This window comes from Rhizobium acaciae, from assembly GCF_025941625.1.
GTDB lineage: Bacteria > Pseudomonadota > Alphaproteobacteria > Rhizobiales > Rhizobiaceae > Rhizobium > Rhizobium acaciae.
In genome coordinates, this window is record NZ_JAPCZO010000019.1 from 1 (window position 1) to 111,507 (window position 111,507).

116 protein-coding genes and 6 pseudogenes (1 of these 122 only partly in view) are annotated in these 111,507 nt (G+C 60.2%); 53 read left to right on the top strand and 69 right to left on the bottom strand.

Going from position 1 to position 111,507, the window contains the following annotated elements:
• The coding region (locus OLZ32_RS39450) for a hypothetical protein (RefSeq protein WP_406649506.1) at positions 1–186 on the top strand (186 nt) is incomplete at its 5' end.
• Between the two features lie 343 nt (positions 187–529).
• Here OLZ32_RS39450 and OLZ32_RS26665 read toward each other — a convergent pair.
• On the bottom strand, positions 530–817 hold the full coding sequence (locus OLZ32_RS26665) for a DUF1236 domain-containing protein (RefSeq protein ID WP_003548563.1): 288 nt from the start codon (positions 815–817) through the stop codon (positions 530–532).
• A 268-nt stretch (positions 818–1,085) separates the two neighbouring features.
• Here OLZ32_RS26665 and OLZ32_RS26670 point away from each other — a divergent pair, with 268 nt between their 5' ends.
• Positions 1,086–1,382, top strand: coding sequence for a DUF982 domain-containing protein (locus OLZ32_RS26670; protein WP_003548565.1), 297 nt, complete (start codon positions 1,086–1,088; stop codon positions 1,380–1,382).
• Between the two features lie 38 nt (positions 1,383–1,420).
• Here OLZ32_RS26670 and OLZ32_RS26675 read toward each other — a convergent pair whose 3' ends face one another.
• The 11 genes from OLZ32_RS26675 to OLZ32_RS26725 all read right to left on the bottom strand — a co-directional run bounded on the left by OLZ32_RS26675 (position 1,421) and on the right by OLZ32_RS26725 (position 10,022).
• Positions 1,421–1,648, bottom strand: coding sequence for a hypothetical protein (locus tag OLZ32_RS26675; protein WP_017991818.1), 228 nt, complete (start codon positions 1,646–1,648; stop codon positions 1,421–1,423).
• Between the two features lie 548 nt (positions 1,649–2,196).
• Positions 2,197–3,882 (bottom strand): adenylate/guanylate cyclase domain-containing protein, encoded by a 1,686-nt coding sequence (locus tag OLZ32_RS26680; RefSeq protein ID WP_245276893.1) that lies wholly within the window; start codon positions 3,880–3,882, stop codon positions 2,197–2,199.
• Positions 3,883–4,399: 517 nt separating this feature from the next.
• Positions 4,400–5,470 carry a GlxA family transcriptional regulator gene (locus OLZ32_RS26685; RefSeq protein WP_003548571.1) on the bottom strand — a complete coding sequence of 357 codons (1,071 nt, stop codon included), beginning with the start codon at positions 5,468–5,470 and terminating at the stop codon, positions 4,400–4,402.
• A 2-nt stretch (positions 5,471–5,472) separates the two neighbouring features.
• Positions 5,473–5,670, bottom strand: a complete 198-nt coding sequence (locus tag OLZ32_RS26690) for a hypothetical protein (RefSeq protein ID WP_264423531.1) — start codon at positions 5,668–5,670, stop codon at positions 5,473–5,475.
• Positions 5,671–5,786: 116 nt separating this feature from the next.
• Positions 5,787–6,503 carry a CbtA family protein gene (locus OLZ32_RS26695; RefSeq protein ID WP_264423533.1) on the bottom strand — a complete coding sequence of 239 codons (717 nt, stop codon included), beginning with the start codon at positions 6,501–6,503 and terminating at the stop codon, positions 5,787–5,789.
• An 11-nt stretch (positions 6,504–6,514) separates the two neighbouring features.
• Positions 6,515–6,703: a CbtB domain-containing protein gene (locus OLZ32_RS26700; protein ID WP_003548583.1), complete on the bottom strand. Its 189-nt coding sequence runs from the start codon at positions 6,701–6,703 to the stop codon at positions 6,515–6,517.
• A gap of 57 nt (positions 6,704–6,760) precedes the next feature.
• Positions 6,761–7,087, bottom strand: coding sequence for a nitrile hydratase accessory protein (locus OLZ32_RS26705; protein ID WP_130793984.1), 327 nt, complete (start codon positions 7,085–7,087; stop codon positions 6,761–6,763).
• 10 nt (positions 7,088–7,097) lie between these two features.
• Positions 7,098–7,715, bottom strand: coding sequence for a nitrile hydratase subunit alpha (nthA, locus tag OLZ32_RS26710; RefSeq protein WP_264423536.1), 618 nt, complete (start codon positions 7,713–7,715; stop codon positions 7,098–7,100).
• A 28-nt stretch (positions 7,716–7,743) separates the two neighbouring features.
• Positions 7,744–8,484 (bottom strand): nitrile hydratase subunit beta, encoded by a 741-nt coding sequence (gene nthB / locus OLZ32_RS26715; RefSeq protein ID WP_003548589.1) that lies wholly within the window; start codon positions 8,482–8,484, stop codon positions 7,744–7,746.
• Between the two features lie 29 nt (positions 8,485–8,513).
• Positions 8,514–9,014: a DUF1097 domain-containing protein gene (locus OLZ32_RS26720; protein ID WP_003548591.1), complete on the bottom strand. Its 501-nt coding sequence runs from the start codon at positions 9,012–9,014 to the stop codon at positions 8,514–8,516.
• Positions 9,015–9,047: 33 nt separating this feature from the next.
• Positions 9,048–10,022 (bottom strand): CobW family GTP-binding protein, encoded by a 975-nt coding sequence (locus tag OLZ32_RS26725; RefSeq protein WP_028743555.1) that lies wholly within the window; start codon positions 10,020–10,022, stop codon positions 9,048–9,050.
• A gap of 67 nt (positions 10,023–10,089) precedes the next feature.
• On the opposite strand from OLZ32_RS26725, the gene OLZ32_RS26730 reads away from it, so the two are divergent.
• Positions 10,090–10,371, top strand: coding sequence for a hypothetical protein (locus OLZ32_RS26730; RefSeq protein ID WP_264423542.1), 282 nt, complete (start codon positions 10,090–10,092; stop codon positions 10,369–10,371).
• A 43-nt stretch (positions 10,372–10,414) separates the two neighbouring features.
• Complete coding sequence (locus OLZ32_RS26735; RefSeq protein WP_003548595.1) at positions 10,415–10,801, top strand: DUF983 domain-containing protein; 387 nt, start codon at positions 10,415–10,417, stop codon at positions 10,799–10,801.
• Between the two features lie 88 nt (positions 10,802–10,889).
• Here the strand turns inward: OLZ32_RS26735 and OLZ32_RS26740 are convergent, their stop codons facing one another.
• Positions 10,890–11,702, bottom strand: a complete 813-nt coding sequence (locus tag OLZ32_RS26740) for an NYN domain-containing protein (RefSeq protein WP_264423544.1) — start codon at positions 11,700–11,702, stop codon at positions 10,890–10,892.
• A gap of 172 nt (positions 11,703–11,874) precedes the next feature.
• Here OLZ32_RS26740 and OLZ32_RS26745 point away from each other — a divergent pair, with 172 nt between their 5' ends.
• Positions 11,875–12,126, top strand: coding sequence for a hypothetical protein (locus tag OLZ32_RS26745; RefSeq protein WP_020486872.1), 252 nt, complete (start codon positions 11,875–11,877; stop codon positions 12,124–12,126).
• A 40-nt stretch (positions 12,127–12,166) separates the two neighbouring features.
• On the opposite strand, the gene OLZ32_RS26750 is transcribed toward OLZ32_RS26745, so the two are convergent.
• Together OLZ32_RS26750 and OLZ32_RS26755 are read right to left on the bottom strand one after the other, a co-directional pair.
• Positions 12,167–12,769, bottom strand: coding sequence for a hypothetical protein (locus OLZ32_RS26750; protein WP_264423546.1), 603 nt, complete (start codon positions 12,767–12,769; stop codon positions 12,167–12,169).
• 47 nt (positions 12,770–12,816) lie between these two features.
• Positions 12,817–12,956, bottom strand: a pseudogene (locus OLZ32_RS26755) (CopG family transcriptional regulator); the annotation flags it as partial.
• A gap of 108 nt (positions 12,957–13,064) precedes the next feature.
• On the opposite strand from OLZ32_RS26755, the gene OLZ32_RS26760 reads away from it, so the two are divergent.
• Entirely contained in the window at positions 13,065–13,472 is a 408-nt protein-coding gene (locus tag OLZ32_RS26760) for a low affinity iron permease family protein (RefSeq protein ID WP_264423548.1), read from the top strand.
• Here OLZ32_RS26760 and OLZ32_RS26765 read toward each other — a convergent pair.
• Positions 13,469–13,822 (bottom strand): low affinity iron permease family protein, encoded by a 354-nt coding sequence (locus tag OLZ32_RS26765; RefSeq protein WP_264423550.1) that lies wholly within the window; start codon positions 13,820–13,822, stop codon positions 13,469–13,471. The two genes, OLZ32_RS26760 and OLZ32_RS26765, sit on opposite strands and share 4 nt — an antisense overlap.
• A gap of 577 nt (positions 13,823–14,399) precedes the next feature.
• Here OLZ32_RS26765 and OLZ32_RS26770 point away from each other — a divergent pair.
• The 3 genes from OLZ32_RS26770 to OLZ32_RS26780 all read left to right on the top strand — a co-directional run bounded on the left by OLZ32_RS26770 (position 14,400) and on the right by OLZ32_RS26780 (position 16,350).
• Complete coding sequence (locus tag OLZ32_RS26770; protein WP_264423552.1) at positions 14,400–14,714, top strand: EamA family transporter; 315 nt, start codon at positions 14,400–14,402, stop codon at positions 14,712–14,714.
• Between the two features lie 148 nt (positions 14,715–14,862).
• Entirely contained in the window at positions 14,863–15,612 is a 750-nt protein-coding gene (locus tag OLZ32_RS26775) for a sulfite exporter TauE/SafE family protein (protein WP_264423554.1), read from the top strand.
• A 453-nt stretch (positions 15,613–16,065) separates the two neighbouring features.
• Positions 16,066–16,350: a type II toxin-antitoxin system TacA family antitoxin gene (locus OLZ32_RS26780; RefSeq protein ID WP_264423556.1), complete on the top strand. Its 285-nt coding sequence runs from the start codon at positions 16,066–16,068 to the stop codon at positions 16,348–16,350.
• 277 nt (positions 16,351–16,627) lie between these two features.
• On the opposite strand, the gene OLZ32_RS26785 is transcribed toward OLZ32_RS26780, so the two are convergent.
• On the bottom strand, positions 16,628–16,840 hold the full coding sequence (locus OLZ32_RS26785; protein ID WP_264423787.1) for a hypothetical protein: 213 nt from the start codon (positions 16,838–16,840) through the stop codon (positions 16,628–16,630).
• Positions 16,841–17,240: 400 nt separating this feature from the next.
• Between OLZ32_RS26785 and OLZ32_RS26790 the strand changes: the two genes are divergently transcribed.
• Entirely contained in the window at positions 17,241–17,504 is a 264-nt protein-coding gene (locus OLZ32_RS26790; protein WP_017991801.1) for a DUF982 domain-containing protein, read from the top strand.
• A 24-nt stretch (positions 17,505–17,528) separates the two neighbouring features.
• On the opposite strand, the gene OLZ32_RS26795 is transcribed toward OLZ32_RS26790, so the two are convergent.
• The 7 genes from OLZ32_RS26795 to OLZ32_RS26825 form a co-directional block, all read right to left on the bottom strand.
• On the bottom strand, positions 17,529–17,825 hold the full coding sequence (locus OLZ32_RS26795) for a hypothetical protein (RefSeq protein ID WP_264423559.1): 297 nt from the start codon (positions 17,823–17,825) through the stop codon (positions 17,529–17,531).
• A complete protein-coding gene (locus OLZ32_RS26800) occupies positions 17,809–18,021 on the bottom strand; it encodes a hypothetical protein (protein WP_264423561.1) in 213 nt (70 codons plus the stop codon). The genes OLZ32_RS26795 and OLZ32_RS26800 overlap by 17 nt, the downstream gene beginning before the upstream one ends.
• Positions 18,018–18,332: a hypothetical protein gene (locus OLZ32_RS26805; protein WP_028743561.1), complete on the bottom strand. Its 315-nt coding sequence runs from the start codon at positions 18,330–18,332 to the stop codon at positions 18,018–18,020. Before OLZ32_RS26805 ends, OLZ32_RS26800 begins: the two co-directional genes overlap by 4 nt.
• Positions 18,333–18,412: 80 nt before the next feature.
• Positions 18,413–18,613, bottom strand: coding sequence for a hypothetical protein (locus OLZ32_RS26810; RefSeq protein ID WP_003548617.1), 201 nt, complete (start codon positions 18,611–18,613; stop codon positions 18,413–18,415).
• A 118-nt stretch (positions 18,614–18,731) separates the two neighbouring features.
• A complete protein-coding gene (locus OLZ32_RS26815) occupies positions 18,732–19,103 on the bottom strand; it encodes a response regulator (RefSeq protein WP_264423763.1) in 372 nt (123 codons plus the stop codon).
• A gap of 108 nt (positions 19,104–19,211) precedes the next feature.
• A complete protein-coding gene (locus OLZ32_RS26820) occupies positions 19,212–20,264 on the bottom strand; it encodes a sensor histidine kinase (RefSeq protein WP_264423565.1) in 1,053 nt (350 codons plus the stop codon).
• Complete coding sequence (locus OLZ32_RS26825) at positions 20,261–21,703, bottom strand: ATPase domain-containing protein (RefSeq protein ID WP_264423567.1); 1,443 nt, start codon at positions 21,701–21,703, stop codon at positions 20,261–20,263. Before OLZ32_RS26825 ends, OLZ32_RS26820 begins: the two co-directional genes overlap by 4 nt.
• Before the next feature lie 213 nt (positions 21,704–21,916).
• Here OLZ32_RS26825 and OLZ32_RS26830 point away from each other — a divergent pair, with 213 nt between their 5' ends.
• Positions 21,917–22,210, top strand: a complete 294-nt coding sequence (locus OLZ32_RS26830) for a DUF982 domain-containing protein (protein WP_003548624.1) — start codon at positions 21,917–21,919, stop codon at positions 22,208–22,210.
• Between the two features lie 51 nt (positions 22,211–22,261).
• Here OLZ32_RS26830 and OLZ32_RS26835 read toward each other — a convergent pair whose 3' ends face one another.
• Both OLZ32_RS26835 and OLZ32_RS26840 read right to left on the bottom strand, forming a co-directional pair.
• Positions 22,262–22,687, bottom strand: coding sequence for a response regulator (locus tag OLZ32_RS26835; protein ID WP_264423570.1), 426 nt, complete (start codon positions 22,685–22,687; stop codon positions 22,262–22,264).
• On the bottom strand, positions 22,684–23,811 hold the full coding sequence (locus OLZ32_RS26840; protein ID WP_264423572.1) for a PAS domain-containing protein: 1,128 nt from the start codon (positions 23,809–23,811) through the stop codon (positions 22,684–22,686). The genes OLZ32_RS26835 and OLZ32_RS26840 overlap by 4 nt, the downstream gene beginning before the upstream one ends.
• Before the next feature lie 200 nt (positions 23,812–24,011).
• On the opposite strand from OLZ32_RS26840, the gene OLZ32_RS26845 reads away from it, so the two are divergent.
• Both OLZ32_RS26845 and OLZ32_RS26850 read left to right on the top strand, forming a co-directional pair.
• A complete protein-coding gene (locus tag OLZ32_RS26845) occupies positions 24,012–25,478 on the top strand; it encodes a PAS domain S-box protein (protein ID WP_264423574.1) in 1,467 nt (488 codons plus the stop codon).
• A 452-nt stretch (positions 25,479–25,930) separates the two neighbouring features.
• Positions 25,931–28,114: an ATP-binding protein gene (locus tag OLZ32_RS26850; RefSeq protein ID WP_264423576.1), complete on the top strand. Its 2,184-nt coding sequence runs from the start codon at positions 25,931–25,933 to the stop codon at positions 28,112–28,114.
• 461 nt (positions 28,115–28,575) lie between these two features.
• Here OLZ32_RS26850 and OLZ32_RS26855 read toward each other — a convergent pair whose 3' ends face one another.
• The 3 genes and pseudogenes from OLZ32_RS26855 to OLZ32_RS26865 all read right to left on the bottom strand — a co-directional run bounded on the left by OLZ32_RS26855 (position 28,576) and on the right by OLZ32_RS26865 (position 30,483).
• Positions 28,576–29,517, bottom strand: coding sequence for an alpha/beta hydrolase (locus tag OLZ32_RS26855; protein ID WP_264423578.1), 942 nt, complete (start codon positions 29,515–29,517; stop codon positions 28,576–28,578).
• Between the two features lie 246 nt (positions 29,518–29,763).
• Positions 29,764–29,998 (bottom strand): annotated as a pseudogene (locus OLZ32_RS26860) (glutathione-dependent formaldehyde dehydrogenase); the annotation flags it as partial.
• Positions 29,999–30,162: 164 nt separating this feature from the next.
• Positions 30,163–30,483 (bottom strand): succinate dehydrogenase, hydrophobic membrane anchor protein, encoded by a 321-nt coding sequence (locus tag OLZ32_RS26865; RefSeq protein WP_264423789.1) that lies wholly within the window; start codon positions 30,481–30,483, stop codon positions 30,163–30,165.
• Between the two features lie 133 nt (positions 30,484–30,616).
• Here OLZ32_RS26865 and OLZ32_RS26870 point away from each other — a divergent pair, with 133 nt between their 5' ends.
• The 6 genes from OLZ32_RS26870 (at position 30,617) to OLZ32_RS26895 (ending at position 34,473) form a co-directional block, all read left to right on the top strand.
• Entirely contained in the window at positions 30,617–31,444 is an 828-nt protein-coding gene (locus OLZ32_RS26870) for a manganese catalase family protein (RefSeq protein WP_264423766.1), read from the top strand.
• 156 nt (positions 31,445–31,600) lie between these two features.
• Positions 31,601–31,861 carry a DUF982 domain-containing protein gene (locus tag OLZ32_RS26875; protein WP_264423580.1) on the top strand — a complete coding sequence of 87 codons (261 nt, stop codon included), beginning with the start codon at positions 31,601–31,603 and terminating at the stop codon, positions 31,859–31,861.
• Positions 31,858–32,340 carry a DUF2243 domain-containing protein gene (locus OLZ32_RS26880; protein ID WP_264423582.1) on the top strand — a complete coding sequence of 161 codons (483 nt, stop codon included), beginning with the start codon at positions 31,858–31,860 and terminating at the stop codon, positions 32,338–32,340. The genes OLZ32_RS26875 and OLZ32_RS26880 overlap by 4 nt, the downstream gene beginning before the upstream one ends.
• Entirely contained in the window at positions 32,333–32,494 is a 162-nt protein-coding gene (locus tag OLZ32_RS26885; protein WP_017991784.1) for a hypothetical protein, read from the top strand. The genes OLZ32_RS26880 and OLZ32_RS26885 overlap by 8 nt, the downstream gene beginning before the upstream one ends.
• An 88-nt stretch (positions 32,495–32,582) precedes the next feature.
• Positions 32,583–33,161 carry an FAD-dependent oxidoreductase gene (locus tag OLZ32_RS26890; RefSeq protein WP_264423585.1) on the top strand — a complete coding sequence of 193 codons (579 nt, stop codon included), beginning with the start codon at positions 32,583–32,585 and terminating at the stop codon, positions 33,159–33,161.
• A gap of 784 nt (positions 33,162–33,945) precedes the next feature.
• Entirely contained in the window at positions 33,946–34,473 is a 528-nt protein-coding gene (locus OLZ32_RS26895) for a NuoB/complex I 20 kDa subunit family protein (RefSeq protein ID WP_264423768.1), read from the top strand.
• Between the two features lie 86 nt (positions 34,474–34,559).
• Here the strand turns inward: OLZ32_RS26895 and OLZ32_RS26900 are convergent, their stop codons facing one another.
• Positions 34,560–35,495, bottom strand: a complete 936-nt coding sequence (locus OLZ32_RS26900; protein WP_319641139.1) for an SDR family NAD(P)-dependent oxidoreductase — start codon at positions 35,493–35,495, stop codon at positions 34,560–34,562.
• A 319-nt stretch (positions 35,496–35,814) separates the two neighbouring features.
• On the opposite strand from OLZ32_RS26900, the pseudogene OLZ32_RS26905 reads away from it, so the two are divergent.
• A pseudogene (locus tag OLZ32_RS26905) lies at positions 35,815–36,621 on the top strand (SIR2 family protein); the annotation flags it as partial.
• A 572-nt stretch (positions 36,622–37,193) separates the two neighbouring features.
• Here the strand turns inward: OLZ32_RS26905 and OLZ32_RS26910 are convergent.
• Positions 37,194–38,738 carry a phospholipase D family protein gene (locus OLZ32_RS26910; RefSeq protein ID WP_264423587.1) on the bottom strand — a complete coding sequence of 515 codons (1,545 nt, stop codon included), beginning with the start codon at positions 38,736–38,738 and terminating at the stop codon, positions 37,194–37,196.
• Between the two features lie 546 nt (positions 38,739–39,284).
• On the opposite strand from OLZ32_RS26910, the gene OLZ32_RS26915 reads away from it, so the two are divergent.
• Complete coding sequence (locus tag OLZ32_RS26915) at positions 39,285–41,891, top strand: autotransporter family protein (protein WP_264423589.1); 2,607 nt, start codon at positions 39,285–39,287, stop codon at positions 41,889–41,891.
• Between the two features lie 5 nt (positions 41,892–41,896).
• On the opposite strand, the gene OLZ32_RS26920 is transcribed toward OLZ32_RS26915, so the two are convergent.
• From OLZ32_RS26920 to OLZ32_RS26930, 3 genes are all read right to left on the bottom strand, one after another.
• On the bottom strand, positions 41,897–42,187 hold the full coding sequence (locus tag OLZ32_RS26920) for a CopG family transcriptional regulator (protein WP_264423592.1): 291 nt from the start codon (positions 42,185–42,187) through the stop codon (positions 41,897–41,899).
• Positions 42,188–42,349: 162 nt separating this feature from the next.
• A complete protein-coding gene (locus tag OLZ32_RS26925; RefSeq protein WP_264423594.1) occupies positions 42,350–42,622 on the bottom strand; it encodes a hypothetical protein in 273 nt (90 codons plus the stop codon).
• A complete protein-coding gene (locus tag OLZ32_RS26930) occupies positions 42,622–43,047 on the bottom strand; it encodes a hypothetical protein (RefSeq protein WP_264423770.1) in 426 nt (141 codons plus the stop codon). The genes OLZ32_RS26925 and OLZ32_RS26930 overlap by 1 nt, the downstream gene beginning before the upstream one ends.
• Before the next feature lie 456 nt (positions 43,048–43,503).
• Here OLZ32_RS26930 and OLZ32_RS26935 point away from each other — a divergent pair, with 456 nt between their 5' ends.
• Positions 43,504–44,205, top strand: a complete 702-nt coding sequence (locus OLZ32_RS26935; protein WP_264423595.1) for a DUF899 family protein — start codon at positions 43,504–43,506, stop codon at positions 44,203–44,205.
• Between the two features lie 20 nt (positions 44,206–44,225).
• Here OLZ32_RS26935 and OLZ32_RS26940 read toward each other — a convergent pair whose 3' ends face one another.
• The 6 genes from OLZ32_RS26940 to hutI all read right to left on the bottom strand — a co-directional run bounded on the left by OLZ32_RS26940 (position 44,226) and on the right by hutI (position 50,927).
• Positions 44,226–44,855, bottom strand: coding sequence for a J domain-containing protein (locus OLZ32_RS26940; protein WP_264423597.1), 630 nt, complete (start codon positions 44,853–44,855; stop codon positions 44,226–44,228).
• 175 nt (positions 44,856–45,030) lie between these two features.
• Positions 45,031–45,606 carry a HutD/Ves family protein gene (locus OLZ32_RS26945; RefSeq protein ID WP_264423599.1) on the bottom strand — a complete coding sequence of 192 codons (576 nt, stop codon included), beginning with the start codon at positions 45,604–45,606 and terminating at the stop codon, positions 45,031–45,033.
• A gap of 5 nt (positions 45,607–45,611) precedes the next feature.
• Complete coding sequence (gene hutU, locus OLZ32_RS26950; RefSeq protein WP_131601806.1) at positions 45,612–47,285, bottom strand: urocanate hydratase; 1,674 nt, start codon at positions 47,283–47,285, stop codon at positions 45,612–45,614.
• 24 nt (positions 47,286–47,309) lie between these two features.
• The gene (gene hutG / locus OLZ32_RS26955) at positions 47,310–48,131 is read right to left on the bottom strand and encodes an N-formylglutamate deformylase (RefSeq protein ID WP_264423602.1); all 822 of its coding nucleotides are present in this window, start codon (positions 48,129–48,131) and stop codon (positions 47,310–47,312) included.
• A 1-nt stretch (position 48,132) separates the two neighbouring features.
• On the bottom strand, positions 48,133–49,668 hold the full coding sequence (gene hutH / locus OLZ32_RS26960) for a histidine ammonia-lyase (RefSeq protein ID WP_264423604.1): 1,536 nt from the start codon (positions 49,666–49,668) through the stop codon (positions 48,133–48,135).
• A complete protein-coding gene (hutI, locus tag OLZ32_RS26965; protein ID WP_264423606.1) occupies positions 49,665–50,927 on the bottom strand; it encodes an imidazolonepropionase in 1,263 nt (420 codons plus the stop codon). The genes hutH and hutI overlap by 4 nt, the downstream gene beginning before the upstream one ends.
• 122 nt (positions 50,928–51,049) lie before the next feature.
• On the opposite strand from hutI, the gene OLZ32_RS26970 reads away from it, so the two are divergent.
• Together OLZ32_RS26970 and hutC (OLZ32_RS26975) are read left to right on the top strand one after the other, a co-directional pair.
• On the top strand, positions 51,050–52,396 hold the full coding sequence (locus OLZ32_RS26970) for a formimidoylglutamate deiminase (RefSeq protein WP_264423608.1): 1,347 nt from the start codon (positions 51,050–51,052) through the stop codon (positions 52,394–52,396).
• A gap of 121 nt (positions 52,397–52,517) precedes the next feature.
• The gene (gene hutC / locus OLZ32_RS26975; protein WP_264423610.1) at positions 52,518–53,237 is read left to right on the top strand and encodes a histidine utilization repressor; all 720 of its coding nucleotides are present in this window, start codon (positions 52,518–52,520) and stop codon (positions 53,235–53,237) included.
• Positions 53,238–53,290: 53 nt separating this feature from the next.
• On the opposite strand, the gene OLZ32_RS26980 is transcribed toward hutC (OLZ32_RS26975), so the two are convergent.
• On the bottom strand, positions 53,291–53,650 hold the full coding sequence (locus OLZ32_RS26980; RefSeq protein ID WP_264423612.1) for a winged helix-turn-helix transcriptional regulator: 360 nt from the start codon (positions 53,648–53,650) through the stop codon (positions 53,291–53,293).
• Positions 53,651–53,804: 154 nt separating this feature from the next.
• On the opposite strand from OLZ32_RS26980, the gene OLZ32_RS26985 reads away from it, so the two are divergent.
• Together OLZ32_RS26985 and OLZ32_RS26990 are read left to right on the top strand one after the other, a co-directional pair.
• Positions 53,805–54,926, top strand: coding sequence for an alkene reductase (locus tag OLZ32_RS26985; protein ID WP_264423614.1), 1,122 nt, complete (start codon positions 53,805–53,807; stop codon positions 54,924–54,926).
• 380 nt (positions 54,927–55,306) lie between these two features.
• A pseudogene (locus OLZ32_RS26990) lies at positions 55,307–55,426 on the top strand (histidine utilization repressor); the annotation flags it as partial.
• Positions 55,427–55,702: 276 nt separating this feature from the next.
• On the opposite strand, the gene OLZ32_RS26995 reads toward OLZ32_RS26990, so the two are convergent.
• The 4 genes from OLZ32_RS26995 to OLZ32_RS27010 form a co-directional block, all read right to left on the bottom strand.
• Complete coding sequence (locus OLZ32_RS26995; protein WP_264423616.1) at positions 55,703–56,779, bottom strand: nucleotidyltransferase family protein; 1,077 nt, start codon at positions 56,777–56,779, stop codon at positions 55,703–55,705.
• Positions 56,780–57,257: 478 nt separating this feature from the next.
• Positions 57,258–58,034, bottom strand: coding sequence for a Crp/Fnr family transcriptional regulator (locus tag OLZ32_RS27000; RefSeq protein ID WP_264423618.1), 777 nt, complete (start codon positions 58,032–58,034; stop codon positions 57,258–57,260).
• Positions 58,035–58,148: 114 nt separating this feature from the next.
• Entirely contained in the window at positions 58,149–58,385 is a 237-nt protein-coding gene (locus OLZ32_RS27005) for a DUF6894 family protein (RefSeq protein ID WP_264423620.1), read from the bottom strand.
• 77 nt (positions 58,386–58,462) lie between these two features.
• On the bottom strand, positions 58,463–58,960 hold the full coding sequence (locus OLZ32_RS27010) for a DUF4142 domain-containing protein (protein ID WP_264423771.1): 498 nt from the start codon (positions 58,958–58,960) through the stop codon (positions 58,463–58,465).
• Between the two features lie 154 nt (positions 58,961–59,114).
• On the opposite strand from OLZ32_RS27010, the gene OLZ32_RS27015 reads away from it, so the two are divergent.
• Complete coding sequence (locus tag OLZ32_RS27015; RefSeq protein ID WP_264423774.1) at positions 59,115–59,483, top strand: hypothetical protein; 369 nt, start codon at positions 59,115–59,117, stop codon at positions 59,481–59,483.
• Positions 59,484–59,664: 181 nt separating this feature from the next.
• Here OLZ32_RS27015 and OLZ32_RS27020 read toward each other — a convergent pair whose 3' ends face one another.
• Both OLZ32_RS27020 and hutC (OLZ32_RS27025) read right to left on the bottom strand, forming a co-directional pair.
• Entirely contained in the window at positions 59,665–60,531 is an 867-nt protein-coding gene (locus OLZ32_RS27020) for an SDR family oxidoreductase (protein WP_264423622.1), read from the bottom strand.
• Between the two features lie 416 nt (positions 60,532–60,947).
• Complete coding sequence (hutC, locus tag OLZ32_RS27025) at positions 60,948–61,703, bottom strand: histidine utilization repressor (protein WP_264423624.1); 756 nt, start codon at positions 61,701–61,703, stop codon at positions 60,948–60,950.
• Between the two features lie 196 nt (positions 61,704–61,899).
• On the opposite strand from hutC (OLZ32_RS27025), the gene OLZ32_RS27030 reads away from it, so the two are divergent.
• The 5 genes from OLZ32_RS27030 (at position 61,900) to OLZ32_RS27050 (ending at position 66,690) form a co-directional block, all read left to right on the top strand.
• Positions 61,900–62,742 carry a transporter substrate-binding domain-containing protein gene (locus tag OLZ32_RS27030; protein WP_003548669.1) on the top strand — a complete coding sequence of 281 codons (843 nt, stop codon included), beginning with the start codon at positions 61,900–61,902 and terminating at the stop codon, positions 62,740–62,742.
• Between the two features lie 218 nt (positions 62,743–62,960).
• The gene (locus OLZ32_RS27035) at positions 62,961–63,686 is read left to right on the top strand and encodes an ABC transporter permease (protein WP_003548670.1); all 726 of its coding nucleotides are present in this window, start codon (positions 62,961–62,963) and stop codon (positions 63,684–63,686) included.
• A gap of 10 nt (positions 63,687–63,696) precedes the next feature.
• Entirely contained in the window at positions 63,697–64,401 is a 705-nt protein-coding gene (locus tag OLZ32_RS27040) for an ABC transporter permease (protein WP_029872202.1), read from the top strand.
• A gap of 28 nt (positions 64,402–64,429) precedes the next feature.
• Positions 64,430–65,206: an ABC transporter ATP-binding protein gene (locus OLZ32_RS27045; RefSeq protein ID WP_264423626.1), complete on the top strand. Its 777-nt coding sequence runs from the start codon at positions 64,430–64,432 to the stop codon at positions 65,204–65,206.
• On the top strand, positions 65,203–66,690 hold the full coding sequence (locus OLZ32_RS27050; protein ID WP_264423629.1) for an HAL/PAL/TAL family ammonia-lyase: 1,488 nt from the start codon (positions 65,203–65,205) through the stop codon (positions 66,688–66,690). The genes OLZ32_RS27045 and OLZ32_RS27050 overlap by 4 nt, the downstream gene beginning before the upstream one ends.
• 6 nt (positions 66,691–66,696) lie before the next feature.
• On the opposite strand, the gene OLZ32_RS27055 is transcribed toward OLZ32_RS27050, so the two are convergent.
• The 9 genes and pseudogenes from OLZ32_RS27055 to OLZ32_RS27095 form a co-directional block, all read right to left on the bottom strand.
• Positions 66,697–67,239, bottom strand: coding sequence for a hypothetical protein (locus OLZ32_RS27055; RefSeq protein WP_264423631.1), 543 nt, complete (start codon positions 67,237–67,239; stop codon positions 66,697–66,699).
• 492 nt (positions 67,240–67,731) lie between these two features.
• Positions 67,732–69,297, bottom strand: coding sequence for a Fic family protein (locus OLZ32_RS27060; protein ID WP_264423633.1), 1,566 nt, complete (start codon positions 69,295–69,297; stop codon positions 67,732–67,734).
• A gap of 238 nt (positions 69,298–69,535) precedes the next feature.
• Positions 69,536–70,095: pseudogene (locus OLZ32_RS27065) on the bottom strand (DUF1254 domain-containing protein); the annotation flags it as partial.
• 121 nt (positions 70,096–70,216) lie between these two features.
• Positions 70,217–70,944 (bottom strand): annotated as a pseudogene (locus tag OLZ32_RS27070) (transporter).
• Positions 70,945–71,133: 189 nt separating this feature from the next.
• Positions 71,134–72,936 carry an adenylate cyclase gene (locus OLZ32_RS27075; protein WP_264423638.1) on the bottom strand — a complete coding sequence of 601 codons (1,803 nt, stop codon included), beginning with the start codon at positions 72,934–72,936 and terminating at the stop codon, positions 71,134–71,136.
• Positions 72,937–73,156: 220 nt separating this feature from the next.
• Positions 73,157–74,434, bottom strand: a complete 1,278-nt coding sequence (locus OLZ32_RS27080) for an alpha/beta hydrolase (protein WP_406648967.1) — start codon at positions 74,432–74,434, stop codon at positions 73,157–73,159.
• Positions 74,435–74,499: 65 nt separating this feature from the next.
• Positions 74,500–74,874, bottom strand: a complete 375-nt coding sequence (locus OLZ32_RS27085; RefSeq protein ID WP_264423643.1) for a hypothetical protein — start codon at positions 74,872–74,874, stop codon at positions 74,500–74,502.
• A 105-nt stretch (positions 74,875–74,979) separates the two neighbouring features.
• Positions 74,980–75,996 carry an Lnb N-terminal periplasmic domain-containing protein gene (locus OLZ32_RS27090; protein ID WP_264423644.1) on the bottom strand — a complete coding sequence of 339 codons (1,017 nt, stop codon included), beginning with the start codon at positions 75,994–75,996 and terminating at the stop codon, positions 74,980–74,982.
• 50 nt (positions 75,997–76,046) lie between these two features.
• On the bottom strand, positions 76,047–76,313 hold the full coding sequence (locus OLZ32_RS27095) for a hypothetical protein (protein WP_264423646.1): 267 nt from the start codon (positions 76,311–76,313) through the stop codon (positions 76,047–76,049).
• Positions 76,314–76,500: 187 nt separating this feature from the next.
• On the opposite strand from OLZ32_RS27095, the gene OLZ32_RS27100 reads away from it, so the two are divergent.
• From OLZ32_RS27100 to OLZ32_RS27135, 8 genes are all read left to right on the top strand, one after another.
• Complete coding sequence (locus tag OLZ32_RS27100; RefSeq protein ID WP_264423648.1) at positions 76,501–76,839, top strand: DUF2147 domain-containing protein; 339 nt, start codon at positions 76,501–76,503, stop codon at positions 76,837–76,839.
• A 116-nt stretch (positions 76,840–76,955) separates the two neighbouring features.
• Positions 76,956–77,156 (top strand): hypothetical protein, encoded by a 201-nt coding sequence (locus OLZ32_RS27105; RefSeq protein WP_264423650.1) that lies wholly within the window; start codon positions 76,956–76,958, stop codon positions 77,154–77,156.
• A 133-nt stretch (positions 77,157–77,289) separates the two neighbouring features.
• Entirely contained in the window at positions 77,290–78,807 is a 1,518-nt protein-coding gene (locus OLZ32_RS27110) for a DUF1254 domain-containing protein (protein ID WP_264423652.1), read from the top strand.
• A gap of 158 nt (positions 78,808–78,965) precedes the next feature.
• A complete protein-coding gene (locus OLZ32_RS27115) occupies positions 78,966–79,448 on the top strand; it encodes a hypothetical protein (RefSeq protein ID WP_264423654.1) in 483 nt (160 codons plus the stop codon).
• Positions 79,449–79,595: 147 nt separating this feature from the next.
• Positions 79,596–80,018: a cysteine rich repeat-containing protein gene (locus OLZ32_RS27120; RefSeq protein WP_264423656.1), complete on the top strand. Its 423-nt coding sequence runs from the start codon at positions 79,596–79,598 to the stop codon at positions 80,016–80,018.
• 24 nt (positions 80,019–80,042) lie between these two features.
• On the top strand, positions 80,043–80,612 hold the full coding sequence (locus tag OLZ32_RS27125) for an OmpA family protein (RefSeq protein WP_264423657.1): 570 nt from the start codon (positions 80,043–80,045) through the stop codon (positions 80,610–80,612).
• A gap of 18 nt (positions 80,613–80,630) precedes the next feature.
• On the top strand, positions 80,631–81,314 hold the full coding sequence (locus tag OLZ32_RS27130; RefSeq protein WP_264423659.1) for a hypothetical protein: 684 nt from the start codon (positions 80,631–80,633) through the stop codon (positions 81,312–81,314).
• Between the two features lie 21 nt (positions 81,315–81,335).
• Complete coding sequence (locus tag OLZ32_RS27135; RefSeq protein ID WP_264423661.1) at positions 81,336–82,067, top strand: LssY C-terminal domain-containing protein; 732 nt, start codon at positions 81,336–81,338, stop codon at positions 82,065–82,067.
• 472 nt (positions 82,068–82,539) lie between these two features.
• Here the strand turns inward: OLZ32_RS27135 and OLZ32_RS27140 are convergent, their stop codons facing one another.
• The 4 genes from OLZ32_RS27140 to OLZ32_RS27155 all read right to left on the bottom strand — a co-directional run bounded on the left by OLZ32_RS27140 (position 82,540) and on the right by OLZ32_RS27155 (position 88,530).
• Positions 82,540–83,328 carry a DUF481 domain-containing protein gene (locus tag OLZ32_RS27140; RefSeq protein WP_264423663.1) on the bottom strand — a complete coding sequence of 263 codons (789 nt, stop codon included), beginning with the start codon at positions 83,326–83,328 and terminating at the stop codon, positions 82,540–82,542.
• A 90-nt stretch (positions 83,329–83,418) separates the two neighbouring features.
• Positions 83,419–85,692, bottom strand: coding sequence for a tetratricopeptide repeat protein (locus OLZ32_RS27145; protein ID WP_264423665.1), 2,274 nt, complete (start codon positions 85,690–85,692; stop codon positions 83,419–83,421).
• Positions 85,693–85,762: 70 nt separating this feature from the next.
• Positions 85,763–86,773, bottom strand: coding sequence for an HAD family hydrolase (locus OLZ32_RS27150; RefSeq protein WP_264423668.1), 1,011 nt, complete (start codon positions 86,771–86,773; stop codon positions 85,763–85,765).
• 86 nt (positions 86,774–86,859) lie between these two features.
• Complete coding sequence (locus OLZ32_RS27155; protein ID WP_264423670.1) at positions 86,860–88,530, bottom strand: arylsulfatase; 1,671 nt, start codon at positions 88,528–88,530, stop codon at positions 86,860–86,862.
• Positions 88,531–88,825: 295 nt separating this feature from the next.
• On the opposite strand from OLZ32_RS27155, the gene OLZ32_RS27160 reads away from it, so the two are divergent.
• Both OLZ32_RS27160 and OLZ32_RS27165 read left to right on the top strand, forming a co-directional pair.
• On the top strand, positions 88,826–90,721 hold the full coding sequence (locus OLZ32_RS27160) for a sensor histidine kinase (protein WP_264423672.1): 1,896 nt from the start codon (positions 88,826–88,828) through the stop codon (positions 90,719–90,721).
• Positions 90,718–91,332 (top strand): response regulator transcription factor, encoded by a 615-nt coding sequence (locus tag OLZ32_RS27165; RefSeq protein WP_264423674.1) that lies wholly within the window; start codon positions 90,718–90,720, stop codon positions 91,330–91,332. Before OLZ32_RS27160 ends, OLZ32_RS27165 begins: the two co-directional genes overlap by 4 nt.
• 365 nt (positions 91,333–91,697) lie before the next feature.
• Here OLZ32_RS27165 and OLZ32_RS27170 read toward each other — a convergent pair whose 3' ends face one another.
• The gene (locus OLZ32_RS27170) at positions 91,698–91,937 is read right to left on the bottom strand and encodes a hypothetical protein (RefSeq protein ID WP_264423676.1); all 240 of its coding nucleotides are present in this window, start codon (positions 91,935–91,937) and stop codon (positions 91,698–91,700) included.
• Positions 91,938–92,013: 76 nt separating this feature from the next.
• Positions 92,014–92,262 carry a hypothetical protein gene (locus OLZ32_RS27175; protein ID WP_264423678.1) on the bottom strand — a complete coding sequence of 83 codons (249 nt, stop codon included), beginning with the start codon at positions 92,260–92,262 and terminating at the stop codon, positions 92,014–92,016.
• 219 nt (positions 92,263–92,481) lie between these two features.
• Between OLZ32_RS27175 and OLZ32_RS39455 the strand changes: the two genes are divergently transcribed.
• The gene (locus tag OLZ32_RS39455; RefSeq protein ID WP_406648968.1) at positions 92,482–92,721 is read left to right on the top strand and encodes a DUF6894 family protein; all 240 of its coding nucleotides are present in this window, start codon (positions 92,482–92,484) and stop codon (positions 92,719–92,721) included.
• A 1-nt stretch (position 92,722) separates the two neighbouring features.
• Here the strand turns inward: OLZ32_RS39455 and OLZ32_RS27185 are convergent, their stop codons facing one another.
• The gene (locus OLZ32_RS27185) at positions 92,723–93,448 is read right to left on the bottom strand and encodes a Crp/Fnr family transcriptional regulator (RefSeq protein WP_264423682.1); all 726 of its coding nucleotides are present in this window, start codon (positions 93,446–93,448) and stop codon (positions 92,723–92,725) included.
• A gap of 11 nt (positions 93,449–93,459) precedes the next feature.
• Between OLZ32_RS27185 and OLZ32_RS27190 the strand changes: the two genes are divergently transcribed.
• The 6 genes from OLZ32_RS27190 to OLZ32_RS27215 all read left to right on the top strand — a co-directional run bounded on the left by OLZ32_RS27190 (position 93,460) and on the right by OLZ32_RS27215 (position 99,620).
• Complete coding sequence (locus OLZ32_RS27190; protein WP_264423685.1) at positions 93,460–93,702, top strand: hypothetical protein; 243 nt, start codon at positions 93,460–93,462, stop codon at positions 93,700–93,702.
• Between the two features lie 493 nt (positions 93,703–94,195).
• Positions 94,196–94,567, top strand: a complete 372-nt coding sequence (locus tag OLZ32_RS27195) for a response regulator transcription factor (RefSeq protein ID WP_264423687.1) — start codon at positions 94,196–94,198, stop codon at positions 94,565–94,567.
• Between the two features lie 256 nt (positions 94,568–94,823).
• Positions 94,824–96,461, top strand: a complete 1,638-nt coding sequence (locus OLZ32_RS27200; RefSeq protein ID WP_264423689.1) for an arylsulfatase — start codon at positions 94,824–94,826, stop codon at positions 96,459–96,461.
• A gap of 70 nt (positions 96,462–96,531) precedes the next feature.
• Positions 96,532–97,056, top strand: coding sequence for a hypothetical protein (locus OLZ32_RS27205; RefSeq protein WP_264423691.1), 525 nt, complete (start codon positions 96,532–96,534; stop codon positions 97,054–97,056).
• Between the two features lie 165 nt (positions 97,057–97,221).
• On the top strand, positions 97,222–98,124 hold the full coding sequence (locus OLZ32_RS27210; protein ID WP_264423776.1) for a formylglycine-generating enzyme family protein: 903 nt from the start codon (positions 97,222–97,224) through the stop codon (positions 98,122–98,124).
• 758 nt (positions 98,125–98,882) lie between these two features.
• Complete coding sequence (locus OLZ32_RS27215) at positions 98,883–99,620, top strand: phosphatase PAP2 family protein (RefSeq protein ID WP_264423778.1); 738 nt, start codon at positions 98,883–98,885, stop codon at positions 99,618–99,620.
• Positions 99,621–99,631: 11 nt separating this feature from the next.
• On the opposite strand, the gene OLZ32_RS27220 is transcribed toward OLZ32_RS27215, so the two are convergent.
• The 5 genes from OLZ32_RS27220 to OLZ32_RS27245 form a co-directional block, all read right to left on the bottom strand.
• Complete coding sequence (locus OLZ32_RS27220; protein ID WP_264423693.1) at positions 99,632–101,152, bottom strand: mechanosensitive ion channel family protein; 1,521 nt, start codon at positions 101,150–101,152, stop codon at positions 99,632–99,634.
• Positions 101,153–101,556: 404 nt separating this feature from the next.
• Complete coding sequence (locus OLZ32_RS27225) at positions 101,557–104,118, bottom strand: GcvT family protein (RefSeq protein WP_264423695.1); 2,562 nt, start codon at positions 104,116–104,118, stop codon at positions 101,557–101,559.
• A 278-nt stretch (positions 104,119–104,396) separates the two neighbouring features.
• Positions 104,397–104,636 carry a hypothetical protein gene (locus OLZ32_RS27235; RefSeq protein ID WP_017957896.1) on the bottom strand — a complete coding sequence of 80 codons (240 nt, stop codon included), beginning with the start codon at positions 104,634–104,636 and terminating at the stop codon, positions 104,397–104,399.
• 9 nt (positions 104,637–104,645) lie between these two features.
• Entirely contained in the window at positions 104,646–104,906 is a 261-nt protein-coding gene (locus OLZ32_RS27240; RefSeq protein ID WP_264423781.1) for a hypothetical protein, read from the bottom strand.
• 3 nt (positions 104,907–104,909) lie between these two features.
• Positions 104,910–105,230 carry a helix-turn-helix domain-containing protein gene (locus OLZ32_RS27245; RefSeq protein ID WP_011654989.1) on the bottom strand — a complete coding sequence of 107 codons (321 nt, stop codon included), beginning with the start codon at positions 105,228–105,230 and terminating at the stop codon, positions 104,910–104,912.
• Between the two features lie 252 nt (positions 105,231–105,482).
• Between OLZ32_RS27245 and OLZ32_RS27250 the strand changes: the two genes are divergently transcribed.
• A complete protein-coding gene (locus OLZ32_RS27250) occupies positions 105,483–106,544 on the top strand; it encodes a class I SAM-dependent methyltransferase (RefSeq protein ID WP_264423697.1) in 1,062 nt (353 codons plus the stop codon).
• A 28-nt stretch (positions 106,545–106,572) separates the two neighbouring features.
• Here the strand turns inward: OLZ32_RS27250 and OLZ32_RS27255 are convergent, their stop codons facing one another.
• Positions 106,573–107,598 (bottom strand): AraC family transcriptional regulator, encoded by a 1,026-nt coding sequence (locus OLZ32_RS27255; protein WP_264423699.1) that lies wholly within the window; start codon positions 107,596–107,598, stop codon positions 106,573–106,575.
• 60 nt (positions 107,599–107,658) lie between these two features.
• On the opposite strand from OLZ32_RS27255, the gene melA reads away from it, so the two are divergent.
• The 3 genes from melA to OLZ32_RS27270 form a co-directional block, all read left to right on the top strand.
• Positions 107,659–109,125, top strand: coding sequence for an alpha-glucosidase/alpha-galactosidase (gene melA, locus OLZ32_RS27260; protein WP_264423701.1), 1,467 nt, complete (start codon positions 107,659–107,661; stop codon positions 109,123–109,125).
• Positions 109,126–109,248: 123 nt separating this feature from the next.
• Positions 109,249–111,336, top strand: coding sequence for an ABC transporter substrate-binding protein (locus tag OLZ32_RS27265; RefSeq protein ID WP_264423703.1), 2,088 nt, complete (start codon positions 109,249–109,251; stop codon positions 111,334–111,336).
• A gap of 118 nt (positions 111,337–111,454) precedes the next feature.
• Positions 111,455–111,507, top strand: partial view of an ABC transporter permease gene (locus OLZ32_RS27270; protein WP_003548754.1) — the 5' portion only. 955 nt of this gene lie beyond the right edge of the window; 53 of the gene's 1,008 nt are visible here — the first part of the coding sequence; its start codon is at positions 111,455–111,457; the stop codon falls past the right edge of the window.

A 111,507-nucleotide genomic window follows, 5' to 3' on the forward strand; every position in this document is an offset into this window, starting at 1 on the left:
AGCATCCAGGCAGCATGTCTTCCGATCACCTGCGAATGGGCAAAAGTGCTCTGGAAGTCGTCAGGCGTTCGTTGGCCGCAAATCCGCAAGTCCCCCGATACGCGATCGGAAGTGCAATTGACGCCACGCAGAAATATGCGTTTTGGGAATTCCGGCAAGCTCGGCGAACGTATCTATCACTCGTGACCATTGGGGTGATTTTCCGAAGCGACCCGTGTTTCGTGGTTCGGCTTGTGCTCGAGAAGGGTCTGCGCGGAATACAACACTGTCTTCGTCTCGGTACGACCACAGCAAACCGTGAAGACCAGCCGCGAATGAAGAGGTTGAAATTCGACGATCATATTGCTCCTTCGCGTCTCGAATGCCCCAATGAGACCCCGCGATTACGACGTCATCTGATGCGGCTGGCTGCGGTGGATGCCAAGCTGAATTCAGCCCTCGCTCCCCGAGCGAACGGCACCTGATGCGGACGGAGGAGGAATGGTAGAGGAATCGCGAGCCTTGGAAGCAGGCCCGCGACGCTTTCAATTTATTTGATGACTTCAATCACCGTGCGGGTCTTCGGATTGACGAGCACACGTTGTTTGTTGACGACTACATAACCGTAATCAGGTTGATCGGGGATCGTGTGGATCTCGACCGTGTCAGGAAAAGCCGTGCCGACTGCGACGTCACCTTCAAAGGTGACGGATGGCGTTTCCTGTTTTTCGACATAGGTCCTGACCTCGCCAGGAACGACGACTGTCGTCGTCTGCGCGACTGCCGCGCCTCCGAGTGACAGAAACAGCGCTGCCGCAGAGATGACCAGTGTTTTCATGATGTTATCCTCCCAGGATTTTGAGTGTCCCGGTAAACGCCACCGATAACATATAGTTCCTCCGCTACACGGAATGCCTGTGTCCCAGCTCAATAGCGCGTCATTCCGAGGGTAAAGGCACATTTCCGAATGGTGCCGCAGGCCCGCGACCATGGACGACGACTGCTACGGTATCTGCGAGAAATGTGTGTCTCTCTGATTCGCATCGTCACGGAACCGAATCAATGTTCACGCTTTGATTCCCTACACGTCAGGAGGGTCGCGCGTCATGAATAACTCCCAGATCCAAGTTCCCATCCGTCCGCTCCACGTCGAGATCGAAGGTCTTGCCCGGTACCGACAGGCGCACACCGTCGATGAGCTTGCAGGGCTTCTCCTCAGTGTAAGCTGGCCGTCCTACGGCAAGCAGTTGTCCGAATTTCACCGGGCGCTTGCTACGTCGCTGGACGCGATGGAACTCTACCTCGATCCAGAGATCGCCCGCGATGCGTTCGTGAGGGCGGCCCATGCCGCAGGGATGCACGTTCTTCCGGACGACATGTCAGAAATGAAGATGGCGAGCTGATAGAAGGAAAGGCTACGAGAAGTCGGCAGTAAGACGAATTAGACAGCCATCTGCTGCAGACGCAGCGTCCAGCCCAGAGGAGATTCGTGAGCTGCCGATCCGTCCTGATCGGCATCGATCCGCATGAACGAAACCACCCAGTCGGCCGGCATGGCACCGGGAACGTCCTCGGTCTCGATGATCGAAATGATTTCCTCGACCGTATCGAGGCCGCTGCGGGTCGATTGGCCTTCGCGTTCCAGCGTCCAGAGATAACGTGTCGTCATGTCCCGGACTTACGCCGACGGTAGGACCCGTTCAAGGCCGTCCCGACGGCTTCCACAAGCTGTTCGGGCGAGGCCGGCTTCATCAGAAGATGACCTTCTGCGAACGCGGGTTCCAGCTCTGAAACGGATTCCGTCTCGCCCGAATAGACAATGAACGGAATGTCGCAATCGACGAGATGCCTGCCACGGCCGTGCAGAAGCCGTCCGAGAGGCGAGGGTCCACGATTACGGCGGACGGCGAATTTTCCTTCAGCCAGGAAAGGGCGTCCGATCCGGTCGAGAGCGTTACGAAGCTGCGCTGGCCACATCCCTCCAGAACCGTTTCGATATCGATCGCGATGAAAGGTTCGTCTTCAAGGATGAGGATCGTGGGCCTATTTCTCCTTCTGGGGCAGCGCAAGAGTATCGAAAAGGACCGTGGCTGTCACTTCGGACTGAAGTCTCAATAACCGTGCGAAGAGTGCCGTCAGAGACGAGGGCGGGCGGCTTGTTAGCTTGCATGGCATGGCCATACTCCTCGGCCTCCGGACGTGGCCAACGACGTCCTATCACTCCGGTAATCCCGTTCCCAACAGGCCCTGTCTGAACTTCTCAGTCTGTTCGGCAGTTTCGACCACGATCCCTCGCGCCAAAAACTCCCTGATCGTCAGATCTGGGTGATTTTCGCGAACGCTTTTGGCAAGTGCGGCAGCTTCCTGGGAGCGGCCCGCCATCGACAAGCAGGCGATCATCCGGGTGCTGGTATACTTTCCGGGGTTCGGTAGCTGCTTTAGCGCCGCTAGGGCCTGCTCGTAGTCGCCCTTAAAATAGAGAAGATTACCCAAAACTGCGTGATACCAGTGAGGCGGGTAGGGGTTGAGCCGCATCCCTTCTTCGACCAAGGGAAGTGCTTCGTCTAAACGGTTTCGCCTTGCCAGAAGTCCGCCGAGCTGGACCAATGCATGGGCGTCACTGGAATTGAGCTTATATGCCAGGCGGAATTCTCTCTCGGAGTTGTCAAAATCCTTCAAGTAAAGGTGAGCGAGCCCGAGTACACGATGGGCGCCAGCCTCTCCCTCGTCTAGCTTTACGGCATGACGAGCAAGGGCGATCCCGTCGCGAAGTACAGCCTTAGGCGCGTTGGCATAGCCGCCGACCGCTATCCTCGCCAACGCAAGATGAGCGTGTGCCAGCGCAAAGCCCCCGTCGCCGGCAACCGCTGCTTCGAACATCTCCACTGCCTTGATGTTGTCATCCGGCTCGTAGCCTCTGAGATGCACGAGCCCTCGCAGATAATATTCGTAAGCGGCGAGGCTGGCCGGCGGCCGCCGGAGGGACTCTCGATAATCACAGCTTTCGATTTGACCCACGAGATTTGCGACGATCATTTTCACGATCTCGTCCTGGATGCCGAAAATATCTGCCGCTTGCCGCTGATATTTCTCAGACCAAACCAACCGCTCCGTGTCTGCTTGGATCATCCGCACCGTGATCCGAACCTCGTCTCCCGACCGACGCATGTTGCCTGTCACGAGATAGTTGGCAGCGAGCTTGCGCCCAACTTCCTTTAAACCCTCCGAGCGATCACGGAACGCAAACGCTGAGGACACCGCAATCACCGACAGGCTCCTGAATCTTGCCAGGCCGGAGATGATGTCCTCAGTAAAGCCGTCGACGAGGAACTCGTTCGCTGCTTCATCTGCGCTTTGAAAGGGAAGGACGGCGACGACAGTTCGAATTGACTGCTCTATTGTGGGAGTGCGAGGCCAATGCCATGCACGCACGGGTCTGGAAATATTTTTCAGATGTAGCAGTCCTCCATCTACAAACAGCCGCTGCAATTCCTCTGGGAGGGTGTCGTGCGTTGTTTCTGAGATGCAGATGCCATCCGGTAACGCGTGTTGTTCGAGGCGCGCCGCAACATTCACGCCGTCGCCGAACACATCGTCCTGAGTGATCATGACCTCGGCGTAGTTTATACCAATTCGAATTCGAAGAGGATCGGTGCCACTGGCAGCTACAGCCTCGCTGGCCAGCAGATACTGTACCTGTAACGCCGTCGAGATGGCGACGGCCGGGCTGTCGAATATCGAAAGTAGGCCGTCACCCATAACTTTGATTGTCCGACCGCCACTCTTGAGGATTCGAGGCTTGAGGATCTCTTCTTGCAAGCGACTAACGCTTGCCAGTGTTCCTTCTTCATCGGCTTCCATCATGCGCGAATAACCGACAACGTCCGTCGTCAGGATGGCCATCAGTCGTCGGGTGGTGGGCGAAGAGGACATCTGTGACAAATCCCGACTAAACGGCAAGTGCTTCGAATGGAATGTACAGTCTTACGGCACTGATGTCATTCACACGGAGAGATAACGCTCCGCAACCCTCCGTTGACAGAGCGCCGAGACCCGTGCCTGGATCCACCTCCGGGCTGCCTTGCAACGACATGATTCAGAGGCGCCTGCTTGAAAACCCATATGGGAGAGAGCATGCGGAAGTGTTTAGGCCTGCTAACGGCAGGAGTCTTTCTTAGCGCCAGTTCGTCAGTCAGATAAGCCAATGAATGCGAATTTCATGACGGGCTGATCGGGCGTCTTTGGTGCGATTGAGGGCGTGGGACCAGAACTCCCCGGGACCTCGTGACCCAGACTGACGATCCCGGTGGCGAGGTCGACGAACCATTCGAACGACCGACACGCTCAACGCCGGCGTGACTATCAACCGTGGACTTGAGCTCGATCGGCCCGGACGGAAGCGGACGAGGGCGCGCTCGCTTCAAGTGTGTCGGCTTGCGCTCGTTGATGTCTCTTGAGGATGCGAGATTGCTAATGCGACTTCCATGGCTATCGTTTGTCGAGCAGGGCGTCTGTCAGAAGCCGGCTGGGCGATCGGTTTCGATGATACCTGGAAACGGCTTCGATAATCGTTCGGGCTCACGCCGATCGTCTTGGTAAAGACCCGCCTCATCGCGTTAACGTCTGCGAAACCGCAGATGGTAGCGATCCTTTGTAGTGGATGGACAGTGTCCTCGAGCAGCCTTCGTGCGGCGTCCGTCCGAGCGGCCGCGACGAAATCGGCCGGCGTGATTCCAAGCTCCCTGCGAAAGACGCGTGCGAAATTCCGGATGCTCATTCCAATCTCTTGAGCCAAGCTCTCGACGTCGAGGTTGCCGTTCAGATTTGCGAGCACGAACTCCTGAGCCTTCTGTATCAACGTCGTCTCGGACATCTGCCCGACAAGGTGCGCGCTGAACTGCGATTGGCCGCCAGGTCTTTTCATGAACATGACCATGTAACGGGCGACGATCATTGCTACGTCCTTGCCGTGATCCTCTTCAACAAGCGAAAGAGCGAGATCGATGCCGGCGGTGACACCGGCGGCGGTGATAAGCGACCCGTCCCGTACGTAGATGGCATCGGCGTCGAGATCGATCGCCGGATACTCGCGGCTAAACTTCGCCGCGCATTCCCAGTGTGTCGTCACCCGCTTTCCATCGAGAAGCCCGGCTTCGGCAAGCAGGAAAACCCCGGTGCAGATCGAGCCGAACCGCCGAACGCCTGGAACGCGGCGCCGCAGCCATGCAGTGACTTCTGGATCGATCTCGAGAAAGGCAGGGTCTCCGGCAACCAGCAGCGTGTCGATCTCTTCATCCTCGTCGAAGATGGTGCGATCCGCCATGAACCTCAACTGACCGGTTCCGGCGATCGAGCCTGATCCGGTTGACATGACCTGTATATCGTAGGCGCTCATGTCGCCCAGCCTTCGCGCAGCCTCCCAGAAAACTTCAGCAGGGCCGACGATGTCCAGTGACTGCACGCCTGGCGGCGCGAGGATGACAATCCGCATGACTACGCTCCTAGTTGCCCGTCCAATGTCTGGTCATGCAAGATTTCTGCCAGTCCCGTCATGGCTAGCCGGCGCCTGATCTGCCTGCTGTTGAGGTGGAAATTCTGACCGTCGCCTATGCAATGTTCTTCGATCTTCTTCGTCGCAGCCGCTTGGAAGGTCGCCTGGTTCACCTCGTAGAAAGCGATACAGTCCGCCATGAGCGGAGACTTCCGGAGGACTGCGCGAAACGCCCTTCGATGAACGAGGCAGTTCCCGCCGTTACCGGCTGTGAACCGCAACGCGTCGAGGTCTGCGCTCCAAAGCGGGCTCGAGTTCACGCGGTACCTTCAAATCGATGGTAGAGCGCCCCGCTCACGGACCCAAGGAGAGCCCAGAAGACTAAGCTCGTCATCACCGCAGCAGCCACGAACTGATGCTCGAGGGACTCCGGGGCCAGCGGGTGCATTCCTTCCGATGCGACCGGAGCGCCGATCAGGTGAGGGGTCGCGATGACCGCAATGGCGACGGATGCCGCCCATGGGTTTCGTTGGAAAGCAATTAGACCGATACCGACTGCTGTAGCCAACGCGGTTCCAATCCACCAGAGCTGACGGTCGGCCAGGGGCGCGGAAGGCGTTCCGGGTAACTCAGGCGGCAGACCTATTAAAGGCGCGAGCATGACGCAGGCGAAACCGGCCAATCCCCACAGCAAGCCGTCGCGCCAGGTGACGGGCTTCCCACGCATTGCGATAAGTCCGCACAGGACCAGGGCGTAGCCGATGGCAGTCAGCATGTTGGCTGCCACCGTGAAGGTCATCCGCTCCAGCCCGTCTGACGGCTCCCAGCCTGCTTCGTCGTGATCGTGATCGGCTTCCTGGGGGTGGGGTGTCGTCATAGGTGAGACGGTTTTCGTGGCTCCGCCCGCCTTCTCATATGCCTCGGCCTTGGCGATCAGCTGGCTCGTTCCAGCGAATTGGGCGGCGCTGACGGCGCCGCCGACGATGACGCCCGTAAGGGCCGCCGTGAATACGATCGAGCGAAACAGCGACATGAGATTAAACCTCAGTGGCAGGGAAACGCGTTGGCGTGACGGGTGTCATGCGCTGCGTTGTGAACGATTTCGATGTGGGAGAACCCGACGAATCCCACGATCAAAAGACCGAAGAAGACCGCCGTCGCAGCCTGGAGGATTTTCGCGGCCGACGCCGTGAGGTTTGGCGCCGCGATGGCAGTGGAGGCTGAGATTGACATCCTGATACCTTTCAAGTGTTCGAGTAGAGAGCCAATTTTGGCAAGATTTGAGTGAGATCAGGCCGCCAGAGCGGCCACGATCTCTTCAGGGTCGACGACACCTGCCTTCACGACGGCCTTCTCAAGGGCTGTCAGGAACTGGTCGTAGTAATTCCAGCTCGAGCGATCGATGGGATGCGCATCTTCCCAATCCTTGATCGTCGCGATCAGTTCGTCTCGGAAATCGTCCCATTCGAAGGCGCCGCTCTTTGCGAGGGCAAGCGCCATCCCGAACGAGGATCGCTCCCATTGGGAACCGAAGCAGAGGGCACCATTGGCTCGGGGAGGGTTGTCGGTCTTGCCCATCATTTCCGTAACCGCGAAATGTTCGAACTGGGTTAACATCGCATCCGCCTCAAGCGGCCTTGGCGATGGCGACGCCCATCATGGCTTCGGGGGTTACGAGAGCCTCAAGCTCCGTCTCCGTCAGGCCCTCGGTGCCTGGCGGGCGTTCCGGGATAACGAACCAGCGGATCTGCGCGCTGGAATCCCAGACTTTGATCTCGATGGCCTCCGGCACGGGCAGACCGAACTCGTTTAAGACCGCGCGCGGCTCGCGAGCTGCACGGCTGCGGAATGTCGGATCCTTATACCAGTACGGCGGCAGCCCCAGGACTGGCCAAGGGTAGCAGGAGCAGAGCGTGCAAATGATGAGGTTGTGGACGTCTGCAGAATTGGCGACTGCGCGCATATGTTCGCCCTCCGCGCCCGCCATCCCTTCGGGAAGATCGAGCTCGGCAATCGCTGCGGGGGTATTTGTCACCAGGCGGTCCTTGAAGGCGGGGTCGAGCCATGCGCGGGCGACGATCTTGGCGCCGTTAAACGGTCCCATCTTCGTTTCGAAGAAGTCCAAGATGGTATCGACGGTCTTGTCCGTGATGATGCCTTTCTTGATCAGGAGGGCCTCGAGAGCTTTAACGCGCGCGGCACTGTAGGCTTCGCGATCTTCGCGGTATTTGAAGCGGTCGGTCATCTGAGTGTTCTCCTATTGCTTTGCGACGTCAGGCGGCTTGGGCGGCGACGGCGCGTGGGGATTCCACGTAGTGGGCGTAGAGATCCGCGTAGAGGCTGAAATTCGTCTCGGCGTTGGTGGGCCAGAGTTCCTCCGGCTCGAAACGGATGCAGTAGACCGGCATCGCAGCGCCGATCCCGTCCGTTCCCGTGTCACAGAGGTAGACGTAGGCGCCGTCGTAGACAGTCTCGACGGTTCCCGTCTTACCCCGAAGAAAGCCGGGCAGCCTGGTATGTTCGACCGATGGGACATTCCTGATCGAGACGAGGTCGCCAATGGTGAAATCGAAGGATACGTCTGCCTCGCGCTTGGGGCTGTCGCCTTCGACGAGATATTGAACGACCCGATCGTCGATCGCCTGGTCGCCGGCCGTCGGCACGGGCATCGAGGGATCAGCGTAGTATTCCTCCGTCAGGGCATCGAGTTCCTCGGCGGTGATGTAGCCGTTGTCGATGAAGTAGCCGGAAATGCCGCCAAGCCATTTCTCGTAGTATCGGTATTTGAAGTAGTCGAACGGGTTGAGAGATTCCGCACCCTTGCGCAGGTCCGCCCAGGTCCAGATGGTCGAGAATGCAGACGGCGTCGCCGGAAGCGGGAGTTGAGAGGACAGGGCCATCATTGCGGTGTGGATACCGAAGATGCGGGTCTCCCATGTTTCCACGAAGACACGCGTTTCCGTGCTGACCGGGCCCAGGCCTTCAAGGCCTCCGAGGTAGTGTTGGAGCTTCATCGAAATTTCCTCTTGAGCGATTGGTGTGGCTACGCGGTGGCGGGCTTCTTGGTGGAGAGCAGCGACGTGCCGATTTCCGACAGAAGACCGAAGGCGCCGCCGAGCAGCATTGCGGCCATGGCGACGAGGGTTGGATGGTTCATTCCTGACGTGACGACAGACGTATTGGTGGCGGCCGTCGTGCCGACCAAGGACGCGAAGCCGAATACGATGGCCGGCGGGAAGTTCAAAATCTTGATGGAGGACACCATCACCATGGCCGAGGTGCCGAGGCCCACGAGTAAGGCGACAAAGATCGGCTGCTGCGGTCCATATTGGATCACCAACAGTGTTAGCGACGCGATGATGATACCGGTCCAGTTGGACACGACGCTCTTGACCAGGCCCTGCTGCCCGCCGCCGCAGGCATAAAAAGACGCCCAGGCGATAAACGTCACCCATACCGGAACAGGAAAGACGGTGGCGGTGATGTAGGTGTCTATGGCGCCCAGGACGCCAAGGCTGATCATTGCTGCTACGAGAGGGGGCATGTCGTGTCTCCTTGTGTGAAAGCGTGGAATGGGTCAGGACGCCAGGGCTTGGCGTTGGACAATGCAGCGCTCGAAGCCCGCTCGCAGCATCTCCTCGTCAAGGTTGCGACCGATGAAGACGATGTCGCTTGAGCGAACCTCCGACGGTTGCCAGACCTTTCCCGGCCGGCCTTCCAAGGTCATGTGGATGCCATGCAAGACATATCGCCTGGCTTCCCCGGCGAAGCTGAGCACACCCTTCATCCGAAACAGGTCGGCTCCGATGTCCTGCACCAGGCGGGTCAGCCAGCTATTGAGCGCCACCGGATCGAGAGGCTCTTGCTCGCGGAAGGCTACGCATCCGATAGTTTGATCGTGCTCGTGGTTATGTTCTTCCAGGATCTGCGGATCGATCGCGAGCACGTTCTTCAAGTCGAACGCGCCGACGCCCACGACATCTTCAAATGCGACGCCGCAATCCTTGGTCGGGATGATCCGGGCCAGGGGATTTCGTCGCCTCAGATCCCGTTCGACTTGCAGAAGATGATCCTCGTCGACCAGATCGATCTTATTCAGCAGCAGGACGTCGGCAAAGCTGATCTGTTCGACTGCTTCTTCTTGCGCGAGTTGTCCTTCTATATGTCGGGCGTCGACGACGGTGACGATCGCGTCCAGTTCCAATCGGGCGGACAGGACGTCGTCGAGGATGAACGACTGGATGACGGGGGCCGGATCGGCTAGTCCCGACGTCTCGATGATGAAACGATCGATCTGGCGGCCCGACTGAAGCAGGGCTCTAATCGCCGCGATGAGGTCGTCGCGGACGGTGCAGCAAATGCATCCGTTGTTCAGTTCCACGATCTGATCGCTCGTCTGCACGACAAGTTGGCCGTCGATGCCCACTTCTCCATATTCGTTGACGATGACCGCAACACGCTCGGTGCTCTCGGACGAAAGAATCTTATTGAGTAGCGTCGTCTTTCCGGCTCCGAGGAAGCCCGTGAGTATAGTGGTTTTCAACTTCGACATGGCTGTCGTCTCCGTGTCAGGCACAGCTTCGCCACTCCCGTGAGTGCAGGTCGACAGAGGGATCGCTATGCAGTTTTCGGTGTTACGAAGGGCGAGTTGTCCCGATCGCTTGACCGGCATTACAGGTAAACTTGCGAAATTGCGCAATGCGGCGAGGGTTTCAATTTCGGCCAAAGGAATCGCAAAAGCTGCCAAAAAACGCCGCTTTTTGCGGTTTGCTGATGAAATAATCAGCGTGCCTAAATTAGATACAGGGCATGCCTTGGGGATGTTCGGCGGATCGAACTACGAGATGATCGATTGGAACCCGACGTCCCGCCAAGAGTTCGCTTCTGCATTACCGCCTTAGTGGGGGGACAGTTAACCGCCCTTGCGATCATGGGAATCCGGAGATGAAAACGGAATACAGCGAAACGACAGTTCCCGCTTTAACCGGGATCAAAGGACGTTGCCCACGTTGCCAGCGGGGACATCTGTTCAATGGCCTCCTATCCCTCGCTCCCGCCTGTGAAGTCTGCGGCTTGGACTACTCCTTCGCGGACCCGGCGGACGGGCCGGCATTCTTCGCCATGAGCATCGTCGCGGTTCCCGCGCTTGCCTTTGCTCTGTGGCTTCAGTTCACCTTCGACGTTCACCTTTGGGTCCATCTTGTCGTGACGGTCCCACTGACCGTGCTGGCATGCATATTGTTGTTGAGGCCTCTGAAAGGATGGCTGGTCTGCTCGCAGTACTTCCACAAAGCTGAAGAGGGTCGGATCGATCGAGAGTGGAGCAAATGAAGGCGAGCAGATCCCGAACCGAAGGGCTCCGTCGCAAGGTCGGAGTCGACGCTCGCCGTCGCCGCGATCCTCCTGATCGCCTTGGCGATTATCGGCGCCCGGCCTTAAGTTTTACCATGACCACTTTCGGATGATCGCCGACCCGCTCAACTTCGAGAATCCCGGATGCCTCTGCGAGATCGCTCAAGCGGGCGAAGCCATAGTTGCGCGCATCGAAGTCAGGCGCCTGTTTGGCGAGATGGGCACCGACACGTCCCAGGTGAGCGCGACCATCTTCATCGGCCGAGGCGGCCACTGCCTTCTCGAGCATCTGCAGGGCGGCGTCATCGAGCTTTCCTTTCGCGGATACTGATGGCGCTGGCGCGACCTTCTCTGGTTCCGTTTTTTCGGGAATCAAGGCCTTCATCCCGGTTCGACCACCGGCGACCTTGCGCTCTCGTGCGCCGCCAGCGGCGGTCTCGTTGCCCTGCTCACCCAGCACATCGAAATAGACGAACTTGTCACAGGCAGTTATGAACGGGCGAGGGGTCTTGCGCTCGCCAAAACCGTAGACTGTGACGCCCTGTTCACGGACCCGCGCGGCAAGCCGGGCGAAATCGCTGTCACTGGAGACGATGCAGAATCCGGAGAAGCGACCGGTATACAGCGGGTCCATGGCGTCGATGATCATCGCGCCGTCGGTGGCGTTCTTGCCCGTAGTATAGGCGAACTGCTGGACTGGCTGAATGGAGTGCTCCAGCAAGCATGCCTTCCAGCCGCTCAGACTTGGCTTGGTCCAGTCCCCATAGATGCGTCTGACACTGGCGGTACCATAAGTGGCAATCTCGGCCAGCAAGCCGGTGATGATTTTCGGGCTGGCGTTATCGCCATCGATCAGCAGGGCGAGAGTGTCTTGCGTCATATCCTGAAGCTCGCTTCCCTTGGGTGCTGGCTGCGATAAGCCAGTACGCGATTGCCAATGATATCCTGAAGCTCGATATAGCGAAGTTTCACCTTGGCGCGGATCATGCTCGCTGCCAGCGCGACGCAGGAGGGATCAGAACCGTGGCTGCAAAAACCGTCAGGCCAGGGTCATGAGGTTCATGCCTTGGATTCCTTCTTTCCAAATGCCGGTCAACGAATACCTGATGGTAGTTTCAGGAATCTATCCTGAACATCAGATGAAGGAGGCCGAAGAGTTTGAAAGGAGCGGTGCCGGTGTGGCTGTGGGAATTGATGACGGTGAAGGCGGGAGCGCGTGCCGAGGGGCCGCCGCAGCGGTCGCTTCAATTGCCGTTCTCGTTCCGCTCACGGGCCCTTCCAATGTTGATCGCGTTCCGGTGTAACATTCCCGCTTTTTCCGTTTGCAAGCTTGGCCACGATCAATCAATTGCCCCAGCCAATTTGAAACCGATCAAATCGAATCTCGCTCAACGGTTGGTTGGAACGGCCCAGCCTTACCGAACGTAGAACGAGACGAAGCTCGGGGGAATAGTATTGTTCAAAAATGATCGGAGGCAATCCCGTCAGTTCGAGACGGCTGTTGATGGCCCAAACCTTGTAGGAACAAGATGCAATAGTTTCCTCTCCCCAGCCGTCGAACCTAATAAAGGTAGCGCCCGAAACGGATCTTTGGCCATTGATGAAAAGTGTCGTCTCGGAATGCCAGCTCTTCTTCTGTGGTAGATCGTCTAACGCAACCGCCTTCGCGTATGTCAGCTCATGCGTCCCGCTGGCGCTAACCCTCTTTTCGACGAGCAAGGGGTGTAAATATACAGCCGACACCGGATGCAGTGAACGGTTACGCTCCATCAGCCGTTGTTCGGTGAGACCCGGACCGTCCGGCTTGTAGAACACGGAATAGAAAGGCGCTTCTCTGGTAAGCAGCACGCCGTATTTGGTTTCTTTAGCGCTTAAGCAGTTGCCAGAGGCAGGCGCTGCCAATGTTATTCCAACCAACAGCGACAAACTTCTCAGCAAGATCGACATTCCAGATATCCCTCATGCAAATCACCGCGGCGCTTGGGCGAATTCCACTATCTCGAGCATGCCGTCCCATCCACATCGCCGTCTTCATCCAGCTCGTGCACCGGTAAATAGGTATTCGTCTCCATCCACTCCCGCACGATGAACTGATGGTGTCATTGCGTGTCATGCCGAGCTCGCCGGCTAGTCGCGCAAAGCCGTCTTGATTGACCGCGGTGTGCAAGGAACTTCGGTCTGGATATGGAGTTGACGTTATCGATTGACAGCACTGATGGTGCGATCGAACGAGGCTTTTCAGATGTCGAACAAACCCAACTTCTTCTCGCACTTTGCCACAACGGTCGCGGAGCTTTCAGGAAGGCCGTTCACCTTTGTCGCGGCTTTGGCGCTCGTGCTTGCCTGGGCGGTGTCCGGACCCTTTTTCGGCTATTCCGAAACCTGGCAGCTTGTGATCAATACCACCACGACCATCATCACCTTCCTGATGGTGTTTGTTCTGCAGAACAGCCAGAACCGTGACGGAAAGGCTCTGCAGGCCAAGCTTGACGAACTTATCCTGACGAGCCAGGCCGCCAACAAGTTTGTCGGCATCGAAAAGCTGGAGGAGGGCGAACTCAGGGAAATGAGCAAGACCCTTGCCGAACAGGCCGAGTGCGTCGAGGAAAAAGCGGATGAGAAATCTGCTGCAGCGTCGGCGTCCGCCTAATTCGCCGAGATTTGGCCGTGATGCTGCTGGCGCATTCCCCCGATTGCGTCGGCATCTTTCTTCTCAGCCGCAATCCAGTGGTTTCCTGCCCTGCTTGAGCGGATCAACTCATCGAGCTTGGTTTGGAGCGCCATCATATCCCGGTTCTGGGAGTGCTGCAGCAACAGCAAAATAAACAATATAATGAGTGTCCCGAGCATGTTGGTCAGCAAAAACCACTGTCGCGGGAAGGAAAAGCTGAGACCCACTGCTGCCCATAGGGCTACGAACGCGATCAGCGCGACAGGGACCGCACGATGCCCGGCTGATGAGACGGCCAAGTCAGAGATCTGTCGAAAGCGCCAGCACATACGCCTCTCCAAAGCGCGTAAAGCGGAAGACGAAAAAGTTCCTATCCACCTACGCTCAATAAATAGGGCGTCGCGAATGAGATAAAACCCGCGTTTCTAAACTGACCCCCGAAAGTTGGACATCCAACCTCGGGGGTTTTGCATGTCCACACAGCCTGGCTTTTAAGCTTTTTGTTGTGGAGTTTTATGGGAGAAGGACGAGCGTGGCGCTCGGGGAGTCGGCGCGCACTTCGCATTAGACCATCGGTTCGCAAATGGGTAGCAAGCTATGGGGGCTACTGGGCTCGCGAAGAAGTTCAGCCACTACGATGCAGCATTCAAGCTGAGTGGCGGCGCGTTGTCGGTGACCTTCAGAGCGCCACCACCTGCGCAAATGATGACGAAAGGTGAATGCGTGGGGGCGCCGCGGGCGGAACTGTCCGAGCACAACCGGCTAAACGCCGAGAAAATAGTCCGGCCGCCAACGTGTCAAAGGCAATCTTTACGGCCCTACGTCGAGATCGAGGACTGGGGATAGTCTCTGATGGATTGACGGGTCGCCCGGCGTTAGACAAAACGCATCAGCAGGAGTTTATCGATGCGTGTTGCCGCCATTCTCTTCATAGCCGTATGCCTATTCCTGGCGGGAGCGACTGCTTCGCGCGCATATGTGAGCAACTCGAACCTTTGGGTGCTTGCTACCGCGCTTGTTCTCTACACATTAGGTAATCTTTCGATGATCGCGCTCATGCGGACAAGCGGACTTTCCCTTGCTATTTCGTTGTCCTCAGTGGCGCAGCTTATCGCCATCAACGCGATTGCCGTTTTGGTTTTTGACGAGCGGCTCGGCTGGCATCAGGCGGTTGGTGTCCTCCTCGGGATAGCATCGGTTACACTCATGGTGATCGGATAAATGGCTCTCAGCTACGTTTCCTTGACGACGGCGGATGGCAGTCGTGGGGCGGATTCTCATGGACGCAAAACGTCATGCGGCAATGCGACCGAGGTATTGGACGAAGTGCTCGGGCGAAATCAGGCTTGGGTGCCAAGGCGCGCTGAACATGTACGATAACATACTTCTTTTCCTTGCTGGCTTGTTGGCAGGCAGCATGAATGCGTTGGCGGGTGGCGGCTCGTTCGTATCCCTGCCTGCGCTGATATCGGTCGGAGTGCCGTCGGTAGCCGCAAACGCGACAAGCACCTTAGCCTTGTTTCCCGGCGGCATGGCGAGCTCGTGGGTCTATCGTGACGGCGTTAGGAGTGTGTGCGGCGTTAATGTCGTGCCCATTGCTATCGTGACGGTGATGGGTGGTGTGGCCGGAAGCATTCTCTTGCTGCTAACCCCATCGAGCATTTTCGATAGTATCCTGCCATGGCTTTTGCTGGTGGCGACATTGATGCTCGCTGCAGGTCCGAGGCTCAGCGTCCGGTTGCAAACGCAGGCACGTCCAAGTGTTATCGGGTTCGCAATGGTTCAGTTCTTTCTCGGTCTTTATGGCGGCTATTTTGGCGGCGCGGTGGGTCTCATGATGCTTGCGGCGTGGAGCGCGCTCGGGGGCGGGGACATCAAGAGCTTGAATCCGACGAGAATGGTGATGGTCACCGCCGCCAACGCGGTCGCCGTCGTCGTCTTCGTACTTGCCGGGGCAATCGTATGGCAGGAGTGCATTGCCATGACGATTGGAGCCGTTATCGGCGGGTGGATCGGAGCGCATATCGGACGAAGGCTACCATCATCGGTCGTCCGGGTGCTGACCCTCGCGGTCGCCATTTTGACGACCGCGGTGTTCTTTTCGCGAGCTTACCTTTGAGCGGAGGTCCCGTACCCCTCAGGCTCTCAGTCAAGTCCTCCAAAATGCTCAAGGGGCTCTACGAATCGGATCGCGGCAAAGCGTCGATCAAGCGGATGTGATTGAGAACACACATTGCCGTCGAATATTGGCGGTACCCCGACGAACTGGTGCCCAGTGTTCGCCTTTCCAAATGCGCGGATTTCCTGGTTCATGGGCGAGGGGCGCGATCCCGGCTCCTGGATCATTCAACTAGCCCTCAATGCGGCGGGCGCGTCCTCGAAGGCGTAGGGATTGAGGAACTGGCGTCGCCGAACAGTTTCTTGTCTACCGGTGAAAGCGGGGCTTCCGCTCGAAAGCGATCAGCGTCCACGTCCACAAGGAGCTGAAAGGGAGGCTTAAGATATCAAGCCGCAATACGGCAAGAGATACACATTGTTGTATGCGTTTGTATTGCCGTTGAAGGAAAAGGCCATGACCAGCAAAAATGCCACCGATACCCATACCCGCGCCGTTAATTTGAGGGTTCGTGAGGACGTTCGCGTCCTGATCGACCGTGCCGCCAAGGCCCTCGGGAAAACCCGTTCGGATTTTATGATCGACGCTTCGCGCCGTGCCGCTGAAGACGCGCTCCTCGATCAGACATTAGTGCGGGTCGATCCTGCCAGCTATAAACACGATCTCGCCGTCCTCGACCAGCCGCCAAGTGGCGAAGGCTTCGAATGGTTGATGAACGCGCCCAAACCCTGGCAGCCTTGATGTTGTCTGCACCTCGTTCACACAATCTCCGACGAAGCCAAAGCCTTCTAAGAGCATTTCGGATTTGTAGCGTCGCCCGCGAATCCTATGACCTTGGTGTTATCGTTGAATGCTCGAGAAGGCTTGAAGTGCTCGGTAAAATTCGCCTTCGGCCGCCCTCTGACAACCAACGACGGTCGGCGAAGACGGAGCTTTGAAAAACTTGTCCAAACGATTGCGGCATGATTCCGAGTATTCGGAGCGTGCCGGCATTCCAATCAGAAAACGTCACATGATCTCAGTCATCAGCATGCACTTGAACGCCGCGGCAGAGCAGTCCCCAAGTCGGGCTTCGCTGTGCGACCTGGGCGTGAGCTTGCGTCATCGGATCGTCGCCGTCATCTGGCTCGGGGCCGTCAGGAGGCGGTGTCTCCCCAGGATCTCGCTCAGGTTCGGGATTGCCGATCGGCGGCGCTGGCGGCGGAACGATAGGCTCGTTGGGTACGGACATGATTTCCTCCTTGCTAACCGGGAAACTCGCGTGTCCTTCGGTTTATTCAAGAGGAGGTGGCGTGAAGATATGCCTTTCTCGATCAGAGACCTGATCGCCGCCGACGGTCTCGGGCCATGGCCGACTCTTTGAACAGGAGCAGGGGTTTCGGCGCGTTCGACTTCCTCGCGAACATGTCGGCGGCCTATGGTGGCTTCAGCATGGCGGGTAAAGAGGCTGGCGAGCGTTTCCGTGCCATCAGGTGCCCATGCTGACGCTGGCGATGCTGCGGCGACTGAAGAGCCTTTAAGAAATTTTCTCCTTTCACTATGGCCCGCGAAACGAGCTTGGGCATGCCAGCGGATCACGGAACAGTTCTTGCACGGTTACTAATATGTTTACCGTGGGGAGACCTAATGTCATGAAATGGCACAGATCCGGAGAGTTTACGCCCTTGATGCTCGTTGTAAGTGGGCCGGAAAAGTACAAACTTGTCGCAACCCTTTGGGAGGCTGCCAAGATGCTGACGGCTTGCTGGCCCACCGACGATGGAGAAGAGTATCTCACAGCGATTAGAGCGTGCCGGGATGCACTTCATGGGGACGTTTCGGCCGAGGACGCGCGAGAAGCGCTGATCCGTGCCGCCGACGAAGCTGGCATTCCAGTGATCACCGTCGTTCACTGAGCTTCGCTGCCGAATGAAATGAGTTCACGGGCGCCTTCGTGAAACAACCCTCTCGTTCCGCTGCATGTGCGGGTCGATGCCGCTGAACATCACTTCCAGGCCGCGCTCGGCCAGCAGTTCTTCTGGCCTCTCATTGGTGACAAGTGCCGGCTTCCGTTCCTTCATCCACTTCGCGTACGTCTGCGCCGTGTCGATGCCAGGCGAGAGGGGAACACCTTCCCCAGCAACCGCATGTTCTGCCCGTCCCATTTTACCGTGTCGCCGTCGCCAACGGTCAAAGACGCGCAGATGATCCGCCCAGCAATCATTGAACGATATCACGACGCTCGGCCGCCTCCAGCTTTCGCCTGAATGCCTGTTCCTGTTCGTATGACTTGTCTGGGAAATGCTCGAACGTCGCCGCGGCCGGAGAAGGACTGTTGCCCCAGCCACCCCACTTCTCGCATCCCTTTTCTTCGCAATAGTGGACATACATTTGCGGCGCTTGCGTCAGAGGCCGTCTGTCGCTGTCGCTCATCTTTCCTCCTGGAGTTGCCAGCCGGCTTTCGGGACCGGCCACCCCTTCTGGGCCGCGCGGAAATCAGCCTCGGCTGCGGCTTTCTTCCTGGCTTCCATGATGCCCGTTGCCCAGACAGTGATGCGCATGCGACCGGCTTTGAATACGAAGCGCCGTTCGGTCGTTTGCTTGCCTGCCGTGTATCCCGCGCGAAAGCAAGCGCGCGCGGCCGACAGACCAACGCTCTCGCGGAAAGCCTGCGGCTGCGACGACCACCAGTCCCGCAGAGCGGTTTCGAACGACACGGACGTTGGTTGGGGGCGGTCAAGCATAGGCGTCAGCCCTGGTCTCGGCTTCGACGTCGCGGACCGGCCATCGCAGCCGCTTTCGCTCATGATTGATCCTGGGCATATCAGTCTCGGTGGTAGCTCGGTCGCCAGCCGCGGGCCATGCCTCGGCTCATGGCGCCTTCGGTCAATGCCAACTGCCGGCGAAGGTGACGGATATCTTCCAGAAGGGTGTCTATGGCTGCGTGCGTATCGCCTCTGTGGTAGGCAATCACCTTTGCACGCTCATCGTCTTCCACGGCTTCGCCGATCGGCTGCTCTCGCATATCCGTGCTCCGTACTTCGATTTTAAGAATGGCTGCCGCGGCGCCGATGTTCTTATTATGTTCTCATTTGTCTGCGAGTCAATAATCAATCTTGGGTCAATTGAGGTTTCGCAGCCATTTAGACGGCGGCGACCATCTCTCTCACGGTGCTGATAACCCGACTATGATCATATGGTTTGCTGAAGAACCGGCCCTCGACCGGCAGGACCTCGTCACTTAAGTCATGGTGCCCTGATGTCACGGTGATCTTGACAGGGGGCCATCGGTCCCGTACCGCCGCGGCAAGTTTAAGACCATCCATAGATCCTGGCATGTCTATATCGGTGAACATCAGCCGGATTTCTGTGTGGACATTCAGGATTTCTATCGCAGCGTCCGCGTCGGAGGCTTCGAAGACCGTGAACCCCTCGTCCTCGAGCGACATCACAATGGCCAAGCGGACGAGAACCTCATCCTCAACAACAAGAACCGCCGCGCCGATACCAGACATCTCAACGCTCTCCGTTCCAGCCGCGAGCATCTCTCGCATGGCCTCGAGCACGGTAACCCTTGGGCGGCAGGAAGGATCCATCCTCCGCTGAAAATCGCAAGATAACCCTCAAACGCTCTTCGAATACGCTATCAGCCGCGAAGCCGGACCCTTGGCGCTGCACTGAAAGCCTGATGCGGCGAACGTCATGGTCGGCGCCGTGCCTAATAACGAGCCCAGTGCTGAGCGCACATAGCGTGTTCCATATCCCTGACGCGTCGGTTGCCGCACCGGCGGGCCATCTGACTCAGTCCAGTCGAGGAAAAAAACCGGCTCGTTGCTGCCAGCGATGGTCCAGGAAACCTTCACCTTTCCGTCTGCAAGCGATAGCGCGCCATATTTGATCGCATTTGTCGTCAGCTCATGCAGACAAAGAGCGAGCATCGTGCCCGCCTCGCGGGTGACTGCCAGGTCGGGACCGTTGAAGTCGATACGGTTGAGGCCATCGCTGTTGTAAGGGGCCACCGTCAGGCTGACAATCGATAGGAGTGAAATCTCCTCGCCGTCGGCTTCAAATACTGCGGTATGAACGTTGGAAAGCGCCACCAGCCTGCCGGTGAATTCCCTTGCAAGATCATCGACCGTCGCCGCTCCCCGTCTGGTCATCTGGAAAATCGAGGTAACGCTCGCGAGAATATTCTTGACCCGGTGATTGAGTTCTAGCCGCAACTCCCGCTCGCGCTCAAAGGCGTCGCGAACCTGTCGTTGGCGGAGGCGTACCAGCAGATTTGACTGCAGGACATTCACAAGTTCCAATGGAGCGATCGGCCTCATGTGGAACAGAAGGCGTGACCCCGGCCATGACGACTGCAGCCGACTGCGAATTGCTGCCAGCGGCGCGGACCTCTCCAGAAGAATAATGATCGGCACCTCCGACCAGTCAGGCTGGGTCGAAAGGTGTTCGGCGATCTTTGCTACCGTGTTCGGATCAAGCGCCTCGTTCGTGACGACGATTATGGCGGGGTCCGATACAAGATGGTGGCTCAGATCATCATCGACTTTGGCCGCAACGACGCCGATTTTTTGCTCCCGCAAAAAAGCGGCAATATAGTCGGCGTCCCGGCGAAAAGGAGCCAGGACCAGCACCCAGTCCAGTTCGCTTTCGCTTTGACTTTCGTTCATTTGGGGTCCGGCAGGGGATTGTATGCGACGACGCTGACACTGCCGCTTTCGATAATCAATTCCCTCACGTTCAAGTCGTGCGGACCGTGGCGTTTCTTGACCACGGTGATGTTCCGCCGCAGTCGTCCTTCATGTTCGACGATCCTGAGCAACAAGACGGTGTCCCCCAGGAAACTGACATCGACATCGATACCAACATTCTGCCCAAGAAGGCCGTGTTGCGCCACAATAAGCATGGTCAACACGCCTGATCGGGACAGGTATTTCAGAAGGGACTGGATATCGCGGACGGCTTTGTCGCGGTGCGGCAGGGAATTGAGGTAACCGGTCAAACTGTCGATCACTACGACCTTCGACTTGCTCTGCGTCACGGCATCTTGAACGATCTGACCGAATTCCCCTGGGGAGATTTCGTTCGGATTGAAGTCGCGCAGGATCAGTTTGCCGTCTCTGTGGAACTGCCTAAGTTCCATGCCAAGGCCTTCCGATCGGCGGAAAAAGGTCTCGAGCCGTTCCTCGAAAAGGAAGAGTGCGACGTTTTCCCCGCGCTCGAGCGCTGCCGTTGCATAAAGAGACGACATCGTCGACTTTCCAGTTCCGGATTGTCCGATCACCAAGGTCGTCGTTCCGGCCTCCTGGCCGCCGCCGAACATTTCGTCGAGCTCGGCGACGCCTGATTTGATGAGCGGCGGCTTGCCGCTGTCCGACGCCGTGTTCGGCATGATGCGAGGGAAAACCACGACACCTTCCCCCTCACGAATCGCCATGTCGTGATATCCGTCGGCAACCGGCACACCGCGCATTTTGGAGATTTCAACGCGGCGGCGCACGCCGCCATATTCCTCCAATGATTTGTCGAGCCGGATGACACCGTGAGCAAGGCCCTCAACTTCCTCACCGCTGCGGTCGTATCCCGCCGTTTGTGTATCGAGCAGCAATGCCACCACATTCCGTTTGGCAAGAAATGCCTTGAAGGCAATAAGTTCGCGGCGGAAGCGGGGCGAATCTCCGGTGATGAGCCGAATTTCAAGCAAGGAGTCATAGACGAGACGGCGGGGCTTGTGTTCCTCGATGGCAGCCTCGATGGCTTTTCTGGTCTCATCCAGCCTGAGATCGGAAGTCATGAAGATGCTCTGCTCATCAGCCTCGTTGACCGAGCCGGACGTCGCGAGCTCTTCGACACGAATGCCGTCAAGCGTCCAACCATGGGATAAGGCGATGGCGTTGAGTTCGGCGGCCGTCTGCGACAGCGTCACGTAGACGCAGCTTTCGCCCACTTCGACACCGGCGCGCAAAAACTGCAGTGCAGCAGTCGTCTTGCCGGATCCCGGAGCGCCCTGAAGCATATATAGGTTGGACGCGGGAAGGCCGCCGCGGAGAATTTCATTCAATCCTGATATTCCGGTGCTGACAACAGAGGGAGTTTTCCGTTTGGGCATGGTCACTTTCCGTAGATATCCGGGCGGCGTCGACGGGACGGCGACGCCTCTGCTTTATATTTGTCTTCCCCCAAACATCAATAGAATGAGACATGGCTGCAGGTCCTTCAGCATTCAAGGCTGACGGGACTTGCACGCACCGGCCTCAGGCTTGAAGATCCAACTAACCGTTCCCAGATTGTCGGGATCAAAAAGCTTAGAAAGGAGACAGCGATGACAAGCACATTGTTTGACAGACCGCTCTTCGTTAAGCGGGGCCACCACATTCAGGAAGTGGCAAGCCTGGAAGACGTATTTGACCTGCTTGACGAATGGCCGGCCGAAAAACGAGGCATGCCCTACGAGGTTCTCGTGAAAGCCTGCCGCCTGGCAGCACAAGGGATTTTCCCGTTGAACTCCCTTCGTGAAAATGTTCGGCGGTATCTCATCAAGGAACGGGCTCTGGCAAACATCGACGAACTCCCCCTGGTCACAGGGAGGGTCGTCCCCCGCAGCTTAACCTCCTAGATAGCGCCAATGCACAAATGTCGGGCCGGAGAATCCAAAATCGGTCACCGTTTACCTGTTGACAGGCTGGGGCTGGCTATCGTTGGCCAGCACGAGACTTGCCGGTATGTCCGGCCCCTCGTTTCCCGATAGGATGGCCGAGATGTAATTCAACGCGCTTTTCATGCCGTTCATCGTGTAGGGCTTTTCGATCGCGCCAAGCGCACCCACGAAATCGGGCGGCAATCGCTTGATGTTGCCTGTAACGAAGACGTAGGCAATGCCTGCAGCGGCTAAAGAGCGGCCGACTTCGATTCCCGTCAGTCCGTCCATCAGCTGAACGTCGACGAAAGCGAAATCCGGTTTTTGCGAAGCCAGCAGATCGTGCGCTTGTCTGCTATTCATCGCGATGCCCGCGACCTCGTGTCCGGCCGCTTCCACCTCGCTTTCGAGCTCCATGGCGAGCAGCATCTCGTCCTCGACGATCATGCCTTTCAATTCTCGTTCTCCTGATGTTCGTCGACCAACAGCATGACCTCGACCACTGTCCTGTCGCCTTCGATCTTGCGTTCGACGCTGGCTGCGAGTTGACGGGCCGATGCTTCCAGGAGAAGCCGCCCGAACTCGGCGGCTTCCGCATCCGGCTCGACGGGAGTCGCCGTGTCCTCGACCCGGATCACAAAGTGGCCGTGCATGCGGTTTACGACGACGTGGATCGCACCGCCGCCGTCGCTGAGACCCCTGTTGACCGCGTCCCCTACGAGCTCGTTGACGATCAGCGACAGTGGTGTCGCCTTGACGGCCGGAACGAGGAGCGGTGCTAGGTCGAGCGTCAGCCGGATGTCATTGCGTCCGACGCCGCTGACAAGATCCGTGACCAGCTCGCGGATGAAATCCGCGACGTCGAACCGGGCAATGTCGTCGAGGGTGAAAAGTTTTCGCTGCACGGTACTCAACGCTTCCACCCTGTTGAGCACCGACATCAGCGTCTGCTTCTTGACCGCGTCCTTCGTGAACCGCGCCTGCAGTTTGACGATCGACGCCATGGTCAGGAGATTGTTTTTGACCCGATGGTCGACTTCGTGGATGAGAAGGGTCTTTGCCAAAAGGGCTGACTTCAGTTCCGCCGTATTCTTTGCAACTGCCTCTTCCGCCTGATGTCGGGCCAATGCAAGTTCCGCTTCACGGCTTTTGACGGTTGTGAAATCCAGCTGCGAGGCGAAAAAGTAGACGATCCTTCCCTCGTCATCGCGCACCGGACTGATGAAAAGCGCGTTCCAGAACGTGCTGCCGTCTTTTCGGTAGTTGAGGATGTCCACAGAGATGTCTTGGCCTCGTGTGACACTGTCGCGAATGTGACCTACGGTCCGCCTGTCTGTCTCCGGCCCCTGGAGCAGGCGGCAGTTGCGGCCGATGAGCTCATCATTCGAGTAGCCCGTCATTTTTTCGAAAGCCGCGTTGCAGAAGATGATGGGATTATCATGCTGAGCGGGATCAGTGACGATCATCGGCATGCGCGTCGCCTTGAATGCCGCCGCGAAGGGATCTTCCTTCACGTGCCCAGCAATCAGCCGGTCGCCGGCGCGACGAGCCTCTTTGTGATGTCGATCGGTATCCTGCATGCGATATTGATCTAGGTTTGGGAGACTTGACCTAGTGCTTTCCCCTACGGAGTCTAGTGGATCCGCCTCGGTTTTTTTAATTCGACCTCAATCCACGATCGCGTCAAGGGACATGTCTCCTGGCCGGTTTTGGTCCCTTTCCGCCGTTGACTTGCTGCCCGCGAACTTTCAAAAATGAGGAAAAGACCGAGGCGCGTTTCATGCACGAAATTAATCCCGCTGTGCCCGATCAGGGTGAATTGGCAGCGCTCATCCGCCGCTATGATTGGGCAAACACCAGCCTCGGGCCGGTTTCGTCCTGGCCGATCCAGCTCAGATGCGCGGTTGATATCGCGCTTCCCTCGCGCGCCCAGATCGTCATGTTCTGCGGCCCCGAGTTCATCGCCATATACAATGACGCCTATGCACCGACGATTGGAGCAAAGCATCCGGCGGCGCTGGGAAAGCCGGCAAAAGAAAACTGGGCCGAGCTGTGGGATGATCTGGAGCCGCTGCTGCGCAAGGTCTTGGAGACCGGCGAGACTGTCTCCGCCAAGGACAGGCCTTTCTATATCGAGCGGCATCACAAGCCGGAAACGGTTTATTTCGATATTTCCTATTCGCCGGTATTCGATGAAAACGGCAGGGTCCTGGCGGTCTTTTGCATCGTCAGCGAAACGACGGGTCGGGTCGGCTACGAGGCAAAGCTCAAACGCCTGGCATCAATCATTTCCTCCTCCGAAGACGCAATCCTCGGTATCGATCTCGCCATGATGGTGACCGACTGGAACGATGGAGCCGAAAAGCTCTACGGCTATTCATCCAGCGAAATTCTCGGCCGGTCGGTGACGGTTCTTATTCCAGATAATCGCGTGGATGAGGAGGCGCGCATCATCGCGCGCATCAAGGCCGGCGAGCGTATCGAGACCCACGAGACGGTCAGGCGCCATAGGAGCGGAAAACTCCTGGACGTCTCCCTTACGGTATCTCCGATCTATGACACAGAGGGACGCATCGTTGGCGCCTCGAAAATCGCGAGAGATATTACGGCGCGCAAGGAAGCGGAGCGGGTGCAGGAGGTTCTGATCGGCGAGTTGAACCATAGGGTCAAGAATATCTTGGCGACGGTTGCGGCAATCGCTCGTCAGACATTTGCGGGAGCGCCGGATGTCGAGGTGGCGAGGGCAGCTTTCGACGCCAGGCTCCAAAACCTGGCGAGAGCGCATGACTTGCTCACCCATGGCAATTGGGAGGCGGCAAGCCTTGGAAAGGTGGTCTCCGAGGCGATGTCGGCGTATCCGGCGGAGCGTCTCGACATCAGCGGGCCGGATATCAGTATCTCGCCCAAAGCAGTGGTCGCGCTGGCGCTCATTGTACATGAGCTGGCCACCAATGCCGCCAAATACGGTGCCTTGTCAGCCGAGTCCGGCAAAATCGCAGTGTCATGGAAATTGGAAGGTTCACCCGACCCGTCACTGATACTGCTGTGGAGTGAAAGCGGCGGGCCCCCGGTTAAGCCTCCCTTACGGCGGGGGTTCGGGTCGCGCTTGATCGAGGCGATGTCCTCGGGACAGCTCAAGGGCCGTGCAGAACTTGCTTACGACGACGGTGGCCTGCGTTGCCTGATCAGCGCGCCTCTGGATGTGGAATGGGCGGACACCGATCACGAGGTTGCGGCCTCTGCTTAAAACGATGCGTCCGGTGGCCAGGGGCTCCCGTGTTGCCGTTGACTCTGGGACTGGCGCTTATCGCGCCTCGGGCTTTACGCCTTGAAGTCCCGACCGGGCGCAATCGCACAGGGGAACCCGCGACTTCTGCAAGATCGACTATTACGATCGCGACAAGGAGCATGGCTTGCCCAGATCCGACCCTTTCTGCCGTTACCTGCCGGGTTCTGACCGTGACGTGCGCTGATGAATACTGACTCTCCTCAAGCAAAACGGCCGCGGCCGGCTTGTACCCGCTAAATCGAGCCGAGGCTCGCCTTCATTCCGGCTCGCGGCATTCGCTGAAATAGAGGCTCCGAGAGCGCGTGCGCGGTCTCTCGGCAGCGTGGGGGCGGCCATCTCTCGCATGAACTCTTCCGAGCCTTTTGCGTTGTGATACCTCCTGCCCGCAACTCGGATAGCCAAGAGGCAAGATGAAACTCCCCGTCCTTTTTCCCGCAGAACGCCTTCAACAAATCCTCAACAGCGCCATTGATACCGGGATCATTACGCTCGACGTCGATGGCAATATCACCAGTTGGAGCAAAGGCGCCGAGAGGCTGCTCGGGTGGTCGCAGGAGGAGATGCTTGGAAAGACGCTGATCGAAATCTTCGCAAGTGATGAGGGCGCCCTCGATATGCTGACAGCTGAGCTCGCCGATGCTCGCCTGAATGGCAAAGGAGGAGGCGAAGGCTGGCGGATGCGAAAAGATGGGGGACGGATCTGGGCCGTTGGAGAAACGACTCCGCTCTTCGGTGATGGACAAGAGCTGGTCGGGTTCGTGAAGATCCTGAGGGATCGCACCGAGCAGCGGCAAATCGAGATCGCCCTTCGAGAACGCACCCGGGCTCTGGAGATCCTCAATCGTGCCGGCGCCAACCTTGCACGCGAGAACGATCTGGAGAAGGTCGTTCAGCTGGTGACCGACGCAGGCGTCGAGCTGACTGGTGCGCAGTTCGGCGCGTTCTTTTACAACGTCATCAACAAGGCCGGCGAGAGCTATATGCTCTACACACTCTCAGGCGTCCCGCGCGAAGCGTTTTCGAAGTTCCCCATGCCTCGCAACACGGAAGTCTTTGCGCCGACGTTCCTGGGCCAAGGGATTTTGCGCTCTGACGACATCACGAAAGATCGCCGCTACGGAAAAAATGCTCCCCGCCACGGTATGCCCGAGGGCCATCTTCCGGTACGGAGCTACTTGGCGGTACCGGTTATTTCCCGAACAGGAGAGGTCATTGGGGGTCTCTTCTTCGGCCATGAGAACGTCGGGGTATTTGACGAAGAATCCGAGAAGGGGCTGGCGGGCTTGGCCGGAGAGGCAGCAGTCGCCATCGACAATGCTCGGCTGTTCGATGCCGCACAGCGCGAATTACTGGAGCGGGGGCGGGCCGAGGAGGCTCTAAGGGAGCTGAACGGCAATCTGGAACATCTTGTCAGGCAAAAAACGGATGAGCTTGGTCGCAACGCCGATGCTTTGCGCCAGGCCCAGAAGATGGAAGCGGTCGGCCAGCTGACGGGTGGCGTCGCCCACGACTTCAACAACCTCTTGCAGGTGATCGTTGGCAACTTGGACACGCTGATGCGAACTTTGCCGCCTGAAGCTGGCCGCCTGCGGCGAGCGGCCTCACAGGCGATGAACGGTGCGCGGCGCGCAGCCTCGCTGACCCAGAGACTTCTGGCTTTCGCTCGCCGGCAGGCGCTTGACCCGAAGCCCGTTGACGCGAATGCCCTCATACGTGGCATGTCGGAATTGCTTCACCGTACGATCGGAGAGATCTACCAAATCGAAGTGGTGCTAGCCGGTGGCCTTTGGAGGACAGAAGCGGACCCGAATGAGCTTGAAAGCGCCTTGCTCAACTTGGCGATCAACGCACGCGATGCGATGCCCGATGGCGGCAAACTGACGGTCGAGACCTTCAACGCTCACCTCGACGAAGCGTACGCCGCGATGCATGCCGAAGTCATTCCCGGCCAGTATACCGCGATCAGCGTTTCCGATACCGGTACGGGCATGGACGCCGAAACCCTTTCTCGCGTTTTTGAACCGTTCTTCACAACCAAGGATCAGGGCAAAGGCACAGGCCTCGGGCTTAGTCAGGTCTACGGCTTTGTCAAACAGTCAAAAGGTCATGTGAAGATTTACTCAGAGGTCGGAGAAGGCACGACGGTCAAAATCTATCTCCCCAGGTTGTCGGCCGAAGGCGCGGAGGAGGAGGTGGCCGAGAGCGCACCGATCCCGGAGGCGGCGGACGGCGAAGTCATCCTCGTCGTCGAGGATGATCCGGATGTGCGGGCATATTCGGTAGAATCGCTGCGCGAGCTGGGTTACCAAATATTGGAAGCGAAGGACGGCCCTACTGCCCTCCAACTGCTGGCGGCTCACGGACCGGTCAATCTGATCTTCACCGATGTTGTCCTTCCCGGGGGGATGAGCGGTGCGGACGTCGTGGCTAAAGCAAGAGAACTGTATCCAGACATGAAAGCGCTGTTCACCACCGGCTATTCTCGCAATGCCATCGTGCATCATGGCCGCCTGGATAAAGGCGTCCATCTTCTGACAAAGCCGTTCTCGTTCGAAGACCTGGCGGTACGGATAAGGGACGTTCTTGACCTCTGAAATAGAGCTTCGGTTGGCCGGCGCTCTCGCGCAGCAGAGAGCCGAACCTTCGTCCGACGCAACCGTCCAGTGGCTTGCCGCCGGCAGACAGCGGTCGGCCAAGCGGCAAATCCTGCTCCGCGCAGATTGGGAAACCGTTATCTGGCAAGCTCAGACGGCTGACCATCCGCAAACCGAAGGCCGAACGGGACGACGCCTGATGCGCGACGCCCGCAACAGGCCATCGCGGCCGTTCATGCAGAGCACGAGAGCGATTGTCCTTCGGGCAAGCAGTACCCAAAACACGTGCCGCCAATCGCGATGCCCTTCCCGCTCATCTTCCTCGTCATCGTGCCGGAAAGCCACACCTGCTGTGCGGTGATGGCTGATATGCCTTCGCGGGTCTTATGCTTTTTTCGTTTCCGGCCGGCTATTTCGCCAAATATTGATCCAGCGCTCGGTGTCCGCGCCCGGAAAGGACGTCAATGTGAGGCCGAAAGTCTGTCGATGAGCCATTCTCGTGCGTAGGCGTTGGTGATTTTGGCGATAGCCGTCGGAAGCCGATTGAAACCATGCGGCCCGGCCGGAACGATGCTTAACGATGCGTTTCCGTTTGCGTCTTGCCAAGTGCGGAACATCTGAATGCTGTCATCGACAATGGGATCGAGCTCGCCCGCGATGAACAGAGCCGGCGGGAGGCCTTCGAGCTGCGCATGTAATGGCCCATCCCGTTCATTCCAGGGCAAACTGGGACGCAACCTTTGAAGATTTCGAAGAGCAGCGGGAGCGTCCACTATGAGGGAGGCGCTATCGGCGCTCCTGAGGCTGCGCGATCCCTTGAAATCAAACGCGCCGCATGTCGAGATAAATCCCGAGAATGCTTCGACCAGCCCCCGGTCCCGCAGACGCAGCAAGGCCTGGGCAGCAAGGTGAGCCCCAGATGACTCACCGCCCAGAACAATCCGTCCGACACCGAGATCTGACAGGTTCCGGACCACCCAGTTCAGAGCGATCTCACAGTCGTCTATGGCAAGATCGACGCGATCATCGAGGGCGTTGTGAAAATCGACAGCGACAGCGATGAGTTGGCACTCTTTAGCGACACGTGACGTGATGCCATCATCGAGGCGGGCATTGCCGAGCACCCACGCGCCACCGTGAAAGTGTACATAAACACCTCTTGGCGCTCCATCGGGCAGGAGAAACCGCAAGCCGACGCGACGTTCGCCAGCCGCAATGCTTCTGCTGTAAACGCGGCAGTCGTGAAACAGGCGCGATGGAAAGACGGATTGCAGCCCCAAGACTATGGCGTTGGCGACTTTCGCATTCCACCTGCGATCGGTGTGGTATCGTGGAAGTAGCTCTAGAAGCGCGTTCAGCCGCTGAGCGCGGGTGAGGTGTTTTCCTTCAAGGCAGCCGATCAAGTCGCAGGGGCGCGAGCTCATCCCGCTACGCGTTCATCAGGCATAGGCGGTCCCACTTCGTCAATGTCTACCGGTTGGGGAGGTGGCGCGCCTGCATCACAGCCATGGAACTGTACAGCTACGCCATGATCGCCAAGGCGGTCCTGCATTATGCCGGCCATCACGTTGAGAGAAGCCTCGATGCCATACCTGGCCTCGAAACTGCGACACGCTGCCTTGAGTGCTCTGGCATCAGCGTTCATAATCTCATGCCGTCAGGACGACCTTGATGCAGTTGTCCTTCCTGTCCCTGAAAGTCTCGTAGAGAGCCGGGCCGTCTTCGAGCTTCGCCCGATGCGTGATGATAAAGCTCGGATCGATCTCGCCTTCCTCGATGCGGCGAAGCAACGAGTGAATAGCGGTTGACATGGGTCTGACCGGTGCGGATCGTCAGTGCCTTGTTCATTGCGGCGCCAAAAGCAATCTTTTCGAGGAAACCGCCATCGAAGAAGAATGAGCGTGGAAGCTCCGCGTTCCAGCCCGTTTGGGAACAGTGCGGAAGCGTACAGGCAATCTTCCGGACGGAAACGGCTAACGTTTCACCAGAGCCAGGTTCTCGCTTCGGAAGCCTCCAACGCCGATCTCGGACCTGCGGTATGAAAGTATCTATTGCTGAGCTGCTTCGAACATCATCCGAAAGATGGCGAAGACACATAGTAGACAGACCAGCCAGGGGAAGGCCGAGTTCAGAAACAGAAGTGCCAGCTTTCTCATGTGGCCGTGGACGTAGTCTTCGATGATCGTCCGCATCCCGATATCCATGTGGACGGCGCTGAAGAAAATGAAGGCGGGGAGGGCGGGGGCCAATCCAGAAGCTGCCGATCGAAGCAACGACAAAGTCGCGATCTCGTCCAAACAGATAGCTCCAGACGCGCTTTCCTCAGTCGGCGCAATATCGTCGGTCTCAAGTGACAGCTGGACAACCATCAGGACCTCCTTCGTGAGCGCAACGAACTCCCCGACGAGGGCGAATTCCCTGCTCATTCTTCGAAAGATGCAAACAGGAGGGAACCTGATCGGCTGTCGCTTGTTCGCGGGCTTCACAACGAAGGAGAGTCCCATGTTCTACACTGACGGTAAGCTGCAATATCCTGTCCGGGTTGAGAACCCCGATCCCCTGTTCGCGCGCGCCTTGCAGCAGGCGATCGGCGGCGTGGAGGGCGAGATCCGCGTGGCGATGCAATATTTCTTTCAGGCATGCGGCGCTCGCGGCAATCCAAAGTTCCGCGACCTGTTGATGAACACCGCTGCGGAAGAGCTCGGGCATATCGAAATGCTCGCGACCGCGGTTGCCATGAACCTCGAGGGCGCGCCGCTCAAACTCAAAGAGGAAATCGCCGCCGATCCGATCGGGGGAGCCGTCCTTGGCGGCATCAACCTCAAGAACCTGCTTTCTGCCGGACTTTCGGCGATGCCCGTCGATTCCGACGGCGTGCCGTTCGACATGTCGCATATCTATGCCAGCGGTAACATTGCCGCGGATATGACCGCCAACGTAACTGCCGAATCGACCGGGCGGGTGCTGGCCGTCCGCCTTTTCAACATGACGAACGATCCTGGCATGAAGGATATGTTATCCTTTCTGATCGCCCGCGATACCATGCACCAGAACCAGTGGCTAGCCGCTCTCGAGGAATTGGGCGGGACATCGAGTGTATTCCCGATCCCAAACAGCTTTCCGCAAGAGCAGGAAAAGCCGGAATTCAGCTATACCTTCCTCGGCTTTCAAGCCGACGGCAGCGATCCGGTCGCCGGCCGGTGGTCACAGGGTTCCTCTATTGATGGAAAGGGTGAATTCAATTCCATGCCTATGACGGCAGCGCTTGGACAGAAACCGGTCCTGGGTCCGGCAAAACCGAACAGCGGTGCTCAGACGGAGCAGCTTTGAGCAATAACAGACGCCGGCAGATTGCCGGCGTCTGTCGATTGCAGAGCGATGAGCAACGCGGCACCCCTGCGCGCGTTTGGTTGGGCACTAAGCGTGAAGCGCGGGAACTCGCAAGCCCGACAGAGGTTCGTGGGGAAAATATAAATGAGGTCTCCCATGAATGAGGTTATCGACGTCGATTTCTGCGTCACCTGGCAATCGCCTGTCTTCGTCCGGATCGGTAACGGCATGCGGGAACGTCTCGACGGCCCCGATGCGGCATTGGCGGCGCTTCTCCATCGCTGGCCATCAAGCTATGACCCGGAATACGACGTTGCTAAGCGCCGATGTGTCGATGCGATCGCAAGTCACGGCAGCCCGGAGCTTGCCCGCAGTGCGTTCGTAGAAGCGGCGGTCGCTGCCAAGGTGCTCGCATGACAGGCTTGGAGAGGCGACCCATACGAAGCTTCCCGCTTTCCGCCGGGCTGCTTCTGGGCTTGGGACTAGGAGGTTTCTTTGATGGAATCGTCCTCCACCAGCTTCTGCAATGGCATCACATGCTCAGCTCATGGTATCCAATCACCACGATCGAGAACCTCGAACTGAACACCTTCTGGGACGGCGTCTTCCATTCCGGTACATACGTCTTTGTGCTCGCCGGGCTCTTCATCCTGCGGCGGTGCGGCCGCCTCAGCCATTTCCGCTGGTCGACGGGCGATCTCGTCGCCACCATGCTTATCGGCTTCGGAGCGTTCAACCTCATCGAAGGCGTCATCGACCACCATGTCCTCGGCCTGCATCACGTCAATGAAATGGTTCCCCGCGGGCAGTGGCTCTCTTGGGACCTCGGCTTCCTTGCCTGGGGAGCGGCGATGGCAGGCGTCGGGTTGCTGATCATGAGGCGGCTCCATGGCTGAGATGCTGCGCGAACTCCGTACGGCGGCGATCTGGGCGGCCTTCGGCCTTGGCCTCCTTTTCGCGACGCGACCAGTGTGGTCGTTTCTCCTGTTCGGCCCCAGCATTACGCTCGAAGACCTGCTTTCATTGCGCTGCCTCGGGCTCCCGACATGACCGGTCGGTTGAATAAGCGATATCCCGCGAAGAAGTCGAAAGAGTTTGCGCTGAACGTAAATGAAGATCGACCTAGCATCGGTGCGGCATGCCGCTCCTCCCGGCATGTCGTCATCATCGGCGGCGGGTTTCGGCGGTCTCGCGTGCGCAATCGAGCTCGGTAACGCTCAAGGATATCGACGTCACGCTCATTGACCGACGCAACCGTAATCTGTTTCAGCCTCTCCTTTATCAGGTCGCCACTGCAGCCCCGTCGCCGGCCGACATCTCGGAGCCCAATCGTAAGACGCTTGCACGTTTCAAAAACTTCAACATGATCATGGCTGAGGTGGTCGGCGTCGACCCATCCTCGCGCAGCGTATTGCTGTCTGATGGCGGCTCGCTGTCCTACGACCAGCTCGTCATCGCGACAGGTTCTGACTACAACTATTTTGGACACGATGTTTTGGCGGACGTTCGCGCTGGCCTCAAGAGCACTCATGAGGCTTCTAGTAGGTCAGTGACGCCAAGCGGCGGAACTTCCATACCTCGTCTATGTTTTATGGACATGAGCAACACAGAGCAAAGAGCCACGAAAGGCATGGTGAAACTCGGTCTGACTATCTTCGTCGTCGCGGTAATCATTGCGGTGGCGAATTTGGCATTCTTCACGCCGGGAAAATTCTAGTCCGACGCTGCGACAGCGGCCCACAACAGCAGCACTCACCCGGCGCGGGCGGAAACGGCTTTGCCTCCTACTGGAGCAGGCGAGATGAGCGATAACTTCAGCGCGAAAGAGACCTTGGCTATATATGGCGAGTGCGCGACCACGATCACATTCGTTCGAGGTGGCTTTTTCACTTTTCACCGAGGAAAAGACGTTTCCGACAATGCAGGATGCAATCGATTACCTTAAGGCATTGGACGCTGCCCCACTTGGCGTCGTTCTCCACATCCGCGTCCACGGGCGCAACATTCCATTCGGCCGGGATAACGTTTCGAAGCTGATGCGGGAGCTTTGAGTAGATGCCGGTCCTGTTTCCGGTAGGACATGATCCGGGGGGCTGCCTTGCGTAACTCGTTCGCTGCTTAGCTGTTGCAAGCGGGGTTCGGCTTCACGTGCTCTTTCTCTTGCGGCCACTCCGAAGACAAGGAATGCAAGCTCGCTACCAGCCAATATAGCTGAAATCGCGAGGCCCAAATCTATGGCCGATCGCATTCTGCGAGATCTACGTTGCATTGCTAATCCGCCCTAGCTCGACTTCCGCGAGTGGAACGACGGACGTCCGACAGTTCGCCCTGCTAGCGACAGCTATTCCACCTGGAGCGATCCCGCGAGAGCTCGGTCATTGCTAATTTCGGTACGGTTTTGGACCGTGCGGTTGGGTTTTGGAACCCAGTCACCATTCGGTTGTTGAGTTCAGCGCTACATGGAGATCCTCATGTCTCAATCTGATCACCCGCGCAGCCCAATGAACTTCCAGTATCCTGGTGAGCAGACCCGCGGCGACCCTACAATGGGCATGATCAATGCCGAATTGGCTGACAAAGGCTTTCTCGTCACTAATACGGATGAGTTGATCACCTGGGCCAGAACCGGCTCGTTAATGTGGATGACGTTCGGCCTTGCATGCTGCGCCATCGAGATGATGCAAATGTCGATGCCGCGCTACGACGTCGAGAGGTTTGGTGTTGCTCCGCGCGGCAGCCCAAGGCAGTCGGATTTGATGATCGTTTCGGGGACGCTCTGCAACAAGATGGCACCAGCGCTTCGCAAGGTTTACGACCAGATGCCCGAGCCGCGATACGTAATCTCGATGGGCTCTTGTGCCAATGGCGGCGGATACTATCACTACTCCTATTCCGTCGTGCGTGGCTGCGACCGGATCGTTCCCGTGGATATCTACGTTCCAGGCTGCCCACCAACGGCTGAAGCATTGCTCTATGGCATCTTGCTCCTGCAGAGAAAAATCAGGCGTAACGGCACGATCGAGCGATAGATACGACCATTCCTATTGCCGCACCTCGGTTTGCCGCGGCGGCTGAGCCCGACCCGAAACTACTCCAATTTGAAGTCATTGGCTTCTCAGCTGTGGGCGACTTTCAACGAGTTCGCGCTCGAGGATCTGAAAGAAATTTTGGGGGACGAATGCAGGACTCGCCGCCCGCCGTCAATGACAACGTTGCGTGATCGCGCTGCCGTCGGTGTTAGGCACGGGCCGGGCTTTCTTACGAATTGCCGCAGCGGTAGCGCCGACGAGACGCTCGACGGGACCGCGTGCGAGCGTGTAAGCCACCTGTCCGGCACGGGCCGGCCAACCCACGGCGACCTCGTCGCGCGGTATAAGAGCAAGGCCGACGATGGTTTCGGCCTCATCTTCAGGATCGTACAGGAAGGGGGCGGCTCGACAGCATGGCCAGTGTAGTTCGCGCCGCGCTCGATAATCAGCGTGTCGATGACGGCGGGAAAGACGCCGCAGACGTGAATGTCGGGCATGCCAACCAGCTCCTGTCTCAGGCTGGCGGCAAAACCTCTCAGCCCGAATTTGCTGGCCGTGTAGGATGCGGCAAAGGGGTTCGGAACCCACGCTGCCATGGAGACGACATTGATCAGGGTTCCTCGGTTCTGTCGCATGAAGATCGGCAACACGGCGTAAGCACCGGACATCGCGCCAAGCAGATTTACCTCGATCGTCTTGCGATGCAGTTCGAGTGGCGCGTCGTGGTATGAGCCTGCGACGCCAGTGCCAGCATTGTTGATCCACACGTCAATCCCGCCGAACGCGACTTCGGCGGCATCGGCCAGCGCTGCCACTGCATCAGCATCCGTGACATCCATCGGCACCGCGATTGCTTGAACACCCAGCGACTGACATTCACGAGCCACTTGCTGCAAGACATCTGCACGGCGCGCCGCAAGGCAGACAGGAGCGCCACGTCTGGCGAAGGCGAGCGCTGTCGCACGCCCAATCCCGCTCGATGCGCCGGTGATGACGACAGATGATCCGCCAAGGTTCTGCACGCTTTTGACTCCCACCTATTTTACAGTATCCGACCGTTTCCAAGAACCCTGTCGCCGGCCTGTGGTTCCGATCTTCGACTACGCGCTGCCGAAGGTCTTCCATTGGCCGATCATCCGGAGGAACAATGTGTAGTGCCACTCCGCGAATCCCTCGGAATGGCGACTACCTTGTCCTTCACTGTTCTCGTTCCCGTTCGATGGCGAGACGGCGCCGGAGCCGATCAAAGCTACAACGTCGCGAGCTAAAGACCGTGGCTGCGTGCGTTATCGTACTGGAACGGCTGTTACCTGGCTTGGTTCGGCTGCCATTGGAGGATGCATGCAATACCAAGAGGCAATTCCATCGCTGACCGATGCGGTGGCGAGACGGCAGGCGATCCTATTCGTTGGAGCCGGGGTTTCCATGAGCGTTGGTCTTCCGTCATGGGCAAGCCTGATTGCTCATATGCAGTCAGACCTTGGAATCGACTGTTCGACCAACGATTGTCATCGAAGCTCGTACCAGGAGATTGCCGAGTTCTATCGTCTCAAGCATGGCTCGATTTGTCCGCTCGTCGAGTGGATGAGCCAAGAGTGGCGAGTCGATCCTGATCGTCTGCGAAAATCGCATCTGCACCGCCTGATCGTGGATGCCGATTTCCCGTTGATCTACACCACCAACTACGATGCTAACCTCGAAGCGGCCTATGAGGCGTTCGGCAAACCATACGTTAAGATAACAGGTGCCGCGGATCTGGCCGCAGCTTTGCCGGGCCTCACCCAGATCATCAAGTTCCACGGTGACTTTTCCAATCCTGACAGTCTCGTCATCACTGAATCTGACTATTTCGACCGGCTGTCGTTTGACGCTCCGATGGACATAAAGTTCAGGGGTGACGCATTTGCCTCGACGCTTCTTTTTGTCGGCTACAGCATGACGGATCTGAACATCCGCTTCCTGCTCCACCGGTTATGGAAGACGTGGCGCGATACCGGCCAGGAGCGGGCGCGGCCCCCACTCTACATCGTGATGCACGACGCCGACGATGTGCAGAAGCATGTTCTGGACCGATGGGGCGTTACGGTAATCGAAGGAAAGGGTGAAAACGCTGAAGAGTCTCTTTTGCTGTTTCTACAGGAGTTGAAAAACTCTTTTGCGGATCAGAGGGCGTCGTGTCGATCAGCGGAAGCTTTGCCTTTCAGCCGAGCTTCGAGACGAGTGAAACCCGACAAACGGGTCTCCGATGAGCCTCCTACCTATTCGACAGCCTCTTCGCTGCAAGGAGCATCTGTCGCGGCTTTCGATGAGGCCCCGAAAACATGACTGGCGAGCCAGAAATCGACCTCGACGCGATAGCCTTCCCCATCGCATGGGTTCTTCATGAGGTCAGCACTTGAGGGCGAGCCGGATCTGGAGGATTGCGGTGCGCCTGATCGGGTGCGGCCTGATGGGTCTGGTTATCGTCGTGATCATGTCGCCCGAATTGGCCGCGCCTCTGTTCGCGACGAGCAGTTCATCCGATGCCAGTGCCACATACGCGCCATTGCAGTTCGCGATATCGCAATCGGCTTGGCTAGTGATGGGGCCTTCCCTTTCGGTTGCCGGGGCAACCGTTTCTATTGCCACGATCAGCCTTATTCGATGCGGGGATCTTGTTCTTGTCTGGCTTGCGGAAGGTGGGCTGCATTCGCTTCTCCCTCAGGACACGTTCGGTGCAATTACAGCTGAGATTCGAGAGGTAGCCACTTGATCAGCCAGGCTGTCACGCGCCGAGCGATCCCGGCATCCGGCTCGGTCTGGAGGAGCTTATCTTCCCCGTCGACGACTTTCAGCCACCGCACGGATCCCTTTTCGAGCCTGACGGGATAGCTTAGATCCGTCTTGGTCTCCTCGGCGAAAATCGCGTCCATTCGCTCGACAAGCTGCGGTGAATCGAACAGGACGCCCATCTCGGTGTTTAAGGATTCCGACCTCGGATCGAGATTGAGAGATCCGATGAAGCCATACTTGCCATCCCTGGCGAAGGCCTTCGTGTGAAGGCTGGCCTGCTTGGAACCACGTAAGGAAAAGGATCCCATGTCGGCAATCGATTTCAGCTCGTAGAGCGCGATGCCGGCTTTCAGTAGGGCGGGGCGGTAGCGCGAATAGCCCGCGTGAACTGCTGCGACGTCAGTGGCTGCAAGCGAGTTTGTCAGGACGGAAACCTCGATGCCTTTGTCGCGAAGCTTCGTGAGCGCCCTAACGCCGCGTTCGCCGGGGATGAAGTAAGGCGAGGTGATGTGGATGAACTCGGTCGTGCCGGTGATGACCGGGAGCAGCGTTTCCATCAACATGTTCTGCCCGCTGCGGATCTTCCCACCGGCTTTTTCGGGGGGATCGGCCAGGACGTCGAGTTTGTCGAGCCAAATGTATCCGTCTTCAGCGATAACGTCCTTTAAGGATGTCTGATCGCGAACTCGATCCAGATATGGCTGGGCACGCTGCTCGAAAGTGAGGGAGTCCATATTGTGTCGGAGCTTCGTCAGCTTGTTAGGTCGACGTGCAAGCAGGGAGCGCACAGGCACGGCAACCGAACTGTTCCAGTACTCGTCGAACAGACGCTCTGTCTTCGCAACGGCTTGACCGACCATCACGAGATCGAAGTCCCTGAAGTTCGCGTCCTCGCCGGCATCGAAATAGGGATCGCCGATATTGCGTCCCCCGACAATCGCGATCCGGCCGTCGGCAACCCAAGCCTTGTTGTGCATGCGACGGTTGACGCTTCGAAAGCGCAAGGCCATCTCGATGCCGCGGCGCAGGATATTCTCGCGTGCCTTCGTGGGATTGAAAAGCCGCAGCTCGACATTGGGATGGCAGTCGATCGCATAGAAGATCTTGTCGGACATGGAGACGCCGATATCGTCGAGAAGGATCCTCACACGCACGCCACGGTCAGCGGCCGCGATGACTTCCCGCATGATCAGCATCCCGGTCAGGTCCGCGTTCCACATATAATACATGAGGTCGAGGCTGCGCCCGGCTGAACGGGCAGCGAGAAGCCGGGCCGCGAACGCTTCTTGATTGGAGGTGACAAGAGCGAGACCGCTTGCCGCCTTCCGCTCGTGGCAAAGCCTTACGCCATATCGGTCAAGCTCGGTGTCTGCAGCGGCAGTCTCTAGGACGTGGGAAGCTATCCGGGCACGCTTCAGGAACCCGGCATAGCGTGATGCTGCCAGAGCCCACAAGGTTAGAAGCGCGATGATGGAGATGCCGAACCAAATCACACGATAACCCTGAGCCCTCGCGACCAGGAAGCAATATGCTGACTTGATCCGCCAGGGTAAAATAGGGTCTAGCGACCAGCGAGCAAGATGCCGCCTTAGAGACGCGAAGAAGGAGGCAAGACCGAAGGTCGCGCGACCGCGACAGCCTCTCATTCCACCGCAAATCGTCACTAACGAGGGCCACTCACTACCTAGCGTCGCATTCCATTCTTTTACCCTATCAGTCACGCTCCCATTTTACTTTGGGGCTCCACGACCGCGAAGCCTGCCACGAGTAGTTTCTTCCGATCTCTTCTCCATCGTCCGACAGATATTAACGAGCGGCCGGTGCGTTGATGTCTTCACCTATCAGTTGAACACGACGCGCAATCACTCATCAGCCAAAAGCTGTTTTTGCCGACCCTTAGCTCAGGTGAAGCGCCTACAACTTTCCTGAAGTCGGCAAGGAGTTGTTCAAGTTTCGGGAGAATTCAGTTGAGCCGGCAGGTTGTCATCCTTATGCGCCTCACCTACCGTATTGTTTCGTAAACGATTCCGGGGACGATCATGGCCAATGCATTGCGAGCCAGCAAACCGCCCCTCATTCTGCGCGGACTGTTGGCCAGCGTCTCTGGCGCGGCTTTGATGGCGATGTCCGCAGGGGCGGCCCAAGCGGCTGACTGGCGCGGTTTGACAAGCAGCGACTGGACGGATGCGAGCAACTGGTCGGGAGGCGTGGTTCCCGGTGTCGGTACAGCCGTCAACATCAGCACATTTGGCGCACCGGGAAATACTCCGATCGTGCTCGGCGTTACAGCGCCCGCCAGCGCTTCGGTAGGGATAATCACGGTCGGACAAGGGAGTGCCGTCCCCGGCATTCTAACGATCCAGAATGGCAGCTCCTTGACCAGCTCTAGCAACTCCCGGCTGGGCGGAGCAGCCAATACTATCGGTATCGCCACCGTCACCGGACCGGGATCGCAGTGGACCACATCCGGCAATTTTCATATCGGCTTTCTCGGTACGGGCATCCTCAACATTGAGAATGGCGGACAATTCAACGCGGGCACCGCTATCCTTGGTAACTTCGCCAGCGCTTCCGGCACGCTCAACATCAGGAGCGGCGGCACGCTACAGGCTCAAACCTTGCGGGCCGGCGCCGGCGCGAGCCTAGGCAATTTCGACAATGGCATTCTGCGCGCGACAGCCGCTAACGCGACCTTCATCAACGGATTTACCGGCACCGAACTCAACCTGCTCGCCGGCGGGCTGACGATCGATACCGCAGGCTTTGCCGTGGGAACCGACGCGGGGTCGGGTTTTTCAGGTGTCGGCGGCCTGACCGTCACCGGCAGCGGGGTCTTCAGCCTGCTGGCAAACAGCATCTATACCGGAGAGACCCAGATCGACTTCGGCAGCAGCCTGGCCCTTACCGGCGCCGGCGCCATTGCCAGTTCCGGCCGGGTTGTCGCGGATGGCATCTTCGATGTTTCGGCCGCCACGACCCCAACCATCCAGAGCCTGGCGGGCAGCGGCAGCGTCCTACTCGGAGCCCAAACTCTGACGATCGCCAATGCCAACGACACTTTCGCGGGCGTCATCGGCGGCACGGGCGGACTGACCGTTACTGGCGGCAATCAGACGCTTTCGGGCATCAACACCTATACCGGCGCAACGACGGTGACCGGTGGCCGGCTCGCCGTCAACGGCTCGATCACCAGCCCGGTCACGACTTCGGGGGCCGGCATTCTCGGCGGCATCGGCACCATCTTCGGCGATGTGACCAATGCCGGCGTGCTGGCACCCGGCAATTCGATCGGCACGCTGACGATCGCAGGCAATTATACCGGGGCCGGCGGGACACTCGAGATCGAAACAGTCCTCGGCGGCGATGCCTCGCCATCCAACCGTCTGGTGGTGACGGGCAATACCGCGGGCACGACTGATGTCACGGTCGTCAATCTCGGTGGCGGCGGGGCGCAGACGGTCGAGGGCATCAAGATCATCGATGTCGGCGGCATATCAGCCGGCAACTTCTCGCTGCTCGGCGACTATGTATTCGAAGGTGATCAGGCCGTGGTCGGCGGGGCGTATGCCTACCGCCTCTACCAGGGCGGCGTCAGCACACCTGCCGATGGCGACTGGTATCTGCGTTCGACCGAGCTCGATGCCGCGGGCGTCGCGATCGGACCGATCTATGCGCCCGGTGTGCCGGTCTACGAGACCTATGCCGGCGTGCTGCAGAGCCTTAACCAGTTCGGCACGCTACGCCAGCGCACCGGTGGGTGGGTGCTCGACGGTGATCGATCCGCAGACCAGGACGGCAACACCGCCGCCACCGGGATCCAGACCCGCATCGGCGGTAACCGTTCGCACTTCGAGCCGGGAAGCTCGACCACCGGCACCGACTATGAGGTCAGCAGTTGGACGCTGCAGGCGGGCGTCGACGGAGTGCTGCGCGAAAGCGAGGCCGGTGCCCTGATCGGCGGGATCAACTTTCATACGAACACCGCTTCGGCCGACATCTCCTCGCGCTTCGGCAAGGGCGACATCGACACCACGGGCTATGGCTTCGACGGCACCTTGACCTGGTACGGCAAGAACGGCTTCTACGTCGATACGCAGGCTGCCGTCACCTGGTACGACAGCGACCTCAAATCCTCGACACTTCAAACTTCGCTCACCGACGGCAATGACGGCTTCGGTTATGGGCTCAGCATCGAAGCCGGACAGAAGATCGGCCTGACAGGCCAATGGTCGCTGACGCCGCAGGTGCAGCTCGCCTATTCGTCGGTCCGCTTCGACAGTTTCACCGATGCCTTTGGCGCCGATATCTCTCTTGACGACGGCGACAGCCTGACCGGCCGCCTCGGAGTCTCGGCCGATTTCGACAGCGAGTGGAAGGATGTCTCCGGAAAGACCAGCCGCTCGACCGTCTACGGCATCGCCAATCTCTATTATGACTTCCTCGACGGCTCAAATGTCGACGTCTCCGGGACCAGCGTCGTCAGCCAGAACCAGGCGCTCTGGGGCGGCCTTGGCATGGGCGGCTCGCTCAGTTGGGCGGATGAGCGTTATGCAGCCCACGGTGAAGCCTTTGCCCGCACCAGCCTCAAGGACTTCGGCGACAGTAGCGCCATCGGCGCCAAGATCGGGTTCAGCGTGAAGTGGTAGTGCCCTCATGCGCTTCCATCAACATCGCCATCTTCGTCGAGCTCATGCACCGGCAGATAGGTGTTCTTCTCCATCCACTCCCGGACGATGAACCTGATCGTGTCGTTGCGCGTCATGCCGGATTCGCCGGCCAAGTCGCGAAGAGCTTCTTCCACATCATCCTCCATCGACACGGCGCCGGAATTACGCAGCCGCAGCGCCGCGCGGCGAAGCATGATCTGCAGATCGGCGCGCGAGATATCTGCGATCCGATCGGCGGCGTCTTCGAGGAGAGTTGCGGTGTCGAGGGATGTCATGGTTTCACCTGCGCGCGGTCATTGGGGGTGGCGCAGCGAAATTGATGCCCCACCACGATTTGCCGGTCGAACGGACAGTCCATCCAAGCTGCCGGCCGTCCAAAGGCGCAGCCGCCGAGGAGAGAGGCGCCGGAAAATGCAAATGAAGCGGGTCATCAGATGCTACTCGTCAATCTCATTCCCATCATCGTCGTACTCCGCCCCGCGGTCAGAGTCCTCGACATAAGTCCGGCATCCCTCTTCAAAAGACGGTGAATTGCCCGAACAATCGTCCTCGCTTTGAATGCCGTTCTCCTCCGCCCATTGACAGCCGGCCCTGTGACCCTCGCAGTTTTCGACGCAGGAATTCCCGCCGAAGCTCTGCGCAAAGACCGGGGCTGCCAGGGTTGACACCAGCAGAGCGCTCGCAAACAGCGTCGCCATCACTCTGCGCACTACCAACCTCCCGGACGAGACATTGCGCTTCGCCCCCCGCACCTGTTGCCCGCGGCGTCATACTGCCAATCGAACTGGCAGTTGCCTGGATAGCGTCTCGTTGGAGTATATGCACCGCCGCCGCAGTTGCCGTTGGCGCATACAGCAGCAGCGGTTCCGACCAATGCAAGCCCCACGAGAACCGCGGCGGCCTGCCGTTGCTGGGCAACCATCCGCTCACATTCCAACATGCTCATCCCGCGTCGGTTTACTTCCGCCACGAGCTGGAATTGAAATGCTGGATCTTGCGTTTCCAGGGCCGTCTTGCAAAGGGCGGCTTTGCTCACAGCTGATGGCTTGTTGTTGAATTCAACCGGCGTCGTCGTGCAGCTCGCCAAGGCGAGCGACATCGCCACGACGCCGAAACGTCGAGCTAACAGATACATTTTCAAGGATAACCCCTCAGTTGCCCGCCGCCAGCATCGCAGAATTCGGTTCCACGTCAAAATGCATATTAATCTATCGTTAACGCAGCTTTAGGATGTAAGGCGAAGGCAGCCATTGGTTTACTGCCCATCCTGTCTTACTGTTTGCGCAAGGGCGGCGCCGTCCGACGAAGCAAATCTGGAGATCTGCTCGCGAGATCTACGATCGGGTCGGCGTCGTCCTCTCGGAAGGGCGCAATGCCGATCATGAGCTGGTTCGATGGTCCACATTTCGGAACGCGCGATCTTGATCTGCTTTGGCTTTGGCGATCCGGGCGCCGAGCCGGCCAAGGCGCGGGGCGAATATTTTCCGTCGGCACTGTCGATTTTCGCCTCAGCCGATCGTCCTTGTCATGATGTGCTGGCACCGCGGTCGTGGCTTCAGCACGTTCTCAGGCAACAGAAGGAGCTATTGTCATGGATAATCAGCATCTGGTCCCCGCCGCCGTGCTCGCGGCCAAGAACGGCGTCCGGTTTCCCAATGAGAGTAAGGAGTATCGCATTGCCCGCGACGCGCTGCTGGCCGAAGAGATCGAATTGCGCCGGCACATCGAGCGCGTGGCAAGACAGCGCCGGGCGTTGCCGCCAGGCGGCGAGGTCACGAAAGACTACCGCTTCGAAGGCAGCGACGGGCCGATCTCCTTCAGCGAGCTCTTCGCCGACAAGGAGACGCTGATCGTCTACAGCTACATGTTCGGCCCGCAACGCGAGCGTCCATGCCCGATGTGCACCTCTTTGCTGTCGGCCTGGGACGGCGAGGTGCCCGACATCCAGCAGCGCGCGGCCTTGGCCGTCGTCGCCCTTTCGCCGATCGGCAGGCTGCTCGCCTTCAAGAAGGAACGCGGCTGGCACCACCTGCCGCTCTATTCCGACACGACGGGCGACTATAGCCGCGACTATCACGCGATCGGCAGGGGTGGCGGCGATGACGCGGCCTTCAACGTCTTCACGCGCCGCGACGGCAGCATCCGCCATTTCTGGAGCCAGGAAATGGGCGAGGTGACGGCCGACCCGGGCGAGGATCCGCGCGGCGCACCAGACCTGATGCCGCTCTGGACCGTCATCGATTCGACGCCAGAAGGCCGGCCGGCGGACTGGTATCCGAAGCTGTCCTATTAAGAAGGCGGCGCCGACCGCCGTCAGCCGGTGGAGCGGTTTCTTGAGGGCTCGGCCCATTCGATGCTGGTGACCGCGTCATCCGGCAGCGGTGGCGGATCGATATCGTAGACATAGCCGGAGATCATGTCGGCGGCGCGTTCCGTCGCCTTGATCTTCGCCTCGGTTTCCGAGACCGCCTTGGAGATCGCCTCGATGCGGGCGCGGAACATATGGGCGAGCACGTCGCGGCCGGATTGTTTTTCGAGCCGCTCCAGATGCAGGCCGATTCGCGAGGCGTGGCGCTCCAGCTCGCTCTTGCTGAAACGTGCCTTGCGCAGTTCCTCGGAGAGGCTGTCCTGCATGACGGCGACGGGATCGAAACTTCCGGGTGCGCGTTCGTCGAGGACTGCGTCGGTGACGAGTTTCTCGATCATCACGAGCGCCTGCAATTCGGCCGCATCGGCGAATTCGACGTCATAGCCGGTATCGTCGTAGACCTTGCGCCGAACCGGATCGAGAAGCAGCCCATAGGCTTTCTGCAGATTGGCAAAGGCGTCCGAATCACCACCTGAATCGGGGTGGGCAACCTTTGCCAGGCGCCGATAGGCGGCCTTCAGTTGCGCCTCGTCGGCATCGCGTTCAACGCCTAAAATATCGTATGGATCCGTCACGCCTGCTCCCTTGCTCCCCGGCACGTTGCGGGCAGTCTAGGTTTTCTTCTGCATCAGAAGGGCAAAGTTTAGACCGAAACGAGGAATGACGTCCATGGCCCGAGATGGCGATGGTTTATGCACATTCTTCGCCAAACCCTCGATTGCTTAATGTTTTCAATTCGTTGTTCGAAGATCAGCCTGTGGTGATCGAAGCGAGATAACATCTGGCTTCGCCATCGATTTCCAGCGCGGTAGCAGTCGTGGCCTCGACCAGCAGCGCATCGCCGGCCGCAAGCGCGCCGGTCTCGCCGTCCCGCCGGAATGAGAGTGTGCCGCGATGGCAAAGCAACAGGCATGTCGAGGGCGAAAGCCGCACGGTCTTGCCGCCATCGACGTCGATGCGGATCAGCCTATGGGCGAGCCCGCCACGGCGCGTCATGACGTTGAGATCGGTGATCGCTCCGTCAGGGAGCCTGGCCGCGACGGCGATATCCGCCGGGAAGGCCAGCGGTTCGCTTGCCGTTGTCAGCAGCACCGGCGTGCTGCCTTCCACATCGAGCACCATGCCGTTGCCATCAAGGATCGCCAGCGTGCGGTCGATGCCGGGGAAGATCGAAAACGGGCCGTCCTCTGCGACCGTCGCCATGCTGATGCGCCAGTCGAAGTGGTTGATCGAAGCGCCGGGTGGAAAGACGGCGATCTCCACCGTCTCTCCCTTGCCGTTTTTCCAGGACATGCGTTTGTGATCGCCGGCGCGCAGGATCCTCACCGGGTTCAGTTCCCGAGAATGCCGGGCAGGCGCAGGCCCTTTTCCTTGGCGCAGTCGATGGCGATCTCGTAGCCGGCATCGGCGTGGCGCATGACGCCGGTCGCCGGGTCGTTCCAGAGCACGCGCTCGAGGCGTCTTGCGGCATCGTCCGTGCCATCGGCGCAGATGACCATGCCGGAGTGCTGCGAGAAGCCCATGCCGACGCCGCCGCCGTGATGCAGCGACACCCAGGTCGCACCCGACGCCGTGTTGAGCAGGGCGTTGAGCAGCGGCCAGTCGGAAACGGCGTCGGAGCCGTCCTTCATTGCTTCGGTCTCGCGGTTCGGCGAGGCGACGGAGCCGGAGTCCAGATGGTCGCGGCCGATGACGATCGGGGCGGAGAGTTCGCCTGTTCTCACCATTTCGTTGAAGGCAAGACCGAGCTTGTGGCGGTCGCCGAGACCTACCCAGCAGATGCGTGCCGGCAGGCCCTGGAAGGCGATGCGCTCCCTGGCCATGTCTAGCCAATGATGCAGGTGCTTGTTGTCAGGCAGCAATTCCTTCACCTTGGCATCGGTCTTGTAGATATCCTCCGGATCGCCGGAAAGGGCCGCCCAGCGGAAGGGGCCGATGCCGCGGCAAAACAGCGGGCGGATATAGGCCGGCACGAAGCCCGGGAAGGCGAAGGCGTTTTCGAGGCCTTCGTCCTTGGCGACCTGGCGGATATTGTTGCCGTAATCGAGTGTCGGAATACCGGCATTCCAGAAGGCGATCATCGCCTCGACATGCTCGCGCATCGAGGCGCGCGCTGCCTTTTCCACAGCCTTCGGATCGCTTTCGCGCTTCGCCTTCCATTCACCCATCGTCCAGCCCTTCGGCAGGTAGCCGTTGATCGGGTCGTGCGCCGAAGTCTGGTCGGTGACGATATCGGGGCGGATGCCGCGGCGGACCATCTCCGGCAGGATTTCGGCAGCATTGCCGAGCAGGCCGACGGACTTCGCCTCGCCGGCCTTGGTCCAGCGGTCGATCATCTCGAGCGCTTCATCGAGCGTCTCGGCCTTGGCGTCGACATAGCGGGTGCGCAGGCGGAAATCGATCGAGTCGGGATTGCATTCGACGGCAAGGCAGCAGGCGCCGGCCATGACGGCGGCGAGCGGCTGGGCGCCGCCCATGCCGCCGAGCCCGCCGGTCAGGATCCATTTGCCCTTGAGATTGCCGCCGTAATGCTGGCGGCCGGCCTCGACGAAGGTCTCGTAGGTGCCCTGCACGATGCCCTGGGTGCCGATATAGATCCACGAGCCGGCCGTCATCTGGCCGTACATCGCAAGGCCCTTCTTATCCAGCTCGTTGAAATGATCCCAGGTCGCCCAATGCGGCACGAGGTTGGAATTGGCGATCAGCACCCGCGGCGCATCCTTGTGAGTGCGGAACACGCCGACCGGCTTGCCGGATTGCACCACCAGCGTTTCTTCTTCCGTCAGCGTCTTCAGCGTCGCGACGATGCGGTCGAAATCCTCCCAGGTGCGGGCGGCGCGGCCGATGCCGCCATAGACGACGAGCTCGTTCGGATTTTCGGCGACATCGGGGTCGAGATTGTTCATCAGCATGCGCAGCGGCGCTTCGGTCATCCAGCTCTTGGCATTGAGGTCGTTGCCGCGGGGCGCGCGGACTTCGCGGATATTGTGGCGTGGATTGTTCATGGCGGTTCCCCTGTCGAGAGATCGTTATCGTTTCAGGCCTGGCGCAATCTGTTCGATGCGCACCAGAATGTTCTTGAGATGAACGCGAAGTCTGTCCGCCTTGGCGGCGTCGTAGGCAAAGGGTGGTGCCTCGGTCTTAAGATGCGTCGATTGCGCGAGCTCCATCTGGATCGCGTGCACGCCGGTTTCGGGGCGACCATAGTGGCGTGTCGTCCAGCCGCCCTTGAAGCGGCCGTTGAGCACGCCGTCGTAACCCTTGGCGGCTTCGACGACGGTGCGCGTCGCCTGTTCGATGGCGCTGTCGCAGGTCTTGCCCATGTCTGTGCCGATATTGAAATCCGGCAGTTTGCCTTCGAACAGGAAGGGAATGTGGGAGCGGATCGAGTGGCAGTCGTAGAGGATCGCGACTCCGTGGATTGCTCTCACGCGCTCGATCTCGGCGGCAAGTGCGGCATGATAGGGAGCATGAAAGTCGCGCAGCCGCGCCGCGATGTCGGCGTCATCGGGTGCGGCGTCTTCCTTCCAGATCGCCTTGCCGTCAAAATCCGTCTGGGGAACGAGGCCGGTGGTGTTCTGGCCGGGGTAGAGGCTGACGCCGGCCGGATCGCGGTTGGCGTCGATCACGTAGCGGTGGAAGGTGGCGCGCACGGTGGTGACATTGTCGAGCAGGCCATCATAGAGCCGGTCGATGTGCCAGTCGGTGTCGGCCAGCATCCTGCCATTGTCGTTGAGCCGGTCGGCGATCTCAGGCGGCACCTCGGTGCCGGTATGAGGAAAGCCGAGGATGACGGGGGAGGTGCCCTGGCGAATTTCGCATGGGACGGAGACTTTTTCCTTGATCGTCATCTCAGCTCTCCAATACCGGCAATATGCCAGATGAAACCGAGGCGTTCAGGGCGCCCGTCGCCACCAGTTCCGCGGCGGCGGCGAGGTCGTTTGCCATGTAGCGGTCGACGTCGAGGCTCGGGACCTTGGTGCGGATAGTGGCGATCGCCTTGCCAAGCTCCGGGCTCGTCGACAGCGGCGCGCGCAGTTCGACGCCTTGGGCGGCGGTCAGCGCCTCGATGCCGATGATGCCGAACAGGTTCTCGGTCATGCCGAGCAGGCGGCGGGCACCATGGCAGGCCATGGAGACATGGTCTTCCTGGTTGGCCGATGTCGGCGTCGAATCGACCGAGGCGGGGTGCGCCATCTGCTTGTTCTCGGACATCAGCGCCGCAGACGTGACCTCGGCGATCATCAGGCCGGAATTCAAGCCCGGCTTCTTGGCGAGAAAGGCCGGCAGGCCGTAGGAGAGGGTCGGATCGACGAGCAGGGCGATGCGGCGCTGCGAAATCGCGCCGATCTCGCAGACGGCAAGCGCGATCTGGTCGGCGGCAAACGCGACGGGTTCGGCGTGGAAATTGCCGCCGGAGACGACGGAATTGTCGGAGAGCACCAGCGGATTGTCGGTGACCGCATTGGCTTCGATTTCGAGGGTGCGGGCAACCGAGCGCAGCAGATCGAGGCAGGCGCCGTCGACCTGCGGCTGGCAGCGGATGCAATAGGGATCCTGCACGCGCTCGTCGCCCTCGATGTGGCTCTGGCGAATGATGGAGTTTTCGAGCAGGGCGCGAAGTGCCGCCGCCGTGTCGATCTGGCCCTTATGGCCGCGCAATGTATGAATATCCGGATGAAAGGGCGCCGAAGAGCCCATGGCGGCATCGGTGGACATGGCGCCGGTAATCAGCGCCGCCTGCGCGGCGCGATGGGCGCGGAAGAGGCCGGCGAGCGCCAGCGCCGTCGAGGTCTGGGTGCCGTTGATGAGAGCGAGGCCCTCCTTGGCGGCGAGCACCACTGGTTTCAGCCCGGCCCTTTCGAGGGCTTGCGCGCCCGGGAGGCGTTCGCCGGCGAAAAAGGCTTCGGCCTCGCCCATCATCACCGCCGCCATATGGGCAAGCGGGGCCAGATCGCCGGAGGCGCCGACCGAGCCCTTTTCCGGGATCAGCGGAATGACGCCCTTTTCCAGCATGGCTTCGATCAGCCGCACCAGCTCCAGCCGCACGCCCGAGGCGCCGCGTCCGAGCGAGACCAGTTTCAGCGCCATGATCAGCCGCACGATATTGTCGGGCAGCGGCGCGCCGACGCCGCAGCAATGCGACAGAATGAGATTGCGCTGCAAAGTGGTCACGTCGGCGCTGTCGATCTTGATCGAGGCGAGTTTGCCGAAGCCGGTATTGATGCCGTAGACCGGCGCATTGCCGGCGGCGATCTCGGCGATACGGGCAGCGGCCTTGGCGATCCCGGCATCGAAGGCGGGATCGAGCCTTGCCGGCACGCCGGTCCAGTAGATGATTTCCAAATCCTTGAGCGAGACGGAGCCCGGGTGGAGCGTGATGGTCATCGACCGTTCCTTTCGCCCTTGAAGACGCGTGCGTGAAGCGGGTTGAAGCCGATGCGATAGACGAGCTCGGCGAGGCTTTCGATATTCCAGACGGCGAGATCGGCGGATTTGCCGGGTTCGAGCGTTCCCGTCTTGTCGAGCAGGCCGAGCGCGCGGGCGCCTTCGCGGGTGGCGCCGGCGATGCATTCCTCGACGGTGAGGCCGAAAAGTGTTGCCGACATGTTCATGGTGAGCAACATCGAGGTGAGCGGCGAGGTGCCGGGATTGCAATCGGTGGCGATCGCGATCGGCACGCCTGCCCGCCGCAGCGCCTCCACCGGCGGCTTCTGCTTTTCATGGATGGCGTAGAAGGCGCCGGGCAGCAGCACGGCGACGGTGCCGGCTGCGGCCATTGCCGCGACGCCATCTTCGTGGAGATATTCGAGGTGATCGGCTGACAGTGCGCCATAGGACGCGGCGAGCTTGGCGCCGCCAAGATTGGAGAGCTGCTCGGCATGCAGCTTGACCGGCAGGCCGAGCGCCTTGGCCTTGTCGAAGACGCGGGCGATTTCGGTCGTGGAAAAGGCGATGCCCTCGCAGAAGCCGTCGACGGCATCGGCAAGGCCGAGGCCATGCATGTCGTCGAGACCGGGCAGGACGACATCATCGAGATAGTCGCCGTTGCGCCCCTTATATTCCACGGGCGTCGCATGGGCGCCGAGATAGCTGGTGGTGACGCGGACCGGACGCACATGGCCGAGCAGGCGGGCGCTCTGCAGCATCTTCACTTCACCGGTCCGGTTCAGCCCGTAGCCGGATTTGATCTCGATCGTGGTGACACCTTCGGCAAGCAGCGTGTCGAGCCGCGGCAGCGCCTGGGCGACAAGCTCCTCGACCGACAGCGCATTGGTTGCCTTCACCGAGGAGACGATGCCGCCGCCGGCCCGGGCGACTTCCTCATAGGTCGCGCCTGCCAGGCGCATTTCGAACTCGCGGGCGCGGTTGCCGCCGTGAACGATATGGGTGTGGCAGTCGACGAGACCGGGCGTTACCCATCGGCCTTCGAGATCGACGATGTCGGAATGTTCGATGGCCGATGCCGGCAGCTCGCTTTCGGCGCCGGCAAAGGCGATGCGGCCGTTTTCGATCAGCACGGCGCCTTTTTCGACGATGCCGAGCCCTTCCTTGCCAGGCGCCAGCGTGGCGAGCCGCGCATTGCGCCAAAGCACTGGGCGGGCTTCTGCGGGCGAGACTTCCTCTGAAAAAATGTTCCCGGTCATCAGCTTTGCGCCTTTCCTTATGCCAAAACATGTATATACATAATCGACAGGTGACAAGAGAAATTTTGTGCGCTTTTCTGGAAAAGAAAGATCGGCGGCACGGCAAGAGGAGAGGGAAGGTCATGACCACGCTTCACGCAGGCACGGCGCTGACGCCGCAGGGCTGGCAGAAGGACGTGCGGCTGACGCTTAAGGCCGGGCGCATCGAGCGGGTCGAAATCGGCACTGCTCCCGAGCCCGGCGATGAACGCCACGCTCTCCTCGTTCCCGCCATGGCGAACCTGCACAGCCATGCCTTCCAGCGGGCGATGGCCGGCCTTGCGGAAGTGCGCGGCCCGGCCAATGACAGCTTCTGGAGCTGGCGCACTGTCATGTACAAATTTGCCCTGGCGATGACGCCGGAGCATGTCGAAGCGGTCGCCGCCAAGCTCTATACAGAGATGCTGGAGGCCGGTTTTTCCCGCGTCGGCGAGTTCCACTATCTCCACCACGACAGGGATGGCGGCGCTTACGCCAATATCGCCGAGCTTGCCGAACGCATCGGCGCGGCAAGCGAAGAGGCCGGTATCGGCCTGACGCTGCTGCCGGTCTTCTATGCCCATTCCGGCTTCGGCGGAGCTGCCCCGATCGACGGCCAGCGGCGCTTCATCAATTCGCTCGAAAGCTTCGAAAGGCTGATGGAGGGGTGCCGGGCAGTGACCGGCCGGCTCGACGGCGCCGAGCTCGGGCTTGCGCCGCACAGCCTGCGCGCCGTAACACCCGACGAGCTCGCAAGGCTCGTGCCGATGGCGGGCGACGGTCCCATCCATATCCATGTCGCCGAGCAGGTGAAGGAGGTCGAGGACTGCATCGCCTGGTCCGGCGCGCGGCCGGTGGAGTGGCTGCTCGATCATGCGCCGGTCGATGAGCGCTGGTGCCTGATCCATGCGACGCACATGACCGAGGACGAAACACGGCGGATGGCGAAAAGCGGCGCGATCGCCGGCCTCTGCCCGATCACCGAAGCCAATCTCGGCGACGGCGCCTTTGCCGCACCGCTCTTCCTCGAAGAGGGTGGGCGTTACGGCATCGGTTCGGATTCCAACGTGCTGATCTCCGTGCCGGAGGAATTGCGCCAGCTCGAATATTCGCAGCGCCTGGCGCTTCGCGCCCGCAACGTCGTCGCAGCAACCGGCGGTTCGACGGCGCTTTCGCTATTCAGCCAAGCGCTTGCCGGCGGCGGTGCCGCGCTCAAAGCGCCGGCGGGTCTCGTCGAGGGCCATCACGCCGATATCGTTTCGCTCGATGCCACGGTCGTTCCTTATCTCGCAGGCGACCAGATCCTCGATCACTGGTTGTTTGCAGGCGGCATTTCCGTCGATTGCGTCTGGGCGCGCGGCCGCAAGCAGGTGGAGGGCGGACGCCATCTCAGGCGCGACGCGATCGACCGGCGATTCCTCGCTGTCATGGGTGAATTGCTGGCCGCCTGAAAAAGAGCTTTTCCTGTCCGGACATTCGAATGAGAGCAGTTCCAGCAAGAACGTGTAGTGGTTTTTCGTCCGGAATTGCGTAAAAACAAAGAGATAGCGGGAGACCAATCGGAACGTGGCGATGAACCAAAGCAGGGATCCCACCTTGCATCAGCGCATCCTCGGCGACATCGAGGGCCGTATCGTCTCGGGCGATTGGCCGCCGGGGCACCGCATTCCCTTCGAGGTCGATCTCGCCACGCAGTATGACTGCTCGCGCATGACGGTGAACAAGGTGCTGACCCAGCTTGCCAAGGCCGGCCTGATCGAGCGCCGCAAGAAGTCCGGCAGCTTCGTCACCCAGCCGCAGGCCCAATCGGCCATTCTCGAAATCCACGACATCAAGGCCGAGGTGCAGTCGCTGAACCTGCCCTATTCCTATGCGGTTTCGAAGAAGGTGAGCCGCAAGGCCAAGGCTGACGACAGCCGCCGTCTGGAACTGCCGGTGGCCTCCTCGGTCGTCGAGGTCGTCTGCATCCACAATGCCGGCGCGCGGCCCTTTTGCCTGGAGGAGCGGCTGATCAGTCTTGCGACGGTTCCTGAAGCCGCCAATGCCGATTTCCTGACGATGGCGCCGGGTCCCTGGCTGCTGAACCAAGTGCCGTGGAGCACGGCCGAACACCGGATCCATGCCGTCTCAGCTAGTGCCGAGGTGGCCGCCGTCCTCGACATAGCGCGCAACACCGCCTGCCTCGTGGTCGAACGCCGTACCTGGAGCGGCGCCGGCCCGGTGACGCATGTGCGCTTCACCTATCCGGGCGACCGTCACGCGCTCGTGGCGCGATTCACGCCGGCATCGTAATAAAGCGCCCGGTGCCCCGCGTCGTGGAGGCGGCCACTGGCGAAATGGGGGCGCTATGCCGCCTGCGATGCTCGGTTTCGATTTTGGACGATGATGGCGACCTCGGAAGAGTGACGCGTTCCCCATTCGCACAACGGGGCCAGAACATTGGCCAAGCTACGGCCGAAGTCGGTCAGTTCGTATTCCACGTGAGGCGGGACTGTCTGAAAGTCGATACGATGAATGACGCCGTCATCGACCATTTCCTTGAGATGCTGGATCAACATCTTCTCGCTCACATTGGTCACAAGCCTGCGAAGTTGACCGGTGCGCTTGGCCCCGCTGGCCAGGTGAAAGAGGATCAGCGGCTTCCATTTGCCCCCGAGGATCTCAAGAGCAGCTTCCAGACCGCATCTGTAGTTCGTCTCGGTCATTGTGATCTCCAAATTCGGACACTTACGAAATAGTTAGTACTGGTTTGCAGGTATGCTTGGTCTTACTTGAACCGAGCGACAGTGTCGACGGGCATCGTCCTTATCCATCCAAGCGCAAACCCGCGGATAGCGCTGCCAACACAGGTGAACAGACATGAAAAGTCTAAACCCTCCCTTGCTGGATCCAATCCGGCTGGGCGACGTCGACCTGCCCAACCGCATTGTCATGGCATCCATGACCCGCGCCAGAACGGACAACCCCGGCTTCGTCCCCAACGAGCTGCAGGCACGATATTACGCACAGCGCGCATCGGCCGGCCTTATCCTCACCGAAGGGACTTGGCCGAGCCGCGAAGGCGTCGGCTTCATAAATGTGCCGGGCCTCTACACTCAGGAGCAGGCCGACGGGTGGCGCTTAGTCACAGACGCCGTCCACGAGGCTGGGGGTCATATCTTCGTCCAACTCGGGCACATCGGATCATCATCGCATCCTGACCTGCTCGACGGCGCCTTGCCGCTGGCACCGTCGGCCGTGAACCCAGGTCTGAAAGCATACACACCGTCCGGGTTTCAAGACACCGTGACGCCCCAGGCTATGGACCTGAGCGATATCGCCCGGACTGTGGAAGACTATGCCAAAGCCTCCCGCCTGGCGCAGGCTGCGGGTTTCGATGGAGTCGAGCTACATGGCATCAGCACCTACCTGATCCCCACCTTCCTTTATGTCGGCCTCAACCAGAGAACGGATGACTATGGCGGCACGGCCGAAAATCGCGCCCGGTTTCCCCTTGAGATACTCGACGCCCTCGTCGACTCCTGGGCGCCAGGACGCGTTGGGATCAAGCTCAGTCCGGCTTTGACCGGCGTCGGCAATTTCATCGCTGACGCCGAGACATTGGAGACCTTCGAATATCTGGTCGGTCAATTGTCGAAGCGTCATCTTGCTTATCTGCACCTGATGAACCCCATAAGCGATCTGACTGGGACACAAGTGGAAATTCTCGGCCCCGGCGTCGCCAAGCATTTCAGGCCGCTTTATTCTGGCAGCCTGATTGCCAATGGCGGTTATACCTTTGAGACTGGCAATGCTCTGGTGCGCGATGGCTTCGCCGATGCTGTTGCATTTGGAGCGCCGTTTATCTCGAATCCGGACTTGGTCGAGCGCTTCTCCAATGATCTCAAACTCACCCCGAGCAATCCTGACACGTATTACAGCGGCGGAGCAGCAGGCTATGTCGACTATCCGACAGCGGCCGAGCAAGTCGGCGCGAGATAGGCCGTAAACTACTTTTCTTCATCGGGGAGCGGTGAGTTTTCGAGCCCGCCGCTGCCCGATGGGACTGGCTCAAAGCGTTAGGGTGGGGCGAGGCACCCGGGTCGATTTCGAACAGCTTCGTCGGGACGCTGCAACTCTAGCCTTCGGTCAAGATAACGGGACAGGCGCGATGCGAGGTCTTCCGAATGCCGTACCTGCCATCTGTAGTCTCTCGGCGACGTGCCGACTTTCCAGATCGTCGCGACGACGGCCGGCACAAGTCCTTCATCGAGCGCGCGGAGTCCCACGCCTGTACCATCTAGCATTCGATCCGACGGAGTGCACCGGACCCACTCCGCGGGAGGCAATTATCGCCTCGCAGAGATCTCCCGGCGACCATCACCGCCTGCCTCGTGGTCGAACGCCGTACCTGGAGCGGCGCCGGCGCGGTAACGCATGTGCGCTTCACCTATCCTTGCGATCGTCATGCGCTCGTGGCGCGTTTCACGCCGGCATCGTAACAAAGAGCCCCGGTCCAACCGGCTGGTACCCCGGTGACGAACCTGCTGGAGCTGTCGAAATCCCGCCCATGGCTGTCGGAACTGCTGGGCGTGAGGGGCGCAGGCAGCGTCATCGTCCGCCATGCGATCGCAGCAGGCGAGGCATAGCCGCCGATCCGGCAGATACGTGACCTCGCCTTTCAATACTTGCTGGCCGACCTATTAGGCGACTTCCGACGGCTTGCCGCTGGCAAGGTCCGAGGTCATATGGGCTGTTTTCTACGGCCATCTTTCCGATTACCTTTTCACCAGGTCTTCCACCGCCTCGGGGCCGAGAACCTTTTCGAGGGCTTTCACCCCGTTCTTGGGCAGTCTCGACAGGCCGCTGACGATGCCTTCTTTCCAGGCATCCCCGCGATCCCATGCTTCCTCCCAAGCATCCGCCAGTTCGCTGTCGTGGCGCGTCTCCACGAGGGCTTGGAAGAGCAAGGAGGCCTGCGTCAAGTCTTTGTCCGCCTTTACGCGCCCTAGAGTGTCTGTGCGCCTTCTTGAGGACACGATGAGCTTGTGGACAGCATATCTCTCGGGAGCGGGAACGAGGACGTTTATGCCTTCGCGGAAGAGAAGCACCGTGCGGACAGGTTCATAGATCAGGTAATCCAGGAACCGCAGGCTTTCCGCCGACGCGCCACCAAGGGCGGGCATAGGAGACGGCTTGCCCGTGTATTCGTCCGATCCCCGGTTTCCCGTTAGGAACTCCACCCGGTAGCCCTTGGCATTTTGGAATGCCACCACCTTCGCTTTGTCCGCCGGGTGCGGAACCGGCCGAAACTCGGGATCGACTGACTGGAGGACCTCTAGCACGGGCGGCAGACTGTCTTCGACCCCGGTTGAGATCGCGAAGTCCTGCGCGAAATCCGCATCGCCAGTCTGCATTGCCGACGATGGCAGTCGGACCCCTAGCATCCCCGCATAGGTGCTGAAAGCCACCGAGCCGATCAGGACTGCACGGAGACGGAACAATCCGGCGTCAGCAAGCGCCTTCGTCACGTCGCCCGCGAAGGGATCGGGACCCGGAAGGCCGGCACGGCGCAGAGTGCTAACCATCCGCCTTCGCTCACGCATGTTGTCCTTGATCTCCTTGTGAGCCTTCACCCGCGCCGTGATTGCCTCGTCGGTATGGGGACCGACATAGCTTCGCTTGTCCTTTCCCTCGGGAGTAGGGAGGTCGAAATACCAGTAATCGCGGTCCTTGACGGTGACGGTTACGAACCAGCCCTCCATGGGGAAGTCTGCCGCAGGTTGCGCATCGAGCGACCGCTGCGTTAGCTCCGCGAACATCGTCCTATAGCTGATGTCGATCTCTTTCAGCATTGGCGTCTCTTCCTTCTGGCGTGCGGCGGTTCTCTCGGCGACAGGTTCGGCCACGCCTTGTCAATGCGTTCTTGACTCCTTTTAAAAGTCGCCCGCGCTCACTTTCACAGGCCGTTATAAGTCTCTGCCAAAACCTTATAACCGGGGCCGCCTGATGCTATGGCGCAACAAAAACTCCGGTTTCCTCAGCCGATCCAACCGCTGGTGCCCCGGTGACGAACCTGCTGGATCTGTCGAAATCTGCTGGGCACGAGGGCCGCCGGCAGCGTCATCGTCCGCCATGCGATCGGCAAGACCCCTAAAAACCGGTGGTACGTCGCGGAGGCGGCAAGGGGCATGCGTTTCTTCTGCTGGAAGCGCGATCGGCCGCTGTTGGGTGGCTTGCACTCAAGCTCTGGCTGGCTGGGTGAATAAGGATTGGCCGAGGATCAGCTGACCGCGGCGGTGGTATTGGCCCGAAAGGTCGAGCAGAGAGCGATCACGGGCGACTGCTCGAAGCATATTGTGAAAGTGATTTATCGTTCAGGTGGACGGGAGGAAGCGACGGCCGCGCCGAGCTCTCGATCAGCCGCTCGTACTCCTGCTCCGGCACCCCGTAGCAGCCGCCGGCGATCTCGATCAGCATGTTGCGATCAAGGATGCGCACGTTGCCGCGCGTCGACTTGATGGCGTGCATGCCTTCCAGAATGTGCAGCTCATTGGTGACGCCCGCCCGCCTGACGCCCAGCATCAACGCCAGCAATTCATGCGTCAGTGGCAGATCATTGCCGCCGATGCGGTCGTGACACATGAGCAACCAGCGCGCCAGCCGCTGGTGCGTGGTGAACTTGGCGGCGGCCAGCGCGCTGTGTGCAAGCTGAATCTCGCAGGTGTGAACATAACGCAGCAGCAATCGCCGCGCCTCGGCGTGCTCAAGGATTGGGACAAACTCGGGGGTGGCGACCTGAAGCCCGTGGCCCGACACCTGCATGAAGATATAATTCGGCGTCCGGTCAACGCCGAGAACGACGGGGTACCCGGCAATCCCCTCGCGCCCGATGTGGCGGATTTCGGCGCTTTTGCCGTCAGCGCTCTCAGCGACCATCGAGGCAAGACCGCTTTCAAGAAAATAGACATGTTCGATCGGCTTGCGCGCTCGCACAAGCAGATGTTTCACAGGAAGATCGACAGGTTCAAGCAGCGGCGCGAGAAGCTCGAATGCATCATCGGGAAATCGCCGCAACAGTCTGTTCTTGATCTGGCTCCGTGTGATCATTGCCCTGATCCTCCAAGCTTGGAGGATCAACGTGACATGTAGTGTTGCGTTTCATCCCCGTCGTGCTCTGTCCGTTTCTGACAATAGCAACGACCAGGCGCCCGCCCGCAGGCGCTAGTTTAACTGAACCGTCGACCGGAAAGGAACCGTCGCGACCGCCGTGCCGTCTTCCGTCGTGATCTCGAATACGCCTCCGTCCGCGGGTTCACCCATGCGGATTCGCTCCGCCACGATTTCGCGGGCGGCGGCGGTTGCTTCCTCGCATGCCTGTTCCGGTGAGGCCAGGTCTATGCCCTCCAAGTCTTCCTCGAAGACATCGTTCCTGCGGACGTGGAAAAAATACTTCGGCATGGTTTGCTCCATCAACAGAGACCCTACCTCTGGTGAGGCAAGATGTTCCGACCGCCTTCGCCCAGGCGACCGCCGCGTCATTTCGACGTCAGGCCGCGTATGCGCGTCAAATGCATACGAAGGTCCGGCAGGATCTTTGCAGCCGTTCGCTTAAGTTGCCCGTCCGGCCCCTGCTTTGAATAGCTGTCGAAGAGATTGACCGCTTCCTCGTGTGAGGTCACCTGAGTGGAAAGGTAGGCTTGGTCGAGATTGGCTGCGTCGCTTTGCCGAAGGGCGGTCAGCTTGGCAGTATGCTCCGCGTCGAGAGCGGCGGGCAGTTCGATGCCGTCCCGTTCTGCGGCATCGCCCAGCAAGGGTCCCGCCTTGCCGTGATCCCTGATCATGTCCTGGGCGAACTGTTTGGCGTCATCGGCCTTTCCTCCGGCAATCTCGATCTTCGCAGCCTCGATCTCGAACATGTTGGAGTTCGCGGCCTTCGCCGCGAAGTCGGTTGCGTGCTGCTTGGCAGCGTCGTCTGCCGCCGATGCGCAAAGTGCAGTCAAGCAGACGAAAACGGAGGTGAGAACGATGTTCATAGCGGGCTCCATACAGGCATTGCCGGCTCGAACCTCCGCGCGTGGCAAATGTTCCAGATTTTTTGCCGAACCGCAATCGGCTCTACAAGTGGGCGAAGGGAACTTCTGGATCCGGCCGCGGTTGTTGCGGTTCACCCCAAAGGGAGTTTCCATGATGACGAATTCCAACCACCAGCCCCAACACCAGCCCGAGCAAGTGACCGAGAACGCAACGGACGCGAGACAGGGGCGATACGGCACGCCCGTGCTTGCGGTGCTCGCCAGTGCTCTCGTGCTGGCGATGATTGCCTGGGGCGCGGCAGAGATCTGGGGGGAAAGCATCGACACCGATCCTAAACCCACGGCATCGACAGCCCCAGATCCAATCAATGCCCAGCCGCATGGCGCCGGAACCTTCGACAACAACCCGGCTGGCGGCGGTAGCCGGCCGCCTGAAGCTACCGATCGTGATCCTACGCCTGAAGGCAATGGCGGCGGGCCGACGATGGTTACGACGCCCAGCGGCACCGAGAAAATCCGCTAATGCAAAGGACAAAGCCGCCGCATCGCCGGCGGCTTGATAGGCATATCCCGACGCCCTGACGCAACTAGGGAGAAGAAAATCCGGATCGAAGTTCGGTAAGGCAGGAAGGCCGCCCAATTGATGGAGCGATCATGTGGAAAACCGCGTTCGTTGGCGGCCTTCTTCCTATGTGCCACTAGGATTATATCATGATTTCCCCGCCGGTTACCGGGATGATGGCTCCGGTCATGTAGCTGCCGAGATCTGAAGCGAGCAGGACGTAGGCTCCCGCAAGCTCCGCAGGCTGCCCAGCCCGCCCGATCAGTGCATTTCTTCCAAAGTTAGCAGCTTTTTCGGCCGGCATTGTCGAGGGTATGAGCGGCGTCCAGATCGGGCCGGGCGCGACCGCATTGACGCGGATGCCTCGCTCGCCGAGCATCTCCGCAAGTCCCGCCGTAAAGTTGGAAATGGCTCCTTTCGTTGATGCATAGGCTAGCAGCTGGGGCGACGGTTGGCGCGACTGGATGGAGGTGGTGTTGATGATGGCACTGCCTGGCGCCATGTGCGGGATCGCCGCCTTCGCGAGAAAGAAAGGTGCATAGATGTTTGTGCGAAAGGTCTCGTCCCACTCTTCGGCATCGATATCGGAAATGTCCTCACAAGTGCGCTGAAAAGCGGCGTTGTTTACCAAAATGTCGATACCGCCCAACTCATCGACGGTCCGCTGCACGAGTACTTTGCAGTGATCTTCCGACTTGATGTCGCCGGAGACGATGACAGCTTTGCGACCTGCTTCCCTGACCCATTTCGCGGTGTCGTTGGCGTCCTCGTCCTCGCTCAAATATGAGATCACCACATCCGCGCCCTCTCGAGCAAAGGCGATCGCCACGGCTTTGCCAATGCCCGAATCCGCACCAGTAATAAGCGCAGCTTTACCATCGAGCTTTCCGCTTCCCCTGTAGGATTTCTCACCATGGTCCGGGACAGGCTGCATGGCCGCGGTCTGGCCAGGCGGCTTCTGCTGCTGCGCAGGATAGGGCGGCGTCGGACGGCGCGTTTCGTCGGTCATCGTTACGGTCTCCTTGATGGTTGCAAAACGGCAAACATCCCCAAGCGGTAACGCTTCCCCGAGGGAACCGTTCTTTTATCCCACTCGAGCAGTCCGATTGTTGGCTGTCTCTCAACTTCTCGCTATCGGTGTAGGAGGCACCGCCAATGAGCTTGGCGCATGAATCACGATTAGATAATTGGACAGCAAGCTGCCACCGATCAATTATCCGGGTGCGGCTTGATCCCCAGTGTCGCAGCAGCGATCGACTGCCGCTCAGCTCAACGGTTCAGCTCACGCTCCATCTCAGCACAGCTTCCAAGAATCTCGTCAAAAGATGGCGCGCCTTCCCCAACGATCTGGCTGTCCTGCATTATTACCTAGTCGTCCCGAAGCTTTTTGAGAGCTGAAGTCCCATATACAACGTCGCGGTGTTTTCATTCATCGAACATCTTGCCGCTGCGCGCTTCCAGCCGGTAGCGGTGGCCGGGATAGACGAGGCGGGCGGTTGAGACCACCTGCTTCGCCGACCATGTGCGCCGGCGGATCGTCAGGCAAGGTTCGGTCTTCATGATGGTCAAGAGCTTGCATTCCCAGGCCTGCGGCATCGCCGCCTCGACGACATGCTCGGAGCCGCTGAGCGGGGCCGCGGCCGTCAGATAGGCGTTCGGTGTCAGCGTCGAAAAATCCTGAGCGAGATATTCCGGGGCGGCTTCTGGATGGACGAAGCGGTCCTCGATCTGCACCGGAACGCCATTTTCGCTGTGGACGATCAGCGAGTGGAAAACCGCAGCACCAATCGGCAGTTCGAGCGCGTCGGCAACCTCGGGAGAGGCGGTTTCCTGGGCGAGAACGACGACGGCGGCCTCATGGACATGGCCGCGTTCGGCGATTTCCTCGGCAATGTTGCGGACTTCGAACAGTGCCGAATAGCCCTTGCGCTCGGCGACGAAGGAGCCGACGCCCTGGATGCGGATGAGTTCGCCCTCGTTGGCAAGTTCGCGCAGCGCCCGGTTGGCAGTCATCTTGCTGACGCCCAACTCGACGACCAGCTCGTTTTCCGACGGCACCCGATATTTCGGCGGCCACTCGCCGCTCTGGATCCGGTCAAGGATCACCTGCTTGACGCCGGCATAGAGCGGGGTGCTGTCATTTTCCGCCAGTTCGCGCTTCATCTCGCCGGGACGTTTCATTGCCTATTCCTTTTGCACGAATGGAATTCGCCACATAAATCGACTTTCCCTCTTGCATATCACAAAATATCTCATATGGTACCATATACAAGTCCCCAATCGGTTCTTTGAGAAAAATAGGACAGGAAAGGGCAAGCCGGCGAAGATCGGCCGTGGTGCCGCAAGGTCTGTTTCAACTCCAGAGGAGAATTCACAAATGAAATTCAGCGCAATCCTGCTTTGTGGCGTGGCGGCTTTTTCCGCCTTCGCCGCGCCTGCCTTTTCCAAGGACTGGACGAAGGCGACGATTACTCTCGAAGGCGCCTATGCGCCCTGGAACCTCACCAATGCCGACGGCACGCTCGGCGGCTTCGAGCCGGAACTCGCCAAGGTGCTGTGCGAACGCGCCAAGATCGAGTGCACGCTGGTCGCCTCCGATTGGGACGGCATGATCCCGGCGCTCAACGCCGGCAAGTTCGACGTTATCATGGATGCGCTGTCGATTACCGAAGAGCGCAAGAAGATCATCGACTTCACCATTCCCTATGCCGCCACGCCCGCCGCCTTCGCCGCCGCCAAGGATAGCCCGCTGGCGAACGCCGCCGGCACCGGCGCCACGATCAAGATGACGCCCGGCCAGACCGGCGTGAAGGAGATCGACGCGCTGAAGGAAGTCTTCAAGGGCAAGACGATCGGCATCCAGGCGGCCACCGTCTACGCCAAGTTCGTCTATGACAATTTCGGCGACATCGCCGAGATCCGCGAATACAAGACCGGCGCCGATCGCGATCTCGACCTGCAGAACGGCCGTATCGACCTCGGCTTCGATGACGCCGTCTATTTCGCCAACGCATTCAAGGCCGCCAACGACACGCTCGCCTTCACCGGCCCGGAGATCGCCGGCTCGATCTGGGGCGAGGGTGAAGGTCTCGGCCTGCGCAAGGCCGATACCGACCTGCGCGACAAGTTCAACGAGGCGATCAAGTCGACGCTTGCCGACGGCACGGTCAAGACCCTGTCGATGAAGTGGTTCAAGATGGACGTCAGCCCGCAGCAGTAAGCGTTTCGGCCTTTCGGCCGCATACACCTGTCTCCGGCTTTATCGCCGGAGACAGCATGCTCGAACAGGATGATTTTAGGCCGGGTCGGCCCAAAATCTGAATCCTGTTCTAAATGAGAGAGCTAGAGCATGATGTCGTCCGAAAACCGCTGACACTTTTCGGCATCATGCTCTGGTGTCAATCCGCAAAACACTGCCACGGACGGGGAACGGACGATATGGCAAGCTTGGAACTGCTCGGCTTCGGGTCGACGGGATGGGGCGCGCTGCTCATTGCCGCCACCTTGATGACGCTGGCCGTCACGGCAACGGCGCTGGCGATCGGCGCGGTGCTCGGCGCGATCGTCGCGGCGGCGAAACTCTCCGGAAATCTTATCCTCGTCACGCTCGGCAACGTCTATACGACCGTGTTTCGCGGCGTGCCCGAACTGCTGATCATCTATCTCATCTATTTCGGCGGCTCCTCGGCCGTCACCGCGATCGGCAAGGCAATGGGTTACGAGGGTTTCCTCGGCTTGCCCTCCTTTATCGCAGGCGCGCTTGCCGTCGGCATCATTTCCGGCTCCTATCAGGCGGAGGTGTTCCGCGGCGCCTTCCTTGCCATCTCCAAGGGCGAGCTCGAAGCCGCCTCGGCGATCGGCATGCATCGCGGCATGCGCCTTCGCCGCATCATCATGCCGCAGGTGTTTCGCCTCGCCATTCCCGGCCTCGGTAACGTGTGGCAGCTCAGTCTCAAGGATTCTGCGCTGATCTCCGTCACCGGGCTTGCCGAGCTGATGCGAACCAGCCAGGTGGCGGCAGGCTCGACCCGGCAATATTTCTTGTTCTTCATCGCCGGCGGCTGCCTCTATCTACTCCTGACCAGTCTTTCGGACCGCGTCTTCAACGGGGCGGAGCGCCGCGCCAACCGCAGCATGCCGGCATCGGCCATGGGCCAGGCGTAAGGAGGCGACAATGGATTTCACCTTCATCGCCTCGACCCTGGTCACCCTGCTCAAGGCCGTACCGACGACGCTCATCCTGTTTTCGCTGTCGATCATCACAGGTGGCCTGCTGGCGCTCGTCATCGTCTGGATGCGGACCAGCGGCAATCCGGTGCTTTCTAGATTCGCCAAGGGTTACATCTTCATCTTCCGCGGCTCGCCGCTTTTGATCCAGATGTTCCTGGTGTTCTACGGCCTCGGCCAGTTCGGCTTCATCCGCTATTCCTTCCTCTGGCCGTTCCTGCGCGAGCCGATGGTCTGCGCCGTGCTGTCGCTGGCGCTCTGCACCGCCGGCTACACGGCGGAGATCTTCCGTGGCGGCATTCGCGCCGTCTCGCCGAAGGAGATCGAAGCGGCGCGCTCGATCGGCATGTCCGGCTTCCTGCTGGTCCGCCGTATCCTGGCGCCGATCGCCTTCCGCCACGCGCTGCCGGCCTATTCCACCGAGATCGTGCTGATGATGAAGTCGACGGCGCTCGCAAGCCTCGTCACCGTCTGGGAAGTGACCGGCGTCGCCCAGCGGCTGATCTCGCAGACCTACCGTACGATGGAAGTCTTTCTCTGCGCGGCGATCATCTATCTCGTCCTCAACTTCATCATCCTGCAGGGCATGGCTCTGCTCGAATATTCGCTGTCCCGACACCGCCGCGCCGCCCCGCAGGCGCTGAAGGCGTAAGCGGCTTTTTGACCCGATTGGAGCACCCATGCCAGGCGTAACCCGACTATCGGTCCGCAATATCCGCAAGAGCTTCGGTACGCACGAGGTCTTGCGCGGCATTTCCCTCGATGCGGAAGACGGCGACGTGATTTCGCTGCTCGGCGCCTCCGGCTCCGGCAAGTCGACCTTTCTGCGCTGCATCAATATGCTCGAGACCGCCAGTGGCGGCGAGATCTGGGTCGACGGCGAGGAGGTCCGCATGGTGCACAAGGGCGGGCGGAGCAAGCCGGCCAGCCAGAAGCAGGTGGACCATATCCGCTCCGAGCTCGGCATGGTGTTCCAGTCCTTCAATCTCTGGTCCCACATGACGATCCTGCAGAACGTCATCGAGGGCCCGATCCATGTGTTGAAGCGGCCGCGCGCCGACTGCATCGCCGAGGCCGAAGCGCTGCTGGAAAAGGTCGGCATCGCCGATAAACGTCATGCCTATCCGGCCCATCTTTCCGGCGGCCAGCAGCAGCGTGCGGCGATTGCCCGGGCGCTGGCGATGAAACCGAAGGTGATGCTGTTCGACGAGCCGACTTCGGCGCTCGATCCGGAGCTTGTCGGCGAGGTGCTGCGCGTCATGCGCGCGCTTGCCGAGGAAGGCATGACCATGCTCGTCGTCACCCATGAGATGAGCTTTGCCCGCAACGTCTCGAACCGCGTCGTCTTCATGCGCGAAGGCTTGATCGAAAGCAGCGGCAAGCCGGACGAGATGTTCACCGGCGGCGCGACACCTGCCTTCCGCCAGTTCATCGGCCATTTCGGAAGCGGTCAATGACGATCACCATCGATGCGGGGCTCACCTGGCGCGATGTCGCGCGCGTCGGGGCAGGGGAAGCGCTTGCGCTGTCGCTCGCCGCCTGGGGGCGGGTCGAGCAGGCAAGCCGCATCGTTGCGCGCATCGTCGAGACGGGCGTGCGCGCCTACGGCGTCAATACCGGCGTCGGGGCATTGGCGGATACGGTGGTCGATCGGGCCTCGCAGAGCCTGTTGTCGCGCAGCATCGTGCTCAGCCATGCCTGCGGCGTCGGGCCATTGCTGGCCGCCCGGGAAGTGCGCGCCATCATCGCCGCCGAGATTGCCAATTTCGCCCATGGCCATTCCGGCGTGCGGCGCGAGATCGTCCAGCATCTTGCGGCCCTGCTGGAACATGATTGCATTCCCGACGTGCCATCCAAGGGCTCTGCCGGTTATCTCGTCCACAATGCCCATATTGCCCTTGTTCTGATCGGCGAAGGCAGCGCTCACCTGGGCGGCCGGCGCATGAGCGGCCGCGAGGCGCTTGCTGCGATCGGGCTCGAACCGCTGGTGCTCGGCGCCAAGGAGGGCTTGAGCCTTGTCAACGGCACGGCCTGCGCCACCGGCTTGACCACTGTCGCGCTATCACGCGCCGAACGGCTGCTCGACTGGGCCGATGCGATCGCAGCCCTGACGCTGGAAGCGGCAGGCTGCCAGATCGCCGCCTTCGACGCCGCCGTGCTGGCACTGCGCCCATCGGCGGGAATAGAGAAGGTCGGAGCGAGCCTGCGCGCGCGGCTTGCCGGCAGCGGCCTTGTCGCCGCCGCCTTCGGCCGGCGCACGCAGGATGCGCTCAGCCTTCGTTCGGTGCCGCATGCCCATGGCGCCGCCCGCGACGTCTTCGACAATTCCGCCCGCGTCGTCGATCAGGAGCTTGCCTCGGTGACGGACAATCCGGCGGTCTCAGGCACGCCGGAACAGCCGATCGTCTCCTCCGAGGCGCATGCGGTCGCCCCGGCGCTCGGGCAGGCGGCCGATAGCCTGGCGATTGCGCTCGCACAGCTCGGCGCGATCAGCGAGCGGCGCATGGACCGGCTGGTCAATCCACTGGTGAGCGGCCTGCCGCCCTTTCTGGCCAGCGATGCCGGCAGCCATTCGGGCTTGATGATCGCCCAATATACCGCTGCCGCACTCAGCAACGAAAACCGCCGCCTTGCCGCACCCGCTTCCATGGACGGCGGGCTGACCTCCGGCCTGCAGGAAGATTTTCTCGCGCATCCGACGGCCGCCGCCGGCAAGCTGCTCACCGTCATCGACAATGCCGAATATATCCTGGCGATCGAGCTGATGGCCGCTGCCCAGGCGCATGATTTCCTGGCGGCCACCGCGCCGCGGGCGCCAGGCACCGACCTTGTCTACAAGGCGGTGCGGGAACATGTTTCCCATTATGGCGACGAACGGCCGCTCAACGGCGATATCGAGGCTGTCCGCAGCCTGATCGGCGAGACTGCGCCGCCGTTCTGATCGGCCTCAGAACGGCTGGGTTTCGGAATTCTGCTTTGGCTTTTCGCCGACCTCGAGACGTTTGAGGCACTGGACGAAGGTCGGATAGAGCTGATCCACCCGCGAGAGCGGCAGCGTCCAGTCGCCTTCGTCGCCGGCAAAGGTGATCTGCACGTCAGGCATTCCGGAAAAGGAATTCTTGATGATCTTCTTCAGCCCGGCGCTCCCCTTGCTGGCCGGGCCCCAGAGGCGAAGCGTGTTCTTGTCGAAGAAATCGGCAGCGATCACTTTCGTCACCTTACGATCGGTCAGCGTCACCTCGGTCTTGGTGTCGGCCGGAATGTCCCATGTGGTCTTTGCGACCAGCCAGAACGTCTCGGTCGCGCTCTGCCGGAATTCCATCGTCTTGCCGATCTCGCTGTCCCACAGCAGGCGGCAATAGGGATGCGGGCTTTCGTTGGCAAAGCCGACCGACCATTGTCTCGCGCCGCCTATCCATTCGGTCTCGCCGAAGGCTGAGACCGGCTGCAGAAGTGCCGCCATCAGAACCATCACTGTCGGAATTTTCATCGCCGAAATCGTCTCCAACGCAATCGTCTCCAGCGATACCAAAAGAAGGTTGAGCTTTTGCTACTACTGCGCCGCGCTTTTTTTTCAGACCTGAAGCTGTCGCACTATGACTGAGGAGTTTCACGATGGCACGATATACCGCAATCGTGGATCGGCGAGATAGGGCAGCCAATGTCGCGCTAAGACTCGGACCTTTGAATTTTGCGTTCAGGGGTCGCCAGCAGCGGACCCGGCCATCCTTCACGCACTGGGCCACTCACCGCAACGTGGCGCCAATGCAGGACGAATTGCCGCATCGGACGGATCTTGGCCTCCGTCACGTGGAGCAATCGAGCGGGCTGAATATCTGCGCCGTCACCGCTCGGTAAGGTCGCGGAGGGACTGGCGTCGAACCTGCCGAGCCTGTCACGAAATGAATGAAGTGCGCGTTGACTCTCGGTGTCAATGCCGGCCTTGAGGCAAGCGGCAGGAGCAGCCGGACCTGCCTCTGCTCTAGTTGCCTTTCCGGCCACCGGTGGATTGCGTGGATGGTGCCGGCGCTTTAACCAGCTCGGAGACAAAGTTTGTGAGGGAGACGATGTTTTCGTGCTGGCTCGCCTCTTCCAAGGCGTTCATGTACTCGTCACGGCGCGCGACAGGTATGACGGTCCATGGCGCTCCGCTCTCAGCAAGAAGCGCATTCATAATAAAGCGCGCCGCGCGTCCGTTCCCGTCCGGGAATGGGTGGATATAGGTGAATAGGAACGGCGCGAGGATCGCCTTCACGCGCGCGTCGGACTCCTCCGAAATGCTTTCGAAGAGCGCGTCCATCGCGTCGGCGATCGCATGTGGCGGCAACGGGACATGCGAAGATCCTCGCAGATAAACATTGTGCGACCGATAGCCAGCCAGCTGATGCGCCTTGATGATGCCTGCGTTCACCGAGGGACTGAACATGGCACGGAACCAATCTTGGTGCCGTGCCTCGAGCAGTTCGCCGGTAGGCGCTCCATCAAGGATCTTCTTGATGTCCTCCCGCACCTCCTCAAAAGCCAGTCTGTATCCCTTGGCGGCAAGCGCGTTCTTGGTCTCGTAGTCCCTGGCGTCCTCGTCCGGTTTCCATTGACCGTCCTGTACCCTCCGGATCAGCTCTTCCGACACCTCGTAACCCTCGATCGAAAGCGAGTTCAAGGCGTCGGCCACATAGCGCTCATCAATGTCCGCGATATATCCGTCCCGGTCGTTGATACGCACTTGCTGGAATCCGACGTGATCGAGGACGTCTTTCGCCATTTTCGCCCAGAGGTTCTTGATCCGGGTAGCGGACGGCGCTTGAGTACGTCGCGCGTCCAGCGTGACCACGTTGACTGCCGTGTCGAACGGGTTGTTCTCGTGTGGGTTGTAGCCGGCCGATTCCAGGGTCTTGATGATCGTGTCCGCGTCTCTTGTCCTGCCGAGATGGCGCAGGGCTCCAGCGATACGACCGCCGACGTGGCTCCGGCCGCCGTCCAACAGGTATTGCAGCAACGTACTTGTTCCGCGGATGGAGCCAATGACCGCGATGACATCGGTCGCTGCCGTTTTCCACGACTCCGGCGACAGATTGCAGATCGCCTCCTCCACCGACATCAATCTCAATCGTTCTCTCGTCTCGGCGACCTCGTTTTCCTTTGAGCGCAGCAGATAGAGCGATGTATTGCTCGGTAGTTTCACAAGTTGATTGTTCGCCTTCGGGCTTCTGACGATAACCTGCCCAGGAATGGAGTGGTTTTCTGACCATAGCGCCACGGACGCCTCCGCGGAGAGCCGCCATCCATCGGCGAAGCGGTCGTCGAGATACTTGGCAACGAACTCCCAGTAGACGGTGCTCCATGCCGCATCAATTCTGTTGCTGGCCGACGGTCGCGAGTTCACAGCAAGCCAGCCCTTCATGATTTCTTCGAGGAACCCATTGTCCTGTAGTCGTTCCCGGTGGACACGGCTGAGCTCTTCGGATTTTACCACCGATCGGGTTCCGTTCTGCGTCACTCCCCTCAGTTCAGCCAGGGACGTCGCGAGCAGTTCGTTAGGTTTCGCCATGTTGGCCTCCGGCGGCGAGGGGTAGGCAGGGGGTTCACTACTTTTGTGCATTGTTATTGCACTAATTTTACGCCTTTTTCAAACACTAATAACTTGCATATCAGCCGCGCTAGTTTCATGTTTTTGAATCGCACTAGTTTTAAGCGTCTCTGCGTCCGTTATTCCAGCTCCAGGAGGACGCCAGGCTTTCAAAAGACGAGCAGGCTGGAAGGATGATCGCCTAGCGGGACGAAGTCACCAGTCCGATAAGCTGTGTTCGGAAGTTGGCAAATACGAACGGGGTGCTCGAGGTGAAGACCTGCTTGATGCCTCCGGGCTTCTCGCCGTTCCAGTCGGGTCCGACAACGAGATAGGAGCCCGGCTCGCTTCCCGTGGCGCGCGAGCCGATATAGCCGAAATTGTAGGTGTTGCCGTCGATGAGCTGGACCGAGTAATAGCGTTCCTTCTCGACCGTCGGCACCGAGATGACCATCGGTTCGGCCCGCAAGTCCAGCCATAGGATCGAGTAGGGCGTGTCGCTGTTCGGCGTGATGACCGCCGTATCGTCCGGAGTGGCGACATGTTGCATGTTGTTGATGTGGTTGAACGGTGCCTTGAACTGTCCCGAGTTCTTGTCCACGGCGAACTCCTGCATCACCGCGTAGTTCATCACCAGCGGCAGGCCGTAGACGAAGCCTTCTTCAGCGATGTCCTTGGCCTCCAGCAGGCTCGGCCATTCGGCCTTGTTCGGACTTCGCCGTTGCGGCGACGAATGCGGCCACCACCGGCAGAGCGGAGCAGATCGCGTTTCGTGAGCATTTTTGGACGTCCTTTCGGTTCGCGTCGTGCGATCGGCACGGTGGCGGGGGAAGGGTCATGCTGTCGCGGACGTCGATCGAAAGAGCCGACCTGGTCCTGACCATGAGGCGCTGTTTTGCGACTACTTCGGGAACAGGAAGGTCAGCCCGACCCGCACGCCGACGCCCAGTAGCGAAGTCCGGCCGTCAGGCTGATCGGCTGCTCGTTCACCTTGACCAACTTCGAGACGGTCACATTGATCGGCACCGACCAATCATGCGTCTTCCAGTCGTATGTGGATTCCGTATTCAGCGCGAACGTCCATGCCGTCGGCGTCGTGTAGGAGAGGAAGGGCTGCATGTACGTGTTGCTGATGTCGTTGCGGTCCTCGTTGCCGGCGAACGACCAGATGTGGTTGGCCAGCACGCTATAAGTCCAGGGGCCGTCCTGCTTCAGCGCGACAATGGCCGGTCCTGCGCACCATTTCTCGCCGCCGAGCAGATCGTCGGTCGCGGTCGGGATGAGGAAGACGGGTCCCGCGCCCCAGATGACGCCGCCATCGGTCGGCTCGGCAGGCGACAGGAAGAAGCTCTGAAGGACGTCGCCCAGACCGAACTGCGAGCCGGATGGCCCGGCGATGTAGTTCTGGTAGGTCACGGGAAGGATCGTGCGGGAGATCAGGTTCCAGTCGGCGTTCAGCGAGAAGGGGATCACGGGCTGGATGTTCAGGGTCGCCTTGTCGCCATCGAGTGGACCATAGCCATGGTCATAGTTCTGCTGGAAGGGAACGCTGATGAGCGAGGCGATCGGGTTCGAAAGTTTCTTGGCGAGATCAGAGCTGGAATCCTGACCGTAGGCCAGCGCCCCCATGCCGAGGGTCGCGGCGACGGCGAGCGTCAGTGACCTCTTCAGCGGGAGAGTGCGGTTCGATGTGGTCCTGCCATTTGCTCTGTCTCCATCCGATGCCGAGGCTGGCGGTGAGCGAGCCTCGGATCATGCGCTGGAAGAATGACGGAACGGGCAGGAAGAAGAAACGTATGTTACTGTAGCGTACGGCCTTCACGGGCCGTATGAGGCGTCGGAGACGCTGAACTCGGCTTCGATATCCGTCGCGCTGGGTACTGGCAGTCCAGCCCGCCGAAGCGCTGCGATCATGCGCATGCTGTCCTTCGACGACAGGTTTCTCTTCCGGTTCTCGGTCACGATGTTGGGCAGATAGTCAGGGCGCATTTTCATGAACACCTCGCCCTCGCGCTTTGCTTCCGCCAGCAGGCCCGCCTCGGAATAGATGACCGCCGCAACGCCATGGAAGAGTGGGAATTTCTGCAGGTCGGCCTTACGGATCAGCTGCACCGCCATCTCATGCTCGTCGAGCATGCAGGCGATCAGGGCGCGTGTCCCGAAGTAATATCCCGCACCGCCCGGATTGAGCTCGATCGCACGATCCAGCAGTTCCGCGCCGCGCTTCCATTGCCCCGAGAACGCGACGCGCGTTCCGAGTTCCCCGAGGAACTCCGTGTCGTTCGGGTTGGCGGCGAGCGCCGCTTCGCCGACCTCGAAGGCTTCTTTCGTCTCGTTGTTGAAGAATAGGGCCGTCATGAGCGCCTGCAGGGCGCGAGTGTTGTCGGGTTCGAGCGAGACCGCCCGCCGCGCCGAACCCAGCGATCGCTCCATCGCGGTAGCCTTGTCACTTTGTGGATTGAAACCGAAGCGCCCCTCGTCGAGATGGATGAACGAGAGCATCGACCAAGCGGTCGCGTAGCCTGGGAAACGCGCCACGGCGTTCTGCAGACAGTCGCGCGCGATCAGATGCGCTTCCGGGTTCAGCTCCTCGCGGTAGGCGTAGAAGCGCAACGTGCAGTCATGGACGCCGACATCGTCCGGCGGCGGGTTGGCCGCCAACGACTTCGCGATGATGCCGTAAGGCTGGGCGATCGCCGTCGCCACCTTGCTCGCGACATCCGTCTGAATAACGAAGAGCTCGTGCGTGTCCAGATCCTCGTCGTAGTGCTGCGACCACAGGATGGATCCTTCGGAGGTGTCGACGAGACGCACGGTCACGCGTATCTTGTCGCCCGCGACGCGGACCCCGCCCGCGAGAAGGTAGTGCGCGCCAAGTCCCTCGCGCACCTGCGACGCCTCGACGCCTGGAGGCAGTGCCTTCGATGTCTCGCGGCCGAAGACGGTGATCTCCTTGAAGCGGGGAAGGGCGGTTAGAAGCTCCTCGGTCAGGCCGGCGGCATATCGTGCAGCCTGGGGGCCGTCGCCAAGGTCCGCGAAAGGTGCGATTACAAGGGTCGGCTCGCCCGGAACCTGCCCGGCGGAACGACCGGTGGCCGGCCCCGTCAGAACTCCCGCGTAGTAGCCAAGCCCCGCGCAGACGAATGCCACGAGCGCGGCCAGCATGGGCCAGGCGCGTCGCCGCCACGCGAAAACCCGGGGTTCGACGACGTCTCCGTTCGGCGCATCCCCGGCCGCTTTCGTCGGCGCGTAGTTCCACGTAAAGGTCGGAACGTAGCCGCCCTTGGGGATATCGATGCGGATCTGATCGCGTTGGCCTGCAACGAGATAGTAGCGTTCGATGACCCGGCGAAGACGTCCGGCCTCGATGCGGACGACTGGATCCTCCTGCGAGAAGCCTGCGCTTCGGTTGAACACTTCGATGGCGATCGAATACGCCTTGAGACGCTGTGACCGGCCTGCAAGCGTTTCCTCGGTGACATATTTCAGGAAGGCAGCGCCACGTCCGGCGCGGGGAAACTCGCGGCTGGACAGAATCCGCTCAAGCTGCGCCCTGACCTCCTCATGGTTCGGACAGGGGCGCTCGGCCTGATCGTCAGGCAAAGGCACCGAGGTCTGCATTGCATCCTCCCCCTCGTCACACAGGTGCGCGACAGTTAAAGCTTGTATTAAAGTCCCCTTATGCAACCTAACCCCCGGAGAGCTCTTCGTCTACCTGAAAGAAGTTTCAAGGCGGATCACCTATGGGCCGGGCAACCGGTTGGGGACGATGAGGGCGATGAACGGGCATGACGAAGAGCGTGCCAGGCGTGGCGGCCGAACTTCAAGCGGGCGCCTCCTGCTATCGTTGCTTCCGGCAGGCCGGGTCGGCCGGCGTCGCAGCGCAGTTCTTGACCGCGATCTTCTGCGTGCCGCCGTCTTGTCCGGTCAGACCGCCGACATGATGGGCGTAGTTGCTGCGACTATCGGCGTCGAGCACGGCGACGGGGGCGGTCAGTACGAGGCCCGCGGCGCTTCCGGCCGCCGCAGCCACATGCGTCGTCCCTGCAAGGATCGTGTCGCCGAGGCCGACCCGGCTGTCGGTCAGCGTCTGCCCTTCGGACAGCCGCGCGCCGATGAGCTGGACGACTTGCGGCGATTCCGCGAACTTGCTGTGATTGAGGTCGTCGCTGACCTTGATCCTGGTCAGATCGATCACCGAGATCTTGTAGTCGGCGAGTTCGGCCTTGTACGGCGCGGTTTCCGGATCGATCGAACCGAGCCGCGGGATGTTGCCCCAGACCCGCCGCGAGAAGGCAAGCGCCTTGTCGTCTTGCGACACGAAGAGCGTGAACTGCGGATGAGGGTCGCCCATGTCCTCGATCTGCGACCGGAAGACGTCGACGTCGACGTCCGGAGCGGCCAGCATGACGTTCTTGAACTTCACCGGAAGACCGCCGTTGCGGATCGCCATCTGCCGGAGCGCTTCCAACGCCAGCCAGTTGCCCATCGAGTGGGCCAGCACGTTGACTTCCTTCACGGTCGCGTCTTTGGCGAGATACTGGAATAGCGTCTCGAGCGCGTTGCGCGTGTAGTTGGTGCTCTCGCGGTCATAACCGTAGGCGAGCAGGCTGCCGCGCGATGGCCAGGTCACAAGGACCGGCGTGCTGTGGACATTGGAATCGTGGACGATCTGAGCGAAGCGGTAGACGCTATCCTCGAAGCGGTTGTTGAAGCCATGGATGAAGACCAGCACGCTTTGGTCGCGGTTCCTTTTGACCGAGGCGTTCAGCCAGATTTTCGCCCCCTCGAGACTGAGCTCGTCGGCCTTCAGCGTGGCGAAGTCGGTCTTCGGATTGGAAGGCAGCTTCCTCGGCCAGGCGACGTCGCCTTCCTTGCGGACCTTGGGCAGTGAAACTCTCATCTGCGCGAAGGACGGCGTCCGGGCACGCTCGCCCGTAAACATCTCGCCCGGAACAGACGATCGGGCGCGCGTGGTCGCGACGAGCATGTCGACGCGACTGGTATCCGGCGCGGTGTCTGCAACGGGTGACAGTACGCCCTTCGGATGTCCGCCGCAGCCAGCGAGCACGACCAGCACGAGGCATGGAAGAAGTCGCCGGATACGACCAGCAGTCAACGAAGCAAACAAGCTCAAGTCCCCTGTTGAAATCGATTCGCCGCGCTCGATGCTCACGGCGGTCGCTATTGTGGGCAGACGTCCCGGAAATCCGTCTTTTTGGTGCTGTCGGTATAATACCAGCACATGCCGGACTTCGGCGGCGTTCCGGCGACCGAGGCCGCCGCGGCGCCCGCGATGAATCCGATGGCGGCTCCAGCCGCGATCGCACCCCCGGCGGGCCAATAGCGGCGAGGATTGACGACGACGACCCCGCGCCTGACGGACGCGCGAGGGACCACGACGGCGCCGCGATTGCCGACGGCCGCACATCCTCTGGCTCCGCAGCCGACCACCGCACGGCGGGCTTCGGCCGAGGTCGGAGCGAGCATTGGCGCGGCCACCATCATCAGGATGGCCGCAGCCGCCGCGAGGTTTTGAATGTGCTTGATGAGGTTCATAAGTTCGGTCCTGGATAAGGGCATAGGCGAAACTTCGCCCCTGGAATTCCTGACAGGGCGGACCATGCCTCAATCATCGCGATTCCCTTCGTATGTTACTGTACGTTACGGCCTGGCGACGACGACGGGGAGGGGCACGCCGAGACGGATCGCCTTCGAGAAGTTGGGCGACAATCCATCCGCCCGCGCCCGCACGTCGATCTTGGCAATCTCCCGCAGGCGGTCGAGCGGCATCGACGTGTCGACGGCTCCCCGGTCATAGGCGTAGTCGGGAAGATAACCATTGACGATCAGCCGCCAGTCGAACGGCACCTTGTCTCCAGCGACCCGCATCAGCTTGGCCACGGTCGTCGTGCAGTTCGTCGTGATCGAGTTGTAGAACTGCGGCGTCCGGGCGAGCGCGTTGGCCTCGGCGACATACTCGAGCAGCAGGTTCCGCGCCTGCTCGGGAGTGGCTCTCAGCCGGTAGATCTGGACGTCCTCGCCACGCACGTTGGAGCGGACGCCGACGACGTCGCGTTCGTCCGCGGCAACAACCACCAGCGGGTCGTTCTTGAAGAGGTCGGCAAGGGGAGAAAACCCGCCGCCGACCTTGTGGCGTACCTCGATCGACCAAGCAAGCTGCTCGTCGCCTTCGAAGCCGAAGCTGAAGATGACATGGGCGATCTTCGGCCCCGCCCAGTATGACATGAACAGGTCGACCGTCCTCACCTTGCTCACATCGTAGGTTCGCGTCGTCCACCGCTCGGTAAAGTCGGAATTGCTTCGCCACTCGAAGTCCCGGACGTCGGTCAAGGTCAGCGAATTTCCCTCGACCCGACCCGTGACCTGGCGGGCGACATCCGGCGCCCATGCGGCGTTCGCGTCCGGCTTGATCGAGTTCCACCAGAAGAGAACGAGCGCGAAGACGACCACGAAGGAAAGGAGTGCTTTGATGCGTAGCCGGCTGGCAAGCGCCGCCACAGAGAAGAGACCAAAGAGGAGGAAGACGCCAGCGCCGATCGCCCGGCCGGCATCGGGCAGGGACAGGCGATACCATAGGGCGAGGGAACCCCAGGCTGCCAAGGCCGCCATGATCAGAGCGACCGCGAAGATCAGGATGATCGCCATCAGTCGATGCATGTCGTACCTTTTCCGTTGCTGCCGAAGTGCCGGTGATTCGGAGCGCGCGTTCATCTGGCGACCGGTAATGGAACGACCTTGGCAAAGTCCAGCATGGTGTGGATTTCCGCGGCGAGGCCGTCCATGAGTTCCAGCGCCTCGGCATAACGGGCGTCTCGTTCCGGAGCCGTAGACGAGTCCCAGTCCCGCACGAGCTGGTCGGCGATGGAAAAGTCATTGCACAGTTCCCGGAAGCTTTCACTGCGGGAGGCAAGCGCTTCGATCTCCAGAGTCTGCTCGGGAAATCTGCGCTTGGCGAACTCCGTGTCGTATTCCATTGCATCGGCTCCCGGCCAGGCGACGCGGGGGGCGCATATCGCGTCGTCGTCGTGAGGATGGCACAGAACCCGGCCGGCTCCATGTAGGTTACAGTAACACACCGCGAGTTTCTTGCGGTCGGCAGCGCATGTGTGGTCCATTCGGTCACCGGCCCGGCGGCGGGCCAGCCATGCGAGGACCCCTACCATGAAACCCATCCTGATCTCCGTCACAGCACTGCTGATGTCGGCCGGACTGGCGAGCGCAGCAGAGCCGATCGTCGGGAACTGGAAGACGACGCTCGGCGACACCGCCGCGATCGAGCCGTGCGGCGGCGGTTTCTGCATCACGCTGAAGAGCGGCAAGCATACCGGCGAGAAGATCGGCGCGTTCGAAGGCAGCGGCGGCAGCTATTCCGGCAAGATCACCGATCCTGGCGCGAAGAAGACCTACGACGGCACCATCAGCGTCTCCGGCGACACCGTCACCCTCAAAGGCTGCGTGATGAAGGTCGTCTGCGAGTCGCAGAAATGGTCACGCCAATAGTCCGCGGGACAATCCGATAAGGTAACATACGGGTGTTTCTGGCGTGATCGGCTATCCCTTGCGCCGGCGCCCGCGGCAGACATGTCGAAGCCTCGACAACAGCAAATGGTTCGTGGATGTCAATGGCCGACGTCGGCGGCTACGGCGTCGCGTCCGACATCACTCTGCAGGGAACCGCGACGGTCGGCTACAATTGGACGGACACGCTCGCTTCGTCTGTCGGCTACAAGGCGCTCTACACCGGCTATCAGGAAGGTGGCTTCCAGTATGACGCCACCCAGCACGGCGTCTTCACGCGACTGGCGGTAAAGTTCTAGCCGGCGTCCGGCCGCGGCCCGCCGCAAGCTACGGTCGTGTAACCGTAACATACTTCCCTTCGCGCCGCCGAATGCACACAGATTGGCGACCTCATGAAAAACGACCGACGGGGCGGTCGACAAGGAGAGAGCAATGAAAAGCGCGACGAGACGGGTTTACGCTACTGCCGCGGTGCTGCTGATGGGCTGGGGGGCCGCTTCCGCCGAAGCACCGAAGACGAAGATGGCGACGCCGATACCGGATTCGATCGTCACGCCGGAGAGCGTCGACACCAGGATTGGCAAGCTGAACTTTTTCGACGGCTTTCCGGACGACGCAACTTCGGAAAAGATCTATGACAATCTCGATTTCATGCGAGGCGTGGACGCTTTTCTCAATGCGATGCCCGGCGCTTCGGTCGAAGCCCTTCGGGTTGGACTGGCCGGCCAGGGCGCCGACAACAACCAAACCATTCTGATATTCGAAAATCTCATGGATTCGCATTCGCTGTTCCTGACCGGCAACACCGAAAGCATCTACAATCTCATGTGGCTCGACACCAAGGCGGGTCCGCTGGTCATCGAAACGCCGCCCAACATACTGGGCATGATCGACAACCACTGGTTCCAATATGTCGGGGACGTCGGCAATGCCGGCCCGGACAAGGGCAAGGGTGGAAAGTACCTGCTCTTGCCACCGGGCTACGACGGCGTAGTCCCCGAGGGTTACCACGTATTGCGGTCCTCGACCTACGGGAACCTGTTCTTCTGGCGCGGCTTCCTCGAAAGCGGCACCACGACGACGGCCGTCGAAAACACCAGGAAATTCGCCAAGGTCTATCCGCTTTCGGAGGCTGGGAGTCCGCCGCCCATGAAGATCGTCAACGTCTCAGGCAAGGAGTTCAACACGATCCATGCCAATAATTTCCATTTCTACGAGGAAGTGAACGCCATCGTCCAGTACGAGCCGAACGAAGCCTATCATCCGGAAGTGCTGGGACAGCTCGCAGCGATCGGCATCGTCAAGGGCAAAGCCTTCGCACCCGACGAACGAATGAAGAAGATCCTCACCGAAGCCGTGGCCGTCGGCAATGCAACGGCGCGCACCATCACCTTCAAGACGCGCATGAAGGACGCCTATTATTATCCGAACAGTGCCTGGTTCACCGGCTTTGTCGGCGGCAGCTACGAGTTTCTTCTGCAGCCCGGCGTTCGCTATCTGGATGCCCGCGTCCTGTTCCACTACTACGCGACGGGCATCACGCCGGCGATGGCGATAAAGCGCGTCGGCGTCGGCTCGCAATATGCCGGCGCCACGACCGACAAGGACGGCAAGCCGTTCGACGGCGGCAAGACCTATAAAATTCACCTGCCGCCAAACATTCCTGCAAAGGAATTCTGGTCGTTCGTGGCCTATGACAACCAGACGCGTTCGATGCTGCAGACGGACCGGCAATTCCCCAGTATCGGAAGCGACAAGAAAGATATCTTGATCAACGCGGACTCGTCCGTCGATGTCTGGTTCGGTCCGACGGCGCCAAAAGGCCATGAGGCCAACTGGGTCCAGACAGTGCCGGGCAAGGGCTGGAACGTCCTTCTTCGCCTCTACGGGCCCCTGGAGCCATGGTTCGACAAGACCTGGAAGCCAGGAGAGTTCGAACCGGTCGAGTGACGCTCGAATATGCGATGAACTCCAATGCTGATCCGACTGGTATGTCGGATCGGCCTCGGCCGGAAACATGCGTGCGCCGCCGGCATCACCCACGGCGCCTTGAGACTTCTGGCTCATGCGCCATAGCAACGATCAGCAGGACTGCGGGGAGGCGGAGCTTGAAATCAAGATCAGGGCCGTCGGCACCATGGATCTATCTGGGTCTCCTCGCAGCTCAGACCGCCGCGGCCCTGACCCTGTTCTGGATCGTGTTCCCCATCTTTCACGGCTTGATCACCCACCTCGGGAGCGCCATGCTCGCTCTCTCTGACCAGGGCGGGATTGTTGCCAGCGCCGCGCTGCTTCATTGCTGTTACTGGACACGGTTGAAATGGGTGCCGGTCACCCGGCCGTTTCACAGCGTATTCGTGGCGCATCTGCTCTTCTTCGCCAGCAGGGTGAGCTTCTTCTTCGGCGGTGCGCTCTTCTCGGCCATCTTCTTCAGGCACCTGCCGGAACTCGACGCCTTTCCGCCGCTCGCTCAGACCTTCGTGAAGAGCCTGTATGTCACGGCGACGCTCTTCGGACTATTCTGCTCCTTGCTCGAGCTGGATAGGGTCGGGAAGGCGATGGAGGATCGGCCGCCAGAGCACGGCGAGTAGCTTCCACATCCATCGGCGCGGCGACGCGTTGAACGCCGTCTCCTACGGTCCATGTAACTGTAACATACTTCCCTTCTCATCCCCGAAAGCGCACCAGATGCGTGCGGAGAGTTTCTCCGACGATCAATCGTTCACGATGGGGGTAGCATGTCGACGAGAACCAGACTGTTAGGAGGGGCGCTGGTCGCGTTCCTGGTACTCAGCGGTGCGGCCCGTGCCGACACCATCAGCTTTGCCGACGCGGTGAGCACGCTCGCCAACGATTGCGGATCCGACATCAAGAAGTTTTGCAAGGGCCTGAACCTCGGGAGCGGCCGCATCCAGAACTGCCTCGAGACCCATGCCGCAAAAGTCTCGCCGACCTGCACCTCGACACTGGCGAGCGTCACCACCTCGATCGAGCAGCGCCTTGCCGCCCAGTCGTCGTTCACCGCGATGTGCAAGCACTATGTTGCACAGTTCTGCAGCGGCGTGGTGGGCGAGGGAAACATTCTTTCCTGCCTGAACAAGGCGACGCGCGTGAACGAAGGCCAGTGCGGCCAGGCGATCATCGACGCCGGCTGGCGGTGAACGATGTTGAAGGGAAAAAGGATCATGAAGAGCTTTCGACTTGCGACGATATTTGCCGCCGGACTGCTGCTCGCACCCGGCTACTCGTTCACCCAGGAACTGAGCGGTCCGCAGGTGGTGCGCACGCTCGGCAGATTGCAGGGTGGAGCGCCGGCCATCGACCTCGCCTTGCTTATGGAAGAAGCGGCGGCGAGTGCAGGCAAAGGCGTCGCCGCGCTTCCCGACTGGCAGAAACTTTCGAAGCTGTCGCAGCTCATCGTCGAGATCGACTTCGAGAACGACTCCGTCGCCATCGAACCGAAATCCTATCGCACTGTCGGCATGATCGCCGACGCCCTGCATCATCCGAACCTGCGGCGCTACAAGTTCCTTGTCGTCGGACACACGAGCTCGACGGGCGACGCCAAGCACAATCTGGACCTCAGCCAGAAGCGGGCGAAGGCGATTACGGAGGCGCTGTCGACGACCTTCGCCATCGCTCCGGACCGTCTGTTCGCGATCGGCGTCGGCGAGGAGTGGCTCGTGGATCCGTCGAACCCGCAGGCCGCCGACAATCGGCGCGTCCAGCTCGTGAACCTCGGTCTCGTGAAGTAGCAAACAGGAGAATTCTCCATGAAACGCGATATACGGATCGGCACTCTCGCCGTAGCCTGCCTCGTGTCGTTCGCGGGAGCGGCGGCCGAAGACGCGATCACGGCACCCGCCGCCAAGACCATTGGAGCGACCACGGCCACGAAGATGGTGCCGTCGCTCGCCGTCCTCAACTCCAGCGGGGCGACGCTGGTCGACGGCAAGCTGACGATGACGGGCGTCACCCCGAACTCCATCGTGTTCGCCGATCGTCCCGTACGATCGGCCGGACATGTTCTTACGACCGAGTTCATCAAGGAATGGGACGAGGGCAAGGACAGCTTCGCGATCGACCCGCCTAACGCGACGATCTCCGTCATGAGCAGCGATGGCGCCGCTATCGACGACGCGGTGGTGGTCCTGACCAAGCCAAAGCTGGACGGCGGCACTCTGATCTTTGACGTCAAGGTTCTCGAGGGCGAACTCACAAAGGCCAATGGCCCGGCTTCGCTTTTCATCGACATGTTCGTGGCGCGCGCCGGAATGGGGCGCGTCGGCGTGGTCGGCGTGGGTGCTGTCGGCTTCCATGGCGGATGGTACGCGCACCCGGCGGCGCGCTACGGCGCCGCAGTCGCGACGGGTGCGGCCATCGGTGCCGCGGCTGCTTCCGCGCCATACTACTATCACCCCCCTTGCGGCTACTATCCGTATCCGCCCTGCTACTGAAGTCGGGAGCGGCACATTGCAATGGAACAGGGGAGAAGCAGTCGAGGCAGATGGAAGTCGGCTGCGGGCGTTCTTGTCGCCGTCCTCGTGGCCTATCTGCTCGTCTGCTACCTGGTCATGCCGGAGCTTTGGATCTTCCGCGACCGGAGCACCGTTGCCGATCTCAGCCGGATGGTCACTACAACCGACGACGACATTCCGGGCGACCCGATCAACGTCGGGCTCGTCGGCCCGCAGCAGCAGGTGATCAAGGCCTTCGCCGCCTCGGGCTGGGATCCGGCCGACAGGATCACATTGCTCTCCTCGGTCGAAATCGGCCTGAGCGTGGCGCTCGATCGGCCGGATCTCGATGCGCCCGTCAGCCCGCTGTTCTTCGACGGCCGGAAGCAGGATCTGGCTTTTGAAAAGCCCGTCGGGCGCAGCGCGGACGAGCGCCACCATATACGCCTCTGGCGCACGGCGACGGCCGGCGCCGACGGCCAGCCGCTGTGGCTGGGCTCCGCCAGCTTCGACCGCGGCGTCGGAGTCAGCCACGACACCGGGCAGATCACCCACCATATCGGACCCGATCTCGACGCCGAGCGCGAACTGGTGATCGGCGACCTCAAGGCCGCCGGACAGATCTCCATGACCTACGAGCGCGCAGGCGTCGGTGCGACAAAAGATGGTCGCAACGGCGGCGGCGACCCGTACTTCACCGACGGTCGAATCCTTGTTGGGGTCCTTGTCCTGAAATCGGCTGCCAAGCAATAGGACGGCGACAGCTGGACCAGGGCGAGGCGATCGTGAACGGGAAACCCAATCGGAGCCCCGCGGCTCAACGAAAGCTTCCCACTCCTTCTCGAGGCGACGGCACTGCTCGCCGAAGTTTTCATCATGATCCGGACCAGAAGCAACCGGAACGGTTCCTGACCTCCGGAAGCGAAGGTCGCGACATCTACCTCCTTCGCAACAAGGTAGAATGGATGTCGTCATCTTGAAGAAATCGAAGGTCGGGTGCTGACGCCCTCCTCAGGAGTTGCAAGACCAAATCCGCATTTCGGGCACTACCATATCGCAGGCGCAGCGCGTTCAGCGAGACCGGCATGACGCTTTGGCTGGTCCGCGTTCATGTTGCCCGGATTACAGTCTGAAGAGAGAGCCGCCGTTCTTTCATAGCGTCTCTTTCCGTCGTTCTCAGTGCCGTGGGACGTCGCGCTCGCACCCCTGCGAGCGGCTTGTCCGCTTAAAAGTGGATGGCTACGCCAAAGATCGGCCCCTGCTGGACGACGTCGAAGACGAACCCGTCATTCTCGTAGTTGACGCCGAGTGCGCGATATCCGGCGATCGCCGAGATGCTGTCGTTGAACTTGTAGCCGAGACCCAACGCCACGTCCCAATCGAGATCGGCGCCGCCGGCGCCCACCAGACCCCACCCGGTGAGATAGATTTCCGGCGTGAAGAAGTAGTTTCCTCTGACGCCGGCGACGGCATCGACCCATGTGGCACTGTCTTCGACATCCACTCCGGCCAGAATGCCGCCATTGAAGGAGATCTCGGTTTTGGCCGACCAGACCTTCATGCCACCGACCACATCGAGGTGGCCATTTTGGTCCTCGAGCACGGCGTAACCGACGCCAAGAAATCCCGCGAAGGTCTTCGACGTCACATCGACGCTGTCGGCAAGGATGCCGGCCGGCGTGTCGGCATCGGCACCCAGCTTGGTATAGATCACGTCAGCGACGATGCTGAAGCGATCGTATCTTGCTTCGCCTGCGGCCATGAACGCGAAGTCGAGATTGTCGAGAATATCGCCGAAATCCGCGTCGACATGGACTTCCGGAAGCCCGAACTGCCCAATATCGCCGGATAAGCCGGCAGCCCAGAAATATGGAGCGAAGGTGAATTCCCAGCCGCTCTGGCTCTCGACGGTTTTTGCTTCCGGTGTGAGCGGCGTGACATCGGCGGCATTGCCGACAGATGCCGCGCAGATGCCCGCCAGCAACAGAATGGAGCGCAAGTATATGGCTTTCATGAGAATCCCCCGATCTCGTTTATCGCCTCGGCACTGCTGTCCCGAGTCGGCACTGTGCAGCGAGAAGTAGATTTGAACAAGCTTAAATACCTATTTTCCGTTGATCGCCTGCTTCAACTGCCCGATGAGATCTGAAATCTCCCGGTCCTCAGGCCTCAGTCGCGCCAGAGCTTCCGCATGTTTCAACGCCTCCGGCAGCCGTCGAAGCTTGAGACTGAATTGGAGTGCCAGGCCTATGATGTCGGGGTCTCCGCCCGCCGTCCAACCATCGAGCCTGTCCAACGCCTCTTCTGTCCGGCCAGCCGAATCGAGAGCGACGGCAAAGGTCGTCTTGTAGCGGGAGTTTTGCGGATCGAGGCGCACCGCTTCTGCAAGTTCCGTTATCGCCTCGGCCAATGCCTGCTTGCGCACAAGGGACAGCGCATGTCCGTAACGCAGATCCGCGCGTTCGGGCGCGATCCGGATCGCTTCGGAATAAGTCTGCTCCGACCTGTCGTTCCGGCCGGTGGCGCGGTAGAACTCGGCGAGATTGACGCGCATTGCCGCCAGTGTCGGGTCGAGAGAAATCGCTCGCCGGAAGGCGGCTTCGGCCTCGGCCGTACGCTGTCTGGCGAACAGGAAGAAGCCAAAGCTGCTTTGTGTTTCCGCCACGTCGCCATTCGTTTCGACATAGGCGCGCAGCTCCGCCACAGCGGTTTCGAAATGGCCTCGCCGATTGCCGAAGAGGTCGGGAGGAGTGCTGGCGAGTGCATTGGCGGCGGCAACGCGGACCGCCCGCGTTTCATCGCTCACCAGATTGCCGATCGCCTTGAGCCGCTGCTCCGGCGGGATATTGCCTGCCGCTTCCGCGGCTCCGAGCCTGACGAGCGGATCGGCATCGGCTGCGGCCCTTCGGATGTCGGCGGTGACGTCCACGCCGCCGATCCCGCTCATCGCGGCGATGGCGCTGCCCCTGACAATTCCCGCCTGGTCATGGTCGCTGACAAAAGCGCGGAGAGCCCCCGCTGCTGCTTGATCGCCGTTGGCGGCTCCGGCGAAGGCATGGGCGATCGAAGGGCGATCGCGCCATTGCGTTCCGTACCATCCGTCCATCGTCTCGGCGGCCCAATCATTGGTTCTGCCGACATGACAGGTGGTGCAGGCATTCGGCGTCCCGAGGCTCGCCGACAGGTCGGGCCGCGGGATGACGAAGGAGTGGTCGCGGCGCGGATCGACCTTCATGTAGGTGCGCTCCGGCATGTGGCAGTTGGTGCATTGCGCTCCGGTCGAACCGGCCTGATGGCGGGTGTGTGCGGGCGTGTCGAACAGGCCGCTCGGGTCCTGGTCGGCGAAGCGCTCGGGCTTTGTCTCGGCGTGGCATTGCGTGCACAGCGCATTGCCCTCGGCCTTGAGGCCGGCATCGTGCGGCCAATGACAGTCGAGACAGGTCACGCCCGCCCTTGCCATCTTGCTTTGCTGAAACGAGCCATATTCGAAGACCTCGTCGAGTATCTGTCCGTCCGGGAAATAAAGATCCTGTCGGAGCAGGGCGGGGGAGAAATAGTCGAGAAAGGGCTTGCCCGGCTGATAGCCGTCCAGCAGCCGGGTGCGTCTGGCGTGGCAGGCGAAACAGATGCCCGCATCGACTTTCGGCAAGCCTGTTTCCGTCATTGGAGATGAAACATCCGCCGATTGCGCCGAAACGACGTGCCTGGCGCCTGGACCGTGACAGGATTGACAGCCGATGCTGGTGGCAACGTAGGTCGACTTGTATTCATTCGTCGGCGGTTGAAACTTCGCCTGGGGATCGGTCGAATGACAATCGATACAGGTACGGTTCCAGCGATAGAAGGGACCTGTCCAATGATAGGTCGAGCCAGGTCTGGCCGGAGTGCCGTCGCCGAGCCAGAACCACTGCCGTCCGGCCGTGTCCCAGGCGATGTCGAGTGCCTGCAGCCGTCCGCCTCCGATGTCGACGAGATATTGCTGAAGGGGTTCGTAGGCGAAGGTATATTTGACTTCGAACTCGCCCTCGCCGCCGTCCGCACCCTCGGTGTTCACGAAGAAGTGGCCATCGCGGCGGGTGAAGGTCGTGACGACGCCGTCATGGTCGAACCGGGTGTTGTTGAAATCGCCGCGCACCGTTTCGTCGTCGGCCAGGGCCATGGCCTTCGCATGGTGGGATTTCGAGAAAGCCGCGGCCTGATCGGCGTGGCAGGATGCGCACGTCCTTTCGTCCACGAAACCCTCATGGATCGATATTCGCGGGTCGGCAGGGGGCGTCGAGAGGGCATCACTCGCAAGGCTGTGACCGGCAAAGGCCAGCAACAGGAAAAGCAGGAGGGTTATTCCTTTCACCGCCGCTGACCGAACAGACGCTGCCACTCAATCGCTCCCTGTCCGATGTTTTAAAGGGGTCACGGCGCCATGGTGCGAGGCTCGGGCGCTCGGTCCCCTAGTGCTTGAACACCTGCTTCCAGTCGGCCTTCATGTCGACGACGGTCCAGCCGGCGATGGAGGCGGCATCCAGCGCCTTGTCGAGACGGCCGAATTCGGTATCGCGGTCGTAGGCGTATTCGCGCTCCGCATCGGTATGATGGATCAGCACGCCGAGCCTGGCGGGCCCACCGGCCATGGTCGTCCATTGCAGCATTTGGAGGTCTCCGTCGGAATTGCCGAAGGCGGCAATCGGCCGGCGGCCGATATGCTGGTTGATCCCGACGGGTTTGCCGGCCTTGTCGTCGATGAAATTGACTTCGGGAAGCCGGAAAAGGGTCGGCGTGTCGTCCTGCATCCTGAACTCGGTCTTGATCGACGAGCCGATAACCTGCTCGGGCGGGATGCCGTATACCTCTTCCGCCCAGGGCCGCATCAGCTCGATGCCGCCGCCCGAAACGATGAAGGTCTTGAAGCCGTTGTCGCGGAGATAGGCGAGAAGCTCGATCATCGGCTGGTAGACGAGTTCAGTGTATGGCCGCTTGAATTTAGGGTCGCGCGCCGAAGCGAACCAATCGGTGACGACCTTCTGAAAATCGCTGGTGGTCATGCCCGCATGCGTGGCCATGATGAGCTCGACGAGGCCCTTTTCGCCGGATGCGGCGAGCGCCTTCATGTCGCCTTCGAGAACGGCCTTGAACGGCTGGGTTTCCTTCCATTCCGGATGCTGCGGAGCGAGCGCCTTCACCCGGTCCAGGGCGAAAGCAAGCTGCGTATACATCGGATGTTCGACCCAAAGGGTTCCGTCATTGTCGAACACGGCGATTCGCTCCGGTTCCGGGACGAAATCGGCTGAACCCGCTTTTGTCACCTTCTCGACGAAGGAGACAATCGCTTGCTTCGATGCCGTGTCATTCCACGAAGGCAGTGCGTCCGTTTGAGCGACTGCCGAGGCCGCGGTCAAAAGGCATAGCGCGGCGGCGAGCGCGGCGCCGCGGCAAAAATACAGGAAATTGCGTGCCGAAATCATGACGAAGCCTCCCATCGACCAACTTGCAGCGATCTTGAACTCGGAGATATAAGGCAGCCCCGAATCACACCGGGGCTGCCAAGGACTTAGTTTCCGGTCGGAGCGGTTATATTGACTCCCTCCTTGCCGAGCTGCTCACGAACCGACTCCAACATCTGATACTTGGAGAGTTCGATCGGGCCGTCGTATCCCATGCTCTGCAGCTTGCGCGGGGGGTACTCGACGTAGGTTTTCATGAGATCCTTGATCGCCGCGGAGATGGAGACCAATGTCCAGGTATGTTCGGTGTAGTTGTTCATGAAGACGTCGTAGCGTTCTTGCGGATCCTGCAGCAGATCGAACACCTGCGGCACGATGGCGACGTAGGACTGAGCACCCTTCCAGCCGAGATTCGTATCGACAGCCAGACCGCCCGTGGCCTGCCCATTGTCGCCGCGCAGATTGAACACGGCCTTGTAATTCCCGACCCGGGCAGCACCCGGCGTCAGTTCGTTCTCGGTGAAGTAGAACCAGTTCTTGCGGGCCGATTGTCCCGTCCCCAGGAGAATCGGGGTCATGTCGTAACTATCGAAGACGATCGGTTTGTCTTCGCGGTCCTTGGTGGGCAGCGGCACGCCGCCGGCCGCGGCGAATGTCGCCATCAGATCGAGGCCGCCGACGATGTCGTGATTTTTCACGTCCTGCTTGATCTTGCCGGGCCAGACAGCGATCGCGGGAACACGGTTACCGCCTTCGCGCACGGTGCCTTTCGTGCCGCGAAACGGTGTGTAGCCGGCGTCCGGATAGACGTCCTGCCACGCGCCGTTGTCGGTCGTGTAGAAAACCAGCGTGTTTCTGTCCATGCCGGTCTCACGCAGTTTGTCCATGATCCTGCCGATGCGAGTGTCGAGCTCCACGACGGAGTCGGCATACTTGCTCTTCGAGATCGATTTACCCTGGAACTCCGGGGCCGGCATGTTCGGCTGGTGAACTTTCATGAAATTGACGTTGATGAAGAAAGGCTGATCCGGGGTCTTTGCCGCTTCATCAAGAAAGCCCAGCGCCGCTTTCTCCACGTAGCCGTCGAAGAACGGAATGCCGACAACGCCTTCCTTGCCGTCGATCACGGGCGTATCGACATATTGCCCGTTGATCTTGAAGTCTTCCTTCACCTCGCCGCCGGCCTTGCCGGACAGCGAGCCGGTCGTCACCTTCTGGAACAGCGCGCGGGTTTCCGCATCCATATCAGGAAACCAGGTCGGGTCGGCATAGGTGTAGGCATTGAGATGATAGAGGCCGACATGCTTCATTTCGTCGTAGCCCTGGGCGATCGGAAGCGCGTAGTCCGCCTCCCCGAGGTGCCATTTGCCGGTGAAATAAGTGTGGTAGCCACCGCGTTTGAGAACGGAGGCGAGGGTCCATTCGGCCGCGGGTAATCCGCCGCCCTGGCCTTGAAAGGCGACCGTCGTCATGCCGCTGCGGTTGGGAATGCGTCCCGTCTGCATGGCGGCGCGGCCGGGCGTGCAGCTCGGCTGGGCGTAAAAGGAAAAGAAGGTCATGCCTTCGTCGGCCAGCTTGTCGATGCTCGGGGTCGGCATCCCGCGGCCTTCACCGCCGCCATAGGGCCCGAGATCGCCGTAGCCGGTATCATCCGAAACGATGAACAGGATGTTGGGTTTTCGTTGGGTGTCCTGCGCTTGCATGGGCGAGGCCGCGCACCAGAGAATGGTGGATGAAGCCAATGCTCCGATGCAGCGGATAAGGATTCTGCTGTTCATTTCAAATCCCTCCGTTGCCGTTCTGTTGAATGACGAAGCCGCTCGCGGCAAAGCGCCCCGATCGCATGCGTCGTTCAATTGGACCGCTTTGAAAATGACGATCCCGCCGGAGCTGCCTCCGGCAGGGTTGCGAGGCCGGGCGCATCTTTGCCCCGGCGCGCTGAACATTAGCGAATGCTTTCTTGCCCCGATATTGTACTTTAGGGAATCTCTGCGGTGGCAATCGAAAGTAGTGATGCCCAGATGACGCCGCATCAGGAAGCTGTTATTGTCGCCCGGCTTTGGGGGAAAGCAGATGGGCTTGGGCGAATGGTCAGGTCGATTATTCCGCGCTGCCTTTTTGTTGGCGGTGGTCGCCCTGGGTGTGTCCAGTCGTCAGGCAGCAGCCTCCGACACCTCGATTGCCATCATCGACCGGGTTCCCCGGGTCCTCGTTCTTTATCCCTATGATGAGAGGATCGCGGCGACGACCGCTGCCGGAGAGGCCTTGCGGGGCCGTCTGCTGGAAGCGACCAACGGCAAGATCGATCTGTTTTCCGAGTTCCTGGATCTTTCGCGGTTTCCGGAAGGCGATCATGTCGCGCGCATGGCTCGATATCTGGGCGAGAAATACGCAGCGCGTCGCCCCGACGTGGTCGTGGCCGTCGGCAGGGAATCGGCCAGCTTCATCGTCGAGAACCGCGGCACGATCGCTCCCGGCGCAAAAATCGTCGCCGCCGGTTTCGGCACCGCCACCGCCGAGAAGATCGCTTTGCCGGATGACGTGGTAGGAGCCTTCTCGACATTCAACATTCTCAAGACGGCCGAGATGGCCCGCGGCCTGCAGCCAGCTGCCCGCCACCTCTACATCGTCGGAGGCTCGTCCGACTTCGATCGGAGCTGGCTAGCGACTGCCCGCGCGGATTTAAAACAGTTCTCCAAATCCTACGATACGACGACCTTTCTGGAAGATCTGACGATCGACGAGTTCATCGAACGCGCGGCCCGCGTGCCGTCCGACAGCGTCATTCTGGCATTGACGGTCTTCAAGGATCGAACAGGGCGAAACTTCATTCCGCGCGACGCGATCAGCCAGATCGCGGCGACCGCCAGCGCGCCTGTCTACGGACCCTACCAGACCTACATCGACCATGGCGTCGTCGGCGGCAATACCGTCACATTCGATGCGCTGGGCCGGACCGTCGGCGATCTCGTCGTCGCTTTGATCGCCGGTAAGCCGGTCTCCGATCTCGAAGCGCCCCAGACCTATATCGCCGATGCCCGGCAACTTCAACGCTGGGGGCTCGCCGAAAAGGACCTGCCGCCGGACACGGTCCAGATGCACAGGGATAAAAGCCTCTGGGAGGAACACTGGGTCATATTGATGGCGGTGAGCGGCCTCCTGCTGGCGCAAGCCAGCATCATCGCGGTGCTGCTGCTCGAGCGGAGGCGCCGCCGCGATGCCGAGCGCAGCGCGCAACTTCATTTGCTGGAAGCCGTTCATCTCAACCAGTCCGCGACAGCCGGTGCGTTATCCTCGTCCATCGCTCACGAACTGAACCAGCCCCTCTCGGCCATTCGAAACAATGCCGAGGCAGCCTCGGTACTGCTGCGAAGTGCGAACCCGGATCACGAACTGATCCAGCAGATTCTCCTCGACATCCAGGAAGACGATCAGCGCGCGGGCGACATCATCAGCCGGATGAGAGGATTGCTCAAGAAGAGAAACGAGATCGATTGGCAGGAGTTCGATCTGAACGATGTCACGTCGAGCGCAATCCGCATCATTCACGGCGAGGCGGAACGGCGCGGAATTACGCTGACCTCAACCCAACCGCCGGGAGAGCTCCCGGTGCGTGCGGACAAGGTTCATGTGCAGCAGGTTATTCTCAACCTGGCGACCAACGGGATGGACGCCATGCTGAGCGCCGTCCCGGCTGGGAGAACGCTTAGCTTCGCGACGGGACTGGCAAACGAGAAGGCGGAGCTGCGGGTCTCCGACACCGGAGACGGCATTCCCGAAGAGAGGCTGATCCGCATCTTCGACCCGTTCTATACCACCAAGCAGGCGGGTACTGGGCTTGGGCTTTCCATAGCCCGCGCCATTCTCGAAACCTATGGCGGCACCATCTGTGCCGGCAACCGCCCCGAAGGAGGCGCGGTCTTTCGCGTGGCCCTGCCGCTCTCCCACAGGGAGGAGCGATCGAGATGAAACCGATTGTCCATATCGTCGATGACGACAAGTCCTACCGGATGGCGACCGCAAGGCTGCTTTCCGCGCACGGCCTCAGGGTCGAAGCCTATGAATCCGGAGACCAGTTTCTCGCCCGCCTTCCCGCTTGCGAGCCGGGCTGTGTTCTTCTCGACCTCCAGATGCCCGGCCAGTCCGGCCTGCAGATCCAATGCCGGCTGCGCGAGCTGGCGCCGCTGTTACCGGTCGTGTTCCTCTCCGGGGAAGGAGACATCAAGTCAAGCGTCGAGGCGATGAAGGCGGGCGCCAAGGATTTTCTGGAGAAGAGTTCGACCACGGCGGCATTGATGGAAGCGATCGATCGCGCTCTCATCCAATATGAAAGACAGCGGGCAGAACACGACCGCCTTCAAGCCCTGCGTGCGCTGGTGGCGGGCCTCAGTCCGCGTGAGGCCGAAGTGTTCCGGTTCCTCATTCGCGGCTGCCTCAACAAGCAGATCGCTTATGCGCTCGGCGTCTCGGAGCGGACGGTGAAGGTGCATCGCCATCAGGTCATGGAAAAGCTTGGCGTACGCTCGCTGGCCGAGGCGGTGTCGATCGCCGCAAATATCGGCTTCGATCTCGGCCGCTAAAGACCATGACGCTTCAGCCGCGGCGACAGCAGGAGAGGGGTGGCCCGCCCTGAACTTCCATCTCGATGCGGGAAGTTGGGCATGCGGCTAGCAGCGGGGGCCGAAATCGCCGACCCGCTCAAAGGCATCGCCTCCTCACGCATGTTCGCGACTTGGCGGTGCGACATCCATGTCGATTAGACGACGCTTTGCCGAGAGGCCGGGAACCGCGGGTGCTGCCGATGTAATGGCAATTATCTCAGGTCCCAATAGGGCTGGCTTTGGCAGCCGCCCAAGGCATGGCTCAATGCGCTACGGAGTTCCGTGGTCAAACTCCTCAAGTGCCCCTTTGATCTCATGGAGGCACTCGCCGCATTCATTGCTCGTCACCCAGCGGCGGGCCTTTCCGCGTCAATCTGCAAGGGCGGGGGCAGCCCCAGACGTTCTGTCAGGCTCTGGAGGAGCGTGTCTCGAGCGGAGTTCTGAACGAGATCGATGGCAAGGGTGAGAGCGCGGCGGCCTTCGTTGCTATCGATCTCACAGTGGTTCTTTGTACACCACTGCCGAACCGCAGTGACGACGAGTTCGATGTCTTGATCGGGCAATGTAATGAGTGATTGAAGCATTTTCGATGCTCTCCAATGTCCGATAAGAGCGCCTTTTCACCCTCTGGAGCGACTCCAGGAGAGAAGACCGATATCGCTAGTGATGAGACGTTGACGACGGCGCATTGACCTTCAGCGAGTCAGGGCTATCAAACTTCATGATCAGCAGCGTGATCAGTTCCTCGCGCGTCCTGTGTCCTTGATTATAGAGGTCGACCACCGCGCTGCAAAGCAGCTGTGTTGACTGTTCCGTTGGCGTGGCGTGATGATGCCGGTACCAGGTACGAACAGCGTCCGTAAGCACATTCACGTCTTCCATCTGGAGTGAAGGATTGAACTCCATCATATCATCCTCCTACGCGCGCCCCTCCGGGTTAGTCTTGAGTTGAAGCTCGCGTTAAAAACTTAGTCCACTGACTTCTCGGTGCCAACCATCAGTGCGCTTCCGCACGGTTGCCGCGATCAGATCGGCACCGACGACGAATGCATGTCCAATGCGGTTGATCTGAACGCCGTGGAACGGCAAAATAAGCGACTTGTCCTGCCGGGCTTTGAAGGATTTCGAATGCCACGCTTCTACTTCAACATTCTGTCTGAGGCAGGATCGCTCGACGACTGGGAAGGAACCGAGCTTGCTGATCTGGATGCCGCTCGCATTGAAGCGGTGCGTGATGCTCGTGCATTGATGAGCAGTGCCGTTCTGCTTGGATATGACATTTCGTCAAGAAGCGTCGAGATCAGAAACGAAACAGGCGATATCCTGCTCGTGTTGCCTTTTTCGGAAGCGGTGAAGCGAGTAGGCTGATCTACCTGGCGCGGAGCGGAAGACCCAGCAACTTTTCATATTCGCGCTCCGGCACTCCATAGCAGCCACCGGCGATTTCGATCAATTTTTCCCTGTCCATTATTCGCACGTTTCCGCGGGTCGATCGGATGGCGTGGACGCCCTCAAGGACGTGTAGTTCATTGGTGACGCCCGAACGCCGCACACCGAGCATTAAAGCCAGAAATTCATGGGTAATGGCCAGGTTGTCGCCTTCAAGGCGGTCGTGACACATCAGGATCCACCGAGCCAGCCGTTCATGCATATTGTAGCGGGCGTTGGCGAGCGCCGAATGGGCGAGTTGCAGCACGGTCGTGTGAACATAGCGAAGGAAGAAATCCTTCATCTCGGGATCATCGGCGAGGGCGCGCTGAAACGTCTCCATCGGCACCATAATTCCCGACCCTGCGACTTGCATGAATGTGCGCGTGGGGGTGGTCTCTACTGCCAGGACGACGTGCATGCCGGATGCGCCCTCGCGCCCGATATGGCCAATTTCCACCACCTCCTCGTCGATGCTGCTGACAACCATGGATGCCAGGCCCCTTTCCAGGAAGCAGACATGCGTGGTCGGCAAGTCGTTATCGACGAGAGCGTACCGTAACGGCAGGTCGACCCGCTCCATCCCCTCCGATAGGCGTGCGAAGCGGTCCGCGCTCAACATTTTCAGCAGGGTATTTTCGACAGTCGATTGGTCAATGTGGGTCATAGAGGCTCCGCATGGGGAGCTTGGATGTCAAACCAAACGCCTGTGAGTTGGTGAAAAACTACGGGACGGCCGTTGGTTTGACCATAGGTCCCGAGGAACTGTGCGTTTATGACAAAACCGCACATAAGCCGCTGAAATTGTTGACGATCAGCGGCGAAAAAATCGGCAGCGATCTTTCGATACCGATCAAAGACCTTAGCACCTTTTGCCTCGGCATGCGCGCTCATTGCGAAAGGATGAGCGATTCACACTAGAAATATCTGCCTTTTGTGGAATTATTGACAGAAGTCGCAATCAATCTCGCCAGCCAAGTCGGCGGCAATGCGCTTCGGCGGTCAGGACGGCCGCCATTCGGTCGGCTAGATAGACCGTGACTCCGCGGAAACAGACGATAGCCATATCAGGCTCACAGGCCATTTTTGTTCCTGACCGCGCTTATTCCATCGAGATGTGCTCCTGTTCGAATGAAACAAGTGCCCGACACGGCCAACCCTTCCTTCCTGTGCGAACCGTCCGTTCCCAATTTGCCCCGTTTCGGCGGGGCTTCTTTTGGTGGACGGCGCGCAAAGGCGGAAGCAATCGATTTGATCTTCAGCACATGCCGCAGGGCGTCGACAGCCCATCGCACGCTGCCGGCGGGGTGATCGGGCTCCTTCCCCTTAGGACAATATCAATTGGCCTCCAACTGGCCTAAATTTGACCAGAACCGTTAATCTCTCATGTGTTCGAAAGAGGAGGGGGCATGAGGTGGAGAACCTTCGCCGCACGGTCGCTGTCGTCGATGATGACGCAAGCCTGCGGCGCAGCCTCGGGCGGCTACTCAACGCCTACGGTTTTCTTGCCGAGGAATATGCATCCGCGGAGGACTTTCTCGCTCGCGATCGGAAAAAGCCGATAGATTGCCTTGTCCTTGATATCGACCTCGGTGGCATGTCCGGCATTGATCTGCAACGCAGGCTGAAGGCCGAGGGGACAACCCTACCGGTGATTATCATCACGGCACTGGAAGCCGGCTCCGTGAAGGCGGAGGCGGAAAAGGTGGGATGCGTTGCTTATCTGCAGAAGCAATTTTCCGGAGCCGCGCTGATTGCGGCCATCAATAAGGCGTTGGATCTGTGAGCATTCATGATGACAGCCACCCGTGAGCTGGCGGCCGCCTTGGGAGTGCCGACAGCTTTTTGCGCCGACCTGCTTTAATTCCTCTCTCTCGTTTGATGTTGAGTGCCTCGAGATGAACCTTGCTCCTGCCAGCATCGGGGATAGTCCAGGAAAGTCTGGGCCCCGACCCTCCCTTAAGTGCAATAGCGCGGGTGCGTATTTGCGCTAAATTCTCAGAAGCAGCGAAACAGCCGACAACGTGTATGGGAGCGCCACGATGAACAGCAAGAGCAATCGGCAAGGTTACAACGCGACCCGTCGCCAAATCCTGCTGGCCGGCGGTTCGGCAATCGCTTTAACGGCATTCTGTCCGATCGCCGGCATTCCGGCGCTTGCCCAGGCAGGAGCAAAGAAGCCGAACATCCTTGTGATCTTCGGCGATGACATCGGCTGGTGGAACACCAGCGCCTACAATCGCGGGCAGATGGGATATCAGACGCCAAATATCGACCGTATCGCCGACGAAGGCGCGATGTTCACCGATCTCTACGCTCAGCAATCCTGCACGGCGGGGCGAGCGGCTTTCATCACAGGCCAAAGCTGTTTTCGCACGGGGTTGCTCAAAGTCGGGCTCCCCGGAGCCAAGGAGGGTCTGTCCGAGAAGGATCCGACAATCGCCGAACTGCTCAAGCCACAAGGGTACGTCACCGGCCAGTTCGGCAAAAACCATCTCGGCGATCGCAACGAATTTCTGCCAACCGTCCATGGCTTCGATGAATTCTTCGGCAACCTCTATCACCTCAATGCCGAGGAAGAACCGGAGAACCCCGATTACCCGAAGGATCCACAGTTTCTCGCAAAATTCGGACCGCGTGGCGTGCTGAAATGCAAAGCAAGCGAGACAGACGATCCGACCGAGGATCCCCGTTTCGGAAGAGTGGGCAAGCAGACGATCGAGGATACGGGACCGCTCACCAGAAAACGCATGGAAACCGTCGACGAGGAATTCCTAGGCGCCGCCAAGGACTTCATCGACCGCAGCGCAAAAGCCGAAAAGCCGTTCTTTTGCTGGTTCAATTCGACCCGGATGCATATCTATACGCACCTCAAAGCGGAGTCGAAAGGCAAAACCGGCTTGGGGATCGTTGCCGACGGCATGGCTGAATTCGACGGTATGGTTGGCCAGCTGCTCGACCAGCTGGATGATCTTGGTATCGCCGAAAACACCATCGTTGTCTGGACGACCGATAACGGCGCGGAGGTGTTTTCCTGGCCTGATGGCGGCACAACGCCGTTCCATGGCGAGAAGAATACCAATTGGGAGGGGGGCTACCGCGTGCCTGGGATGGTGCGCTGGCCGGGCGTTGTCAAACCGGGAACCGAGATCAACGAGATTGTTTCCCACGAGGACTGGTTGCCGACCTTGGTTGCCGCAGCCGGCGAGCCTGACATCGCAGCCAAGCTTCTGAGCGGCTATGAAGCGGCCGGCAAGACATTCAACGTGCATCTTGATGGCTACAATCAGCGCAACCTGTTTGACGGCACAGGGCCTGGGGCGCGCAAGGAGTACTTTTACTGGACTGATGACGGAAGCCTGGCGGGATTGCGCTACGACCGCTGGAAGCTGGTGTTTATGGAACAACGAGCAGAAGGGTTGGACGTGTGGCAGGATCCTCTGATCACACTGAGATTTCCGAAATTAATCGACCTGCGCGCCGACCCGTTCGAAATTGCCCAGCATGCGGCGGGTGACTATGCAAGATGGCGCGTCGAACATGCCTTCGCGCTGGTTCCGGCCCAGGCATACGTGGCCAAACATCTTCAAACATATGTAAAATACCCGCCCCGCCAGGCGCCGGGGAGCTTCTCGATGGATCATGTCCTTGAGAAACTCCAGCGGGGTGGCGGACAGTGATCCCGCTTTGATGAAGGCAAGGATGGCGCTAATTTTTCGGCGCCATGTGGACTAAGATCGGAAAAGACCGATGATTGTGAATGAGAGCGGGCAGGCAATCAGTATTCTCCAGCGGGCCAAGCAGGAGATAAAGGAGTACGTCTTCCTCTGCGCCTATCTCTCTGTCTGTTTCGCGGCCATCCTTCTCTACGAAATGGCAGTGCTCGGTGGTCAGGGTGTGGAATTTCTTGTGTTCGGGATACCCGCGCTCAAGGCCCTCATTCTCGGAAAGTTCATTCTGCTCGGTCATACGATCCGGCTGGGAGAGCGGTCAGACAGTTCGAGACTCGTCGGCGTCGTGGCCTACAAGGCGGCACTCTATCTTTCGCTGATCCTCGTTATGTCGCTTGCCGAAGAGTGCGTCGTTGGATTCCTCCATGGCCGGACGCTCTCGGTTGTGATCGCGGATATAGCCACTCGGCTACCCGAACTCCTGGCCATGAGTGCGATCATGCTACTGATATTAATCCATTATCTGGCTTCGAGGGAACTCGGAGTGGCGCTCGGCAAAGGGAGGCTTTGGAGTCTGTTCTTTCAACATCGCGAGCTGCGGTGAGCGCGGACGAAGGACGGTGAAGACGAGTTCTCTTCCAGATCTTGATCACAGCCACCAGCCAGGGCGATCGGGTGAAGGTCTCGCGAATGAATGATCAGTGAGGTTCGAAAGCGGGGCGAAGCCGTGTTGGAAAGACGAACCGTGAAAGCGCCCCCGAGCGGTCACATGCTATGGATCCCCGGCGGTGATTTCTTGATGGGCTCGGATCGCCACTATGCGGAGGAAGCCCCGGTACACAGGGTTCTTGTCGACGGTTTCTGGATGGCATGTCCGGTGACGAACCGGGAGTTTTCCGCCTTTGTCGAGGCGACCGGCTATGTGACCTCGGCGGAGCGGCCGGCCAACCCGGCGGATTATCCCGGCGCCGTCGCGGAGATGTTGGCACCATCATCGGTCGTTTTCATCAAGCCGAAGTCGCCCGTTGATCTGACGAACTACTACAAGTGGTGGAAATATGTGCGTGGAGCAAGCTGGCGGCATCCGCGGGGACCGGATAGCACGATCAAGGGGTTATTGGAGCACCCGGTCGTCCATGTCGCCTTCGAGGACGCGCAAGCCTATGCGGCCTGGGCCGGCAAGGAACTGCCGACCGAAGCAGAATGGGAGTTTGCCGCACGCGGCGGGCTTGAGGCGGCGGACTATGTCTGGGGAGAGGAAATGATGCACGGGGGTCGGCATATGGCCAACACCTGGCAGGGCGAGTTTCCCGTCCGGAACAGTCGGGAAGACGGTTTCGAGGGGACATCTCCCGTGGGGAGTTTTCCGGCCAACGGCTATGGTCTGTTCGATATGGCCGGCAATGTCTGGGAGTGGACGACCGACTGGTATCAAGAGCATGGCATGATCGACAGCCCGTGCTGCACAATCTCGAATCCCGTCGGCGCTGAACGATCCAACAGCTATGATCCGCGCCAACCGCAGATCAGCATTCCACGCAAGGTCATGAAAGGCGGTTCACATCTTTGCGCGCCGAATTATTGCCGTCGTTACCGGCCGGCGGCCCGCATGGCGCAACCCGTCGACACTGCAACTTGCCATCTGGGCTTCCGATGTATTGCCCGTGGATGAATCAGAAACATTCCGCCGGATGATGTCCACGTAGCGCATCCAGGCTCTCACGTGAAGGCGGAGGCTGAAAGGCTGGAACGCGTCGCGTTTCCGCGGGAGCAATTTTCCGGAGCCGTGCTCACTGCGGCAATCGACAAGGCATTGGAATCGTAAGCGATCAGAGCGGTAGACTTCTTCTACGACGGTCGGGGTCGATCGCCGCTTGATGGTGCGCGGCGGCAGCGCGTTAGCGCTTGGAAAAGTGATCCATGAACGCTTTGACATACCGAGAGAGGGTGGCGGCTGGTGCCGACCGACGGAGACATTGCCGATCTTTTAATCTCGAAAACATGATTATATTTAGGAAGTTAGGATGCTTGAAATAAGAAAATTGCCGATCTTGCTTGCCGATCTTCACCGCCCACGGTTTCGCCAAGAATATCATGCGGATTGCACATCTGACGGCCAGGTATTTGACGAGCTTCATCAGTGTCATCGACCAGGATACAGCATCGCCGACGTAATGATCGGACGCCATCCCCCTGGGGCGGTGGCAACGCGTTTTTCCGACCCGGCTGCGGCAGTCCTTTGCGAGGGCGCGACTAGATCAATCTGTTTCCGACTCTCGCGGGTGGTGCCGATGAACCAATGGAGGCAGCCTCGCCGAGCGTAAAAACTCCTTTTAGGAGCGTTCTTGAATGCGCCTGGGTCTTGAATCTTGAGGCTAAATTGCCGATTTGGCGAGGACCGACATGACTAAAGGGAGTTCGACGGCAGGCATGACCGAGGTTCAACGACGAGGTTTTCTGACAAGGCTTACCGCCTATGAACCGCTGACGCTGATTACGCTCGCGTCGATCGCCGGCGGATTGTTCGTGCTCCAGCGGCTGACCAGTGAAGTCCTGGAAGGCGAGAGCTTTCGCTTCGACGAGGTGATCCTGCTGGCGTTGAGACGCGCGGACGATCTTGCCGTGCCGATCGGCCCCTGGTGGCTGACGCATGCCGTCGACGATATCACCGCCCTCGGCGGCATCACCGTTCTCTCCCTGCTGACGGCTCTGATCACCACCTATCTTCTGTTCGACCGGCGCTGGCCGATCGCGATCTTCGTCTTTTCCTCGGTGCTGACCGGCTGGCTGGCGAGTGCGCTGCTGAAGGTCCTCGTCGCCCGGCCGCGTCCCGATATCGTGCCGCATCTGGTCGAAGTGAGCGATCTCAGCTTTCCAAGCGGACATGCCATGGTCTCGGCGGTGACCTATCTGACGCTTGGCGCGCTCGTGGCGCGAACGCAGCGTTATCCGTCGACGCGGATCTTCGTCATGGCCGCCGGCGTCTTCCTTGCCGTCATCATCGGCTTGAGCCGGATCTATCTCGGCGTCCATTACCCCACCGACGTCTTCGCCGGATGGTGTGCCGGCGCGCTCTGGGCGCTCGGCTGCTGGTTGATCTCGAAGCGGTTCATCCCGAGCCGCGCGCCAGATGAGGCCGTCGAGGCTGGAAACGGCGACAGCAGATAGCAGCGCGGAGCCTATTGCGGCACCTGGAACAGGTGGCGGATACGCGTCACCAGCGAGCTCACCGAGCGGCCGTGCAACGTGGTGCCTACGGCCGCGAAGGAATGCTGGCCGGTCTCGATACGGTGTAAGAGGGTGGCGGCAAGCTCTTCGGCGATGCCGGGCCGGTCGTGCAGTAGCGGCGTCAGGCTTGCTTGGGCGATCTCGTAGACGACGACGAAGGTCAGCGCCCGCAGGCTGGCGGCCTCGCCGACGCCGATCAGCAACCCGCTTTCGCCGAAATAATCGCCCGGCGCCAGCCGGCCGAGTTCGACTTGCTTGTGGCCTTCCTGCCGTGTCGCGACGAGCGCGCCAGTGCGCACGATCATCAGCGACGCGACCGTATCGCCCTGCTCGATGAGGATGGAATCCTTCTTGTAGGTCCGCCGCGTCATCGAGGCTGCGAGCGTTTCCTTCTCGTCCTCGGTCAGGGAGGAAAACAACGGGATGGCGTCGAGAAGCTTGAGCGGCGTCGGCCGGTGCGGCTTCGCCATATCCTCCGACTGCAACTGGTCGGGCGGTGGGCCGGCGGCGTCGAGCGGCCGCGCCAAGGTGAGACCCGCCGCTTTGACATGGCGGTAGATCAGGTCGAATATTTCGTTTTTCGCCGGCCCTGCCTGGCCGATATCCCGGACGCGGAAGGAGAGCTCCACCTCGATTGCGTCCGCGGTCAGCGATTTGATCTGCACGCCGGGTTTCGGCTCGGTCAGGATCGAGTCGCTGCTCAAAAGCACAGCGCGCATGACGTCGATGATCGCCGACGGCCCGATCGTCGGGACGACGCGGACCGTCAGCGTTGCCCCGTGACTGCGGTCAGGGCTGCTGAGATTGGTCAGCCCGACCTTGGCGAGAAAACTGTTGGGCAGGACGACGAGGTCGTTTGAGCCGTTCAGCAGATGGGTGGAGCGCCAGTTGGTTTCGACGACACGGCCTTCGACGCCGTCATTCAGCACGATCCAGTCGCCGATCGTGTAGGGCCGGCCGAGATTGAGCGCGATGCCGGAAAAGACGTCGCTCAGTGTGCTCTGCATCGCCAGGCCGAGGATGATGGCAAGGACGCCAGACGTGGCGATCAGCGTGCCGACGGGAAAGCTGAAGACATAGGCGACCACCGAGAGGATCGCGCCGAGATAGATCAGGCCGATGACCAGATCCTGAACGAGGCGGCCTTCGCGCGGTTGGCGCTCGAAAATCAGGAAGACGCGCACGAAGGCGATCAGCGCCCAGGCGGCATTGATCCACCAGACCACCTTGGCAAGGGCGATGAAGACGCGTTCGAAGCTCGAAGCCGTCGTCGGCCCGACCTGGTAGGGCACGATATCGTGATAAAGCAGCAGGACGGTGAGCGCCGCGAAGAAGAAAACCTGGCCGGCGAGCTTCCAGCTTGGGAAGGGCCGAAGCGCTATTCGGGTGATCACCGCGCCGACCACGGCCAGCGTCCCGGCCTGGACGACAGGATCGGCGAGCACTCCGGACCAGGTAGGATTATCAAGCATCGACTGTCCGCTCGCCAGAGCACGGTGCCGAAAAGTGTGAGCGGTTGTCGGTCAAGATCCCTCGCTATTGAATTTCAATGATGACGTCGCGCATCCTGACTTCCAATCCGATCGCGAGGCAACCGCAAAATAGCGCCAGCATGCGAGAGCGATGGAGGCGGGGAGGTCACGGATCGGCATCACCAGCGAGCCCGTCGTGGCGCCGTTCATCGCAGCGCCTTCGGTCGCTAAAGGAGTGTTGGTCGGTTCCAAAACCGCGCCACAGGTTTTCAAGCTGATCGCCGAGGAGAGGCCGTGCTGAAACGCTTGCGCCGCGCGTCGATTTAGACGAGCGGCGCTGCAGCAGTTTGAACTGCGTTTCTTGGCTACTGAAAATCGAATCAGATTTTCGGGGCCGATGCGGCTCAGCTGCGCGGCTTCAGATTTTCTGGGTCGTAGATCGGCTTGTACCCGACGCCGACAACCTCCACCGGATAGCTCTCGGAAAAATACTCGACATTCAGCCTGCGTCCGACCTGGCAATGCGACCAGGGCAGATAGGCCAAGGCGATGTTCTTTCCGACCGTTGGGCCGTAGGCGACCGAGGTCGTGTAGGACCGACGACCAAGCTCGTCGACCAGAACCTCTCCCGTTGAGGGATCGACAACCGGCATGCTGCCGACGGGATAACGCTTCACGCCCGATTTGTCGGTATTCTCGGTCATAACAAGGGTGCAGAGCATGGCCGGCTGGTGCTCGCGCGCCTTGTATTCCAGATGTTTTGCCTTGCCACGGAAATCGGCTTCCTTGACCTTCGGACGGGCGAGATCGGCTTCGATCAGGTTGTACTGGGTCAGGAGGTCGGCGTTCTGCAGGCGCAGGCTCTTTTCCATGCGGCGCGAGTTCGCATAGGTCTCGACGCCGAAGGCCATCACACCGGTCGAGCGCAGCGCATCCCAGACGGCGAGGCCGTCTTCGTACTTCATGTGCAGTTCCCAGCCCTGCTCGCCGACATAGGAGATGCGGAAGGCGGTCACGGGCTTGCCGGCGATTTCGATCGGCTTGATCGCCGCAAAGGCGAAGTTTTCCTGATCGAGCCCCGCCGGATCGGCCACGGCCTTCTTCAGCGTGTCGCGCGCGTTCGGACCCCAGATGCCGATCGTCACGAATTTTTCCGAGACGTCGGTGATGGTCACGTCGAGGCCGCGGTCTTCGGCGACGCGCTTCATATAGTGCAGGTCGCGCGGGCCGGCATCGGCGCCGTTGACGAGGCGGCATCGATCAGCCATGCGGAAGACGGTGAAGTCAGCGCGGACCATGCCTTCGTCGTCGAGGAAGTGGGTGTAAATGCCCTTGCCGATGTTGGCATCGCCGCCGACCTTGGCGGCGCACAGCCATTCCATCAGCTCGACATGGTCAGGTCCCTCGATATCGACCATGTGGAAGTGGCTGAGATTGACGATGCCGCAGTCATCGCTCATCGCCAGATGTTCGGCATTCGACACGCGCCAGAAATGGCGGCTGTCCCATTCATTCTCGCGGACCGGGACGCGGTCGGCGTATTTCTCCAGAAGGTGCTCGTTGGCGGCGTAGCCGTGCGCACGCTCCCAGCCGCCAAGTTCCATGAAGTAGCCGCCGAGCTCCTTTTCGCGCTCGTAGAAGGGCGAGCGTTTGGCGTTGCGGCCGGATGCATAGGGTTCGCGGGTGTGAACAGCCGGGAAATAGATCTTCTGGGCGGCTTCGTAGCAGCGGCCCTCGATGAACTCTTCCGTCAACTGATGCGGATAAAAGCGGGCGTAGTCGATGCTGTTGTGATCGATCTCGGTACGGCCATCGGTCATCCAGTCGGCGATCAGCTTGCCGTAGCCCGGGCCGTCCTTGACCCAGATGGCAACGCAATACCAGAGACCGCGCACCTTCTGGCTCTCGCCGCAGGATGCGCCGCCGCCGGCGGAAACCTGCAGCAGGCCGTTGAAGGAGTGACCTTCGTTATAGCCGAGTTCGCCGAGGATCGGCGTCAGTTCCATGGCGCGCTCGAGTGGCTCGATGATCTGTTCCATTTCGAGATCGCGTTGCGAGGGCGAAAGGCGCGCTTCGTGTTTTTCGAGAATATCGCGCGGATGGCACATGCGCGGATTGGTGGCTTCGTAGTAGCCCCACTCGATCTGGCCACCCTCCGTCGTCGCCGGGTCGCCGGTATCGCGCATATAGGCGGAGTTGCCCTGGTCGCGCAGCAGCGGGAAGCCGATTTCCTTGCCGGTGCCTTCGAATTCGTTATACGGCCCGAAGAAGGTGAGCGGGTGGTCGACCGGCATGACCGGCAGGTCTTCGCCGACCATCTCCGCGATCAGGCGCCCCCAGAGGCCGGCACAGACGATGACGTGGTCGGCCATGATCGTGCCGCGATGGGTGACGACGCCCTTGATGCGACCGCCTTCGACGATCAGCGACCTCGCCGGCGTGTTGCCGAACACTTGCAGCTTGCCAGCCTTTTCGGCGGCATCGACCAGCTTGCCGGCAACGGTCTGCGAGCGCGGAATGACGAGGCCGGCATCCGGATCGTAAAGGCCGCCCATCACCTGATCTTCCTCGATCAGCGGGAACTTCTCCTTGATCTCGGCAGGGCTGACATAATGAGCGCGCGTGCCGAAAGCACGTGCCGAGGATAGCTTGCGCTTGATTTCCTCCATCCAGGCATCGTCGCCGGTGCGCGCCACTTCGAGGCCGCCGATGCGGGCGTAATGGCCCATCTTCTCGTAGAAATCGATCGAATATTGCGTCGTCCAGACCGACAGATAGTCGTGGCTCGTGGTGTAACAGAAGTCCGAGGCATGGGCCGTCGAGCCGATATCGGTCGGGATGCCCGACTTATCGATGCCGACGATATCGTCCCATCCCCGCTCGACGAGATGATGCGCGATGGAGGCGCCGACGATACCGCCGAGCCCGATGATGACGACCTTTGTCTTTTCCGGAAATGCTGCCACGCGTGCTGTCCTTCTATTTATCGCACGAATTAATATGACCTAACCGCGCTTGACGTACGCTTCGCGCGTGAGATGCAGCAGTCATGTCAGCGTCGTAAGTGTGTCACGTCTGCCGAAGCAGCAGAACCCCCAGACCGCTCCGCATGGACGCTGCGATGGGGCTATTATGCATAAGGCGCGTGATCGTCATTGGTCCTACGCCGCCTAGTAACGGCGTAATTGCGCCAGTCCGGATCGAGGCGGCGAGGCAACCGCAAAACAGCGCCGGGGCCTCGGGTTCACGGCGCCGCAATCGCTGCAAGCCGGTCGATGTCCACCAGCACGATGTCTTCGGAAACAGGCTCACGATTGTGCAGCCGGAACCATTCCGCGGCTTCCCGCACGCGGTCACCATGCGGCGGCGGATAGGCGCCGAGTCCCAGAACCCATTCCCGCACGGTCTCGCGCTCCATCCGGCCGGCCCGGTATCGATCGCAGACGGTTTTTGCCGATGCGACGAGATCATTGATGCTTTTCACGGGATACCCTCAATGCACGGATGGCTCTTCATCTTCGAGAAACGATCGAATGCCGTCGCGCGCGACGATGGCCAGGAATTCGTCGAAGGCATCCCGGTCAGTCGGAAATGGCTCGTCCCAGCGGATCAGGTCCTCCGCTTGCGTGACCACTTCCATGGTCCAGTCTTCATTGCTGCCCGATGTGCGGAAGATATCGACGAGCACGGTGATCCCGTCATCGGTGAATTCTCCCGCCAGTTCGGAGTGTTCGAGCTTTTCTTTTTTCACCATCATTCAGCCACCTGCACCGGGCGGTGCGTCGTTTTTGAGATATTCTTCATATTGAACCGTCTCGGTCTCATTCGTGTCGATCGAGGCATCGGCGCGTTTTGCCAGGCGAACACCCGCGCCCCCGCCATTTTCCGGGATGAAAATCACACCTGCGCCTTCCAGGGCGTGCTTCATATCCTGAAGGGTTCGTTCGTAGGGAGAGCGCTTGCCGGCCTCGAAATTAGCAATCGTCGCCTTGGCGACTTTCGAGGCAGATGACAGATCGTCCTGAGACCATGCCAAAAGGGCACGAGCAGCGCGGCATTGAGCGGAAGATAGACACAAAACAATAACCTTGCATCAAAAGTGTGATTCTGCCTCGGCTAGATTATATTAAAAACGCAACCTCGATACAAGCGACGATGAGAGCAGGTGCCATGGCGGCACAGCATGTTCTGAGCGCTGGAATAGGCCCCGCCTATTCCATTCTTTCGACCTTTAATACTCGACGCTCATCTATCGAACGACCAAGTTGATTGACTGAATATTATTAAAGTCTAATTTAGATTACCTTTATCACGCACCCGGGAGGTAACAATGCGTGAGCCAGATATGCAAAAACTCGATGCGCTTGTCGGTCGTCTTGTTGGGGACGTCGGCGCCGCCATGTCAGGGGCCTTGGTCGTGCTAGGCGACCAGGTGGGTATTTTCAAGGCGATGGCCGACGGAACGCCGATGAGCGTCCAGGATCTTTCAGCAAAAACGGGGGTGAAGGAGCGTTATCTCAGGGAATGGCTGAGCGCCCAGGCGGCGGCCGACTACGTCGCTTACGATGAGAAGACCGATCGTTTCAGCCTGACGCCGGAGCAGGCGATGGTCTTTGCCGAAGAAAACAGCCCCGCCTTTTTCGTCGGCGCCTTCGAGGTCGTCCAATCGATGTGGATGGACGAGCCCAAGGTCGCCGACGCCTTCCGCACCGGCAAGGGCCTCGGCTGGCATGAGCACAGCACCTGTCTCTTCAGGGGAACCGAGCGGTTCTTTCGTCCGGGCTACAACAGCCATCTCGTCAATGAATGGATTCCGGCCCTTGGCGGGGTCGAAGAAAAGCTCAAGGCCGGCGCCAGTGTCGCCGATGTCGGCTGCGGTCATGGGGCATCGACCATCCTGATGGCGCAGGCCTATCCCGCCTCCCGCTTCACCGGCTTCGACTATCACGGCCCGTCGATCGAAAGGGCAAAGGCCGCCGCCAAGGATGCGGGTGTCTCGGACCGTGTGACCTTCGAGCAGGGCTCGGCGGCGGAATTTCCGGGGCGCGGCTATGACATGGTCGCCATGTTCGACTGCCTTCACGACATGGGCGATCCGGTCGGCGCCGGCCGGCATGTCAAGGACACGCTTGGGCCGAACGGGACGTGGCTGATCGTCGAGCCCTTTGCCCATGATCATCTCAAGGACAATCTCAACCCGGTCGGCCGCGTCTATTACGGCGCGTCGACGATGATCTGCACGCCGGCTTCGCTCTCCCAGGAGGTGGGGCTCGGGCTGGGCGCACAGGCGGGAGAGATGAAACTCCGAAAGGTCGCGCTCGACGCCGGATTCACGCATTTCCGGCGCGCCACGGAAACGCCGTTCAACATGGTGTTCGAGGTCCGGGCCTGAGCCAAGGCCCGGCGATCCGGACGAGCCGCTATCTCAGTTTTCCGATGCTGGCATACATGCCCGTTGTGCGGAATTCGGTGGGATTTGTGCCGTAGACGCGGCGGAAGACCTTGGAGAAATAGTTGGGGTCCTCGAAGCCGCACATGATGGCGACTTCCTTGACCGGCAGGAAGTCTGCCTTGGTCAGCAGCTTGACGGCGCGCTGCAGGCGCTGCTGCAGCACGAATTCGGCCGGCGGCATGCCCTCGCTCTCGGCAAAGCTGCGCGAGAAATGCGCGCGGCTGAGGCCGACGATGCCGGCAAGCTCGCTGACCGGCAGCGGCTTTTCGAGATTGGCGTTGATATGGTCGATCACCGGCTGCATGAGGCTGAGCTCGGCGGCAAAGGCCGGCGAGCCGAAGACGTCGTCGTAAAGCGCCATCGCCGCTTCATAGGCAATCGCCGAGGCGGCACCCGGCGACGTTGCGCCCTTGACCAGGCGCAGGCTGCAATCGGCGAGATGATCGATGGTCGAGGGCTGCAGCTTCAGCACCGGGCCGGCGGTCGACAGCACCATCTGATGGATACGCAGCGTTTCCTCGCCATTCATCGAGATCCAGAAATATTCCCAGCGGTCGCCTTTCTCCAGCCAGTAGCGATGATTGTGCGGCACCAGGACGAGCAGCGTGTCGCCGCCCTGAAGGCGATAGTTGCGGTGCTGGTAGCGCAACTGGCCGCTACCGCTGATCGTGTGCTGCAAGACGGTGAAGGGCGTCTGGCCGCGCCGGCGGCCGTCCCAGTCATAGCTCTCGTTCTCGCGCACTTCGTAGCCGGCGCTGGTCGGCATGGCGTGCAATCGCTGGCGGCCGCGGGGCAGCGAAACCGTCCTCATCGACTGTCCGTTGGCGATCAAATCCTGCAGCACAAAATTACCCCTGAAAGCATAATCCTTCTCTGGTCGCCCTGCCGATTTCGGGCATAATTCCCGCCGACAAGAGGAAGAGACCACGGTCGACAGAGCGGCCGGGAGGAAAAAGGCAGATTTTACGGCGTTTTCAGCCACATGCGTCAGCATGCGGCCTGATCCTCCATGGCCTTCTTTTCCTTAGCATTCGATTGGGTCGAGGTGAAGAGCATGAGTTTCAAAATCGCTATCATCGGTGCGGGCAGCGTCGGTTTCACCAAGAAGCTGTTCACCGATATATTGTGCGTTCCGGAGTTTCGCGACGTCGAATTCGCGCTGACGGATCTGAGCGAACATAATCTCGAAATGATCAAGGCGATCCTCGACCGCGTCGTTACGGCGAACGGGCTGCCGACGAAGGTGACGGCGACGACCAACCGGCGCCAGGCGCTGGAAGGCGCGCGCTACATCATCAGCTGCGTCCGGGTCGGTGGGCTCGAAGCCTATGCCGATGATATCAGAATTCCGCTGAAATACGGCATCGACCAGTGCGTCGGCGATACCATCTGCGCCGGCGGCATTCTCTATGGCCAGCGCAACATCCCGGTCATCCTCGACTTCTGCAAGGATATCCGCGAGGTCGCCGAGCCCGGCGCGAAATTCCTGAACTATGCCAACCCGATGGCGATGAACACCTGGGCGGCGATCGAATATGGCAAGGTCGATACCGTCGGTCTCTGCCACGGTGTCCAGCATGGCGCCGAACAGATCGCCGAGGTGCTCGGCGCGAAATCGCTGAGCGAGCTCGACTATATCTGCTCCGGCATCAACCACCAGACCTGGTTCATCGACCTGCGCCTCAACGGCCGCAGGATCGGCAAGGACGAGTTGATCGCCGCCTTCGAGGCGCACCCCGTCTATTCGCAGCAGGAGAAATTGCGCATCGACGTGCTGAAGCGTTTCGGCGTCTATTCCACCGAAAGCAACGGCCATCTCTCGGAATATCTGCCCTGGTATCGCAAGCGGCCGGATGAAATCACCCGCTGGATCGACATGTCCGACTGGATCCATGGCGAGACCGGCGGCTATCTCCGCCATTCCACCGAAACGCGCAACTGGTTCGAGACGGAATATCCGCAATTCCTGGAATCCGCCGCAAAACCGATCGATCCCGCCAAGCGCTCGAATGAACATGCAAGCCATATCCTGGAGGCGCTGGAGACGAACCGGGTCTATCGCGGCCATTTCAACGTCAAGAACAATGGCGTCATCACCAACCTGCCGTCCGATGCGATCATCGAATCGCCGGGCTTCGTCGACCGCTTCGGCATCAACATGGTCTCCGGCGTCACCCTGCCGGAAGCTTGCGCGGCGACCTGCATTGCCTCGATCAACGTCCAGCGCATGTCGGTGCATGCGGCGATATCGGGCGACATCGACCTCTTGAAGCTTGCCGTGCTGCACGACCCGCTGGTCGGCGCCGTCTCGACGCCAGAAGAGGTCTGGCAGATGGTCGACGAGATGGTCGTTGCCCAGGCGAGCTGGCTGCCGCAATATGCGCATGCCGTGCCGGCCGCCAAGGAGCGGCTGTCGAAATCGAAGGTGCAGACCCGCGACTGGGCGGGGGCCGCACGCCGCAACGTTCGCTCGATCGAGGAGCTGCGCGCGGAAAAGGCGGCGCTGAAACAGGCCGTCTGATGTTCTTGAAGGATGGGTCGTCATGGGTTTCCGGGAGGGAAATCCATGACGTCAGGCCCGCTTTCATGTCGTTCGAGGAAAAAGGAGCCGCCTGACCGCGCTCCGGAACAAGAGGGAGAAACGATGATGAATTTCCGTAACGCAGGCATTCTGGCCGGACTGGCGCTCAGCGTCTCAGCCGCGGCGCTGAATGCATATGCCTCCGAGCCAACCATCCCACCGGCGCCGGCGGACTTCCCCGCCGAAGGCAAGATCAACTATGTGGCGCGTGACTCCATCCTGGAGTTCAAGGCGCTGCCCGAGTATCACGAGCCCGACTGGGTCACGAAGAATTTCGTCGCCACCGGCAAGCTGCCGCCGGTCAAGGATCGCCTGCCGAAGGAGCCGCTGGTCTTCAAGACCGGCAATATGCCCGACGGCATCGGCGTCTACGGTGATACGATGCGGCACGTCATCGGCGGACGGCCGGAAGGCTGGAACTACGGCGCCGGCCAGACGCAGGGCTGGGGCGGCATCGATATCGGCCTTTCCGAATGCCTGACGCGCACCGCGCCGCTTTTCCAGGTGCAGGCCTCCGATACCGAGCCGCTGCCGAACCTTGCCAAGAGCTGGGATTGGTCGCAAGACGGCCATAAGCTGACCATGCACCTGGTCGAAGGCGCCAAATGGTCCGACGGCGCGCCGTTCAACGCCGACGACATCATGTTCTACTGGGAAGACGAAGTCATCGATCCGAACGTCTCGCCGCTCGGCGGCGGGGCCTCGCCGGAAGCCTTTGGCGTGGGAACGACGCTGAAGAAGGTCGACGATTACACCGTCGAATGGACCTTCAAGGAGGCCTTCCCGAAGCAATATCTCTATACGATGTCCTACCCGAACTTCTGCCCGGGTCCGTCGCATATCCTGAAGCCGAAGCATCCGAAATATTCGAAGAACACCTACGACCAGTTCAAGAACGCTTTCCCGCCCGAGTTCATGAACATGCCGGTCATGGGCGCCTGGGTGCCGGTGGAATATCGTTCCGACGACATCATCGTCATGCGCCGCAACCCCTATTACTGGAAGGTCGACGAGAAGGGCGATCAGCTCCCCTATCTGAACGAGCTGCACTACAAGCTCTCGACCTGGGCCGACCGCGACGTTCAGGCCGTGGCGGGATCCGCCGACTTCTCCAACCTCGAGCAGCCGGAAAACTTCGTCGCCTCGCTGAAGCGTGCCGCGGAAGAGACGGCGCCCGCCCGCCTCGCCTTCGGCCCGCGTCTCATCGGCTACAATCTCCGCATGAACTTCTCCGCCAACGGCTGGGGCAGCCCGGACGAACGCGGTGAGGCGATCCGCGAGCTGAACCGCAACGAGGATTTCCGCAAGGCCGTCACCATGGCGCTCGACCGCAAGGCGATCGGCGACTCGCTAGTCAAGGGGCCGTTCACCGCGATCTATCCGGGTGGGCTCTCCTCCGGCACCAGCTTCTACGACCGCAACTCCACCGTCTACTACCCCTTTGATCTTGAGGGCGCCAAGGCGGAACTCGCCAAAGCCGGTCTCAAGGACACCGACGGCAACGGCGTCGTGAACTTCCCGGCCGGCACACTCGGCGGCAAGGATGTCGAAATCGTCATGCTGATCAACAATCAGTATACGACCGACAAGAGCCTTGCCGAAGGTGTCGTCGGCCAGATGGAGAAGCTCGGGCTGAAGATCGTCATCAATGCGCTCGACGGCGCCAAGCGTGACGATGCCCATTATGCCGGCCGCTTCGACTGGCTGATCCAGCGCAACACGACGGAACTGTCGTCGGTGGTGCAGAATACCGAACAGCTTGCCCCTGTCGGTCCGCGCACCAGTTGGCACCATCGCGCCGGCAAGGATGACCAACTCGATCTGATGCCCTTCGAGAAGGAGCTCATCGACGTCGTCAACAAGTTCAGGACGAGCCAGAACAACGACGAGCGCGTCGATCTGATGAAGCAGTATCAGAAGATCTCGACGGAGCACGTCAACACCGTCGGCCTGACGGAATATCCGGGCGCCCTGATCGTCAACAAGCGGTTCTCCAACGTGCCCCAGGGTACGCCGATCATGATGTTCAACTGGGCTGAAGATTCGGTGATCCGCGAACGCCTGTGGGTGGCCGCCGACAAGCAGGGCAAATACGAGCTGTTCCCCGAACAGCTGCCCGGCAAGCCCGGCGAAAAGGGTCCGATAAACTAGAGCTCCCTCCCAGCTGAAGTGAGCTTCCGGCCGCGCGTGCAGCGCGCGGCCGGGCAAAACCAACAAGCCGGCCGCGCTGACAAGGAGCGACTGGCGGCAAGGAGAAGCGAACCGTCCGATGCTACGATTCCTGCTCGTGCGCATAGCCTCTGCGATCCCCATTCTCTTCAT

Coding starts and splice junctions, on each gene's coding strand:
- OLZ32_RS26665 (WP_003548563.1), bottom strand. CDS start 817: ATGAAAACACTGGTCATCTCTGCGGCAGCGCTGTTTCTGTCACTCGGA.
- OLZ32_RS26670 (WP_003548565.1), top strand. CDS start 1,086: ATGAATAACTCCCAGATCCAAGTTCCCATCCGTCCGCTCCACGTCGAG.
- OLZ32_RS26675 (WP_017991818.1), bottom strand. CDS start 1,648: ATGACGACACGTTATCTCTGGACGCTGGAACGCGAAGGCCAATCGACC.
- OLZ32_RS26680 (WP_245276893.1), bottom strand. CDS start 3,882: ATGGCCATCCTGACGACGGACGTTGTCGGTTATTCGCGCATGATGGAA.
- OLZ32_RS26685 (WP_003548571.1), bottom strand. CDS start 5,470: ATGCGGATTGTCATCCTCGCGCCGCCAGGCGTGCAGTCACTGGACATC.
- OLZ32_RS26690 (WP_264423531.1), bottom strand. CDS start 5,670: ATGGCGGACTGTATCGCTTTCTACGAGGTGAACCAGGCGACCTTCCAA.
- OLZ32_RS26695 (WP_264423533.1), bottom strand. CDS start 6,503: ATGTCGCTGTTTCGCTCGATCGTATTCACGGCGGCCCTTACGGGCGTC.
- OLZ32_RS26700 (WP_003548583.1), bottom strand. CDS start 6,703: ATGTCAATCTCAGCCTCCACTGCCATCGCGGCGCCAAACCTCACGGCG.
- OLZ32_RS26705 (WP_130793984.1), bottom strand. CDS start 7,087: ATGTTAACCCAGTTCGAACATTTCGCGGTTACGGAAATGATGGGCAAG.
- nthA (WP_264423536.1), bottom strand. CDS start 7,715: ATGACCGACCGCTTCAAATACCGCGAAGATCGCGAAGCCTACAGTGCC.
- nthB (WP_003548589.1), bottom strand. CDS start 8,484: ATGAAGCTCCAACACTACCTCGGAGGCCTTGAAGGCCTGGGCCCGGTC.
- OLZ32_RS26720 (WP_003548591.1), bottom strand. CDS start 9,014: ATGCCCCCTCTCGTAGCAGCAATGATCAGCCTTGGCGTCCTGGGCGCC.
- OLZ32_RS26725 (WP_028743555.1), bottom strand. CDS start 10,022: ATGTCGAAGTTGAAAACCACTATACTCACGGGCTTCCTCGGAGCCGGA.
- OLZ32_RS26730 (WP_264423542.1), top strand. CDS start 10,090: ATGCAGTTTTCGGTGTTACGAAGGGCGAGTTGTCCCGATCGCTTGACC.
- OLZ32_RS26735 (WP_003548595.1), top strand. CDS start 10,415: ATGAAAACGGAATACAGCGAAACGACAGTTCCCGCTTTAACCGGGATC.
- OLZ32_RS26740 (WP_264423544.1), bottom strand. CDS start 11,702: ATGACGCAAGACACTCTCGCCCTGCTGATCGATGGCGATAACGCCAGC.
- OLZ32_RS26745 (WP_020486872.1), top strand. CDS start 11,875: ATGAGGTTCATGCCTTGGATTCCTTCTTTCCAAATGCCGGTCAACGAA.
- OLZ32_RS26750 (WP_264423546.1), bottom strand. CDS start 12,769: ATGTCGATCTTGCTGAGAAGTTTGTCGCTGTTGGTTGGAATAACATTG.
- OLZ32_RS26760 (WP_264423548.1), top strand. CDS start 13,065: ATGTCGAACAAACCCAACTTCTTCTCGCACTTTGCCACAACGGTCGCG.
- OLZ32_RS26765 (WP_264423550.1), bottom strand. CDS start 13,822: ATGTGCTGGCGCTTTCGACAGATCTCTGACTTGGCCGTCTCATCAGCC.
- OLZ32_RS26770 (WP_264423552.1), top strand. CDS start 14,400: ATGCGTGTTGCCGCCATTCTCTTCATAGCCGTATGCCTATTCCTGGCG.
- OLZ32_RS26775 (WP_264423554.1), top strand. CDS start 14,863: ATGTACGATAACATACTTCTTTTCCTTGCTGGCTTGTTGGCAGGCAGC.
- OLZ32_RS26780 (WP_264423556.1), top strand. CDS start 16,066: ATGACCAGCAAAAATGCCACCGATACCCATACCCGCGCCGTTAATTTG.
- OLZ32_RS26785 (WP_264423787.1), bottom strand. CDS start 16,840: ATGTCCGTACCCAACGAGCCTATCGTTCCGCCGCCAGCGCCGCCGATC.
- OLZ32_RS26790 (WP_017991801.1), top strand. CDS start 17,241: ATGAAATGGCACAGATCCGGAGAGTTTACGCCCTTGATGCTCGTTGTA.
- OLZ32_RS26800 (WP_264423561.1), bottom strand. CDS start 18,021: ATGAGCGACAGCGACAGACGGCCTCTGACGCAAGCGCCGCAAATGTAT.
- OLZ32_RS26805 (WP_028743561.1), bottom strand. CDS start 18,332: ATGCTTGACCGCCCCCAACCAACGTCCGTGTCGTTCGAAACCGCTCTG.
- OLZ32_RS26810 (WP_003548617.1), bottom strand. CDS start 18,613: ATGCGAGAGCAGCCGATCGGCGAAGCCGTGGAAGACGATGAGCGTGCA.
- OLZ32_RS26815 (WP_264423763.1), bottom strand. CDS start 19,103: ATGTCTGGTATCGGCGCGGCGGTTCTTGTTGTTGAGGATGAGGTTCTC.
- OLZ32_RS26820 (WP_264423565.1), bottom strand. CDS start 20,264: ATGAACGAAAGTCAAAGCGAAAGCGAACTGGACTGGGTGCTGGTCCTG.
- OLZ32_RS26825 (WP_264423567.1), bottom strand. CDS start 21,703: ATGCCCAAACGGAAAACTCCCTCTGTTGTCAGCACCGGAATATCAGGA.
- OLZ32_RS26830 (WP_003548624.1), top strand. CDS start 21,917: ATGACAAGCACATTGTTTGACAGACCGCTCTTCGTTAAGCGGGGCCAC.
- OLZ32_RS26840 (WP_264423572.1), bottom strand. CDS start 23,811: ATGCAGGATACCGATCGACATCACAAAGAGGCTCGTCGCGCCGGCGAC.
- OLZ32_RS26845 (WP_264423574.1), top strand. CDS start 24,012: ATGCACGAAATTAATCCCGCTGTGCCCGATCAGGGTGAATTGGCAGCG.
- OLZ32_RS26850 (WP_264423576.1), top strand. CDS start 25,931: ATGAAACTCCCCGTCCTTTTTCCCGCAGAACGCCTTCAACAAATCCTC.
- OLZ32_RS26865 (WP_264423789.1), bottom strand. CDS start 30,483: ATGGTTGTCCAGCTGTCACTTGAGACCGACGATATTGCGCCGACTGAG.
- OLZ32_RS26870 (WP_264423766.1), top strand. CDS start 30,617: ATGTTCTACACTGACGGTAAGCTGCAATATCCTGTCCGGGTTGAGAAC.
- OLZ32_RS26875 (WP_264423580.1), top strand. CDS start 31,601: ATGAATGAGGTTATCGACGTCGATTTCTGCGTCACCTGGCAATCGCCT.
- OLZ32_RS26880 (WP_264423582.1), top strand. CDS start 31,858: ATGACAGGCTTGGAGAGGCGACCCATACGAAGCTTCCCGCTTTCCGCC.
- OLZ32_RS26885 (WP_017991784.1), top strand. CDS start 32,333: ATGGCTGAGATGCTGCGCGAACTCCGTACGGCGGCGATCTGGGCGGCC.
- OLZ32_RS26890 (WP_264423585.1), top strand. CDS start 32,583: ATGCCGCTCCTCCCGGCATGTCGTCATCATCGGCGGCGGGTTTCGGCG.
- OLZ32_RS26895 (WP_264423768.1), top strand. CDS start 33,946: ATGAACTTCCAGTATCCTGGTGAGCAGACCCGCGGCGACCCTACAATG.
- OLZ32_RS26915 (WP_264423589.1), top strand. CDS start 39,285: ATGGCCAATGCATTGCGAGCCAGCAAACCGCCCCTCATTCTGCGCGGA.
- OLZ32_RS26920 (WP_264423592.1), bottom strand. CDS start 42,187: ATGACATCCCTCGACACCGCAACTCTCCTCGAAGACGCCGCCGATCGG.
- OLZ32_RS26930 (WP_264423770.1), bottom strand. CDS start 43,047: ATGTATCTGTTAGCTCGACGTTTCGGCGTCGTGGCGATGTCGCTCGCC.
- OLZ32_RS26935 (WP_264423595.1), top strand. CDS start 43,504: ATGGATAATCAGCATCTGGTCCCCGCCGCCGTGCTCGCGGCCAAGAAC.
- hutU (WP_131601806.1), bottom strand. CDS start 47,285: ATGAACAATCCACGCCACAATATCCGCGAAGTCCGCGCGCCCCGCGGC.
- hutG (WP_264423602.1), bottom strand. CDS start 48,131: ATGACGATCAAGGAAAAAGTCTCCGTCCCATGCGAAATTCGCCAGGGC.
- hutH (WP_264423604.1), bottom strand. CDS start 49,668: ATGACCATCACGCTCCACCCGGGCTCCGTCTCGCTCAAGGATTTGGAA.
- hutI (WP_264423606.1), bottom strand. CDS start 50,927: ATGACCGGGAACATTTTTTCAGAGGAAGTCTCGCCCGCAGAAGCCCGC.
- OLZ32_RS26970 (WP_264423608.1), top strand. CDS start 51,050: ATGACCACGCTTCACGCAGGCACGGCGCTGACGCCGCAGGGCTGGCAG.
- hutC (WP_264423610.1), top strand. CDS start 52,518: ATGAACCAAAGCAGGGATCCCACCTTGCATCAGCGCATCCTCGGCGAC.
- OLZ32_RS26980 (WP_264423612.1), bottom strand. CDS start 53,650: ATGACCGAGACGAACTACAGATGCGGTCTGGAAGCTGCTCTTGAGATC.
- OLZ32_RS26985 (WP_264423614.1), top strand. CDS start 53,805: ATGAAAAGTCTAAACCCTCCCTTGCTGGATCCAATCCGGCTGGGCGAC.
- OLZ32_RS26995 (WP_264423616.1), bottom strand. CDS start 56,779: ATGCTGAAAGAGATCGACATCAGCTATAGGACGATGTTCGCGGAGCTA.
- OLZ32_RS27000 (WP_264423618.1), bottom strand. CDS start 58,034: ATGATCACACGGAGCCAGATCAAGAACAGACTGTTGCGGCGATTTCCC.
- OLZ32_RS27005 (WP_264423620.1), bottom strand. CDS start 58,385: ATGCCGAAGTATTTTTTCCACGTCCGCAGGAACGATGTCTTCGAGGAA.
- OLZ32_RS27010 (WP_264423771.1), bottom strand. CDS start 58,960: ATGAACATCGTTCTCACCTCCGTTTTCGTCTGCTTGACTGCACTTTGC.
- OLZ32_RS27015 (WP_264423774.1), top strand. CDS start 59,115: ATGACGAATTCCAACCACCAGCCCCAACACCAGCCCGAGCAAGTGACC.
- OLZ32_RS27020 (WP_264423622.1), bottom strand. CDS start 60,531: ATGACCGACGAAACGCGCCGTCCGACGCCGCCCTATCCTGCGCAGCAG.
- hutC (WP_264423624.1), bottom strand. CDS start 61,703: ATGAAACGTCCCGGCGAGATGAAGCGCGAACTGGCGGAAAATGACAGC.
- OLZ32_RS27030 (WP_003548669.1), top strand. CDS start 61,900: ATGAAATTCAGCGCAATCCTGCTTTGTGGCGTGGCGGCTTTTTCCGCC.
- OLZ32_RS27035 (WP_003548670.1), top strand. CDS start 62,961: ATGGCAAGCTTGGAACTGCTCGGCTTCGGGTCGACGGGATGGGGCGCG.
- OLZ32_RS27040 (WP_029872202.1), top strand. CDS start 63,697: ATGGATTTCACCTTCATCGCCTCGACCCTGGTCACCCTGCTCAAGGCC.
- OLZ32_RS27045 (WP_264423626.1), top strand. CDS start 64,430: ATGCCAGGCGTAACCCGACTATCGGTCCGCAATATCCGCAAGAGCTTC.
- OLZ32_RS27050 (WP_264423629.1), top strand. CDS start 65,203: ATGACGATCACCATCGATGCGGGGCTCACCTGGCGCGATGTCGCGCGC.
- OLZ32_RS27055 (WP_264423631.1), bottom strand. CDS start 67,239: ATGAAAATTCCGACAGTGATGGTTCTGATGGCGGCACTTCTGCAGCCG.
- OLZ32_RS27060 (WP_264423633.1), bottom strand. CDS start 69,297: ATGGCGAAACCTAACGAACTGCTCGCGACGTCCCTGGCTGAACTGAGG.
- OLZ32_RS27075 (WP_264423638.1), bottom strand. CDS start 72,936: ATGCAGACCTCGGTGCCTTTGCCTGACGATCAGGCCGAGCGCCCCTGT.
- OLZ32_RS27085 (WP_264423643.1), bottom strand. CDS start 74,874: ATGAACCTCATCAAGCACATTCAAAACCTCGCGGCGGCTGCGGCCATC.
- OLZ32_RS27090 (WP_264423644.1), bottom strand. CDS start 75,996: ATGCATCGACTGATGGCGATCATCCTGATCTTCGCGGTCGCTCTGATC.
- OLZ32_RS27095 (WP_264423646.1), bottom strand. CDS start 76,313: ATGGAATACGACACGGAGTTCGCCAAGCGCAGATTTCCCGAGCAGACT.
- OLZ32_RS27100 (WP_264423648.1), top strand. CDS start 76,501: ATGAAACCCATCCTGATCTCCGTCACAGCACTGCTGATGTCGGCCGGA.
- OLZ32_RS27105 (WP_264423650.1), top strand. CDS start 76,956: ATGTCAATGGCCGACGTCGGCGGCTACGGCGTCGCGTCCGACATCACT.
- OLZ32_RS27110 (WP_264423652.1), top strand. CDS start 77,290: ATGAAAAGCGCGACGAGACGGGTTTACGCTACTGCCGCGGTGCTGCTG.
- OLZ32_RS27120 (WP_264423656.1), top strand. CDS start 79,596: ATGTCGACGAGAACCAGACTGTTAGGAGGGGCGCTGGTCGCGTTCCTG.
- OLZ32_RS27125 (WP_264423657.1), top strand. CDS start 80,043: ATGAAGAGCTTTCGACTTGCGACGATATTTGCCGCCGGACTGCTGCTC.
- OLZ32_RS27130 (WP_264423659.1), top strand. CDS start 80,631: ATGAAACGCGATATACGGATCGGCACTCTCGCCGTAGCCTGCCTCGTG.
- OLZ32_RS27135 (WP_264423661.1), top strand. CDS start 81,336: ATGGAACAGGGGAGAAGCAGTCGAGGCAGATGGAAGTCGGCTGCGGGC.
- OLZ32_RS27140 (WP_264423663.1), bottom strand. CDS start 83,328: ATGAAAGCCATATACTTGCGCTCCATTCTGTTGCTGGCGGGCATCTGC.
- OLZ32_RS27150 (WP_264423668.1), bottom strand. CDS start 86,773: ATGATTTCGGCACGCAATTTCCTGTATTTTTGCCGCGGCGCCGCGCTC.
- OLZ32_RS27155 (WP_264423670.1), bottom strand. CDS start 88,530: ATGAACAGCAGAATCCTTATCCGCTGCATCGGAGCATTGGCTTCATCC.
- OLZ32_RS27160 (WP_264423672.1), top strand. CDS start 88,826: ATGGGCTTGGGCGAATGGTCAGGTCGATTATTCCGCGCTGCCTTTTTG.
- OLZ32_RS27165 (WP_264423674.1), top strand. CDS start 90,718: ATGAAACCGATTGTCCATATCGTCGATGACGACAAGTCCTACCGGATG.
- OLZ32_RS27170 (WP_264423676.1), bottom strand. CDS start 91,937: ATGCTTCAATCACTCATTACATTGCCCGATCAAGACATCGAACTCGTC.
- OLZ32_RS27175 (WP_264423678.1), bottom strand. CDS start 92,262: ATGATGGAGTTCAATCCTTCACTCCAGATGGAAGACGTGAATGTGCTT.
- OLZ32_RS39455 (WP_406648968.1), top strand. CDS start 92,482: ATGCCACGCTTCTACTTCAACATTCTGTCTGAGGCAGGATCGCTCGAC.
- OLZ32_RS27185 (WP_264423682.1), bottom strand. CDS start 93,448: ATGACCCACATTGACCAATCGACTGTCGAAAATACCCTGCTGAAAATG.
- OLZ32_RS27190 (WP_264423685.1), top strand. CDS start 93,460: ATGGGGAGCTTGGATGTCAAACCAAACGCCTGTGAGTTGGTGAAAAAC.
- OLZ32_RS27200 (WP_264423689.1), top strand. CDS start 94,824: ATGAACAGCAAGAGCAATCGGCAAGGTTACAACGCGACCCGTCGCCAA.
- OLZ32_RS27205 (WP_264423691.1), top strand. CDS start 96,532: ATGATTGTGAATGAGAGCGGGCAGGCAATCAGTATTCTCCAGCGGGCC.
- OLZ32_RS27210 (WP_264423776.1), top strand. CDS start 97,222: ATGCTATGGATCCCCGGCGGTGATTTCTTGATGGGCTCGGATCGCCAC.
- OLZ32_RS27215 (WP_264423778.1), top strand. CDS start 98,883: ATGACCGAGGTTCAACGACGAGGTTTTCTGACAAGGCTTACCGCCTAT.
- OLZ32_RS27220 (WP_264423693.1), bottom strand. CDS start 101,152: ATGCTTGATAATCCTACCTGGTCCGGAGTGCTCGCCGATCCTGTCGTC.
- OLZ32_RS27240 (WP_264423781.1), bottom strand. CDS start 104,906: ATGGTGAAAAAAGAAAAGCTCGAACACTCCGAACTGGCGGGAGAATTC.
- OLZ32_RS27250 (WP_264423697.1), top strand. CDS start 105,483: ATGCGTGAGCCAGATATGCAAAAACTCGATGCGCTTGTCGGTCGTCTT.
- OLZ32_RS27255 (WP_264423699.1), bottom strand. CDS start 107,598: ATGCTGACGCATGTGGCTGAAAACGCCGTAAAATCTGCCTTTTTCCTC.
- melA (WP_264423701.1), top strand. CDS start 107,659: ATGAGTTTCAAAATCGCTATCATCGGTGCGGGCAGCGTCGGTTTCACC.
- OLZ32_RS27265 (WP_264423703.1), top strand. CDS start 109,249: ATGATGAATTTCCGTAACGCAGGCATTCTGGCCGGACTGGCGCTCAGC.